Below are 112,436 nucleotides of genomic sequence, written 5' to 3'. Positions count from 1 at the left end.
CGAGATGGCCGAAGATGATGGGAATAGCCGTGTGGCTCCGGGCCTTGACCCGTTGGCGCAGCAGCGCGACGGCATCCGCCATGGCGCCCAGGGGGATGCTGACGTCGAAATGAACGCCGCGCGGCAGCTCGCGGTAGAACTCGTAATTCGCTTCGCGATAGGCCCAGAAGCGCTGCCGGTCCCGGCCGGATTGCGCGATCAGGGCATCGTCGAGCAGCCCTTCCTCCGCCAGCTCGGCCAGCGCCTCCGCGAACATCGCCTCGCCGGTGCTGCCTGGCCCCATGGCGGCCTCGATAACGAGGACGAGTTCGGGCTCGCCCGAGAAGGGGGCGGGCAGGCCACATTTTTCAGCCGCGGCGTTCATGTATTCCGACCACATCGCCTCGAAGGCGAGAAGGCCGCCGCCGAGCCGGGCTTCGAGGCGGTTGAGTGCCGCGAGCGCGTTGGCGACGCTGCCGGCGGCACAGAGCGCGGTCTGCGTGCCGGTCACTGCCGGCTGCAGGGCGAGCAGCACGCGGGTGACGACGCCGAGCGTGCCCTCGCTGCCGATGAAGAGCTGCGTCCAGTCATAGCCGGCATTGTTCTTCACCACCTTCCTGAGATGGCTGACAATGCGGCCGTCGGCCATCACGGCTTCGAGACCGAGCACGTTGCGGCGTGTCATGCCGTAGCGCAGCACCTGCACGCCGCCGGCATTGGTGGCGACATTGCCGCCGATGGTGCAGTTCCCGCGTGCGCCGAGATCGACGCCGTAGAGGAAGCCGGCCGCGGCCGCCTTTTCCTGCACGACCGCCAGCGGCGTGCCGGCAAGCACGGTCATGGTCCGCGTCACCGGGTCGATCTCCTCGACCCCCGTCATCTTTTCAAGCGAGAGCGCGACCTCGCCGGCCTGCGGCGTGGCGCCGCCGGCCAGGCCCGTCATGCCGCCCTGGACGACGACGGGCAAAGAGAACCGCGAGCAGATCGCCAGCACCGCGGCGACCTCCTCGGTCGTCCGCGGCGTGACGAGAAGGGCCGGCAGGCCATCTTTCGTCCGGGAGGCATCCTTGCGGTTGCGAGCGGGGATCGCCTCGCCGCTGCGCAGGCCACTGGCGCCGACCACCTCCGCCAGCGCCGCGAGCGCGTCGTCGGGAATGGTCATGGCAGGCTCCGTCAGCTCGTCAGTCGGCTTTGCGCGCTTCCAAGAAGGCGGCGTGCTCTTTTACCAGATCGCCGGCCAGCGCCTTGGCGATCAGGGCGCGGGTGTTGGGCAGGCCGTAGATCGCGGCGAAGGAGCCGAAGCGCGGGCCCTGATCCTCGCCGAACATCACCTGGTAGATCGCCTTCCACCAGTCGCCGGAGACGCCCGGGCGTTCCGGCGTCGCGTTCTTGGCGGTGAGGTTCTGGTAGCGCGGGATCGCGCGGGCGACGTCCAGCGCGGTGTCCTGCACCATCTCGGGCGTCGGATCGGCCGGCAGGGCGGCGAGCGCGGCATCGAGCTTGGCGAAGGCCTCGCGCTCGACCTCGTCGGCCGGGCGGTAGCTTTTCGCAGGCTTCACGAAATCGCGGAAATACGCGATCGCGTAGCCGACCAGCGCATCGAGGCGCGGATGGGTTTCCGGCGACATGCCCGGCGCATAGCGCTGGAGGAAGCCCCAGAGCACGGCCTTGTCCTCGGAATTCGCGACGGCGACGAGGTTCATCAGCAGGCCGAAGGTGACCTGAGTCCTGACCGCGTTGTCGCCTTCCCCCGAGGCGATGACCTCCGGCGCCGCGGGATTGCCGGCATGGATGTGCCAGACCGGGTTGCCGAGGCGGTTCTTCCAGTCCTGCTTCTCGTAGCCGTTGAGGAACTGGAGATATTCGTCGACCGCGCGCGGGATCACGTCGAAGTGGAGCTTCTTGGCCTCGCGCGGGCGCTGGAACATGTAAAGCGCCAGGCTTTCCGGCGGGCCATAGGTCAGCCAGTCCTCGATCGTCAGGCCGTTGCCCTTCGACTTCGAGATCTTCTGGCCCTGCTCGTCGAGGAAGAGCTCGTAGTTGAAGCCTTCCGGCGGCGTGCCGTCGAGCGCACGGGCGATCTGCGAGGAGACCTTGACCGAGTCGATCAGGTCCTTCCCGGCCATTTCGTAGTCGACGCCGAGCGCGACCCAGCGCATCGCCCAATCGGGCTTCCACTGCAACTTCACATGGCCGCCTGTGACGGGGGAGACGAAGCGCTCCTTCGTCTGCGGATCGGTCCAGGCGATGGTGCCGGCCTCGACATCGACCTCGTCGATCGGCACCTGCATGACGATGCGCGTCTTCGGGTGGATCGGCAGGAAGGGCGAATAGGTCGCGGCCCGCTCCTCGCGCAGCGTCGGCAGCATGATCTTCATCATGGCGTCGTAGCGGGCGAGCATCTTGAGCAGCGTCGCGTCGAACTCGCCGGCGCGATACGAGTTGGTCGAGGACTTGAACTCGTAGTCGAAGCCGAAGCTGTCGAGGAAGGCGCAGAGCCGCGCATTGTTATGCCGGCCGAACGAGTCATGCGTGCCGAACGGGTCCGGCACCTCGGTCAGCGGCTTGCCGAGATTGGCGGCGAGCAAGTCCTTGTTCGGCACGTTGTCCGGCACCTTGCGCAGGCCGTCCATGTCGTCGGAGAAGGCGACGAGCCGCGTCGGAATGGTGTTGCCGGTCAGCACCTGGAAGGCATGGCGGACCATCGAGGTGCGCGCGACCTCGCCGAAGGTGCCGATATGGGGCAGGCCCGAGGGGCCGTAGCCGGTTTCGAAGATCACCGTTTTCTTGCCGGATTTCTCGATGCGGGCCACGAGCTTGCGCGCCTCCTCGAACGGCCAGGCGGCCGAACGCTGGGCGGCGTCAACGAGGGCTGCGTCGAAGGCGGGCATGAGGGGCGGTGTCCTCTCCTGAGTGAGACAGCGATATCGCAAGAGCGAAGAAGGGCTTTCGCAGATTGCGAAGGGCGCCGTCAATGCGAGAAGGCGGTTGAAATGCGGCAAACGAGGGTGCGGCCCTCGCGCAAAGCGCCTTGCCGGCTTCCTGTGGGCGTATAGGTTTGCACTCGCCTTTTTCCAGTTCGACTATGCCTTCGAAAGGATGCCCGCCTTGGACCGCGACCTGCTCGACAAGCTGACCGCCTGGCGACGACATCTCCACGCCCATCCCGAACTTGGACGGCACGAGAAGATGACCAGCGCCTTCGTGCAGGAGAAGCTGACCGAGCTCGGCGTGCCCTTCGTCGCCAATGTCGGCGGCTATGGCGTGGTGGCGACGTTGAGGAAGGGCTCGTCCGAGCGTTCGGTCGGCCTGCGCGCCGATATGGATGCGCTGCCGATCCAGGAGGTGAACGACGTCCCCTACAAGTCCAAGACGCCGAACGTGATGCATGCCTGCGGCCATGACGGCCACACTACGTCGCTGCTGGGCGCTGCGGCACTGCTCAAGGCGGACGAGGGCTGGAGCGGCACGGTGCAGTTCGTCTTCCAGCCGGCGGAGGAGGGAACCGGTGGCGCGCTCGCGATGCTGGAGGACGGCGTGCTTGAGCGCTTCCCGATGGACCGCGTCTTTGCGCTGCATAACTGGCCGGGGCTGGAGGCGGGCACCGTCGCGGTGCATCGCGGGCCGGTGATGTCGGAGGCCGGGCGCTTCAAGATCACGCTGACCGGCAAGGCCGGCCACGCGGCGTTGCCCGAGCAGACCCATGACCCGATCGTGGCGATGGGTCATCTCATCGTGGCGCTGCAGACGATCGTCTCGCGCAATGTCGATCCGATGGAATCGGCGGTGGTCTCGATCGGCCAGATCCATGGCGGGCTCGCCTCCAACCAGATTCCGACGAATGTCTTCATCGAGGGCACCTTCCGCACCTTCGTCCCGGCGGTGCGCGACCGGCTGCTGTCGCGCCTCAAGGGCATCGCCGAGAACATCGCGGCGACCTTCGAGATGACGGCGGCGGTCGAGTTCAACTATGGCGTCGCCACGATCAACACGCCGGCGGAAGAAGATATGGCCGCCGCTGCCGGCGAGGCCGCCGGCCTGCCGGTCCGGCGCGACATGAAGGCGAGCACGACTGGCGAGGATTTCGCCTATTTCCTGGAGAAGCGCCCGGGCTGCTATATCTGGATGGGCAACGGCCCTGCGGTGAACGGCGGCGCCTTGCACAATGATCGCTACGATTTCAATGACGCGATCCTGCCTGCGGCGTCCGGCTGGCTCGCGGCCGTGGCGAAGCAGGCGCTGGTCAGCAACGCGCCGTGACGGTCAATACGGACTGACCGGGAAGAAGCGCAGATAGAGACGGGCGTAGGTCCCGTCGTCCCAGAGGCTTTGGAGCGCGTAGTCGATGGCGCGCTTCAGGGCCGGGTCGTCCTTGCGCAACAGGAAGGCGACGCCCTCGCCGAAATAGCGGCTTTCCAGATAGGGCCCGCCCGAGAAGGCGAACTCGCCGCCGCTGCCGGCCAGCGCCAGCGACAGGGCCACGCCGTCGCCGAAGACGTATTCCGCCTCGCCGCTCCGGAGCGCCGCGATCGCGGCATTCAGATTGGTACTCTCGCGCCGCTGCACGAAGGGCATGAGCTGTTCGAGGAAGGCCAGGTGGGCCGTGCCGGAGACGACCGCGACGCGCCTGCCTTGCAGAGTGGTCCCGTCCAGCGCTGGCCGGGCGTTTCCGCGCGTGGTCATGAAGCGGGCGGGCGCGCGGAAATAGAGATGGCTGGCGGCGAAGCGCTCGCGCAGGGCTGGGGTCAGGTTCATCGCCGCCGCAAGCACGTCGCCGCGGCCTTCTGCCAGCGAGTCCGCGAGGGTGTCGAAGCGGCGCGGCTGGATCGTGCAGGTCCAGGCGAGCTTCTCGCAGACGGCGCGGGCAAGCTCGACCGAGAAGCCGGTCAGAGCCCCGTCCGGCCCGGCGAAATGGAAGGGCGGGTAATCGTCATCGGTGAGGAAGCGCACGACGCGCGGCGGGCCGGGCTCCGGCCGGTCGAGCCTGATGCGCGGGTCCCAGAGATTGGGGATGGCGATGCGCGGCGGCTCCTGCGCCAGGGCCGTGGCGGCGGTGAGGAGCGAGACGGCAAGGACGAGCGCGCGAAGCATCGCGCCTATGTGGCGTGGGATGCGGACACGGATCAAGGTGCCAAAAAGGCCGTCATGCTCGGGCTTGACCCGAGTATCTCCTACTGGATGTGGCTCCCTGCGCCTGCTGGTCCTGAGATTCTCGGGTCGAAGCTGCACTTCGCCCGAGAATGACGGAGCCGCGTCAGCCCAAGCTTGCCGCCGTCACCTTCGCGCCCTTGTCGAGGAGCGAGGCGAGGTGCGCGGTCAGCGGTTTTGTAAACCGAAGGTCGCCCGGCAGGTCGGTTCCGAAGATCGCCTCGACGCCGATGAGGGCTTCGACCAGCGCTCTTGCATCCCGCCCAGCGGCTTCCGTGCGGCGTTTGAGTTCCGCCACCAGCGGATCGCGAACATCGATGGCACCGCCCTTCTCGTCGGTGCCGGTGGCGTAGCGCATCCAGGCGGCGACGCCGAGCGCGAGATGATCGATCGGCGCTCCCGCCTTCAGCCGCTCGCGGATCGTGCCGAGCAGGCGCTGCGGCAGCTTCTGCGAGCCGTCCATGGCGATCTGCCAGGTGCGGTGGCGGATCGCCGGGTTCTGGAAGCGGGTGAGGAGCGCCTTGGCATAGTCCCCGAGCACGACACCCTGCGGCGCGGGCACCGTCGGGATGATCTCGGCCCAGAGCCCTTCGAGGAAGCGGGCGAGGACGGGATCGCCGCTGGCTTCGGCGACCGTCTCGTGGCCGGCGAGATAGCCGAGATAGGCGAGCGAGGAATGCGCGCCGTTGAGCATCCGCAGCTTCATGAACTCGAAGGGCGCGACCTCGGAGACCATCTGGGCTCCGACCTCGTGCCAGTCAGGTCGGCCGGCGGCGAAGACATCCTCGATCGCCCATTGCCGGAAGGGCTCGCCGATCACGGGGGCGGCGTCCTCAAGCCCGGTCAGCCGGGCGACTTCGGCGATGTCGGCCTCGGTAGTCGCGGGCACGATGCGGTCGACCATCGTCGCCGGGAAGGCGCCGTTGGCCTCGATCCAGGCGGCCAGCTTGTCGTCGGTCAGCGCCGCGAAATCGCGGACGAGGCCGCGCAGGACATGGCCGTTGGAGGGGAGGTTGTCGCAGCAGAGCGCGGTGAAGGGGCCGAGACCCGCATCGCGGCGCGCCTTCAGTCCGGCGACGAGGATGCCCACCGCCGAGCGTGGCGCGTGGGGGTTGGCGAGATCATGGACGATATCGGGATGATCGGCCTTGAGCCGGCCGGTCGCCGGGTCGTGGCAATAGCCCTTCTCGGTGACGGTGAGCGAGACGATACGGGTCTCGGGCGCGGCCAGCTTTGCGATGAGAGCCGACGGGCTTTCCGGCGCGACGAGGACGTCGAGTACCGAGCCGACGATGTGCAGTTCCGGCCCGGCCGGAGCGAGCTTGAGCAGGGTGTAGAGCCCGTCCTGCGGCTTCAGCCTGTCGCGCTGGTCGGGGCGCTGGAGGCTGGCGCCGACGATGCCCCAGGCGCCGAAGCGCTTTTCCAGCGCGTCCTCGGTATATTCGGCGAGGTGCCCGCGGGCGAAGGCGCCAAGGCCGAGATGCACGATGCCGGCTTTCAGCGCAGCACGGTCATAGGCCGGGCGGCGCACGGTAGCCGGCAGGCCGGCGAGCGTGGAAGCGGAGAGGCGGGTCACAGCTTGTAGGCCTCCTTGGCGAGGCGATAGGCGAGGTCATGGGCGACCTCGGCCGCCTCGTCCTCTTCCAGCCGGTGCTCGGCGACGAGCTTGGCGAGATAGGCGCAGTCGACGCGGCGCGCGACATCGTGGCGGGCGGGGATCGAGAGATAGGCGCGCGTGTCGTCGTTGAAGCCGACGGTGTTGTAGAAGCCGGCGGTCTCGGTCGTCAGCTCGCGGAAGCGCAGCATGGCTTCCGGCGCATCGAGGAACCACCAGCCCGGTCCGAGTCGGAGCGCCGGGTAATGGCCGGCGAGCGGCGCGAGCTCGCGGGAATAGGCTGTCTCGTCGAGGGTGAAGGCGATGACGGTGAGGCCCGGCTCGTTGCCGACGGCGTCGAGCAATGGCTTCAGCGCTTCCACGTAATTGGTCTCGGTCGGGATATCGCAGCCCATGTCGCGGCCGAAATGCTCGAACAGCGCGGCATTGTGGTTGCGATGGGAGCCCGGATGGATCTGGAGGACGAGCCCGTCATCGAGGCTCATCTTTGCCATCTCGGTCAGCATCTGGCCGCGGAACAGGTCGGCGTCCTTGCCCGAGACCTTGCCCTTCAGGATCTTGGCGTAGAGCTTCTCGGCATCCGCATCCGAGAGATTGGCGGTGCGGGCCGTGGCGTGGCCATGGTCGGAGGAGGTCGCGCCGCGCTGCTTGAAATAGGCGCGCCGCTTGCGATGGGCGGCGAGATAGCCGGTCCAGGAGCCGATATCCTCGCCCGTCAGCTCGCCGAGCTTTTCGAGATTGTCGGCAAAGCCCTCGAACTCCGGATCGACGACGCTGTCGGGCCGATAGGCCGTCACGACCTTGCCGCCCCAGCCGGACTCGCGGACCATGTCATGCCAGCGCAGATCGTCGAGCGCGCCTTCGGTCGTGCTGATCGCCTCGATATTGAAGCGCTCGAACAGGGCGCGCGGGCGCAGTTCAGGCTCTTCCAGCTTCGCGGCGATGCGATCGTAGATCTTGTCGGCGTTGTCCGGCGTCAGGCGCTCGTTGATGCCGAAGACGGTGGAGGCGGCATGCTCGAACCAGAGACGCGTCGGTGTGCCCCGGAACAGGTGCCAGTGATCGGCGAAAAGCTTCCAGATCTTGCGCGGATCGCTCTCGACCGGCCCGCCATCCTTTCTGGTGATGCCGAGCTGCTCGAGCCGGACGCCCTGCGAATAGAGCATGCGGAAGATATAATGATCCGGCTTGACGAAGAGGGTCGCCGGGTCGGGAAAGGCGTTATCCTCGGCATACCAGCGCGGGTCTGTATGGCCGTGCGGCGAGATGATCGGCAGGTCGCGGACCGTGGCGAAGAGCCGGCGCGCGATGCCGCGCGTCACCGGATCGGCAGGGAAGAGGCGATCGTCGTGCAGCAGCATGGGCATCTCCATCGGTCGTCCCGATCTCTAGAGCCGGCCGGAGCAGGGGTCAATCGCCTGGTATACTAGTGCGCCAGATATCCTTTCGTGCCCAACGGGGATTGCATGGGAAGCGGGCTTGCGTTTCCCGGGTTTCCCGCGCCATCCTCGTGTCGCAACGGCACCGGAGCGATGACTATGACGACGCGGCGTGAACTCCTGGCGGGGGCGGGACTGGCAGCGCTGGCGGCGCAGCTTCCCGTCGTCGCATTGGCCCAGGCGAAGGACAGCGTCACCATCGCTCAGACTCTTGAGCCGCCGACGCTCGATCCGACCTCCGGCGCCGCGCAGGCGATCCGCGAGGTGACGCTGCAGAACATCTTCGAGGGCCTGGTCAAGATCGACCGGACCGGCAAGCTGCAGCCCTGCCTCGCCGAAAGCTGGCAGATCGCCGACGACAACGTCACCTACCGCTTCAAGCTGCGGCAGGGCGCGAAATTCCATGACGGCACGCCCTTCACGTCCGAGCAGGTGAAGTTCTCCTTCGAGCGCGCGGTCGCGCCCGATTCCACCAACGCCCAGCGCCAGCTCTTCACGCCGATCGCCGAGATCACGACGCCGGATCCGGCGACCGTGGTGATCAAGCTGAAGCAGCCGACGGCGAATTTCCTCTTCGGCCTCGCCTGGGGCGATGCCGTGATCGTGGCGCCAGCCACGGCCGCCAACAACAAGACCGAGCCGGTCGGCACCGGTCCATTCAAGTTCGTGCGCTGGAACCGTGGCGACCGGCTTGAGCTTGCCCGTTTCGACGGCTACTGGGGCGAGAAGCCGGCGCTGGCCAAGGCGATCTTCCGCTTCATGTCCGACCCGCAGGCGCAGGTTGCGGCGCTCAGGGCCGGCGATGTCGATGCCCATACCAATCTCTCGGCGCCGGAGGCCGTGCCGCAGCTCAAGGCCGATCCCAAGCTCAAGGTCACGATCGGCGGCACCGAGGGCGAGACGGTGCTCGCCACCAACAATGCCAAGCCGCCCTTCGACAATCTCAAGGTCCGGCAGGCGATTGCGCATGCGCTCGATCGCAAGACGATCGCGCTCGGCGTCTACGGTTTCGACGTCAACCTGATCGGCAGCCATTTCTCGCCGCTGCACCCGGCCTATGTCGATCTTACCGGCACCTACCCCTACGATCCCGCCAAGGCCAAGGCCCTGCTGGCCGAGGCCGGCTTCCCGAACGGCTTCAACTGCACGCTGAAGCTGCCGCCGCCCTCCTATGCGCGCCGCTCCGGCGAGATCGTCGCGGCGCTGCTCGCGCAAGTCGGCATCAACGCGGCGATCGAGCCGCTGGAATTCCCGCAATGGCTGGAGCGCGTCTTCCGCAACAAGGATTACGACCTCAGCATCATCGCCCATACCGAGCCGCTCGACATCGATATCTATGCCCGCGACGGCTATTACTTCCAGTACAAGGACCCCGCCTTCAAGGAGCTGATTGGCAAGATCGCGGTGACGCTGGATGAGACCCAGCGCAACGAGCTCTACAAGCAGGCGCAGCGCAAGCTGGCTCAGGATGCGGTCAACGGCTTCCTGTTCATCCTGCCCAAGATCACCGTGGCGAACGCCGCGCTGGAAGGCATGTGGACCGACTGGCCGCTGCCGGTGACGCCGCTGGCGGAATTGCGCTGGCGGTGATCCCAGCGTCATGGACTCAACCGGGTCATCCCGGGCGACCGGAGGGAGACCCGGGATCCATGCCTGAACCCCAATCGGAAGCGCTCCGGCATGGATCCCGGATCGGCGCCGCTGAGCGGCTTGTCCGGGATGACGGCGCGGAGAGGGACGGGGCGTGATCGGCTATATCCTGCGCCGGCTCGTCGCGCTGGGCCTGACCCTGCTCGCGGCGGCGGTGGTCATCTTCGTCGTGCTCGAAATCCTGCCGGGCGACCCGGCGGCGGTGACGCTCGGCCTCAACGCCGCGCCGGAGGCGCTGGCGGCGCTCCGGGCCGAGATGGGGCTCGACAAGCCGGCGGTGCTGCGCTTCTTCCTCTGGCTAGGCGGGCTCGTCACCGGCGATCTCGGCCAGAGCTATACCTATCGCGTGCCGGTGCTGCAGCTCATCACTGAGCGCATGGCGGTGACGCTGCCGCTCGCGCTGATGGCGATCGCGCTGGCCACCGCGATCGGCATTCCGCTCGGCATGCTCGCGGCCTCGCGCCATGGCAGGCTGGCCGATGCCGGGGTGATGGCCTTCGCGCAGGCCGGCCTTGCGATCCCGAATTTCTGGTTCGGCCTGCTGCTCGTGCTCGTCTTCGCGGTCGGGCTCGGCTGGCTGCCGGCCGGCGGCTTTCCGGGCTGGCAGGCGGGGATCGGCGTCTCGCTGAAGGCGCTGTTGATGCCGGCGCTGGCCTTGGCGCTGCCGCAGGCCGCGATCATCGCGCGGGTGACGCGCTCCTCGATGCTCGACACGCTGCAGGAGGATTTCGTCCGCACCGCCCGTGCCAAGGGATTGAGCGAGGGCACGACGATGCGCCGGCATGCGCTGCGCAACGCGCTGATCCCGGTCGTCACCATTCTCGGGCTCCAGTTCTCGGTGCTGATCGCCGGCGCCATCATCATCGAGAACGTCTTCGCCCTGCCGGGACTGGGGCGATTGGTCTTCCAGGCCATCGCCCAGCATGACCTGATCGTGGTCAAGGACCTCGTCATGCTCTTCGCCGGGCTGGCGATCCTGATCAATTTCGCGGTCGAACTGCTCTACGGGCTGATCGACCCGCGCCTGAGGCAGGCATGAGCGCCGTTCAGGACAAGGCGCCGGGGGGCAAGCGGCACTGGTGGCTTGCGCCCTCCTTCGTGATCGGCGTGGTGCTGGCCACGCTCGTCGTCGCTGCGGCGCTGATTTCCTATGTCTGGACGCCCTATCAGTCGACGCAGATGATGATCCTGAACCGGCTGAAGGGTCCCTCCGCCGTGAACTGGTTCGGCACCGACCAGTTCGGCCGCGACGTCTTCTCGATGATCATGGTCGGCGCGCGCAATTCGCTGGCGGTCGGCCTGGGCGCGGTCGGCATCGGCATGGTGATCGGGACGGCGCTGGGGCTGGCGGCCTCGGTGCGGCGCGACGGCATCCTCGACCACGTCATCATGCGCACGGCCGATTTCACCCATGCCTTCCCGGCCGTGCTGACCGCGATCATGATGACCGCGATCGTCGGGCCGGGCATGCTCAATGCCGTCGTCGCCATCGCCGTTCTGAACCTGCCCTATTTCGCGCGGCTCGCGCGTGGCGCGGCCCTGCAGGTCTGGGCGCAGGATTTCATCCACGCGGCACGGGCGGCGGGTTTGAACAACCGGCAGATCACGCTGCGCCATGTTCTGCCGAATATCGCGGGCATTCTGGTGGTGCAGGCGACGATCCAGTTCGCGCTCGCCGTGCTGGCCGAGGCGGGGCTGTCCTATCTCGGACTCGGCACGCAGCCGCCGAACCCGTCCTGGGGGCGGATGCTCAACGAGGCGCAGACCTTCATGGCGGCGCAGCCCTGGCTCGCGATCTTTCCGGGTGCCGCGATCGCGCTGACCGTGCTCGGCTTCAACCTGCTCGGCGACGGCCTGCGCGACGCGGTCGATCCGCGCCTGCGCCGCAGCCGGTAGAGCCGTCAGAACAAGGCGGTCGGCGCGAACTGGGCGAGCGCCATCAGCGCGATGCCGGCGAGGCCGAGCAGGCCGCCGGTGGCGGCGAGCAGGCCGACGCCGGTGATGATCGCGGCCGAGGAGATGACGATCGCGATCTGAATCAGGCCCGAGGCGATGTCGAACTTGTCGTCGCGGGCGGCGGCGATGTCGCGCTGGGCCTCGGCCGCCTTGGCGCGGGCGGCGAGCTCCTTGCGCCCCTCCTGGGTCTCCGGCTCGGAATCGTAGCGCGCGACGGTCTGCTTCCAGCTCTCGATGCGCTTGCTCAGGCGCTGGCGGGCGGCCTCATCGGTGACGCCGGCAAGCTCGACCTCCAGTGCCTCGGTCGCGGTGCGCACGGTCGTGCCGCGGATCGTCTTGGCCTGGAAGAAGGCCCAGAGATTGGAGGCCTCGATGTTCTTGGCGACGGCTTCCTGCTCGGCGTTCTTGCCGCCGATCTCGGAGAAGGCGAGCGTGAGCGCAAGCAGCGCGATCAGCAGGGCGATACGCTTGTTGCCGCCCTCTGGCATTTCGACGGAACCTGACACGAATCACCTCGCAGCGCCATGGTGGCGGCGCTGTTTAAGGCTTTCCCATAAGTCAGCAAGATGTCGGATCGCACCGAATTCTTCCGAAAGGTGGTTTCCACTTCGCCGTTCGATGTCAGCGGCCAGCGCGCGGGTGGGCGGCGTCGTAGGCGGCCATCAGGCGGGCCGAGTCGATGCGGGTATAGATCTGCGTGGTCGAGAGCGAGGCGTGGCCGAGCAGCTCCTGGATGGCGCGCAGGTCGCCGCCGCGGCCGAGCAGATGCGTCGCGAAGGAATGGCGCAGCGCATGCGGCGTGGCCGAGGACGGCAGGCCGAGCGCGCCGCGCAGACCCTCGACGGCGAGCTGGATGATGCGCGGCGAGAGCGGCCCGCCCTTGGCGCCGACGAAGAGCGGGCCTTCCGGCGGGAGGCGCCAGGGGCAGAGCTTGAGGTATTCCGTGATCGCCGCGATCACGACCGGCAGCACCGGCACCATCCGCGTCTTGCTGCCCTTGCCGATGACGGTCAGCGTGTCGCCTGCCTGCTGGGGCGCCTGGGCGCGGGCAAGCGAAAGCGCCTCCGAGATGCGCAGGCCGCTGCCATAGAGCAGGCCGAGCACCGCGGCGTCACGCGCGAGAATCCATTGCTCGCGCTCCTCGCCGGCGCGGCTGTCGGCCTGGGTGACGGCACGCGCGGCCGAGGGTTCGAGCGGGCGCGGCAGCGACTTGCCGAGGCGGGGCCCGCGCGTCGCGGCGAAGGCGGCGGCGGTGAGCTTCCCCTGGCGCTCGCCGAAGCGGGCGAAGGAGCGGAGCGCTGCGAGCTGGCGCATCAGGGTGCGGTTGCCGACGCCGTCGCGCCGTCGCTGGCCGAGGAAGGCGCGCAGGTCGACGGGCTTGAGCGCAGCGATGTCGGACAGGGAGGGGGCGCCGCCGAGATGTTCGGTCAGGAAGGCATGGAATTGGTTGAGATCGCGGGCATAGGCCTCCAGCGTCTTCGGCGACAGGCGCCGCTCAGTCGAGAGGTGGGAGAGCCAGTCGCGCCGGAAGGAGTCGAAATCGGTCATCGCGGAAGCATGACGCTCCTGCCTTAACAGCAGCCGAATCGATGATAGACACTGGCGCGATGGATGAGACGGCGGACATGATCGAAGGCGGCACGGTCGACGTGCTGATTCCGCTCGGGCTCGACCAGGCCTATAGCTATGCCGTGCCGGCCGGGCTCGTGCTCAAGCCCGGCGATGTCGTGCAGGTGCCGCTCGGCCCGCGCGAGACCGTCGGTGTCGTCTGGGATATCGGAAGCGGGCGCGGCGGCAATCTCAAGAAGGTCACCGGCAAATACGACATGCCGCCGCTCGACCCGGCGCTGCGCAAGCTCGTCGACTGGGTGGCCTGGTATACGCTGGCGCCGAAGGGGTCCGTGTTGGCCCTGGCCCTGCGCCGGCAGTCGGACGATACGCCCGAGCGGCCGAAGCTGGGCGTCAGGCTCGCCGGCGCGCCGCCCGGCCGCATGACGCCGGCGCGGGCGCGGGCCATCGCGGCGGCCGAAGGAGGGTTGCTGATCGCGAAATCGGCGCTGGCCGAGGCGGCGTCGGTCAGCGCGGCGGTGATCGATTCTCTCGTCGACGCCGGCACCTTCGTAGTCGAGCCGCTGCCGCGCGAGGCGATCGCGGCCTTGCCCGATCCCGACCATGCCGTGCCGGAGCTTTCGGACGGGCAAAGCGAGGTGGCGCAGGCGTTGGTGAAGTCGGTGCAGGCGAAGGCTTTCGGCGTCTCATTGCTCGAAGGCGTCACCGGCTCGGGCAAGACGGAGGTCTATTTCGAGGCTGTCGCCGAGGCGATCCGGCTCGGTCGCCAGAGCCTGATCCTGATGCCGGAAATCGCGCTGACCGCGCAGTTCATCGACCGGTTCGAGGCCCGCTTCGGCGTCAGGCCCGGCCTGTGGCATTCGGCCGTGACAGGCCGCAAGCGCGAGCGGCTGCAGGCGGCGATCGCATCCGGCGAGGCCAAGGTGGTGGCCGGCGCCCGCTCGGCGCTGTTCCTGCCCTATAGCGATCTCGGCCTCATCGTCGTCGATGAGGAGCATGAGAGCGCCTACAAGCAGGAGGACGGCGTCTCCTATCATGCCCGCGACATGGCGGTGGTGCGTGGCCGGATCGAGAATGCGCCGGTGGTTCTCGCTTCGGCGACGCCCTCGCTGGAGACGCGCGTCAATGCCGAGCGTGGGCGCTATGCGCATCTCAAGCTGCCCGAGCGCTTCGGCGGACGCGAACTGCCGCAGCTCGGTCTCGTCGACCTGCGGCGCGACAAGCCGGAGCGCGGGCGCTGGCTCTCGGCCGCGCTGATCAAGGCGGTCGAGGCCAATCTGGAGGCGAAGGAGCAGTCGCTGCTCTTCCTGAACCGGCGCGGCTATGCGCCGCTGACGCTGTGCCGCGATTGCGGCCATCGCTTCCAGTGTCCGAACTGCTCGGCCTGGCTGGTCGACCATCGCTTCCGGCGGGCGCTGGTCTGCCATCATTGCGGCCATGTCGAACGCCGCCCGCACGAATGCCCGGCCTGCCACAAGCCGGATAGCCTGGTCGCCTGCGGGCCGGGTGTCGAGCGTCTCGCCGAAGAGGTCGCGACGCTTTTTCCACAGGCGCGTTCGATCGTGCTCTCCAGCGATTTTCCGGGCGGGACGGAGCGCCTGAAGACGGAATTGATGGCCGTGGCCGAGGGTGAATTCGACATCGTCATCGGCACGCAGCTCGTCGCCAAGGGCCATAATTTTCCGGGCATGACGCTGGTCGGCGTGATCGACGCCGATCTGGGCCTCACGTCCGGCGATCCGCGCGCGGCCGAACGAACCTTCCAGGCGCTGCGCCAGGTCACGGGGCGCGCGGGACGGGGCGAGAAACCCGGCCGCGCCCTGCTTCAGACGCATGACCCCGAGCATCCCGTCCTCAAGGCCCTGATCTCGGGCGACCCGGAGCGGTTTTATGCCGCAGAGGAGGCTTCGCGGGAGGCTGCCGGCCTGCCGCCGTTCGGGCGATTGGCGGCGCTGATCGTCTCCGCCAACAATCAGGCGGAGGCCGAAAGCCATGCGCGAGCACTGGCACGCTGTGCCGATGCAAATGACGGAATCATGGTGCTGGGGCCGGCGGAAGCGCCGCTGGCGGTGCTGCGGGGGCGCCATCGCATGCGCCTGATCGTCAAGACGGGGCGCGAGATCAACCTGCAGGATTACCTGCGCGCCTGGCTGAAACGGGCGCCCCGGCCCAAGGGCTCGGTCCGCGTCGCGGTGGACGTCGATCCGCAAAGCTTCCTTTGAAGAGCTGAAAGGCGCGGCGAAATCGCCGCTTATGATGGGCAATCAGCGATTGCGCGGCCCGGAACCGCATGCTAGTGCACCGCCACATTTCGGTCGCGAAGTCGTCTTGCCGACTTTGCGCCTATGATACTCGCAGTGTCGGGAGCATACACTCCACCTTCGTCATGAAGGTCGCCGGTGTGGTCCCTTGAAACGAGAGACGGGAAGCGTGGCTGAAGGCGGATCGCAGGGGACATTGGTGTCGGGCGTAGCTCAGCGCTATGCCACCGCTCTGTTCGAGCTGGCTGAGGAGACGGGTGCGATCGACACCGTCGCGGCCGCTCTGGACGCCTTCAACGGGTTGCTCGCCGAGAGCGCCGACTTGACCCGCCTGATCGAGAGCCCGGCCTTCACCGCCGAGGAACAGGTCGCGGCGATCAAGGCCGTGCTCGCGAAGGCCGGCATCACCGGCATCGCCGCCAATTTTATCGGCCTCGTCGCCAGCAAGCGCCGCCTCTTCGCGCTGCCGGGCATGATCGCCGGCTACAAGCGTCTGGCCGCCGAGGCCAAGGGCATCGTCTCCGCCGAGGTGACGGTCGCCGAGGAGCCGACGGCCAAGCGCGTCGACGAGATCCGTGCGGCGCTGAAGGGCGTCGCCGGCAAGGATGTCGACGTCTCGATCAAGATCGACCCGGCCCTGATCGGCGGGCTCATCGTCAAGATGGGCTCCCGCATGGTCGACGCGTCGCTGAAAACCAAGCTCAATTCAATTCGTCTTGCCATGAAAGAGGTCGGCTGATGGACATCCGCCCCGCTGAAATCTCCGCCATCCTGAAGGCCCAGATTTCGAACTTCGGCTCGGAAGCTTCGGTGACCGAAGTCGGCCAGGTTCTCTCCGTCGGTGACGGCATCGCCCGCGTCTATGGCCTCGACAAGGTCCAGGCCGGTGAGATGGTCGAGTTCGAGTCCGGTGTGCGCGGCATGGCGCTCAACCTCGAGAGCGACAATGTCGGCGTCGTGATCTTCGGTAACGACCGCGAGATCAAGGAAGGCCAGACCGTCAAGCGCACCGGCGCCATCGTCGACGTTCCCGTCGGCAAGGAGCTGCTCGGCCGCGTCGTCGACGCTCTCGGCAACCCGATCGACGGCAAGGGCCCGATCAAGGCGAAGGCCCGCGCCCGCGTCGACGTCAAGGCGCCCGGCATCATCCCGCGCAAGTCGGTGCACGAGCCGATGGCGACCGGCCTCAAGGCGGTCGACGCCCTGATCCCGATCGGCCGCGGCCAGCGCGAGCTGATCATCGGCGACCGCCAGACCGGCAAGACCGCGATCGCGCTCGACACGATCCTGAACCAGAAGCCGCTGAACGCCGAAGGCGCCCCGGAGAGCCAGAAGCTCTACTGCGTCTACGTCGCCGTCGGCCAGAAGCGCTCGACCGTCGCCCAGCTCGTGAAGGTGCTCGAGGAGCGCGGCGCGATGGAGTATTCCATCGTCGTGGCGGCTACCGCCTCGGACCCGGCCCCGATGCAGTTCCTGGCGCCGTTCGCCGGCTGCTCGATGGGCGAGTTCTTCCGCGACAACGGCATGCACGCCGTCATCATCTATGACGACCTCTCCAAGCAGGCCGTCGCCTACCGCCAGATGTCGCTGCTGCTGCGCCGCCCGCCGGGCCGCGAAGCCTATCCGGGCGACGTGTTCTATCTCCACTCCCGCCTGCTCGAGCGCGCGGCGAAGATGGGCGAGGCCGCCGGCCTTGGCTCGCTGACGGCTCTGCCGGTCATCGAGACGCAGGCGAACGACGTGTCTGCCTATATCCCGACCAACGTGATCTCGATCACCGACGGCCAGATCTTCCTGGAGACGGACCTGTTCTACCAGGGCATCCGCCCGGCGGTGAACGTCGGCCTCTCGGTGTCGCGCGTCGGTTCGTCGGCGCAGACCAAGGCCACCAAGAAGGTCGCCGGCAAGATCAAGGGCGAGCTCGCCCAGTATCGCGAGATGGCCGCCTTCGCCCAGTTCGGTTCGGACCTCGACGCGGTCACGCAGCGCCTGCTCAACCGCGGCGCCCGCCTGACCGAGCTCCTGAAGCAGCCGCAGTTCTCGCCGCTGAAGATGGAAGAGCAGGTCGTCGTGATCTATGCCGGCGTGAACGGCTATCTCGATGCGCTGCCGGTCAACAAGGTCCGCGCCTTCGAGGACGGCCTGCTCGCGCTGGTTCGCGGCAAGCATGCCGACATGCTGAACGAGATCGGCACGTCGAAGGACCTGTCGGACGCCAACGCCGCCAAGCTCAAGGACATCGTCGCGGGCTACGCGAAGTCCTTCGCCTGATCCGCAGGCGTCCTGGTCGGGCCTGTCCCGACCATCCACGCCTTCGCCGCGCATGCGGCGAGCGTGGGAGATGAGACCGAGGTTCAAGACGTAGATGGTCGACGCAAGGTCGATCATGACGGGGTGAGAGCGCCACATGCCTTCTTTGAAGGACCTTAGAAACCGCATCGCTTCGGTGAAGTCGACGCAGAAGATCACCAAGGCCATGCAGATGGTCGCGGCTGCGAAGCTGCGCCGGGCGCAGATGGCGGCCGAGGCCGCGCGCCCCTATGCCGAGCGCATGGAGACGGTGCTGTCGAACCTCGCGTCCGGCGTCACCGGTTCGAGCGCGCCGCGCCTGATCGCCGGCACGGGCTCCGACAAGGTGCATCTGCTGCTGGTGCTGACCGCCGAGCGCGGCCTGTGCGGCGCCTTCAACTCCTCGATCGCACGCCTCGCCCGCGACAAGGCTAATGCGCTGAAGGCCGAGGGCAAGACGGTCAAGATCATCTGCGTCGGCAAGAAGGGCTACGATATCCTGCGTCGCCAGTTCGCGGCGGAGATCATCGAGTTCATCGATCTGCGCGAGTTCAAGCAGGTCGGCTTCGCCAATGCGGAGGCGATCGCCCAGAACGTGCTGGCCCGCTTCGCCAATGGCGAGTTCGACGTCGCGACGCTGTTCTTCTCGCGCTTCCGCTCGGTGATCGCCCAGATTCCGACCGCGCAGCGCATCATCCCGGCCGAGATCCCGGAAGGGACGAAGCAGACCGACGCGGTCTATGACTACGAGCCGGAAGAGGGCGAGATCCTGGAAGCGCTGCTGCCGCGCAACCTGACCGTCCAGGTCCTGCGCGGGCTGCTCGAGAACGCCGCCTCCGAACAGGGCGCGCGCATGTCGGCGATGGATTCCGCCACGCGCAACGCCGGCGAGATGATCAAGAAGCAGACGCAGATCTACAACCGCTCGCGCCAGGCGATGATCACGAAGGAACTGATCGAGATCATCTCCGGCGCGGAAGCGCTCTAACCGCCTAATCTTCGCCGGTGGCGTGAGCCGCCGGCTGCCGTCACATCCGAATGCGCTAGTCCCGAGGTTCCGCCATGGCCAAAGCCGCTACCAAGACCACCAAGAAGACCGCCGAGAAGCCCGCCAACACCGGCACCGGCCGCGTTGCCCAGGTCATCGGCGCCGTCGTCGACGTGCAGTTCGACGGCGCCCTGCCGGAGATCCTGAACGCGCTCGAGACCGACAACCTCGGCAACCGCCTGGTTCTGGAAGTCGCCCAGCATCTCGGCGAGAACACCGTCCGCACCATCGCGATGGACTCGACCGAAGGCCTGGTCCGTGGCCAGTCGGTCACCGATACCGGCGCCCCGATCGCGGTTCCGGTCGGCGATGAGACGCTCGGCCGCATCATGAACGTCATCGGCGAGCCGGTCGACGAGGCCGGTCCGATCCTGACCTCCGCCACCCGCGGCATCCACCAGCCGGCCCCGGCCTATTCCGAGCAGTCGACGGAAGCCCAGATCCTCGTCACCGGCATCAAGGTCGTCGACCTGCTGGCGCCTTACGCCAAGGGCGGCAAGGTCGGCCTGTTCGGCGGCGCCGGCGTCGGCAAGACCGTGCTGATCATGGAGCTGATCAACAACGTCGCGAAGGCGCACGGCGGTTACTCGGTGTTCGCCGGCGTCGGCGAGCGCACCCGTGAGGGCAACGATCTCTATCACGAGATGATCGAGTCCAACGTCAACAAGAACCCCAAGGAGAACAACGGCTCGACCGCTGGCTCCAAGTGCGCCCTGGTCTACGGCCAGATGAACGAGCCCCCGGGCGCCCGCATGCGCGTCGCTCTCGCCGGCCTGACCATCGCCGAGGACTTCCGCGACAAGGGCCAGGACGTTCTGTTCTTCGTCGACAACATCTTCCGCTTCACGCAGGCCGGCTCGGAAGTGTCCGCGCTGCTCGGCCGCATTCCGTCGGCGGTGGGCTATCAGCCGACGCTGGCGACCGACATGGGCAACCTGCAGGAGCGCATCACCACCACGAACAAGGGCTCGATCACCTCGGTGCAGGCGATCTACGTCCCGGCGGACGATCTGACCGACCCGGCGCCCGCGACCTCGTTCGCCCACCTGGACGCCCGTACCGTGCTGTCGCGTTCGATCGCGGAAAAGGGCATCTACCCGGCGGTCGACCCGCTCGACTCGACCTCGCGCATGCTCTCGGCCGATATCGTCGGCGAGGAGCACTACGATGTCGCGACCCGCGTCCAGCAGACCCTCCAGCGCTACAAGTCGCTGCAGGACATCATCGCGATCCTGGGCATGGACGAGCTCTCGGAAGACGACAAGCTGACCGTGGCGCGCGCCCGCAAGATCGAGCGCTTCATGTCGCAGCCCTTCTTCGTCGCGGAAGTCTTCACCGGCTCGCCGGGCAAGCTCGTGCCGCTCGAAGACACGATCAAGGGCTTCAAGGGCCTGGTCGAAGGCAAGTACGACCACCTGCCGGAAGCGGCCTTCTACATGGTCGGCTCGATCGACGAAGCCGTCGAGAAGGCCCAGCGCCTGGCCGCCGAGGCCGCGTAAGCTTCGCGCATCCTTCCTTTCGGGCGGCTCCGGCCGCCCGGAACCATGCCCGGCATGGATTGTTGAAAAATCTGGCATGGCCCCCGGCGTCGTCCGGCGATCGGGGTGACGTCGGAGGAAAAGACAGGCGATGGCCACCTTCAAGTTCGAACTCGTCTCGCCGGAGCGCATCCTGTTCTCGGGCGACGTCGTCAGCGTCATCGTTCCCTCGGTCGAGGGCGAGATGACCGTGCTCGCCGGCCATGCGCCGCTCGTCGCGACGCTCAAGGCCGGTATCGTCTTCGTTCAGACGACCGAGAGCAACGGCAAGGAATTCTTCGTCAACGGTGGTCTCGTCGAGATCAACCAGGCGTCCACGACGATCCTGGCCGAGCAGGGCCGCTTCATCGAGGACGTCGACACCGCCGTGCTCGATGCCGAGATCCTGACCGCCGAGACCCGTCTCGCCGGCTCGCATAATGACGACGAGAAGAAGCGCCTGCACGACACGCTGGTGCAGCTGCGCGAGTTCAAGCACGTTTTCGAGCAGCGCAAGGCGGCCTGATCCGCCTCTCGGCTTCGGAATGCGAAAGGGCCGCGCGAGCGGCCCTTTTTCGTTGGCGAATGTGCACCCTCGCCATTCCGGGCGGCGCGACCCGGAGGCCCGGAAGCCACGACTGGGTGTCTCGCCCTCGGGTGGATTCCGGATCGGCACCGCTTTGCGGCTTGTCCGGAATGACAAGACGGGTCAAGTCACGGCGAAAGCTGAGAAGGCCTGCGCCACTTTCTCGTAGACCGGCCGCTTGAACGGCACGACCAGCCCCGGCATCTCGGCGAGCGGGTGCCAGCGCCATTCGCTGAATTCCGGCGGCTCGTCCCCATTCGGCTTGCCGATATCCATCGAGCTCTCGCTGCCGGTGAAGCGGAAGGCGACCCAGCGCTGACGCTGGCCGCGGAAGGCGGCGAGCTTGTGCCACGGGCCGTCATAGGGCGGGAAGTCGTAGCTCCACCATTCATCGGTGACGGCGAGGAGCTCGGCCTGCGTGACGCCGGTTTCCTCTTCCAGCTCACGGCGCGCGGCTGCGACGATATCCTCGTCCGGGTCGATGCCGCCTTGCGGCATCTGCCAGTCGAAGCCGGGCAGGACGATCTCGGGGCCGGCGCTATGCGAGCGGCCGGCGAAGACGAGGCCCTGCGCGTTGAACAGGGCGATGCCGACATTGGGGCGGTAGGGAAGGCTCATGGCGCGAGCATAGGGCGGCGATTGGCGAAGCGGAACCGGCGGAAGCTCAATCGTTCGACTTGGGAACGACGCAGGCGAGCAGGCCGGGGAAGCGCTGCTCGATATCGTCGCGGCGCAGCGCGTTCATCCGGGTCACGCCCTCGTTGCGGGTGCGGATCAGCCCGGCCTCGCGCAACACCCGGAAATGATGCGAGACGCTGGATTTCGGCCGATCGCCCTCCAGCGCCTGGCAGCTCTGCTCGCCCTCGGTCGCGAGCCGGCGGACGACTTCCAGCCGGAACGGGTCGCTCAGCGCGTGGAAGACGTCTTCGAGCGCGATTTCTTCAGAAGCGGGCAGGCGGGCATGTCGCATGGGTGCAGCCTATCACAGGGTTTTGAACTTGCCAAAGTTCGAAAAATATCGAACTATCGAAACATAGAAACCCACCTGCGCGGAGCCGCATCATGCCTGGTCTGTTCGACCCTTTCAGCCTGAAGGACGTCACCCTTCGCAACCGCATCGTCGCCTCGCCGATGTGCCAGTATTCGGCGCAGGACGGCGTCGCGAATGAATGGCACCGCGCGCATCTCGCCGGGCTGGCGCGTGGCGGCACCGGCCTGGTGGTGATCGAGGCGACCGGCGTCTCGCCGGAAGGCCGGATCACGCCCGGCTGCCTCGGGCTCTGGAACGACGGGCAGGCGCAGGCGCTGGCGCCGATCGTCGCGGAGATGCGCAAGGCCGGCGCGGCCACAGGCATCCAGATCGGCCATGCCGGTCGCAAGGCCAGCGCCAACCTGCCCTGGGAAGGCGACGACCATATCCCGGCCAATGACGCGCGCGGCTGGGAGACGATCGCGCCGTCGGCGCTGGCGCATGGTGGTGGGCTGGGCCGCGTGCCCCGCGCGATGACCCTGGACGATATCGAGCGCGTGCGCGGTGATTTCGTCGCGGCCGCCGAGCGGGCCCGCGATATCGGCATCCAGTGGCTGAAGCTGCATTTCGCCCATGGCTATCTCGCGCAGAATTTCCTGTCGCCGCATGCCAACAAGCGCGACGACGCCTATGGCGGCAGCTTCGAGAACCGGAGCCGCTTCCTGATCGAGACGCTGGCCGCCGTGCGCAAGGTCTGGCCGGAGAACCGGCCGCTTTCCGCCCGGCTCGGCGTGATCGAATATGACGGGCGCGACGAGGAGACGCTGAGCGAGGCGATCGCGCTGGTGAAGCGCCTGAAGGACGAGGGGCTCGATTTCATCGATGTCAGCGTGGGCTTCTCGACCAATGAGGCGAAGATCCCGTGGGGACCGGCCTTCCTCGCGCCCGTCGCCGAGCGGGTGCGCCGCGAGACCGGCCTGCCGGCCTCGACGAGCTGGTACATCAGCAAGCCCGAGCAGGCCGATGCCTTGATCCGCGAGGGCAAGGTCGATCTGGTGACGCTCGGCCGGCCGCTGCTGGCCGATCCGCACTGGCCTTATGCCGCGGCGCAGGCGCTCGGCGTCGAGAACCCCGCCTGGGCGACCCTGCCGGCGCCTTACGCGCATTGGCTGGCGCGCTATCGCGCGGCTTGAGGGCGTTTCATCCGAAAAGCGAGGCGATGCAAGGAGGGGCCGAAAGGCCTCTCCTTCGTTTGCAGGAGGGGTTGAAAGCGATCTGCTGTAAGGAAGGGCGGGGCTTCCATTGCAATGGAGGGACCATGACCGGCCGCGGTCAGAAATCGTAACGGAACTTCCATCGTGTTGACGGCATTTCAACATCTTATGATGTCAGGAAGACTGGACGCACGGATGTGCCGTGCCGAAACCAGCCAGGCGCCCGGAGGCTAGATATGCCGATCGCTTCGCCCTCTCGTTCCGCGATGCCGAGCCGGCGCGCGTTCGGACAATTGGCGGCTGGAGCTGCAATGGCCTGCCTTGCCGGGGGCAGGGTGGTTCATGCGCAGGGCAACACCGCCATCCGCTTCGCGCTGGACCGCCGTTTCGACGCGCTGACGGCGCCGTTCCTGGCGGCACAGGACAAAGGCCATTTCGGCACCGAGGGGCTCGACGTCGTGATCGAGCCGGGCAATGGCGCGCGCGCCATGCTGCAGCGCATGGCGGCCGGCGCGCAGGATGCCGGTTTCGGCGATATCAATGCGCTGATCCGTTTCCGCGACGAAAATCCGGGCGCCGATCTCAAGGCGGTGATGATCGTGCATGACCGGCCGGGCTACGCCGTGATCGGCCGCAAGAGCCGGGGCATCACCACCGCGCCGGCGAGCCTCGAAGGCCGCAAGCTCGGCACGGCCAGCATCGATGCCAGCTTCGCGCAATGGCCGCTCTTCAAGGCCCTCAACAAGATCGACGACAGCAAGATCCGGATCGAGACCATCGGCCTGCCGGTGCGCGAGCCGATGCTGGCCTCCGGCGAGATCGATGCGCTCTTCGCCTTCGGGCCTTCGACTGCCGTCTCCTTGAGAGCGCGCGGCGTGCCGGCCGACGATATCGTGCTGATGGAAATGGCCGAGCACGGCCTCCTGCTCTATGGCAGCGCGGTGATCGTTTCCGGCAAGCTGATCGCGAGCAAGCCGGATGCGGTGCGCGGGCTCGTGCGCGCCGTGATGCGCGGCAGCCGCGATGTCGCCGTCAATCCGGGCGCCGGCGCGCAGTTCGTCCTGCGCCGCAACGAGAGCGCCCAGGCCGAGGTCGAGCGCGACCGGCTCGCGGCCGTGATCGAGCGCAACGTACTGACCCCTTATGTGCGCACGCATGGTCTTGGCGGGATCGATCGCGAGCGCTGGGCACAGTCACTGGACCAGCTCGCCTTGGCCGGCGCGTTCCGCGACAAGGCGCGGGCGGGCGATGCCTTCACCGACGCCTACCTGCCGCCTGCCAGCGAACGCATGTTCTGAGCGCATCGTTACGCTGGGAGATGATACGCAAGACGCGGGTGACAGGTGGGAACGGCCTGCCTATCGTGCCGCGCCTCCCACCGGACGTTGATTTTGATCCTGCCAGACCTGACCGATTACGCCGCGCTGCGGGAGCGCTTCCGCTGGCGCATTCCGGAACGCTACAACATCGCCGCCGACGTCTGCGACCGCTGGGCAGCGATCGAGCCTGACCGGCCTGCCATCATCGAGGTCTCCACGGACTGGCAGGTGACGCCTGTCAGCTTCGGCTTGCTGCGCGAGCATTCCAACCACCTGGCCAACGCGCTGCGGGCGCGCGGCGTTGGGCGCGGCGACCGCATCGCCATCCTGCTGCCGCAGGGGCGGGCGGTGCTGGCGGCGCATCTCGCCGCCTACAAGCTCGGCGCGATCGCAGTGCCGCTGGCGGCTCTGTTCGGCGTCGATGCGCTCGCCTATCGCCTGACCGATTCCGCCGCGAAGGTTGTGGTGACCAATGCCGCCGGGTTGGCGAAGCTCGGCCAGATCACGCAAGCCTTGCCGGAACTCGCCTTGCGCATCTCCACCGATGGCGCCGATGGCGGAGTGGAAGGCTGGGACGCGCTGCTGGCGGAAGGCAGCCCGGATTTCACACCGGTCGATACCACGCCGGACGATCCGGCTTTGATGATCTACACCTCCGGCACCACCGGCAATCCGAAGGGCGCGCTGCATGGTCACCGGGTTCTGCCCGGCCATCTGCCGGGCGTGCAGATGCCGCATGAATTCATGCCGCGGCCGGGCGATCTCGCCTGGACGCCGGCCGACTGGGCCTGGGCCGGCGGGTTGCTCAACATGCTCTTGCCGGCGCTGCATTTCGGCGTCGCGGTGGTGGCGCGTCCGGTCACGCGCTTCGAGCCGGAGGAGGCCTACCGGCTGATCCAGGATCTCGGCATCCGCAACGCCTTCGTGCCGCCGACGGCGCTCCGGATGATGCGCGGGGCCGGCAGTCCGCAGGGACGCTGGCGCCTGAACCTGCGCACGGTCGCTGCCGCTGGCGAGGCGCTCGGCGCGGAGACGCTGGAATGGGGACGCGAGGCGCTCGGCCTCACCATCAACGAGGCCTATGGCCAGACCGAGTGCAATCTCGTGCTCGCCTCAAGCGCGGCACTCGGCGTCAGCCGTCCCGGCGCGATCGGCAAGGCGGTGCCCGGCCATGAGGTCGCGATCATCCGGCCGGACGGCACGGTCTGCGCGGCCGGCGAGGAGGGGCAGATCGCCGTGCGCCGACCCGACCCGGTGATGTTCCTGGAATACTGGCGCAATCCCGAGGCGACGGTGGCGAAATTCGTCGGCGACTGGATGACGACCGGCGACGAGGGTGTTCAGGACGACGAGGGCTATGTCCGCTTCATCGGCCGTGACGACGACGTCATCACCTCATCGGGCTATCGGATCGGGCCGGGCGAGATCGAGGATTGCCTGCTGCGGCATCCGGCGGTGGCGCTGGCGGCGGCGGTCGGCAAGCCCGATCCGCTGCGCACCGAGATCGTCAAGGCCTTCGTCGTGCTGAAGCCCGGTCATCACGGCTCGCAGAACCTGGTTTCCGAGCTGCAGGGCTTCGTGCGGGCGCGGCTTTCGGCTCATGAGTATCCGCGCGAGATCGCCTTCCGCGACGAGCTGCCGCTGACGACGACCGGCAAGATCATCCGTCGATTGCTGCGGGCCGAGGCCTGAACAGCGCACGGGCGAGGCGTTCGTGCATGCGGATAGCCAGGTCGGCCGGCCGGCGCATAGGTTGCTGCGGGCGCCGGGTCAGCGTGATCGTGCCGAAGGCCTCGTCGCGGGCGCCGAAGAGCGGCAGGCCACCGGGCAGGAGGATCTGCCGGGAGGGCGCGGCCTTGCGCATCATGGCGAGCAGCATCGGCAGGGGTTCCAGGGCCGCGTGGGCCTCGTCGCCGACGCCGTGATAGAGCCAGCAGGAAGCGCCCTTGCCGATGGTGAGCGCGGCGGCGATCGGCCTGTCGTCGAGGACCAGCACGGCGACGCGGCACAGCTTCTGCCGGCCGAGATCGCGGCTCATGCTGCGCAGGAAGCCGACCTCGCGGGTGTCCTGCAAGGTCGCCTTGCCGGCTCGGCCGCGCGAGCCGGAGGCCTCGATCGCCAGCAGGATCTCGACGGCGTCGCGCCGGTCGGCCTGGTTCGTGGCCTCGGCGAGGACCAGGCGGCCCTTGTCACGCAAGGTCTCGTCGGAGCTGGCGATGCGCGCGGTCGGCGGCAGTTCGAGCCGGCGCCCGATAAGGGGCTGCCAGCCGACGACCACGCCGTGACCGTCGGCGACGCGCGCAAGCGTGGTGGCGAAGGCGCCGGCCGGGTCGATCCCCGACAGGGAGAAGGCGCCTGCGGCATGGCTGCGCCCGCGCCAGTCACGCAGGAAGGCGGCGAGCGCGGGGACGGCGAAGGTTCGGTCGAGCAGGGGCGTGCCGTTCAGCAGGCGCGGATCGGCGAAGCCCTCCAGCGTGTCGGAGGCGAGGAGATGGCGGCGCGTCCGGCAGGGAACGAGCCCGACGAGACGGCGCCGCTCCGAGGCCGGGTCGCCCTGCCAGAGCAGCATGACCTCGGCATCGCGGAAGGAGACGAGATGCTGCGCGGCGGCGAGCGCGAAGCCCGGCTCAAGGCAGGGATTGGGTTCCAGCGCGCGGTCGGCGAGATCGGTCCATTCAGCGCGGATGGCTTCGCAGGCGCCGAGCGCCCGCAATTCACTGTAGATCGCCGCGTCTGGATGAGGAGGAGGCAGGTTCGGCAGGGCAGGAGCCCCGCTTCCGTCGGTCGTCGCCAGAGCTCTGATCGCGCTCATCTGCCCGTACCCTTCCTGGATCGTTCCGGCGCATGGCTGTGCCGGAATGGCAAGGCGCGCTGGCGCGTCTTGCGGCTCGCAGGGCTGGGTTCAAGAAACGGGCCGCGGAATCAGGCGTTCTGTGGCTGAGCGGCGGCCTGCCCGAGGAAGGCGGACCACAGCTTGCGCACCGTGTCCTCCTCGATATCCCGCACGATCAGGACGAGACGGGAGCGGTGGTCGGCATCCGGCCAGGCATCGAGCTGGATCGGCGGGTGCAGGATCTGCTGGACCGCGTGGACGAGCAGCGGCCGGCCGGGCTCGCCGGCTAGGTCGACCAGCCCCTTCAGGCGCAGCAGGCGCGGTCCGTGGATCGAGCGCAGCAGGGTCCAGAACAGGTCGAAGGTGGTGCGTGCGACCGGCTGCTCCGCGGTCAGGACGAAGGCGCGGATCGAAGCGTCATGACGATTGACGTCATGCGGGTCCTGGCCATGGGCATGGTCGTGCCCGTGATGATGGTGATGGTCGTGATGGTCGTGATCGTGGTGATGGTGGCCGGGCAGTGCGTCTTCGGCCAGCCAGTGGCGCAGGGCGTGGGGCTGTCTCGCGAGATCGTAGAGCCCGGCGCCGACCAGGCCGTCGGCCGGCACGTCCGGCGGCAGGATGGCGATGCCGGGATTGAGATTGTCGAGGCGTGCGCGCAGGGCAGACACGCTGTCCGGCGCGGCGAGCTCGGTCTTGGTCAAGACGAGCCGGTCGGCGGCGACGACCTGTCGGCGCGCTTCCTCATGGGCATCGAGCGTCGCCATGCCGTTGACTGCATCGACCAGCGTGACGACGCCGTCGAGCTGGAAGCGCATCGCGAGATAGGGGTGGTTGATCAGGACGTTGAGGATCGGCGCGGGGTCGGCGAGGCCGGTCGTCTCGATGACGAGGCGCGAGAACGGCGCGATGCGGCCATTGTCGCGGCCGCGCAGCAGGTCCTCCAGCGTGACGATGAGGTCGTCGCGGATGGTGCAGCAGAGGCAGCCGGATTCGAGCAGGATCATGTTCTCCGCGACGCCCTCGATCATCAGATGGTCGAGGCCGATCTCGCCGAACTCGTTGACGAGCACGAGCGTGCCGGCGAGCGCCGGGTCCTTCAGCAGGCGGTTCAGCAACGTGGTCTTGCCGGCGCCGAGGAAGCCGGTGAGCAGGGTCAGCGGGATGGGGAGAGGGCGGGCAGGGGCGCCGGTCATGGATCGCAAGGCCTCTAGGACATTGGATTTATCCGATGTCCCATCAATAGGAGAGATCATCCTTTCGCGCCGGGAAGGGCCCGCGACGATCTAGGCAGGCACGACGCCTCGCCTCGTTTGTTCTAATATTACATTAGTGGCGATGGCGGCGATGACAAGGGCGCAGCCGGCATATTGCAGGGGGCCCAGCCGCTCGGTGAGGACGAAGGCCGCGATGATGACGGCGAAGACCGGTTCGGCGCAGAAGGCGAGGCCGGCGGGGCCGGGCGCGATGCGGGCCAGCGCCAGGATCTGGAAGAGGAAGCCGACGACATAGCCGCCATAGGTGATGGCGACCGCGACGGGGGCCAGCATGAAGGTCTGCGGCGGCAGGAAGCCGCCCGTGACGAGCAGCACCAGCGCCGTCACCGGCAGGATGACGACATGCGACCAGAACAGCTTGGGCATTGTCGGCGTCTTAGCGCAGCGGGCGGCTGCGAAGAACTGCGCGGCAGCGCTGACGCTTGCCAGCATGGCGAGCGCGAGGCCGCGCGGATCGAGCCCGTGAAGGTCGGGTCCGACGACCAGTGCGATGCCGAGAAAGGCGGCGAGCGCCACCGCCAGCCTGTCGGCGCGGAAGGGGGCGGGCGTCACCACAGGCTCGGCCAGCACGATCAGGATCGGGAAGGTGTAGAACACCACGGCTGCGACCGAGACGGGGACGAAGGCGACCGAGGAGAGATAGCCGATGCCGACCAGCGCTGTCGCCAGGCCGAAGAGCAGGACCGGCTGCCGCTCGCCGCGCTTCAGGGCGAGAGAGGCGCGCCAGACGAGCGCGACGCCGCCGACGAGGGCGAGCATCAGCAGGACGCGGTAGAAGACGAGAAGCGGCCCGCTGAGGCTAGCCTGTCCGGCGATCTGGGCACTGACGATATTGGTGCCGAACGCGGCGGCCGAGCCAAGCGCCAGGAGAAGGCCCCGGCGTTTGCTGGTTCGATCCCGGTCAGGGCTCCTCAGGTCCAATCAGGCCTCAGGCGTCGTTGGCGGGCTTGGCCTTGGCTCCGGCGGCGGGCTTTCCGGCCGGTGGCTTCACGGCAGCCTGGGAGGGCTTCGGCTTGGCCGGCAGGGCGCGGGCCGGCGGGGTCTTCAACGGCTGAGCCTTCGCCGGCTGGGTCTTGGCAGCCTGCGCCTTGTCGGGCCGGGTATTGCGCGGGGCAGGCTTGATGCCCGCAGCCGCGCCGGGGCGCAGGCTCGCGGCATTGGCCGCACCGGACTGCACGGAGCCCTGGAGCCGCAGCGGGCCGCCCTCGAAGGCCTCGGTCGAGGGCTGGACCGGCGCGCTTGCCGGCGCGAAGGCGTTGGCGCCGCGCGGGATCGCGCCATTGCTCGAGGCGGTGCGGCGGGTCGGCGGCAGGGCGAGGCCGGCGGCGACCGGCGCTTCCGGCTCGATCGTCGGGGTGCCACGGGCGACACGCGAGCTCGGCTGGGTTGTCGCGTTGGCCGCGAGCGGGGCGGAGGCCGAGCCGGGACTGCGGCCGAAGGAGACCTGGATCGGAACGGTCTCGGCACGGGGGCCGAGCACGACGCGTCCGCGCGGCGAGCGGGTCGCGACCGAACCGGACGCCTGCGGGGCCGACTGGGCGTTGAAGATGGCGAAGCGCCCGCCATCGGGTGAATTGGCGTCGCCGTGGGACATGCCGGCGGCGATCGGGCCGGAGATGTCGGCATCATCGGCGAGCGCGACGCCGCCGCCGCGATGGCGGACATCGTCGCAGATATTGGGCGCGCGGGTGCCGCTCGGCGGCATCGAGGCGACGCTGTAGCCGGTGCCGCCCCAGGCGGCGAAGCCTTCATCGAGCAGCTGGGCGGCCCGCACCGTCCGGTCGGTGCCGGAGAGCGAACCGAGCACGACGGCGATGAGCGTGCGCCCGCCGCGGCTGGCAGTGGCGACGACGTTGAAGCCGGAGGCGCAGGTGAAGCCGGTCTTCATCCCGCCGATGCCGGAATAGCGCCCGACCAGCCCGTTGGTGTTGGGCATGATCTGCTTGCCGAGCTGCACGGCCGAGGTGCCCCAGTAATCGGAATACTGCGAGAAATCATGCATCAGCGCCATGGCGAGCACGGCGAGGTCGCGGGCGCTGGTCTGCTGGTCGGGATGGTCCCAGCCATTGGGGTTGACGAAGCGGGTGTCGCGCATGCCGAGACGCTGCGCCTCGGCGTTCATCATCGCGACGAAGCTCGGGACATCGCCGCCGACGCCTTCGGCCACGACATAGGCGATGTCGTTGGCCGATTTCACCATCATGATGCGCAAGGCGTTATCGAGCGTGATCTCCTGGCCCGGCCGGGCATAGACCTTCACGCGCGGCTGGCTGGCGGCAAGCTTCGAGACCGGGATCGCCGTCTCCAGGCCAAGACGCCCTTCCCGCACCGCCTTCAGCGCGAGATAGATCGTCATCATCTTGGTCGTGGAGGCCGGGCGCCAGGCTTGGTTCGCGTTCTCGCTCGACAGCACGGCGCCGCTGGAGGCATCGACGACGAGGCTCGTTCCGGCATGGGCCGGCCCTGTCAGGACGGCACCGAGAACGAGGGCGGCTGCGAGGCGGGAAGCGATCATCGGGCGGGTCTGAACCTGTCTTGCTCGAAGCGGGCGGGTAGCGTCTTGCGGGTAGCGACGGCGCAGGGTTCAACGCGACGCATGCGGCAATTTCGAGACGGCCGCCACAATCGCCCGCCCGTGAATGCATACCTACCCCTTGCGGAGCGATTTGCCTAGCTGCGGCAGCCGGTCCACAAGCGGAGCGTTCCTCCGCTTTTCCGAGGCTTTGTCGCGTGGCTTTCGGCCTTCTCTGGATACCGGCGACCATCGCCGCCTCGCTGCTGCAGACCGCGCGCAACCTGGCGCAGCGCTCGCTCACCGAGACCATCGGCGTGGTCGGCGCGACGCAGGTGCGCTTCCTGTTCGGCCTGCCTTTCGCCATGTTGTTCCTTGCGCTGGCCTGCCTCGGCCTGCAGCGCCTGCCGCCGGCGATCGGCATGGCCTCGCTCGGCTACACGCTGTGGGGCGCGCTGACGCAGATCGCCGCCACCGCCCTGATGCTGGCGGCGATGCGCGAGCGCTCCTTCGCGGTGACCACGGCCTATACCAAGACCGAGCCGGTGCAGGTCGCGCTGTTCGGCGCGTTGCTGCTCGGCGATGCGCTGACGCCGATGAAATTCCTGGCGATCGCCATCGCCACAGCCGGCGTGATCGTGGTGTCGTGGAAGCCCGGCGAGAAAGTGACCCGCGCGGGCTTGCGGCCGGCCGTGCTCGGCATCGTTTCCGGCGCCTTCTTCGCACTGTCGGCGATCGGCTTCCGCGGCGGCATCCAGGCGCTGCCGGAGGGCGAGTTCCTGATCCGCGCCTCCACGATCCTCGTGCTCGGCCTCGGGCTCCAGACGCTGCTGCTGGTCGTTTATATGCTCATCGCCGATCGGCAGGCGCTGATCCTCAGCCTGAAGAGCTGGCGCCGCTCGCTCTCGGCCGGCTTCCTCGGCGCCGCTGCCTCGCAGTTCTGGTTCATCGGCTTCTCGCTGACGACGGCCGCCAATGTCCGGACGCTCGCGCTGATCGAGGTGCCGCTGGCCCAGATCGCCTCGCGCAAATTGTTCGCCGAGGGCACGAGCCGGCGCGAGATGCTGGGCATGGCGATGATCGTCGGCGGGGTCGGGCTGCTGCTCTCGCTGGCGTTGCGATGAGCGGGCGGGGCGGCTAGTGCTGGAGGCAGAAGCCCTGCCAGCCGATCCGTGCACGGCCACCATGCGCGGATACCGGCTTGCCCGGCGGCACAGGGCTGCCAAGATAACGTGTAGCTGCACATTAAGGGAGATTTCGCCATGAGCGCTGCGATTGTCGGCTGGGCCCATACACCGTTCGGCAAGCAGGATGCCGAGACCGTCGAAAGCCTGATCGTGCGGGTGGCGGTCGAGGCCCTCGTCGATGCCGGCATCACCGCCGACGATGTCGACGAGATCGTGCTCGGCCATTACAACGCCGGCTTCTCGGCCCAGGATTTCACCGCCTCTCTGGTGCTGCAGGCCGATCCGGCGCTGCGCTTCAAGCCGACCACCCGCGTCGAGAACGCCTGCGCCACCGGCTCTGCCGCGGTGCATCAGGGCGTGCGGGCAATCAAGGCGGGCGACGCCAAGGTCGTGCTTGTCGTCGGCGTCGAGCAGATGACCAAGACGCCCGGTCCCGAGATCGGCAAGAACCTGCTCAAGGCCTCCTACCTGCCGGAGGATAGCGAGGTGCAGGGCGGCTTCGCCGGCGTCTTCGGCAAGATCGCGGCGGCCTATTTCCAGCGCCATGGCGACCAGTTCGATGCGCTCGCGATGATCGCGGCGAAAAACCACAAGAACGGCGTGGCGAACCCCTATGCGCAGATGCGCAAGGATCTCGGCTACGCGTTCTGCCGCGAGGAGAGCGAGAAGAACCCCTATGTCGCCGGGCCGCTGAAGCGTACCGACTGCTCGCTGGTCTCGGACGGCGCCGCGGCGCTGGTGCTGGCCGACGAGGAGACGGCGCTCCGGATGCGCCGCGCCGTCGGCTTCCGCGGCATGGCCCATGTCCAGGATTTCCTGCCGATGTCGAAGCGCGACATCCTGAAGTTCGAAGGCGGCGCGCTGGCCTGGAAGCAGGCTTTGGCCAAGGCGAACGTCACGCTCGACGATCTCTCCTTCGTCGAGACGCATGACTGCTTCACCGTCGCCGAACTGATCGAGTACGAGGCGATGGGCCTGACCAAGGAGGGTGACGGCGCCCGCGCCATCAAGGAAGGCTGGACCCAGAAGGACGGCAAGCTGCCGGTCAACGTTTCCGGCGGCCTGAAGGCCAAGGGCCACCCGATCGGCGCCACCGGCGTCTCGATGCATGTGCTCTCGGCGATGCAGCTCACGGGGGAGGCGCCGGAGGGGATGCAGCTCGACAGCCCGCGTCTCGGTGGCATCTTCAACATGGGTGGAGCGGCGGTCGCCAACTACGTTTCCGTGCTCGAAAGGATCAAGTGAGGCGGGCTTCCCGGGCAAGGCGCGTGCGGAGGATGGACTTGTCACACAGTCTGCCCGGTGAAAGCGGGCTGTCGTGACGAGCTTCGTCGTCCTGCTGCTGGCCTATATCCTGAGCCAGTTCTTCCGTGCGTTCCTAGCCGTGATCTCGGGCGATCTCATCCGGGATCTCGGGCTCGACCAGGGACAGCTCGGCAGCCTGCAGGCGGCCTGGCTCATCGCGTTCGCGCTCTCGCAATTCCCGGTCGGCTATGCGCTCGACCGGATCGGCCCGCGGCGGACGCTGGCGGGCTTCCTTCTGGTCGCCTTCGCCGGGACGGTGGTCTTCGGCCTGTCGCGCAACTATCTCACGGCCCTGACGGCGCTCGCGCTGATCGGCATCGGCTGCGCGCCCATCCTGATGTCCGGCTTCTATCTGGCCGCGCGGCTCTATTCGCCGCGGCATTTCGCGACGATGTCGTCCTTCCTGATCGGCTTCGGCTCGATCGGCGATCCCTTGAGCGGCGCGCCGCTCGCCTATTTCCTGTCGGCCTATGGCTGGCGCGCGACGGTGTTCGGCCTGTCCGGCATCGTGGCTTTCATAGCCCTGCTGGTGATGCTGCTGCTGAAGGACCCGCCGCCGCTGTCCGACACGCCGCAACAGCATGTCTCGCTGCTGGGCGGGATCAAGCAGATCGTGGTGAAGCGGTCGCTCTGGCTGATCTTCCCCATCACCTTCGTCAGCTACGGCGTCACGATCTCGATCCGTGGGCTGTGGATCGCGCCTTATCTCCAGACGGTGCACGGGTTCGATCTCGCCGCCACGAGCTATGCGGCGATGGCCATGGGGGGCATCATCGCCGTGGGGGCATTGCTGGTGCTGCCGCTCTATCGACGGATCGGCGCCAAGCCCACGGTCATCGCCTGTGCGGTGATCGTCGCCCTGGCCTGTTTCGCGTTGGCCCTGTGGGGCGAGGCATCGTCCCGCCTCGCGGTTGGGCTGCTGCTGGCGATCGGCCTGTTCGGCGTCACCTATGCCGTGGTGATGGCGCATGCCCGCGCCTTCATGACGCCTCAGGAGATCGGCCGCGGCGTCACCTTCATGAATTTCGTCTTCATGGGTGGGGCGGGCGTGATGCAGTGGCTGTCGGGGCGCCTGGTGAACATCCTCGGCGCGCATGGCTACGGCGCGCCGACGACCTTCGGCTGGCTCTTCGTCTTCATGGGCGTCATGCTCGCTGCGGCGCTGGCCATCTACATCGCCGCACCGGCGGAGCCGAAGGCCGTCGCCCCTGCGGCAAGCTAGGCTCAGCCTTCGCCCGGCGCCCTCGCGGCGATCGCCAGGGCGTGCACCCGGTCGGCCAGCTCTTGCGCGAGCGCCGCGTTGACGAGGCGGTGGCGCTCCAGCCGGGACTTGCCGGTAAAGGCTTCCGACACGATATTGACCCGGAAGTGAGTCTCGCCGCCTTCGCGCCAGCCACCATGGCCCTGATGCTGGTGCGATTCGTCGATCACCTTGAGCTCCTGTGGCGCAAAGGCCTCGGTCAGCTTTTGCGTGATTCTTTCAGTGATTGCGGTCATGATCGCGCCACCGTTGCCATGATTGTTTCGTCGGTTCGGCGATGTGCTGCATCGCACTTGCCGGCCCTACTCCTGCGTCTCATAACCCGTCGACGATGAACATCAACTCACGCCTTTTTCGACAGCATCAGGATCGGGACTTCCGAGGCGGAAGCGCCGCTGGAGAGCGACGCGCCGCGTTGCGACCATCCGGGCTGCGCGCGCGCCGGCGAATTCCGAGCGCCGAAGGGTCGTGGCCGCGAGGGCCAGTTCTTTCGGTTCTGCATGGATCATGTGAAGGCGTATAACGCGACCTACAATTATTTCGCCGGCATGGATGACGAGGCGCTCGCTGCCTACGCCAAGCAGGAGGAGATCGGTCACCGGCCGACCTGGAAGCTCGGCGTCAATTCCAAGGCGGCGCGGATGGCGCAGCGTGGGCGCAAGGCGAATGGCGACGCCGAGGCTGCCGACATGCACGACGCCTTCAACCTGTTCGGCGCCCGCAACAAGCAGCAGGCGGCCCAGCCGGAATCGCGGGTCGGAATCGTCGCGCGCAAGGCGCTGGATACGCTGGGGTTGGACGACACGGCGGATTCAGCGGCGATCAAGGCGCGCTACAAGGAATTGGTGAAGCGCTTCCACCCGGATGCCAATGGCGGCGACCGATCGCGCGAGGGCACGCTCCAGGAAATCCTGAAGGCGTACCAGCAGCTGAAGAGCGTGGGGATGGTCTGAGGGGCGTCATCCCGTGCGCGCTGCGGCGTGCAACGCCGCTGCGCAGACACGGGACCGTTCGCAGAAAAAGGCGCCTTCTCGTCGCGCGGTCCCGCATCTGCGCAGCAGCACTGCGTGCTGCGGCGCGTGCGGGAAGACACCCTATCCCCCCTTCGCCGCCAGCCCCGCGACATCGGCGATAATGCCGTCCAGCGCGAAATCCTTCGGCGTATAAACCCGCGCCACGCCCATGTTGCGCAGCGCGTTCTCGTCGTCGGGCGGGATGATGCCGCCGACCACGACGGGAACGTTCATGCCGGCGACACGCAACCGCGCCGTGACGTCGCGCACCAGCGGCAGATGCGAACCGGACAGGATCGAGAGCCCGATGATGTCGGCCTGCTGCTCGCGGGCCTCGCTGACGATCTCCTCCGGCGTTTGGCGGATGCCGCCATAGCTGACGCTCATTCCGGCATCGCGGGCGCGCACGGCGATCTGCTCGGCGCCGTTGGAATGGCCGTCGAGGCCGGGCTTGCCGACGAGGAAGCGCGGCGCGCGGCCAAGGCGCTCGGTCGCCTTCTCGACAGCGGCCTTCGCCGTGGCGAGGCCGGTCGCGTCACCCAGCTTCTGGGTGTCGACGCCGGTCGGCGCGCGGTATTCGCCGAAGATCTCGCGCAGGGTCTGGGCCCATTCGCCGGTGGTGACGCCGGCCTTGGCGCAGGCGATCGAGGCCGGCATGACATTGCGGTTCTCGCGGGCGCTGGCCGCAAGGTCGGCCAAGGCCGCTTCCGCTGCCTTCGTGTCGCGAGCGGAGCGCCAGGCCTTGAGCCGGGCGATCGCCTCGGTCTCGACCGAATCCGGCACGGTGACGACGTTGCCGTCGCCGGCCGAAAGCGGGGAGGGCTCGCTGCTGGTGAATTTGTTGACGCCGACGACGACCTGCTCGCCGCGCTCGATCGCCTCGATGCGGCGCGCGCCGTTCTCGACCAGCGCCATCTTCATGTAACCGCTCTCGACGGCGGCGAGCGCGCCGCCCATGTCGTCGATCTTGGCCAGTTCCTCCAGCGCGGCGGCCTTCAGCTCCGCCACCTTGGCATCGACCACGGTCGAGCCGTCGAAGATGTCGCCGAATTCGAGAAGGTCGGTCTCATAGGCGAGCACCTGCTGCATGCGCAGCGACCATTGCTGGTCGAAGGGGCGGGGTAGGCCGAGCGCCTCGTTCCAGGCCGGGAGCTGCACGGCCCGGGCACGGGCTTTCTTGGACAGCGTCACCGCCAGCATCTCGATCAGGATGCGGTAGACGTTGTTCTCGGGCTGCGGCTCGGTCAGCCCCAGCGAATTGACCTGCACGCCATAGCGGAAGCGCCGCATCGCCTCATCGGCGATGCCATAGCGGCCGAGCGTGATCTCGTCCCAGAGCTCGACGAAAGCCCGCATCTTGCAGAGCTCGGTGACGAAGCGCATCCCGGCATTCACGAAGAAGGAGATGCGGCCGACCGTGCCGGGGAACTCTTCGGCCGAGACCTCCGGCCGGGCGCGGATGGAATCGAGCAGGGCGATGGCCGTCGCCAGCGCGAAGGAGAGCTCCTGCACCGGCGAGGCGCCTGCCTCCTGCAGATGGTAGGAGCAGACATTGGTCGGGTTCCATTTCGGCAGCTCGCTCGCCGTGAAGACGACGATGTCGGTGGTGAGCTGCATCGAGGGGCGCGGCGGGAAGACATAGGTCCCGCGCGACAGGTATTCCTTGACGAGGTCGTTCTGGGTCGTGCCCTGGAGGAGCTTGCGATCGGCACCCTGCTCGTCGGCGACGGCGATATAGAGCGAGAGCAGCCAGGCCGCCGTCGCGTTGATCGTCATCGAGGTGTTCATCTGCGCCAGCGGGATCTGGTCGAACAGCGCCCGCATGTCGCCGAGATGCGAGATCGGCACGCCGACCTTGCCGACCTCGCCGCGCGCCAGGACATGGTCCGGGTCGTAGCCGGTCTGTGTCGGCAGGTCGAAGGCGACGGAGAGGCCAGTCTGGCCCTTGGCGAGATTGCCGCGATAGAGCTTGTTCGACTCGGCCGCGTCGGAATGACCGGCATAGGTCCGGAAAATCCACGGCTTGTCGCGCTGGGCCGTTTCCCGGCCGCCCTTGTCCGTCGCGGTCATGGCGTCTCCCCGTATTGCAGAGCAATCTGAATGTTGCACTGCGGCGAAGATAACGCCAGAGGCGCAGCGCTGTCCCGTGCGACGTTAGGCTGACGCGGCTTTTCAGCCCTCATCCCGAGGAGTCGCGAAGCGGCGTCTCGAAGGATGGTCCAGATATCTCCGGAGCCTCCCGAAGCATCCTTCGAGACGCAGCCTTTGGCTGCTCCTCAGGATGAGGGCTGCGGAGATTGTCGGGAAGGCTGTGCGGACTACCGCGACGACAGGCTGCCGCGGATGTCGGAGGCCTGCAGCAGCGCCACGCGGCGCTCGTCCCTGGGCGGGGCGACGAAAGCGCGCAAGGGCGCCTTGGGCAGGTCGAGATCGAGCGGGCGGCCCGGCGGCAGCGGCGCGTTCTTGATCAGCGTCACCATCGGGCTCTCGAGTGCGGGCAGCTTCGGCGCGGGCGCCTCGGGTGCGAAGGCGAGCGGGGCCGAGGCGAAGGAGGTCGCGGTGCTGGCTGACGACGACGCGGTCGTGAGCGGGATGGCCGTGGTGGAGGCCGAGGCGAGCTGGATCGTCGGCTCCTCGATGCGGCGGCGCTCGGGGCGCTCGCCCTTGACGTAGAAGGCGTTGCCGCCGGCCACGGTCACGTAATGCATGTTGTTGTAGCCGAAGCGCATCCCGGCCATGTGGAAATGCTTGGCGGCGCCGACCGCCTCGTTGCGGCGGCCGTTGAGGATATCCTCCGCGATGGCCTCGACCCGCGGCAGCACCTTGTCCGTCATCGGGCGGGTGAGCACGCCGGCGGCGAACTGGCGGGGCGCGCCGACCACGCCGCAGATCGTCTCGGGATATTTCGCCGATTCGACCCGGTTCATCACAACCGTGCCGACGCCGAGCAGGCCGGACTCGCTCGAGCGGTTCGATTCGAAATACATCGCGCGGACGAGGCATTCCTTCTCGCGCGGATCAGCCTTCGCCAAGGTGACCGCATGCTTGCGGGCCTTGGCTGGTTCCTTCACGGCGGGGGCTGCCGCGGCGGAGGTCGCGGCCGTCTCGACGGGGGACATGCTGCAGGCGCCGAGCACCGGGGCTGCCAGAACCATCAGAAGCGGGATCGCCTTGCTGCCATGCCGGCGAACCGCACCGGAACGAAGACCATGCAAAGCGATCACAGCCCGCTTCATGCGGCAACCTCCTGAGTTCCAGACCTGAGATTGCCGAGGGCGGCAAACCGGGATTCCCGGCAAGGAACCGCGAATTCCTTAACAGAAAGTTAATCCGGGACGGAAGGGGGTGGGCAGGGCGGATGCGCTTTCGGGGCTTCTCGGTTGTCGTGCTGACCCCGATAGTGCCTTGTTCCAGAACGGAAAAGATTCTGACGGGGCGTCGAAAATTTTCATCCGGGCCGCCTCGTATCCTCCGCCAAAATCGCGGCCCGGGGACGATTCATTTCGCCACGAGCGCGGTTTCGTGATCGGTTTCGGCCGGAGAGGAGCGTCAGTTCCCCGAGCCGGGCAGGCGTGGCAGCGGCAGGAATTCGACACCTTCCTCATGCAGCATCCGGGCATCGTCCGGCGTCGCTTCGCCATAGATGGGGCGCCCTTCGGCCTCGCCATGATGAATCTTCAACGCTTCGTCGGCGAAGCGCTTGCCGACATGCTCGGCGTTCTCGCTGACATGCCGGTGAAGCGCCGTCACCATCTCGCGGAAGGCCTGCTCCTTCTCGCTCATCAGCGCGACCGGCGCTGGCGTCGGGGCGGAAGCGGCAGAGCCGGCCACGGGTTCGGGCGCCTTCGGGCCGAGATCCGTGCGCGCGACACGCGGCGCCATGACAGCGCGCTCGACCTTCGCGCTGTTGCAGACGGGGCAGGTCACGAAGCCACGCTTCGCCTGATCCTCGAAACCGGCCGAGGAGGCGAACCAGCTCTCGAATTCATGGGCGTTGTCGCAGATGAGGGCGTAATGGATCATGGCATCATAGATGGTGGCGCGGAGGCCCCGAAGCAAATCGATCCGCCGGGGCGCGTCAGGCCGCCAGGAGCTTGTCGAGCTCGCCGCGGGCATCGAGGGCATGGATATCGTCGGAGCCGCCGACATGCTGCTCGCCGATGAAGATCTGCGGCACCGAGGTGCGCCCGCCGGCACGCGCCGTCATCGCCTGGCGCAATTCCGGCTTGCCGTCGACGTCGATCTCGGTGAAGGCCACGCCCTTGCGCGTCAGCAGCGCCTTGGCGGCCTTGCAATAGGGGCACCAGGAGGTGGTGTAGATCGTGACCGGCGGCATGAGGAGGCATCTCTCGTTGCGATGCCCCTCATGTAGTGATTTCGCGGCCATCCGTCACGACCCGCGCGAAGGTCAATACGTCGACGGCGCTCGCATGGGCTCTCAGCAAGGCGCGCGCCGCAGCATTGACCGTTGCGCCCGTGGTCAGCACGTCGTCGACCAGCAGGATGCGCCGGCCTTCGACGAGGCTGCGCATCGCAGCCGATACGTGGAAAGCGCCCTGCAGGTTCTCGGCGCGCTGGGCGCGCGTCAGCCCCACCTGTTGCCGGGTTCGTCTGATCCGTGTCAGCGCCGTGGTGGCAAGCGGCAGGCCGGTTTCGCGGGAGACGGCCCGAGCCAGGGCTGCGGCCTGGTTGAAACGCCGGCGCCATAGGCGCGTGCGATGCAGAGGCACGGGCAGGACGAGGTCGGCATCGGCGACGAGGTCGCGCCCGGCCTGCGCCATCATCCGGCCCAGTGTGAGCGACAGCTCGACGCGATCGCCATATTTCAGGCGATGGACCAGCTCGCGCGCCGTGCCGTCGAAGCGGCAGACGGCCCTCGCCCGGGCGAAGACCGGCGGATCGGCGATCGCCGCGGGAGAGAGCAGGCCGGCGCCGAGATCGACGGGAAACGGCGTGCCGAGGCGCTCGCAATAAGGCCGCTCGATGAAGCCGATGCCACGCCAGCAAGCCGGGCACAGGGCCTGGGCCTCACCGGTCGCGGCCTGGCAGGCGATGCAGGTCGGCGGGTAGACGATGCCGATCAATCCGCGCAGGCCGGTTCGGAGGGACTGGCGCGTGCCTGCAGCGATCGCCCGGAGGAACGCAGCGGGCGATCGCGAGATCCCGGCTGCGCCGGCAACGGGCAAGGCGCGCCCAGGGCCGAGCGCGGCCTCGTCTTCCGGCATGTCGATCCGCCACTCCGCCATGGTGAGCCGCTATCCGATCGCCGCAAGCGGCCAGGTTGATGCTGGCCGGGGTCGCCACAGCATCGGGCTTCCTGCAGCGAAGGGCAACCAGGGGCCTGTTGCCATGGATCCGGGCCTTTCCGAGAGGCGCTCGTCTTCGAGCGGCATCCGCTCCATCAGCTTCAGACGGCATCCGCGTGTATTTGATCGAATTGCAGGGCCATCCGGATCCTCGCCGACATTCTCGACAACAGGCATCTGCGTGGATTTATCGAATGATTCCATGGCCTTCCGCCAGGCTTTAGGCCGGCTGGGCATCTTTATGTCGCGGCAATGCAAAAAGCTGTTGCGGAGGCGCGGTTGTCCGACTACATAGGCGCCCTCGGCCAGCTGCTCCCTTCGTCTAGCGGTCTAGGACGTCGCCCTCTCACGGCGAAAACAGGGGTTCGAGTCCCCCTAGGGAGCGCCATTCGCCGCCTAAGCCCTTGAAAGGCTTAGACTTCTCGAAAAATCAGCGGTTTGCTAGGCTCGGGTTGTCATACATTTTGGCATACATGAGCAGCGAAACCGTGCCCAAAACGCCCTATGTGATCGTCCGCAACGGTCAGTTCTAGTTCGATATGCGCGTGGCTGCTGACGTGGTCGGCGGATACAAAGCGAGGTTCAAGCGGAAGACCGGAGCCGTCCGGGTTAGCCTGCGCACGAAGGATCGAAAGCAGGCGCAGCGCTTAGCGGCGAAGCATCTTGATCACTACGAGGCGCTGTTCGCGCTGGTGATACTGAGCTGGTCCTCGCGAACAAGGTGGGCCGCCGTGATCTGTCCAAGCTTAGCCGGTCGGAGCTGGAACGATTGGTCGCTGGCTATTTCCGAGACGTGATGCGTCCTGCTGCCGTTAGCCTGCCAGTCGACTGCGAAGACCATGCCGAGCTTCTCGATGAATGGTCCGAAACGCTGGCCCGCGTGAGCAACCGCCGCGACGTGCAGGGTATGGAGAAGCGAGGACTCGGGCGGTGTGCTATGCCATCCAGGTCGCCGATTGTTGGCATCTAAACTTCCTGCGTTCGCCATGCGAAGTAGACCGAATTCGTCCGACCAACTGTTTCCAAACGTTACTGAGCCAACTCGCGCACCGCCCTCGTCACGATGCTCCTGAGCTCGGCGACCACCTTCGGAAAGCGCGTGTTCGCTCCCTCGTCCAGCACCAGCTCGCGCTGAATGGTGGGCTTGACGATCTTCGCGCCCTGGAAGCGGCCGTCATCGACATCCGACTTGATTGAGCCGTAACCGAGAATGCCCGGAGCGAATGCCTCCCGGATCAGGCTCTTGAGCGTTGGGAATCCTTCGACCTCTGCCTCGATCCGGATGGTCAGCCCGTGCTTCTCGGCGGCCTCCTCGACCAGTTCGCGTACGACATGCCCGCGCGGCGGCAGCAGGAGCCGGTGCTGTAGCACATCGGCTAGCGCGATGGTCGGCTTCCTCAAGTCGATCAGGTTTGGCCGTGCGAAGACATAGAGATCCTCGAACAGGATTGATTGCGAGGAAGCGGCCCCGCGCTCGCGCAGGTTCACGGCGAGATCGAGGCTGCCGTCGTCGACGCCCTTGCGCAGATAGAGGCTGGTTCCCTCGCTGAGCTGAAGCTGAATGCCCGGGAAGCGCTCCTTGCATTCCCGTGCGATCCGTGGCGCCACCGCGGGGGCGATCGAGGCCAGAAATCCGATGGTGACGCTTCCCGTCGGTTGGCTCTTGCGCTCGCGCATCGCCAGTTCGGTCGCGCGCATGGCTTCCATGACGCGCTTGGCATGCGCGAGCAGCACGATGCCGGCATCGGTCGGCACGACGCCATCGGGCCGCCGATGCAGGAGGCGTTCGCCCACCGTCTTTTCGAGTTCGGCGATGTGATAGGTCAGGACGGGCTGGGTAACGAAGGACGCATTGGCGCCGCCGGTCAGCGAGCCCTTCTCGCAGGCATTGATGAAATAGGTCAGCCGTCGGCTGTCGAGCATATCGGAGCCCTCTGTTTGGTTCAGAGGTATAGAAAATTTGAATGGCTGATGCAAAAATTTGAATTCGCTTTTCTATAGCGACTATCTCAGGCTGCCTCCAAAATCAGCCAAGCGCGGCAAAGCGCACATGTGGAGGAAACGCCTGAGATGAAGACCGCAGCCTTCCTGCGCGCCGTTCTGGTCGCGTCCATCGCCACGCTCCTGCCGTTCAGAGCCATATCGCCCGCGGCGGCCCAGGCGGAGGTGTCCGCAGAGGTCATCGCCGCCGCCAAGGCAGAGGGCAAACTCACGATCTACACCTCGGCGGTCGACGCCGAGATGCAGGAGATCGCCGGCCAGTTCGAGAAGGCCTATCCCGGCATCAAGATGGAATGGCTGCGCTTCCCGTCAACGACGCTGTTCACGCGGTTCGTCGGCGAGCAGAATTCCAAGATCTACACTGCCGACGTGCTGTTCTCCGGCTCGACGCAGCTCTACCAGCAGCAGCCCGAGCTGTTCCGGCCGCTGACGCCGGAGCTGGTGCCGAACGTCAAGGCGCTGCGCGTGCCGGCCAAGAACGGCAATTATGCCGTGGCCGAGATCGTGCCGCACGCGGTCAGCTACAATTCCGGCCTGGTCTCCAAGGCCGATATCGAAAAGCACCTCAAGACCTGGGAAGGGCTCGCCGACCCGCGCTGGAAGGGCAAGATCGCGCTGGTCGATCCGAAGATCTCGACCAATGTCGTGTCCTGGCTGATCAACATGCGCGAGACCTATGGCGAGGCCTGGGTCAAGGGCGTGATCGCCAACCAGTTCAAGGTCGTCGGCACCGGGACCTCGGGCACGCAGCAGGTCGCGGCGGGTGCGTTCCAGATCGTGGTGCCGACGGTCCAGAGCCACAGCGCCGATGTCCGGGCGCAGGGCGCGCCGCTGGTCGTCTATACGCCGGAGGGGCCGTCGCACGGCCTCGAGCAGGGCCTCGCGATCCCCGTCAATGCGCCTCATCCGAATGCCGCCCGCCTCTATGCGAACTGGAAGCTGGGCCAGAACAGCGCGGCGCTGATCTGCAAGAATCTGAGCGTTCCCAACGTTGAGCCGCCGGCCGGCACGCAATGCCCTGCGCTTTCGCCCCAGCATGTCGGCTCGAACGACACGCTGACGGCCGAGCAGCAGCGCGAGATCATGGCGCAGTTCGGCCTGAAGCCCTGATCCCGTCCTGACCCGATCCCATTCAGCAGGACAGGTTTCCCGCGCCGATGACCGACCGCATCCAGATTACCAACGTCACCAAGCGCTATCGGCGGGCGGGCGGCGCCACGATCACGCCCGTCGACAATATCAGCCTCACCGTCGCGCAGAACGAACTCGTCGTCCTGCTCGGCCCCAGCGGCTGCGGCAAGACCACGCTGCTGCGCTGTGTCGCCGGGCTGGAGACGCCTGACGAGGGCGAGATCGTCATCGATGGGCGGGTCGTGTTCTCCTCTGCCAAGGGCATCTTCGTGCCGCCGGACCAGCGGCGCCTGAGCATGATTTTCCAGTCCTATGCGCTATGGCCGCATATGACGGTGGCGCAGAATGTCGGCTATCCCTTGGAGGGGCAGAAGCTTCCAGCGGCCGAGATCGCCCGGCGTGTCAGCCAAGCGCTGGAGCTTGTCGGTGTCGGGGGGCTCGAGCAACAGTTTCCCGGCCGGATCAGCGGCGGCCAGCAGCAGCGCGTGGCGCTGGCCCGCGCGCTCGTTTCAAATTCCTCGGTCGTGCTGTTCGACGAGCCGCTCTCGAATGTCGATGCGCAGGTGCGTAACCAACTGCGCTTCGAACTGAAGCGGATGCAGCGGCAGATCGGCTTCTCCGGCCTCTATGTGACGCATGACCAGGCCGAAGCGATGGAACTCGGCCACCGCGTCGCCGTGCTCCAGTCCGGCCGGATCGCGGCCCTCGACACGCCGCGGCGCGTCTATGAGGAGCCGACCAACCACTATGTGGCGAATTTCGTCGGGGTCAGCAATTTCCTCGACGGCCACGTCCGCTCCGTGGGTGAGGGTAGCGCCGTGGTCGAGACCCGGTTCGGCCCCTTCGAGGTCGCGGCGACGGGGCAGGCTTTCGCGCCAGGCTCGGCGGTCCAGATCGTGATGCGGCCGGAAAAGATCAGCCTCGATGCAGCGGCCCCGTCCGGCGAGGCGCGGAACACGGTTCCGGTGCGGATCGAGGCGCAGCTCTTCTCAGGTGCCTATACCGAATATGTCGTCAGCGCCGAAGACCACGTTTTCCGCGTCTGGTCGTATGACGACGCCTTGCGCAGCTTCGCAGAGGGCGACACGGCCTGGCTGTCGATCAAGCCGGCGGCTCTTCGGCTGATCCGGCATCCCGAGACGACCGGGGTCCAGGCGTCATGATCCAGGACCGCACCGGCATGGACGCTGGCAGGGCGGGGCTCCCCCGGATCCTGCAGCCGCTCAATCTCCTGACAGGGTTGTGCTTCCTGGCGCTTGCCCTGCTGATCGTCTTTCCGCTCGGCCGGATGTTCCTGAGCACGCTCCTCCCCGGCGGCGTGCCCAATGTCGGGGCGGTCTCCGCGCTGGTGCAGCAGCCCTGGCTTCTGCCCGTGCTCGGCAACACCCTGATCGCCGTCGGCATCAGCACGGTGCTGGCGGTGGCGGTCGGAGCGATCTTCGCCTGGCTGAACGAACGCACCGATGCAAGCCTCGGCGTCTTCGGTACGATCCTGCCGGTGATCCCGCTGCTTCTGCCCAGTGTCGCGCTGACGATCGGCTGGGTCTTCATCGCCGCGCCGAATGTCGGCCTGATGAACGGTTTGCTCAACTGGCTGCTCGGCCCGGACCTCTTCCAGGTCAATATCTACACCTGGTTCGGGCTCATCTGGGTCTACACGATCCATGGCGTGCCCTACGCCTATCTCGTCGTCTCCGCCGCCATCAAGAACCTCGACCCGGCGCTGGAGGAGGCCTCGCGCATCAGCGGCGCCGGCATCATGCGCACGCTGTTTCGGGTCTCGCTACCGGCGATCATGCCGGCTTTAGCCGGCTCCTGCCTGCTTGTCGTGATCTCCGGCCTCGGCACCTACTCGATCCCGGCGATCATCGCGACCACCGCCGAGATCAGCGTGCTGCCGACGCAGATCGTGCATCTGCTGGTCAAGGACTACCCGCCGAAGCTGGCGGATGCGCAGTTGCTCGGCCTGATCATGCTGCTGGTCGTGTTCGGCTTCTGGTTCCTGCAGAAGAAGATCTCGTCCTCCGGCAATTTCGTCACGGTCGGCGGACGGGCCGGCGGGGCCTCGCGGCTGCCGCTTGGCCGGTGGCGCCTGCCGGCGCGGACTTTGATGTGGCTCTATATCGCATTCGCCTCGGTCCTGCCGATGGCAGCGCTCCTGCTGGTCGCAGTCCAGCGCTTCTGGTCACCGGTTATCGATCCCTCGAAATTCACCCTCTTCCATTTCGAGCAGGTGCTCTTCGTCAACCGGGTGACCTTCGCCTCGTTCCGCAACAGCCTGCTGCTCGCCGGCACCGGCGCGACCATCGCGATGTTCATCGCCATCCTCACCGCGATCTATTCCTCCTTCCGCGGCGGGGTCACCGGCAAGGTCGTCGATCTCGTCATCAAGTCGCCCGCGACGATCCCCAACCTTGTGATCTCGCTGGCCTTCCTGATCACCTTCAGCGGCGCGCCCTTCTTCCTGTCGAGCACGCTGACGATCCTGCTGATCGCCTTCATCGTCATGTATATCCCGCCGGGATCGATCGCCGCAGCCTCGGCCTTGACGCAGGTCGGCATCGATCTGCGCGAGGCCTCGTATATCGCCGGGGCCGGCGAGGGGCGGACGATCCGCCGGATCGTGTTCCCCATCGCGCTGTCGGGCTTCGCGGCGGGCTGGACCCTGGTTTTCGTCCATATGATGGGCGATCTCTCGGCCTCGGCGCTGCTCGCGGGTGTCGGCACCCCGGTGATCGGCTTCGCCATCCTGACGATCTGGGAAACCGGCAGCTTCGGCCTGCTCGCCGCCTTCTCGACCATCATGTGCCTGCTCAACGCCATCGTCGTCGGCGCGATGATGCTGTTCGTGCGCTCGCGCTCCTGGCGGTGAGGGCGATGGCGATGCACGACACTGTCAACGCGATCGAAGCAGCGGCTGCCGCCTTGTCGCAGGCCATCGAAGGTGGGGCGCGGCTGATCGCATTGCCCGGTCCCGGCCCCGCTTCAGAGACGCAGGCCTATGCCGTGCAGGACGCAATCATTCGGGCCGTCGGCACGCGCGGCGGCTGGAAAATCTCGCCCCTGCGCGAGGGCAAGGCGCGCTGCTCGCCCATTCCGGCGCGGTTCATCGTCGATGCGCCCGCGTCGTTCGACGCGGCTTTCCTTGACGGTTGCCTCGCCGAGGTCGAGGTCGCCGTGCGCTTCAAGGCTGACCCGCTGGGGCAGGGCGGGGCCCTGAGCCCGGCGAACCTCGCCGATTGTATCGCCAGCGTGCATCCCGCAATCGAGCTTCTCTCCAGTCGCTTCGCGGCTCCGGACAGTGCGCCCGATCTGCACCGCCTCGCCGACCTGCAAGGCTGCGTCGCCGTCATTCTCGGTGCTGCCACGACCGACTGGTCCAGGCTGGAATTCGCGGAGCTTTCATTCGCGCTCTCGCTGGCGGGGCAGGAGGTTTCGCTCAAGGTCAACTCTCCCACGACCGAACAGACGCTGGAGGCGCTGTGCTGGCTGGCGGACCACGCCGCCGCGCGCGGCGCGCCGATCGAGGCCGGGGACGTGGTGATCACCGGGGCCAGGCTCGGCCCCGTCAGCATGCAGGGCGTGCGGGATTGCCACGCGCGGATCGGGGCGCTCGGCCCGGTCGCGCTCTCGGCACGCTGACGAAACACAAACCAATGACGGGATCGATCATGCGCAGGACGGGATGGGTCGGAAAGCTGCGGTTCGTGCTAGCCGCGACGGCGGGAACGATGGTCCTTGCGGGGGCGCTCTCGGCAGCGAAGGCGCAGGCCCCACTGGAGGGGGCGGCGCTGGAAGCCGCGGCGAAGGCCGAAGGTAAGCTCACGCTCTACACCTCTTCGGTCGATGCCGAGACGCAGGAGATCGTGAAGAGCTTCGAGGCGCGTTATCCCGGCATCAAGATCGAATATCTGCGCTTTCCCTCGACGACGCTGTTCACGCGCTTCGTCGGCGAAAGCGAGCAGAAGACCTATCATGCCGATGTCCTCTATTCCGGCTCGTCGCAGCTCTATCAGTTGCGCCCCGAGCTGTTCCAGAAGCTGACGCCGGAGCTGGTGCCGAACATCGCCAAGGTGATCGTGCCGGCGAAGAACCCGAACTATGTCGTCGGCGAGGTGCTGCCGCATATCGTGGCCTATAACAGCACGACCGTCTCCGCGGCGGATATCGGAAGCCATCTTAAAAGCTGGAAGGACCTCGCCGATCCACGCTGGAAGGGCAAGATCGCCATGGTCGACCCCAAGATCTCGACCAACATGGTCTCCTGGCTGATGCTGATGCGCCAGACCTATGGCGAGGACTGGGTCAAGGGTTTCACCGCGAACCAGTTCAAGGTCGTCACCGGCGGCCCGTCGGGCGCGCAGCAGGTCGCGGCCGGCGCCTTCCAGATGGTCGTGCCGAGCGTCATCAACCACTCGACCGATATCCGCGCGCAGGGTGCGCCGATCACGCTCTACAGTCCGGAAGGCCCTACCCACGGCCTCGAAATGGCGATGGGTCTGCCGCTGACGGCGCCGCATCCCAATGCCGCGCGGCTCTACGTCAACTGGAAGCTTGGGCACGACGCGGCGGTGCTGCTCTGCAAGATGGGCGGCGTGCCCAATGTGCCGGCGCCGACCGCACTGCCCTGTCCGACCATGTCGCCGCGGCATGTCGGCTCCAACGACATGATCACGCCCGAGCAGCAGAAGGACGTGCTCACCGCCTACGGCATCAAGCCCTGAGCCGGACCGGCGTGCGCCATCGCCCTCTCACATCGCCCTCAATCTCAAAGGAAGCAGCATCATGCCAGAACTGATCAAGAACCCCTCCGCCCCGCAGGTCGATCCGAAGATCATCGAGCGCATCCGCGGCATCGCCGTCGCCCTTCTCAGCGACAACCTGCACCGCAATCGGGGCAGCGTGGGCCTGAGGCCCTATCACAAGCCGGCGCCGATGGCCGGCACGGCGGTGACCGTCCGCACGCGGGGCGGCGACAATCTCGCGGCCCTGCGCGCCTATGATTTCTGCCGGCCGGGCGACGTCATGGTGATCGATGCCGGCGGCGACGTGACCAACGCCGTCTTCGGCGGGATCATGGCCTTCGGCGGCGAGACCATGGGGCTCGCCGGCATGGTCGTGGACGGCGCGATCCGCGACATAGCCGAGATCGGAGCCCGCAGCTTCCCCGTCTATGCGCGCGGCGTCAATCATCGCGGCCCCTACAAGGACGGGCCGGGCGAGATCAACGTCCCGGTCACGATCGGCGGCATGGTCGTGCGGCCGGGCGACATCATCGTCGGCGACCAGGACGGGTTACTCGCCTTCCCGCCGGAGCTTGCCGAAGCGACCATCACGGCTGCGCTCGCCCAGCATGCTAAGGAAGAAGCCACGATCCAGGCGATCCGCGACGGGAAATGGGACCGCTCCTTCGTCGACGCGCTGGAAGCGCGCTGCATGAACTGAGCGTCCGCCGCCTCACCCCCGAGGGGCGAGACCATGAGCGACGAACGACGCCTCGGGCTTTCGTGGTCGGCCAGAAAAGCCCGGCCGTCGGAAAATCCGAGGCGTCAGGACATGCAAGCAGGCAGAGAGCCAAGGGCGCGGGAGCCTTCACCGTCACCATGCTTCGCCACCTCCCGGGCTACGAATGGGCCGCGCGAAAAGCTCAGCCGGCTATCGCTTCCCCGGCCATGTCCGTAACCCCGCCCCACTCGTCGCGGGCGAGCAGGCGCACGGTCAACCTGCGCTTGTCGAGCATTTCGCCAGCCGAGGAGAGCCGCAAAGTGATCTCGCCGCGTTCCGCCTCGTCGAGGCCAGCGAGATATCAAGCATCGAGCTCGACCTTCCGGTCGCTGAGGTTCAGTTCGTCGCCGGGCAGCAGCCGGTCTATGCTCCACGATTTGGGCGCAGGATCGGCGCGGTTGATCGCGATGTGGCTTCGCAGACCCTGCGCATATCGGCGCCAGGCTTTGCCACTCGACCGGTGACAAACAGATCTACCAGCTCCCAGCAGCACGTGGGTCGCGCCACTTCCGGACATTAGGGCTTCGCCGAGAAGCCGACGTTACCGGATCGGGTTAGATGAGCGTTTCCGGCCCGTTACGGCCCTTCCCCAAAGCTCGCATCGTGCCGAGCGTCCGTGCGGACGACAGGCTAGCGATTGACCTATCTCGGGGGCATTTCGCGGACGATAAGCTGCGCGACGGCTGAGCGATGCCTCCACGACAAACAAGCTGCTGTGCGGGTGGTTGGGAGCTTGAGGAAAGAGAGAGTTCAAGAGCCATCGAGAATTCAAGGGCATGAGGCTGGATAGGATGGTCCGCACGGGATCACCGCGCCGCTATGATCCGATGCTCCCTGAGATTGGCAACGAGAAGGCGGCGCCCAAGGCCGGAGAGGAAGTCGACATCGTCGGCCTTGAGCGAGAGCTTGTTATGGAGCTGGAGAATGCGGTCCCTCGCGCCGGGCGTGCGGATGTCGGCCAGGGACAGCTTGACGAACGCGATCTCAAGCTTGTCGCAATCGCGTCTTTTCGTGGCATCGCAACGCCAGCGGATCAGGCGTTCCCGCCAGCGCCTGGTCTCCTCCTCCAGCCTGTCGAGGCCGTCCCTGCTTGAGTTGTCGACCATCGCATCGATCGAAGCCGTGATGGCGGCCAGGGCTCCCGGGCCATCCGGGGTCGTCGACATGTCGCCGCCGATACGCTGCGAGGCGTCGGCGACGATCACGATGATGCGTCTGACCTCCCGCGCGGTCGCCACCGGCAGCGGCGCCGGCGCCGGGCCGCGCATCTATCTCATGAGGGTTTTCGGGTGGCCAGATTGTCGACCAGGCCGCCGTCGAGCAGCTTGAGATAGCGCAGGTCCGGGGCCGTCGCGTAGCGAACTTGCGTTTCCTGAAGATGGGACATGACCGCGGAGCTCGTCGCTGGCGCAGCAGGGGCGCCCGGAGCCAACGGACAGACCGGGTTGAAGTTTTCCAGCACGACCGGCGCAAACAAGACCGGCACGGCTGCCGACGCCGCCACGGCATGAGAGAGCGGAAAGCGGGTGTAGTCGCTGCAGATCGTGCGGAAGCCCTCGCGATCGAAGGAGAAGGGTGCGCGATTGTAGAGATCCGTCGCGTGCAACAGGAGGCGCGGTCCCCCCGTACCATCGAGGTCGCCCAGCGTTGCGCCATGGTAGAGGTGAGTATCGAGCCAGTCCGCCAAGCCGGTGAGGTCATTGACGCCGCCACGATAGCCGCGCAGCAGGTTGTCCGGCGTGAAGGCGGTCCGCAGCGCCGCTTCGGAATCCTGGTCGAGATAATCGCGCTTGAAAGCGGGTATGCCCGCCGGGCCATGCAAGGCGAGATAGGCCGCCAGCAGGCCGCCGCCCGAAACGCCTGCGACCACGGCGATATCGTCTGCGAGCGTCCGGCCAGTTTCGCCGGGGACTTGCTGTTCGGCAAGCGCCGACAGCACCCCGTATCCAAAGGCGGCAGAGCGGCTTCCTCCGCCCGACAGCGCCAGCATGACCGCAGTGGTCCCCGGGCGCGCGCTTGATGAACGCGGGTGGGCCGACGCTGTGATATCCGTCAAGGGCTGGTTCGAGGGGGGATTGGAGGGGTTGGCGCAAGCTGTCAGGCCGATGGACAGTGCGACTGCCTTGAAAACCTTCCGAGCCTTCTTCCAGCAGCCGGCACTCGGCTGGCTTGGCGGCTTGAGAACCATGCGGGCGCCATCTCCACGCCCGTGGTCTTCTCTTGCTGCAACGCCGGGCCGCGGGAAATCTCGCTTTGCTCGATTATCTCAGCATTATGCCCGCCGGCGGCCCGAAGCGTTCAGCCCGGCTTCGGCAGGCTCAGGCGGAAACAGGCGCCGCGCGGCCGATCCAGAATGGCGATGGCGCCGCCATGCAGCTGTACGATTTCCTGCACGAGATGAAGCCCCAGGCCAGCGCCCCGATCCTGATGGGCGACGCGGGAAAAGGGCTCGAACACCCGCTCACGCTGTTGAGCTGCGATGCCGGGGCCTTCGTCGATCACATCGATGATACGCTCGCTCCCGATCGCGATGGTGATCGTGCCGCGCCGGCCGCCATGCTGGATGGCGTTCTGCACGAGGTTGACGAGCGCCCGTTCCAGTCCTGCTGCATCTCCGATGACTTCAACCCGTTCGGCTTTGGTCTCGAAGGCGAGCTCGTAGCCGGCGTTGATGGCGAGCGGCGCGAGATCGATGGCGGCGCGTCGGCCGATCGCAACGAGATCGAGCCTGACGAAGGCGTTGGGGGCGTGTTCCAACCGCGGCAGGTCGAGCAGTTGCTCAGCCATCACGGCGAGCCGGGCGATATCCTCAAGCAGCCGGACGCGCTCGGCCGAGCCCGGCAATGTCTCGATCCGGGTCTGCAGGATCGCGATCGGCGTCCTCAACTCATGAGCGGCATCGGCAAGGAAGCGCTTCCGCCGGGAATGCCCCTCGTCCAGTCGTTGCAAAGCGCGATTGACCGCATCGACGAGCGGCGTGACCTCCCTCGGCATCAGCACTGTCGGGAGACGGGTACCTTGGCTGTCGATGTCGATCCGTTCCGCCTCCGCAGCGACGGCACCGAGCCCGCCTAACGCCCGGCTCACCACTACGGGCGTCGCGATCAAGGTCGCCAGAGCCATGACAAGAAGTGTCGGCGACACGAAACTTGCGAAGACGACGAGCACACCCTCGACCAACCAGCGGAGCGGCGCCTCGCCTCCGGGACCGGTCACGACCTGGATCTCACCAGCCGCGCTCCCGACCCAGCGCATCTGGGCATTCGTACGCGGCGGGTCTCCCAAATTCCAGCCCATGCGCGCATTGCCGATCCCGTCCAACGCAGCGCCGATGCGAGCGAAATGCGGCGGTGGAGATCCCTCGATCAGCTGATGCCCCAGCCGGTCGCGTACGACGTACCAAAGGTCCGGCACCGTCATGCGCAGCTTGATCAGCTCCGGCGTTTCGCGCACCGCCAAGCCGCCATTGGCGTCGCGCAGCACGGCAGTCTTCAACGCGTCGATCGTAACGTCTTCGGATTCGAAGTTGAGGAGATGGCCACCGAGATAGAGCGCGGCGATGATCGACACGACCAGCAATGAAAGCAGCGCAGCCTGTAGCGCGAGAAGCCGGCGGATCAGCCGCCACTTCAGCGAATGGGCGGGCGGTGCCGGAAGGGTCATGCCGCCGGCTTCAACAGATAGCCGATGCCGCGGATGCCGTGAATTTCGAGTTCGGCCCCGGCATTGCTCAGCCGCCGGCGCAGGCGCGAGATATGCATGTCGAGCGCGTTCGACTGAATTTCGTCGTCGAACCCGTAGACTGCTTCCTCCAAGGTCGCGCGCTGGACGGCACGGCCATGGCGGCGCAGCAGGCTCTCCAGCACCAGCAGCTCCCGCCGCGGCAGATCGAGCGTGCTTCCGCCCACGCTTGCGCTGCGGTTGCGCCAGTCGAACTCGAAACGGCCGAGGCGCAGGAGGTCCGGCGCCAGCTCGGGCGATCGGCGCAGCACGGCCCGCAGCCGCGCGAGAAGTTCATCGATCACGAAAGGCTTGGCCAGGTAGTCATCGGCGCCGGTGTCGAGCCCCTGGACGCGCTCTTCGATATCGCCGCGCGCGCTCAGGATGATGACGGGTGCGGCGAGCTTCCGGGCGCGTATGCGGGGAAGCAGGTCGAGCCCGTCGCCATCCGGTAGATTGCGATCGAGCAATATCGCGCCATGAACGCCGGCCGTGATCGCTTCTTCGCCTTCGGCCAGAGTGCTGACATGGTCGATGACCATGTCGCGCTGCCCAAGAGCCGTGCGCAGGGCACTAGCCATCTCCGGTTCGTCCTCGACCAGGAGGATGCGCATGCCCGATCCTCAATGGCCGCGCGTGAACGCGGTTCCCGCATCAGGCTTGCCGGCGGTGGAAGGTGCTGACGGCTGCAGCATGGGAAGGGCTTCGCGTCGGGCTGGACTTTGCCGGATATCGAGCTCGATGCTTGCCGCAACATTGCGGAAGAACGGGATTCCTGACCGCTCGCGAACCGGCGGGCCTTAGTCGCCTCGAACTGAAGTCGATGCCTTGAACGGTGCGACTTAGGGCGCCGAGAGGCAGATGATCGCGCGACCACAGCTCAAAATAGCGCCGACATTCCACGCCTTTCAATTGCTCAGGTCTGGCGGCGTGGGTTGAGGACGTCGCGCAGATGATCGCCGACAAGGTTGATCGCGACGACTGTGACGAGCAGCGCGAGGCCCGGATAGAAGCTGATCCAGAACTTGCCGGACAGCATGTACTGGTAGCCGTTGGCGATCAGCAGTCCGAGACTGGGCTCGGTGATGGGGACCCCGAGCCCGAGGAACGACAAGGTCGCCTCCAGCGCGATGGCGCGCGCGATTTGCACGGTCATGATCACCATCAGAGGCGGTAAGCAGTTAGGAAGCAGGTGTCGGAACAAGATGCGCAGCGGACCAGCGCCCATCGCCGTGGCAGCCTCGACATACTCCTTGCGCGCTTCGACCAACGCACTGGCACGGGCGGTGCGGGCATAGCTCGCCCACTCGACCAGAATCAGCGCGAACACGACGTTGATGACCCCCTTGCCAAGAAACGCGAGGATCATCAGCGCGATCAAGATCGTCGGAAAAGAGAGCTGCAGGTCCACCAGCCGCATAAGCCCCGCCTCGAGCCGGCCGCCGGCATAGGCAGCGACCAGGCCGAGCGATGCCCCGATTGCAGCTGCGGCTACGGCAGAGCAGACGCCCACGCCGAGCGAGATGCGCAGGCCGTAGAGGATGCCAGAGAGCATGTCTCGGCCCTGATCATCAGTGCCGAGCCAGTAGGTCATGCCCGTAGCGGATATCGAGCCTGGTGGCAGCCGGCCGTCGAGGATGTCGAGCTGCATCAGGTCATACGGGTTCTGCGGTGCCAGGAACGGCGCGAACACGGCGAGCAGGATGATGCAACTCAGCAGGGCCAGGCCCGCCGTCGCAGTGCGCGGGGCGCAAAAGGCCCGCCAGAAGCGCTGCAGGGGTGTGACCGGCGGCGACACGGTCGTCGTTTCGATCGCAGTCAATTACCGATCCTCACGCGCGGGTCGAGCACGGTGTAAAGCGCGTCGACGACGAGGTTTATGAAGACGAAGAGGAGGACGACGATCATCAGATAGGCGACGATGACCGGCCGATCGAGCACGTGGATGCTGTCGATGATGAGTTTGCCCATACCTGGCCAGGCAAAGATCGTCTCGGTGACGACGGAGAAGGCAATCAGCGAGCCGAATTCGAGCCCGATGATCGTGATCACCGGGATCATGATGTTCTTCAGCAGGTGGACGCGGATGATGCGCTCCTCGTTCAGGCCCTTGGCGCGCGCGGTACGGATATAGTCCTGCGGCACGATCTCCTGCGTTTCCGCCCGCACCAGCCGCATCACCAGCGAGATCTTGAACAGGGCAAGGTTGAGGGCCGGCAAAATCATGTGGTGCAGGCCATCGAGCGTGACGAACGACCATTGGACGCCAAGAAGCTCTCGCGTTTGGCCGCGCCCGCCTGACGGCATCCAGCCCAACTGAACGGCGAAGACCATGATCAACAGGAGGCCGACCCAGAAGCCGGGCAAGGAAAATCCCAGGATTGAGCCCGTCATGATGAACTTGGACAGCCGGGATTTGGGCCTGACGCCTGCATAGAGCCCAAGCGGAATGCCGATGGCGACCGCGAAGATCATGGCGGCGAGAGCAAGCTCGAGGGTTGCCGGCATTAGTTCGAGGATCACATGCAGGGCCGGCGTGCCATAGACGAAGCTCTTGCCGAAATTGCCGTGGACCACACCGGACAGGAAGGAAAAATACTGCCGCCAGAGCGGCTGGTCCAAGCCGAGTTGGGCGATGATCCGCTCGCGCTCGATCTGGTTCGCATCGGGCGAAATCAGGATTTCCGCCGGATCGCCGATCACATTGACCGCGAGAAAGACGATGATCGTCATCGCGACGACAACGACGAGCGATTGAGCGCATCGCCGCGTGAACCAGGCCAGCATGATCTCTCCTCGGTGTGGTCGGGCTCCTCTTGAAGACCCTGTCCGCGACCCGTCCGGATGGAGCAGCCGCGGCAGGAGGGCCGGGGCCGCCTTTGTCTGCTGCGCAGGATGCGCGGCGATCAGCGAGAGGGATGAACATCCTGCGGCATGGATGCTTCGTCGGCCCGGCCGGCGTAGCTGAATCCCTGTTTCACCGCCCAGACATTCTTCTGGATGTAGAGCGGCAGGATCGGCATGTCTGCAACAAGCAGCCGCGTCACATCCTGGAACATCGCTTCACGCTTGGCGTCATCCATCTCCGACGTCGCAGCAGCCAGCGCCTGGTCAAAGGCATGATTGCTGTAGCGCCCGCGGTTGATAGAGCCAGTACCCCGCGCCTTGTCGAAGGTCGCCAGAGTGTTGGTCAGGCCAATGCCCGGCTCGCCACCACTTCCCCAGGTGCCGAGAAAGGCTGCGAATTCCTGCGCGCTGGCGCGGCTCTGGAAGGGGCCGTACGGCATGGCATCGACGGCCGTGCGCACGCCGATCCGCGTCCACATCTGGCCGATGGCTTGCAGCACGCGCGCGTCGTTGGGGAACCGATCATTCGAACCATGCAGCGTGATCCGGAAACCCTCCGGATAACCTGCCTCGGCAAGGAGTTTCTTCGCGCCGGCGGTATCTGCCGGCGCCGGCACCAGGTCCTTGGCGTAGCCATAGGCGTCGGGCGGCATGTATTGCAGCGAGGGAATCGCCGTTCCATCCATCACCCGGTCCGCCAGCACCTGGCGATCAATCGCCAGCGAGAGCGCCTTGCGCACCCGCACGTCCTTGAGAGGATTCGTGGCCAGAGGCTTGCCGGCATGATCGGTCAGGAATACCGGTTTGTCCGTCCGCGCAGTGTCCAAGTTGATATACATCAGCCGCAACCCGACCTTGCTGACCACCTTGGCACTGGCACTCTGCGAGATGCGCGGCACATCGGCGCTCGCCACCTGGTCGATCAGGTCGACGTCTCCTGTCAGGAAGGCTGCTGTTCGAGCGGCGCTGTTGGTGATGATGCGGTAGTCCACGCTGTCCCAATCGGGGGCCTTGCCCCAGAAATCCTTGTTCCGCGCCAGCTTGATCCCCGCATTCGTGGAGCCCGAGACGTAGCGGAACGGCCCTGTGCCGATGAGTGCGCGGCCGGCGTTGAAATCTTCCGTGGTGGCATTGGCGTGGGTGGCGCTGTCGAGGATGGCGATGTTGTGCATCATCAGCGGCAGGATGGGCACCGGGTACTCGGTCTTGATGCGCAAGGTGTAGGGATCGACGATCTCGGTCGCGCTGATCCCGCGCAGATAGCTCGTATAGGGGCCGGGGCTGTTGACCACCTGAGGAATGCGCTTGAACGTAAAGACGACATCCTCGGCAGTGAAATCATTGCCATTGTGGAATTTCACCCCCTTCCTGAGCCGGAACTCCCAGGTCAACGGATCGATCATCGTCCAGCTTTCAGCCAATCCTGGCAGGACGCGGGCGTTCTCGTCGGTCTCGGTCAACCGGCTGAAAATCGTATAGGCGAAGGCCGAATTAGGTCCGGCGCTGTGGTAGTGCGGGTCGAGAGATGTGACGTTTCCGCCAAGCCCCATGGTCAGACCCTGCGCTTGCGCGAGTACGGGGGCGAGGATGGCAAATACCGAGGTCAGCAGAAACTTCTTCATCTGGTTCATCCCCTGTCATAGTCCCTGACGAACGAGAGTACAGTGCGGCTGAAGCTGGCCGGGTGCTCACGAAACGGGAAATAGCCGGCGCTATTGAAGATGCGCAGCTCGGTGTCCCGCTGCCGGGGCGTCAGGAGCTCCATGAGATATTCGGCGTTGGCAACGGGGGCGATCGGGTCGTTCAATCCCCAGACCACGAGCGTCGGGCAGGGCAGTCCGGTCTTGTCCATCACGCGGTGGATCGCCGAACGACGCGCGGTCCAGGATTTCACATAGGTGCGCAGATAGCGGTCGTCCTGGCGCATGGCGGCGATGGCCGCGTGGGTCTTGCCTGCCGCACCGACAGCCACCGGCTCGTCGAGCCAGTCGTCGGTCACGACCTGATGGCTGAAGGAGGCGGTCTCATAGATCCAGCGCAGGCTTTGCCGGCTCAAGAAAGGCTGCGGTGGATGGGCCTGGACGACGCTGCGTCGGTCGGAGCCCGGCGTCAGTGCGTTGGCCGAGACGAGCGTCAGGCTGCGCACCATCTCCGCATGTTCCACTGCGATCTGCGCGGCAATGAAAGCCCCTTCGTCATGGCCGACGATATGGCAGCTCGCCTTGCCGAGCACACGCAGCGTGGCCACGACATGGGCGGCGATCGCGTCGACGGTGTAATCCTCGGGCCGCTTCGGGTTATCGGTGAAGCCCTGCCCGAGCCGGTCGATAGCGATGGCATTCACCGCCGGACCAAGGCGCCGCATGACGGGCTCCCAGATCGCCGCGCTCTGAATCTCGACCGGGTCCCCGGGATAGCCTCCGTGCAGGAACAGCACCGGAATGCCGTTTCCGTGCTGGAGAACCCGGGTCTGGATGCCGTGCACGTCCAGCAGCTGCGGGCCGTCGCATGCCACCTCAGTTTCCATCGTAGCAGCCATCGAGATGGTCCTTCAGGGCGCGGATAAATTGCATCGGGCGTTCGCGATACAGCGAGTGGCCAGACTGGTTGACGACATGCATCGACACGCGCGGCTGATGCTTCGAGACCAGGCGCAGAAGCTGGTACCCCATGGTGATCGGCGCCGTCGGGTCGTTGTAGGCCCACAGGATCAGCACCCGCCGCGCCAGCGGCTGATGCTCCAATCGCATGAACAGGTCCTCTCGATCGGCAAGCAGGCCGGGCAGATAGCGCCGTACGCGCAGGCCACCTTCGCCCATCGTGCGGATCGCCTCGCGAATCTTGGGCTGAGACAGGATCTCCAGCTCTTTTTCGAAGCCGCCATCCGCCTTCACGGCTGGATCGAAGTAATAGTGGCGAGCGGTGAACTCCATCGCCTCGCGCGTCCCCGGCGGATGGGGGTTGCGGATGTGGATGGCCTCGTTGCGCGCGCCGCCGGGCGCTACTGTGTTGCTATCGCCGATGGTCAGGCTCTCGACGAGATCGGGGCGCTCCAGCGTGGTGCGCGTCACCACATATCCGCCGCGTGAGTGGCCGACGAGATGATAGGGGCCCTTTCCGAGTTTCTCGAGAAAGGCGATGAAATGGCGGACCGACCCCGCCATCGTCCAGCCTTCGTTATCCCCGTCGACCGGATTGCCGGTATAGCCTTGCCCGATGCGGTCGACCGCGATCGTCTCGCGGCTCTGTGCGACGAGAGGCAAGATTGACCCAAAGTCGTTGGCCGAGGAGCCGGCGCTGGCATCGCCGATGGTGCCGCCATGGACGAAGACGACGGGACGCCCTCCCTGGCCCATTCTGAGATAGCGGGTGCGAACACCCCCTATATCGATCCAGGATTCCTCCATGAGCATGCCCTCGATAGCGACTGCGTTGCGGGGTTTCCGCAGCTCAGTGCTAGCGAGGTTGAATAATTCGCTCAAACGAAATAAACGACTTAATCTATTCCCCTTGAGACTGAATAATGATCGCGGATATAGGCAGCCGGGAGCTGCTGGCCTTCAGCACTTTGGCGCGGATGAGCAGCTATACGCTTGCTGCGTCTGCACTCGGGATGACGCAATCCTCGCTCAGCAAGAAAATCAAAGAGCTCGAAGCCAAGCTTCAGGTGCGCTTGTTCGACCGCACGACCCGCATGGTGCAGATCACACCCGAGGGGCAGGAATTTCTTCAGCATGCCGCACGGTTCATCGATCAACTCGCGCGATCGGTTGAAGATGTGCGGGCCCGGGCCGCGGGCGCGCGCGGGCGCCTTTCGATTGCGGCCGGGCCGCATATGTCGGGAAATATGCTGCCTCCTGTGATCGCCGAATTCGCAGCGAAGCACCCGGACGTTGAGATCGTCCTTTACGACAGCCAAAGCCACGAGACCTTGAGCTATATCCTGTCCGGCCAGGCCGAGTTTGGCATCACCGTGCGCCCTATTGATATGATCGATCACCCACAACTCGATTATCAGCGCGTGATCGAGCGCAATGTTCCCCTGATGGCCGTGATGCATCGCTCGCATCGGTTGACCACGCAGGCAGACGTGACGCTTAGTGACCTGAGACGCGAAAAGATTCTGCTGCTGCGCCGCTCCAGTGCCGCGGCACAACTGGTCGAAACCGCGCTGGCTGAGACTGCGACCAGCTTCGACAACATTTTTGAGGTCTCGCTCGTCGATACGGCCCTTGGCATAGCGGCCTCGGCCTATGGGATCGCGATCTTGCCGGGCTATGTGAGCTCGCGCCATCGCGAGGACATTCTCGCCTACCGCCCAGTTAGGGGAACCCACGTTCGGTTCCATATCGCCCTGCAATTTCTGCGCGGCCGATCTTTATCGGGAGCTGCCCGGCACTTCGCCCACTACCTGCAAGCCTCGCAGAATTCGTCCCGAATATCTCCTTGACCTTCTGTCAACGTCGCCCATTCAGCATCCGTGCTCGCTTCAGGAGGCCTTTTGCCGACCTCAGCCGGAAAGGGCCGCGGAGCGCCACTTGCGGACATCGCGTGGGCTCCAGCGAGCTGACGTTAACGAGGCCCGTCGTCGTCTCTCTTGTTACGCGATGAGGCGGCGACGCAGCTCTTCCATTGCGGTGCAGGCGCTTGCCGTTTGGTCTACCGGAAATCCGCTTGCGAACGGATACCCTTCCTGTGCCAGCAACCGCTTCAACTCGCCGGTGTAGATGCAGGTCCCGTCCTTGACGACGAGACCGTTGCGCTCCTCAAAGGCTGCGTTCCAGGCGATCGCCTCTTCGACCGTAAGGCCGGGGGGGAGGTCGAGTGACAAGGTCCCGCCGGAGAGCCTGACGGGGTAGCCGCCGGGCAAGCCGTTGGGGCCAGGTGCGTGGCCATGCCAATCACGCCCCGCGACATAGGCCTGCATCAGGGTCACGCCGCTTGCGCCCGATATCTCGATTGCCGGTTCGCGCGTCAGCTTGAGCGTCGCGAAACGCGCATAGACGTCGCGGATCTCGGAATCGTCGATCCAGACGCGTGGCGGCCTTCCCGCCCGTTCGGCAGCCGGCCGGCGCCATGCCGCCAGTTGTTGGTAGTGGGCCAGAATACGGATGCGCCCCGGCTCGCCCGTACGGGCTCCGGCGAACGCGTTGGACAGGATCGCGACGTTGCCGGTCCCACACAGCACCTCGATGCCCCGGGCGCGGAGGATGGCGTTCGCGACATCCGGGAAGCAGCAATTGATCATCGCGCAGGTGATGCCGGCTTCCTTGATCGCTTCCCCCACCATGATCGACAGGGCCGCCTGAAAGACGGCGGTGGCACTAAGCCCGCCCGCGGCGACCAGTCGCGCCCAGGCGTTGTCGTCCTCTCCGATGACGGCGGAGGGCTGTGACGAGGCCGTCTGGACCGCAAGGCGAGGCCGACAATGCTGCAGCAGTGCCGCCACCTCGCTCTTGTCGCGGACATCGAGTTCGGCCGCCCGAAAGCGGGCCTTCGCGCCAAACATGAAGGCGCGCGCGTTGGCTGCCGTAACCAGCCAGGAGAGCCTTTCCGCATTGCGCCCCACGATGACCACGTCGAGCGGTTCGCTCGACGTCGCGGCGAGATCGAATACGATGCGGCCGGCGAACTGGCCGGTGCCGAAAACTGCGATATCGGCGCTGGAGGAGGGCGCTGCGGTCATGGTCGGGGATCATCCTTCCGTCGTGCGGGAAACTTGCGCGGCGACAGGCGGCCGGCATGCGAGAGGTTCTTGGCGACCGGGGAGAGCAACGGGACGAATTTCTCGACGGCTTGTTCGGCGGAGAGGCTGAGCTTGTTCACGGCAATGTTGACGGCGGCGACGGCACGCTCTCCTGGTCCGAAAACCGGTACGGCGACGGAGATGTCGTTGGCGTAGATCTGGTCTTCCGCGACGGCGAAGCCGCGCTGCGACGCCTGCCCGATCCGCTCCATCAGAGCGGCCGTATCGGTCACGGTGGACGGCGTATAGGCGACGCGATCGGAGGCTTCCAGGATGGCGCGTGCATCGTCCGGCGGCAGGCCAGACAGGATCGCCAGCCCCGGAGCCGTGCAATAGGCCGGCAGATGGGTTCCGATGATGACGTCGGTGGTGAGCATGTTCCGGCTCAGCAGGCGATAGACGTAGACGATATCCGTTCCATCCAGAACGGTCAGGCTGACGGATTCCTCGGTGACCTTGCTGATGTTCAGCAAATAGGGTGCGGCCGCCCGGATCATCTGGTTCGAGCGGCTGTAGAATGCAGCGAATTCGAGCACGCGCGGCGTCAGTTCCAGTCGCCGGCTCTCGGGGTCGCGCCTCATATATCCGAGCTGGATCCAGGTATGCGCGAAGCGCTGCGCCGCGCTTTTGTCCATGCCGGAATGGGCGGCGACCTCAGCGAGGCTGAGCGCGGGCTGCCCGTTTCCGAAGGCGGCGATCACGCGCATCGCCTTCTCCACCGACCGTACCATCAGGTTGTCCGGGTCACTCATGTCTCAAGCTCCGTCGGCGAGAATTCAATCAATCTCAACGGCATTCGACTTTTAATTTGACAAGTCGATACGAGTCGAGAGTTAATTGATACGAAGGTATTACAATACGATACGGAAAGAATAAATGCAAGATTTTGTCCTGCTTGCCCGCGAAGCTGAGGTCACCGTCCTAACGCTGAACCGGCCCGAGGTCCTCAACGCCTGGCACAGGCCGATGCGGGAGGCTCTGCTGACCGCGCTCGACGCGTGCGAGGCTGATCCGAATTGCCGCGCCATCGTCCTGACGGGTGCCGGCGAGCGCGCGTTCGGTGCGGGGCAGGACCTGAACGAAACCAAGACCTTCGATGAGGATCGCGCCGAAGAGTGGATCGAGGAGTGGCGGGCGCTCTATCTGCGTATCCGCACCCTCTCCAAGCCGCTGATCTGCGCGCTCAACGGCCTTGCGGCGGGGTCGGCCTTTCAGGTCGCGCTCCTCTGCGACATCCGTGTCGGCCATGACGGCTCCAAGATGGGGCAGCCCGAGATCAATTCAGGCATCGCGAGTTCGCTTGGTCCCTGGATCATGAGGGAGATGCTGGGTCTTTCGCGGACGACTGAGCTTGTGCTGACCGGGCGGATGATGTCGGGCGAGGAGGCGCACAGAATCGGCCTGATCCACTATCTGGTCCCCGCTGCAGAGGTTCGCGAGCGGGCAATGAGCGTGGCGCGCGAGCTTGCCGGAAAGGCACCTCTGGCCATGCGCCTCGACAAGGCGAGGCTGCACGAGATGACCGTCGAAGGGCTGCTCGATGGGCTCGATTCGGGCGTCCGCATGCAGCGCGAGAGCTACGGCAGCGGCGAGCCGGCGCGCCTTATGGCGGCCTTCCTCGACAGGCGCGGCAACCAGGGAAAGAGCGCCTGATGCCGGCGTCTCCTTACTCACCCTTCCTCAAGATCGAGGCCGCAGGCGAGGCGACGCCCGGCAGAATCTTCGCGCGATTCGCCGACAGCGAAATCACTCTCGGCGCCCTGGCCGCGGACTCGCTGGAGATCGCCCGGTCGCTCGCCGCCAGCGGCCTGCGGCCCGGTGACAGGGTCGCGGTGATGATGGCGAACCGGCCTCTGGTGCTGGCGCTGATTTTCGCCATTGCCCGTGCGGGCCTCGTCTGGGTTCCGGTCAATACCCGCCAGCAGGGTTTGTCGCTCGGCCATATCCTGCGGCACAGCGCGCCCTCTCTTCTGCTTGTGGACGAGGACCTGCACGCTGCGGTGGCAGGTTGCGGCAGCTTGCCGCCAGCTCTGCGTGTCGTGCCAGTGCTTATGTCGGACGAGCGCCCCGCACTTCGGGCGGTGGCCGAGCCGCGCCTGCCGGCGACGATCGCCGAAGAGGCGCTCTTCGCCATCATGTACACTTCGGGCACGACCGGATCGCCGAAGGGCGTCGAGGTCACGCATCGCATGTTCGGCTACGCTGCCCGCGCCGTCGCCCTCGTCGGAGGGATGCAGGACGGCGACGTCCTCTTCGTCTGGGAGCCGCTCTACCATATCGGCGGAAGCCAGCTCCTGCTGCTGCCGCTGATGCTCGACGTGCATCTGCACATGGTGCCGCGCTTCAGCGCCAGCCGCTTCTGGAGCGAGGCGCGCGAAGGCGGCGCCACCCACATCCATTTCCTTGGCGGTATCCTGGAGCTTCTCCTGCGTCAGCCGGCGCATGCGCTGGACAGGGAGCATTCCGTCCGGATCGCCTGGGGCGGCGGCTGCCGGCGCGACGACTGGGAAGAGTTCGAGCGCCGTTTCGGCGTCGACGTGCGCGAATGTTACGGAATGACCGAAGCATCGAGCATGTCCACCGTCAACATCGACGGCCCCGTCGGTTCCGTCGGCAAGCCCGTGCCCTGGCTTGACGTCGAGGTGCTCGACCCCGATGGGCGCTCGGTTGCGCCTTTCCAGCGCGGCGAGATCGTCGTGTCCGAGCGTGAGCCCGGCGCGCTGTTTGGCGGCTATCTCGACGATCCCGAGACGACGGCGAAGGCGCTGCGCGGTGGCAAGCTCTTCACCGGGGACGCCGGCAGTTTCGATGCGAACGGTCATCTGAGCTTCCACGGGCGCCTGAACGACAGCGTGCGCCATCGCGGCGAGAACATCTCGGCCTGGGAGGTGGAGAGCGTCGCGCTTCAGCACCCGTCGGTCGCTGAGGTGGCGATGATCGGCGTGGCGGCGGAGATCGGCGAGCAGGACATCAAGCTGTTCGTCGCCTTGCGAGAGGGTGCCGCAGTCGCGGCGCCGGATCTGGCGGAATGGCTGGACGAGCGCCTCGGGCGGGCTCGCGCACCGCGCTACATCGCCTTCGTGGACGAATTTCCCAAGACGCCGAGCGAGCGCATCCGCAAGGGGCTTCTGCCGACGGACACCGCCGGCTGCTGGGACCGCGAGGCCGCCGGCATGCGCAGGCTGATGGCAGGCTGACGAGGCAGGCGTGCCGATCCCCCGGCGCGCCGCGAGGAGGAAGGCAGAGTGATGACAGCCGCATCTCCGACGGGGCAGTTGCACCGGCTACGCAGCCGCAATACGCCCGAGGTCACGATCTTTCTGGACGGCCGCGGCATTGTCGCCAGGGCCGGGGATAGTCTGCTCTGCGCCATCGCGAGCGCCACGCGGACTTTGCGCATCCACGAGTTCGACGGGCAGCCGCGCGCCGGCTTCTGCGCCATGGGGGCGTGTCAGGACTGCTGGGTCTGGGTCGAAGGTGGACAGCGCATCAGGGCCTGCACGACGACGGTCAGCCCAGGGCTGCGCCTCACGACGAAAACGCCTCATACGGAATTCGCGACATGACCGGCAGCGCCCCCGCTCAGGTCGTTGTCGTCGGGGCAGGCCCGGCCGGCATTGCGGCTGCCGAGGCGCTGGTGGCCGGAGGGTTGCGGCCGATCCTGCTCGACGAGGGCGCGATGCCCGGCGGCCAGGGGCATCGCAGGAGCGACCCGGCGCTCGGCCTGTCGCTCGCCTCCATGAAGGACGCCGGCCATCGCCGGACCCATTCCACTTTCGAGGCCCTGCGCGACGCGATCGACTATCGGGCGCGAACGCTCGTCTGGTCGGTCGACGGGGAGCTGGCCTACACCGCGCTTGATGGGGCGGTGAGCGATGCCGGCATCGCCTATGATGCGCTTATCCTGGCCACCGGCGCGACCGACAGGATCGCGCCGGTGCCGGGCTGGACCCTTCCCGGCGTCTACACGCTCGGCGGCGCTCAGGTGCTGCTCAAGGATCAGGGCTGCGCGATCGGCCGTGAGGTGGTGTTCTACGGTTCTTCGCCGCTGCTTTACCTCGCTGCCGCCCAGTATCTGGAGGCGGGAGCCGGAAAGGTCACGATCCTCGACACGACCCCCTTCGTCGAGAAGATCAAGGCAAGCCCCGGCATCGCCAAGGCCCCGGCCGTCCTCTGGCAGGGGATGCGGCTTATGGCCCGGCTGCGCCTCGCCGGCATGCGCATGCATCACGGCGTCTCAGATCTGTCGATCGAGGGTGACGAGGGTGACGAGGGTGTCGTGGGCGTCACATTCCGCGCGACCGGCCGTAGTGTCGCCATCGCCTGCGACGCGATCGCAATCGGGCATGGTTTGCGGGCCGAGACGCAGCTTGCCGAGATAGCCGGCTGCGATATGGCGTTCGACGGTGATTTCGCGCAGTGGCTGCCGAAGACTGATGCCGATGGGCGTGCCCGGGCAGGTTTGTATCTGGCGGGTGACGGCGCACGCATTGCGGGAGCGTCAGCAGCGGCTGCGATGGGGCGGCTCGCCGCTTTGGCCTGCCTCGCCGATTTCGGCCACCGCGTTGACCCCGCCGAGATGGCACGGCTGCGTGCCACGCGCGATACGCTGCAGAGCGCGCAGCGAGCGCTCGCACGCGCCTTCGCATGGCCGCATCGCGCCATTGCCGAACTGCCGGATTCCGCGGTGTTGTGCCGTTGCGAAAACGTGACGGCAGGCGCGGTCCGCCGTGTTGCCCGCGAGCTCTCCGGCGTCAGTGACATCAATCGCGTGAAGGCCCTGACACGCTGCGGCATGGGGCGTTGCCAATCGCGCATGTGCGGGCAGGCCGCCATCGAAATCGCCGCTGCCGCGCGCGGAGAGCCGGCGGAGGCGCTGGCTCATTTCCGTCCGCAGCCCCCGGTAAAGCCGATATTCATCCCGACCGCCGTCCCGCAGGAGGCGCGCTCATGACGGCCCGCTCCGTACAGGTCGCCATCATAGGCGGTGGGGTCATGGCCGCCTGGACGGCGTTCCATCTCGCGCGCCGCGGCGTGAAGGCGCTGATCGTGGAACGCAGCTTTGCAGGCTCCCAGGCGAGCGGCGTCAATTACGGCAGCATGCGCGTGCAGGGTCGGTATCTTCCGCAATTGCCGCTCTCTTTGCGCGCACAGGCGATCTGGGAGGAGAGCGAAAAGCTTCTCGGCGTCGATGTCGAATTCCGCCGTATGGGCCACATCCATGTCGCCGTCGACGCCGCGCAAATGGATAAGATCGAGCGCTACGCCGTCGATGCCGCAGCCTACGGTCTCCACCCCGAGATTGTCGGCCGCGACGCATTGCGCCGCCGCTGGCCATGGGTGGCGCAGCACGCGGTCGGCCTGTCCTGGTCGGCACTCGACGGTGCGGTGAACCCACGCCTCGTCGTGCCCGCTCTGGCCGCGGCACTGCGCGACATGGATGTCACGATCCTGCAAGGCAGGCGGGTCGTCGCCGCAGAAAAGGACGGCCGCGGCTTCGCATTGGCGACGGAGGAAGGCGAGGAGATCCGCTGCGAGCTCCTGCTCAACATGGCGGGTGCGTGGGCCGGCGAGGTCTCCGCCTGGTTCGGCGAGCCGGTTCCCCTCTTTGTCGCCGGTCCATCGGAGATGGTGACCGAACCGCTGCCCTATTTCATGGAGCCGACGCTGCAGATCGTCGACGGCTCCATCGTGGTCCGGCAGGTCGAGCGCGGCAATGTCATCGTCGCCGGCCATCCACGCGGGCCGGCCGATGCCGTCGCCATGCGCGCCAGGATGCCCGGCGGAAAGACGCTGACCAATCTCCAGCGTGTCGCCGACATCATCCCGTGCCTGTCCGGGGCCTCGATCATCCGCACATGGTCCGGCATCGAGGGCTACATGCCCGACATGATCCCGGTCATCGGCCCCAGCGCGACGACTTCAGGGCTTTGGCACGCCTTCGCCTTTTCGGGCCATGGCATGCAGCTCGCCCCGGCGCTGGGCGCCGTGATGAGCGAGTTCGTCCTCGATGGCCGGTCTGCGACGCCGCTGGACGCCTTTTCGATTGCGCGCTTCCGGGAGAAGGCCGCCGTCGACGAGGAGTATCTCAAGCAGGAGTTCGATGCCGGCATCGTGAAAGTCTGACGCAAGCGTGACAGGGCGGTGCTGCCTGCGGACGCAGGGGGCGGCCGAAAGACAAACGAAAACAGAGGGGATAAGACTATGACAGATCTGAACGACGCATCTGGACTGGCCGGAATTTCGCGCCGCGCGGCGCTCGCGGGCGCGGTCGGTCTCGCCGGCTCGCTGGCCGCGACCCGCTTTGCCCCCGCCACGACGCTGCCTAAATCCGGCGGCGTGCTGCGCATCGCCTTTCCGAGCACGCCCGACAGTCTCGACCCGCAGAAGACTGTCGCGGCCGCCGGCAACCAGATCAGCTCCCTGATCTTCGACAACCTGACCAAGCTCGACGAGAACAATGTCGCGCTGCCGATGCTGGCGACGAGCTGGACGCCCGAGAAAGGCGGCATCGAATGGGTCTTCGAGCTGCGCAAGGATGTGACCTTCCATCACGGCACCGCCTTCACCTCGGCCGACGTCGTGGCGACGATCAAACGCGCCTATACCGCGGATTCCGTGCTGCGGGCGAAGGGCGCTTTCGGGCCGATCAAGGATGTCGCCACCGAGGGACCCGACAAGGTGCGCTTCATCCTGACGCAGCCCTTCGCCGAGTTGCCTGTGGTGGTCGCCGGCCGCTGGGCCCGCATCGTCGCTGCCGATGCTATCGACAAGCTCGAGACCGCGCCCTCCGGCACCGGCCCGTTCAAGCTGAAGGAATTCCGCGCGGGCGCCAGTGTCACGGTCGTCAAGAACGACAAATACTGGATGCCGGGCCAGCCCTATCTCGACGGAGTCGAACTGGTCGGCATCAAGGAGTCGATCGCGCAGCAGGCGGCCATCCGCGGCGGCAATGTCGACATCCTCACCCAGATTCCGATCGACACCTTCCTGTCGCTGCGAAATGCCGGGGGCGTCAAGGTCTTCTCGAAGGTCACCGGCCAGTATCAGGTCATGATGACCCAGTCGAACATGAAGCCCTTCGACAATCCGTTGGTGCGGCAGGCCTTCCGCCATATCGTCGACCGCAACCTGCTTGTCGCCTCGGCTTTGCTTGGGCAGGGGACGGTCGGCAACGACGTGCCTCTGCCGCCCGGCAGCCCCTATCTGCCGCAGCTGGCGCAGTACAAGCAGGACCTGCCAAAGGCGCGGGAACTGCTGACGAAGGCCGGGATCGACAAGCTCGATATCGAATTGTGGACCTCGTCCGAACGCCAGCCGACACCCAAGATGGCACTGGCCTTCAAGGAGGCGGCCGCCAAGGTCGGCGTCAACGTCACGATCATCGACGTGCCCTACACCGAGTACGTCTCGAACGTCTCGCGCAAGAAGCCGTTCTACACCACGCAGTGGAGCGCCTACCCGACGTTCTACGAGCGGCTCTACCTGATGTATCGCAGCGGCCAGGGTTGGAAATACGGCGTCGTCGAGGATGCCCCGGGGCTCGACGCATTGCTGGACCAGATGATCTCCGAGCTCGACGAGGAAAAACGCAAGGCGATCATCAAGCAGGCGCTCGTGAAAATCCACGACAGCGGCGAACGCATCATCCCCTACATGATGAACTATGTCGGCGCGGCACGGAACCGTGTGCAGGCCTACACGCCACCGAACTACGATGTGATCGATTTCCGGGGCGTCTGGCTGGCTTGATGGCCAGCTTGCGAGAGGAGCGCCGGGGATGACCGAGCTGATCCTGAGAAGGTTGGGGCTGCTCGCCCTTATCCTTCTCTTCGTCTCCTTCATGACGTTCATGATCGTCAACGTGCTTCCCGGCGACGTGACCGCTGTGGTGCTCGGCGACACCGCGTCGCCCGAGCAGGCACAGATCCTGCGCGAGCGCCTCGGCCTCAATGCGCCGGTCATCCTGCGTTACCTGTACTGGCTCGCGGCGATGCTGCACGGCGATTTCGGTGTTTCCCTGGTCTATAACCAGCCGATCAGCACGATGCTGGCCGGGCGCCTGTTCAACTCCATGGTCCTTGCGCTCCTGGCACTCGCGGTCGCGATCCCGGTGGCGATCGGGCTTGGCGTGATCGCAGCCATGTATCGCGGCGCCGCGGTCGACCGGCTGATCTCTGCGATGACGGCGTTCACCTTCGCGCTGCCGGAGTTCGTCAAGGGGCTCGCGCTCGTCCTGATCTTCGGCATCTGGCTGCAGTGGCTGCCCGGCTCGAGCCTGCTGGCGCCCGGCGAGAACCCACTGTTCACGCCGAGCGTGCTCATCTTGCCGGTCGCTGTCGTCGCCATCAGCATGCTGCCTTATTTTGTGCAGATCACGCGCGCCGGCATGATCGAGGCCTTTGCCAGCGACTATGTCCGCACGGCGATCCTGAAGGGCATGCCGAGCCACGTGGTTGCTCTGCGGCACGCGCTGCGCAACGGCATCCTGCCCGCCGTCGCGGTCATCGGGATGACGCTCGGCAACGCGCTTGGCGGCCTCGTCATCGTCGAGACCGTGTTTTCCTATTCCGGCATCGGGCAATTGATGGTGAGCGCCATCAACAGCCGCGACATCCCGATTATCCAGTCCACCGTGATGATCATTGCGGCGACCTACGCCATCGGCAATCTGCTCGCCGATCTCGTCTCGATTGCCCTCAATCCCCGTCTGAGAGGTTGAGGAGACCGATGACGATACTCCCTGCCGCCGCAACGACCGCCGTCGAACCGCAGCGAGAAGTCGCCCGCGCGCGCTGGCGGCGCCTGCCGCCCTCGGACATCGCGCTGATCCTGGCACTGACGGTGATCGTCGCGATGATCCTCTTCGCCGGCTGGATCGCGCCCTATAGCCCGACCGAGTTCGACGGTGCCGCGGCGCTGACACCTCCCGGCTGGGCCCATCCGTTCGGAACGGACGAGTTCGGGCGCGACATCCTCAGCCGCGTGATCCACGGCGCGAGGCCTACGCTCCTGGTCGCTGTCTGCGGCGCCCTGCTCGGCGTTGGCCTGGGGACGGTGACCGGCATGCTCGCAGGCTATGCGGGCGGCCGCACGGACGAGTTCCTGATGCGTCTGATGGACGCGCTGATGTCGTTCCCGACGCTGATTCTGGCCACCCTGATCGTGGTGATGCTGGGCTCGAATGCGATCAACGTCATCGGCGCGATCGGCATCGTCTTCTGGCCGCGCTCGGCCCGCATCACGCGCAGCGTCGCGCTGGACGTGGCCAGGCGCTCCTTCATCGAGGCCGCCTGGGTGCGCGGCGAGCGCCATCTCTTCATCCTGTTTCGCGAGATGCTGCCGAGCGTCCTCAATGTGGTGATTGTCGATCTGAGCCTGCGCGTGACCTACGGCACCATGCTGTCGGCCTCGCTGAGCTATCTCGGCATCGGCGTTGCCCCGCCGACGCCGGCGTGGGGCCTGATGGTCAAGGAGGGGCAGCAGTTCATCCAGTTCGCGAGCTGGATCGTGATCTGGCCATGCGTGGCGATCACGTTCGTCGCGGTCACCGCGGTTCTCCTGGGCGAGCGCTTGCGGCAATTGCTGGCGCCATCGGATAGGAGGAACTGAGGTCATGCTCGCCGTTTCTCCTCCGGCCGCGCGTCTCGATCCGGTAACCGCGAAGACCCTTTCCGTTGAGGGGCTGTCGATCGACTACGGCCCGGCCAAGGCTGTGCGCGACGTCAGCTTCTCGATTGCCCCCGGCGAGGCCTATGGCCTGATCGGCGAAAGCGGGTCCGGCAAGTCCACCGTCGCCTATGGCGTCATGGGGTATCTCAATGGCGGCAGGGTCAGCGGCGGACACATTTCGCTGAACGGAGCCGATGTCCTGGCCATGAGCCGCAGCGAACTCGAGCGCGTGCGCGGCCCGGTCGTCTCGATGGTTTTCCAGGACCCGATGAACGCCCTCAATCCGTCGATCCGGGTCGGCGAACAGATCGCAGAGGGCATTCGTCAGCATGCCGGTCTCAGCCGAAAACAAGCCGCGCGCCGGGCCGTCGAGCTTATCGGGCTGGTCAACCTGCCCGACCCCGACACGATCGCTCAGCGCTACCCGCATCAACTCTCGGGCGGGCAGCAGCAGCGGATCGTGATCGCCATGGCGCTGGCGCTGGAGCCGAGCCTGCTTATCCTCGACGAGCCGACCACGGGTCTCGATGTCACGACGGAGGCGGTGATTCTCGATCTCGTCACCGAGATCAAGGCGCGCCTCAACCTCTCCATCCTCTTCATCAGCCATAATCTCGGCGTCGTCGCGCGGATGTGCGACCGGGTCGGCGTGCTCTATGCCGGGACGCTGGTCGAGGAAGGTCCGACGGCGCAAGTGCTGCTAGCCTCGCGCCATCCCTATACCCGCGGGCTTATCGAGGCGATGCCGAGCATCGTCTCACAGCGGGCGATGGTCGGCATTCCCGGAAGTCTGCCGGATTTGGCCGCCGTGCCGTCGGGCTGCATCTTCCGCGACCGCTGCCCGCTGGCCGTGGCGGAATGTGGTGAACATGACATCGCGATGGCATCCGTCGCCCCCGACCATGCCAGCCGCTGCCTGCGCTGGCGCGAAGCCGGCACCGGCATGGCTGACCCTGCTGCCGAGGCTGTGCGCCCGATGCCGATTTCGGAAGTCCCGCGCCTGCGTGTCGAGGCGGTGTCACGCACCTATTCTACCCGCGCGCTGCTGCCCTTCATGAAACCGCGCCTTCAGGTCAAGGCGCTGCGAGCGGTTTCGCTCGACATCAGGGCGGGCGAGACCGTCGCCATCGTCGGGGAAAGCGGCTCTGGAAAATCGACATTCGGGCGGCTCGTCGCCGGCCTGGACCGCCCGGCAGCCGGGCGCATTCTCTTCGAGGGTGAAGATATCGGCGAACTCGCGCGCAAGCGCAGCCCCGAACTGCAGCGCGACATCCAGTTCATCTTCCAGAACCCGCAATCGGCCCTCAACCCGCACCATACCGTGCAGGAAATCATCGCGCGCCCTCTGCGGCTGTATCTCGGTCTGTCGGGCGAGGCGCTGCGCCGCCGCACGGTGGAAATCCTCGCGGCCGTGCGCCTGGGCGAGCGCTATCTCTCCCGCGCGCCGCGCCAGCTCTCGGGCGGCGAGAAGCAACGCGTCTGCATTGCGCGCGCCTTCGCGGCGAATCCTCGTTTGGTGATCTGCGATGAACCGACCTCCGCACTCGACATTTCCGTGCAGGCGGCGATCCTCCAGGAGCTGCGCAGGTTGCAGAGCGCGTCCGAACAGCAGACCTCCTACATGTTCATCACGCACGATCTCGGCGTTGTCAGGCAGATCGCGGACCGGGTCGCGGTGATGTATCTCGGCGAGATCGTCGAGTTCGGTGCGACCAGCGACATCTTCTCGGCACCGCAGCATCCCTATACCGAGGCACTCCTGGCTGCGGTGCCAGAGATCGACACGCCGGATCGCGAGCATGTCCGGCTCGAAGGCCCAGTGCCTAAACCCACCCACCCACCATCCGGGTGCTCATTTCATACCCGGTGCCCGCGGCTGAAGGGGGCGATCTGCAGCGAGTCCGTCCCGGGCCGCCAGTCGAAGGCCGATGGGCATTGGCTGCGCTGTCACATCCCGATCGACGAACTGCGCAACCTGCAACGAAAGCCTTGAGACCTCCGTGCGCCGCGTCAGGCGTCTTTCAGGAATAATGCGATGAGCACCGGCTACAATCACCTTCTTTCGCCCATCACCGTGGGCAATCGCGAAATCCGCAACCGCTCGATCTCGACCGCTCACGGCACGGGCTATGCCGTCGACGGCAAAGTTTCGGACCAACTCATCGCCTATCATGTGGCGCGCGCGCAGGGCGGCATCGGCCTAATCATCATGGAGGCGACCGGCGTCGATTCCGCGCCTATTGGCGCCAAGGGCGGCTCTTACCTGCGCAACTCCGACGACAGCGCGATTCCGGGCTATCGGCGCATCGCCAAAGCGGTTCACGACGAAGGCGCGACGATCTACACCATGCTGTCCCACTCCGGGCGCAACACCGTGATGGGCATCGACGGTGCTCCGCCGCTTGCGCCGTCCCCCGTTCCATTCGACAGGTCGCGCGACATTCCCCGCGCCCTCGAGGTGGAGGAGATAGCCCGTATCACCCGCGCCTTCGCCGAAGCGGCGGCGCGCAGCCGCGAGGGCGGGCTGGACGGTGTCGAGCTGTCCTATTGCCACGGCAATCTCGTGCAGCAGTTCCTGTCGCCCCTGACCAATCTGCGCGACGACGAATATGGCGGCAGCGAGGAGAACCGCCTGCGCTTCGCGCGCGAAATCCTGCAGGCGGTCCGCAAGGCGGTGGGCGACGACTTCACGTTGGGTATCCGCTTCAGCGCCGACGAATTGGTGCCGGGCGGGTATACGATCGAGGATGGTGTGCGCTACGCCGCGATGATGGTCGAATGGGGCAAGCTCGATTTCGTCGATGCCTCGGCCGGCACCAATGGCAGCATGTGGAGCCGCGCGATCCATTATCCGACGATCGCGGAACCGGAGAAGCGCCTCGTGCCTTATGCCAAGGCGATCAAGGCGGCGGTCGCGGTGCCGGTCTTCTGCGTCGGCAAAATCACTGATCCGGCGGAGGCAGAGGCGATTCTGGCGGCCGGTGAGGCCGATATGGTCGGCATGACGCGCGCCCATATCGCCGAGCCTGCGATCATCCGCAAGGTCATGGAGGATCGGCTCGACGACATTCGGCCCTGTATCCACGCCAACGAGGTCTGCTTCGGCCGCAAGCAGCGCGGCGGAAATGTCAGCTGCGTCTTCAATCCCCGCACCGGACGCGAGGAGGCTTGGGACCGCATCGAGCCAGTCGAGGATTACAAGACCGTACTCGTGATCGGCGGCGGCCCGGCCGGGCTCGAGGCGGCGCGCGTCGCGGCGAAGCGCGGGCACGACGTGGTGCTTCACGAGAAGTCGGAACAACTCGGCGGGCAGGTCCGGCTCCTGTCGCGCACGCCGCATCGGCGCGACTACCAGATCATCACGGACTGGCTGGAACGCCAGGCGCGTCATGCCGGCGTGCTCATCCGACGGGGCAGTGAGATGACCGCGGAGAGCATTCTCGCGGCCAAGCCGGACGCCGTCATCATCGCCACCGGGGCGGCTGATACCCGCCCGGCCATTCCCGGCGCCGGGCTGCCACATGTCTTTACGGCGCGCGAGGTGCTCGCGATGCCGAATACGCTCGGCAAGCGCGTCGTCATCGGCGACTGGGACGGGCGCAACATGGCGATGTCGGTCGCGGAGCTGCTTGCCACGCGAGGCCACGACGTCGAGATCGTCACCTCGTCGTTCAGGGTAGGCGAGGATGCGGAGCTGATGACCTGGCACCCGGCCTATGAGCGCCTCATGAATCTCGGCGTGAGGATGACCGCGATGGAAGAGCTCGTCGCGATATCCGATGGCACAGCCCATTCGCGGCTGTTGAACGGGCAGACCCGTCAAATCGCTTGCGATAGCGTCCTATTATGCTCCCGTGGCACCGCTGATGACGGGCTCTACAAGATGTTGAAGGGGAAAGTTGGGAGGCTGTGGCGTGTCGGTGACGCCTTCACGCCACGCCAGCTGGAGCAGGCGATCTACGAGGGATCGAAGGCGGCCAGAGAGATTTAGCTTTTTGTGCAGTCCCTCCTACGATTTGGGATGACGGGATAGACGGAAAGAGTTTTGGAGAGTTCAGAACGAAATTAGATCACTAAGCGGCCTATAGTGGCATTGGACTGTCTGGAAGCAGACGTTCCGGATGTCTGCAATCGGCCACGACCGGAAGCGCCGAGGCGAGACAGCCTCAGCTTACGACATGCCTAAATCACATCGCTATCTCAATGACATAAGTGTTCGCAGTTTTATCCTGAATGGCGCGACATTAGCCGAAATCCTTGATTTTCCAGCGAAAATTGAAAATGTCGGGTGCGTGCGTACGCAGGGATGTACGCACGACATGTCGACCCGTTTGACGCTTAGATCGTCGGGCTGGACCGGACATTGGAGCTTCGCCGGGAAGCCGACTTTACCGGATCGGGTTAGATGAGCGTTTCCGGCGCAAGGCTGACTGCAACCCTGTTTCGCCCGGTCGCCCCTGAAATGTCGGAAGTCGACCTTGGCTTCGAGCTCTTGGCGACCGCTGGGCGTGATCTGCTTCAATAGCTTCGAGCCGATAGAGGCTTCCTATTTCCCTCACGTGCTCACATGCTGTCACGGAACGGCATGCCGGCCTGCGCTCCGACAGCTAGACAAGATTGCGCAGCCGCGCGGCATCCGAAGTCGAGAGCATCGAGGACAGAGAAACCTTCGTCCAGAGCGACCGCAACGGCGCCGACGAAAGTGTCGCCCGCTCCGGTCGTGTCGACCGGTTTGAGGAGCGGAGCCGCTACGTCGATCGCTTCTCCGCCCTGGAAATAGGCAGAGGCTCCTTTCGCTCCGGCAGTGACGATGCAGGTCGTCGACGGATCACGAACGAGATTGCTCGGGTTGGCAGCGGGTTCTCCAAGGGCTGCAGCGATGTCGGCAGCTTCGTGCTCGTTGACGATCAAGACATCGCTGGTCGCTAGCAATGTTGCAGCATCGGCCGCTTCGAAGCCGGCAGGCACAGGTGCGCAATTCCAGATGACCTTGCCACCAGCTCGCCGCGTACGTCGCGCAAGCGTCAACGACTGCTCAAAAGGCACCTCCATTTGCAACAAGAGCGTCGTCGCATCGCTCAGCAAGGCTTCCGGCACATCATCCGCTCGGGCCAGGAGATTGGCGCCGCTTGCGACCGTGATCGCATTCTCCGCCTGCGCGTCGACCGTGATGAAGGCGCAACCGGTTGGAGATTTGACTGTTCGCAAGAACTCGGTCGCGATACCGTTGATGGTGAGATTATCGGCCGCCTCTCGTCCGAAGGCGTCATCGCCGACGCAGGCCGCCATCACGACCTGGCCGGGCCGCGCGAGGCGCGCCGCGGCTACGGCCTGGTTGGCGCCCTTGCCACCAAAATGCCGTTCATAGGACGGCGCGAGCACCGTCTTGCCCGGCCCCGGAATGGTCGCGACCCGCGCGACCAGATCTACATTGATCGAGCCGAAGACCAGGATCATCGCGTTGCTCAGCCTCAGCCTTCCGCGTCCATCTGGTGAAGCTTTTCGACCCGTCGGCGGAAATCCTCGTCGGTCGAGAATTCGGCGGCGAGATAGGAGGAGATCAGATCGCTGGCGAGCCAGGGGCCGACGATCTTGGCGCCGATGCACATGACGTTGACGTCGTCATGCTCGACACTCTGATGGGCCGAGTGAATGTCGTGGCAGACGGCGGCGCGAATGCCCTTCATCTTGTTGGCGGCGATCGAGGCACCGACGCCGGTGCCGCAGACCATGATGCCGCGTTCGGCTTCGCCGGACGTGACCTTGCGGGCGACCTCGCGGGCGATGTCGGGGAAGTCGACCGGCTTGTCGTCATGGGAGCCGACATCGATGACCTCGTGGCCCAGCGATTTGATGTGGTCGATGACGTGCTGCTTGAGGGACCAGCCGGCGTGGTCGGAGCCGATGACGAGGCGCATGGGATGTCCTGTTGGTTGGAGCGAGGCGCCGGCGCCCTTCGCGGGCGCCGGCGGAAAATGGTTCAGCCGCGCATGTCTGCGGGCAGTTCGGTACCGTGGAATTTCTTGTAGATCGCGTTGAGCTTGCCGTTCTTGAGGTTCTGCTGGACCCAGGCGTCCAGCTTCTCCAGCAGCTTTGGCTCGCCCTTCTTGACGCCGATGGCGAGGTCGAAATTGGTGATCGAGACCTTGGGCTCGAAGGGGCGCGCCGGTGCCTTGACGCCGATCTGCGAGACGATCGTCGCCGATGTCGCGACGCAGTCGGCTTGGCCGGAGACGGCGGCCGTCACCATGGTCGCATCGTCCTCGTAGCGCGAGAGCGTGAGGTTGCGCTCCTTCATGTTGGTCAGCGTGGTGTCCTGGGTCGTGCCGCGCGAGACGGCGATCGTCTTGCCCTTCAGATCGTCCCAGCTTTTCACGTCGAGCGACTTCAGGCAGCCCACCACCGACTGCAGCGCGGCATATGGCTTGGAGAAGTCGATGACCTTGGCGCGCTCGGGCGTGACCGAAAGCGTCGAGATGATGATGTCGGCCTTGTTGGTCTGGACGTTGGGGATGCGGGTTGCGCCCGTCGTCTGGACGAATTCGAGCTGCAGGCCCCAATCCTTTGCGAGGAGTTCGGCGGTCTCGACATCCGAGCCCGTCGGCTTCATCGCGCCGTCGATCATGCCCGAGGGCGGGATCGCGAGATCGGTCGCGATGCGGATCTTGCCGGCCTTGGTGATGTCGTCGAGCAGGTCGGCGCGGGCGGCCTGGCCTGCGCAGACGAGGGCCGTCGTGCTGAGCACGGCTATGGCGAGAAAATGTTTCATCCTTGGTGTCCTTCCCGTTGTTGGTTGTTAGAGCCCGGTTCCGACGAACTGGGCGAGTTCCGGCGTTGCCGGTCCGGAAAGAATCGAGGCACTTCCGGCCTCGTGGACCCTTCCGGCGTGCATGAACACCACCTGGTCGGCGATGCCCCGTGCAAACCCCATCTCATGGGTGACCATCACCATGGTCATGCCATCGGCAGCGAGCCGCTCGATGACCTTGAGCACCTCGCCGGTCAGCTCCGGATCGAGCGCGGAGGTGACCTCGTCGAACAGCATCACCTTGGGCTGCATGGCGAGCGAGCGCGCGATCGCGGCGCGCTGCTGCTGGCCACCTGAAAGCTGTTCAGGATAGGCGTCGAGTTTCTCAGACAGGCCGACCCGAGCCAGCATTGCCTTGGCGAGCTCGCGGGCCTGGGCCTTCTTCATGCCCTTCACCGAGACCGGCGCCAGCGTGATGTTCTGCTCGATCGTCAGATGCGGAAACAGGTTGTAGCTCTGGAAGACGATGCCGACGTCCTGCCGCAGGGCGCGCAGGTCGATGTCGGCGGCGTCGACGCGGTGTTCGCAGACGCGGATCGCGCCTGAATCGATCTTCTCGAAGCGGTCGATGCAGCGCAGCGCCGTGCTCTTGCCGGAGCCCGAGCGGCCGATCAGTACCAGCACGTCGCCGCGCTCGACCGTGAAGCTGACGCCGTCCAGGACCTTGAGGGCACCGAAGCTCTTATGGACCTTGTCGAGGACGACGATGGGGCGGTCGACGATGACGCGTTCGGCGATGGGAGGTAGCTCCTGGCTCATGGCTTTCAATCCTCGTCAGGCCGGCATCAGCTTCGCGCGGCCGACGCCCATGCGGCGTTCGAGGCGCCGGCTGAGGAGCGAGATCGGGAAGCAGAGCGCGAAGTAGATCAGGGCGATGATCGCGTAGATCAGGAAGGGCTCGAACAGCGAGTTGTTGATGATCTGGCCGGAGCGGGCGAGCTCGACGAAGCCGACCACCGAGGCCAGCGAGGTATTCTTGATGATCTGCACCATGAAGCCGACGGTCGGCGGTGTGGCGATGCGCATGGCCTGGGGCAGGATGACCTTGAGCATGCGCTGGGTGCGGCTCAGGCCCAGCCCCTCGGCAGCCTCCCATTGCGGGCGCGGCACGGCCTGGATGCAGCCGCGCCAGATCTCGCCGAAATAGGCGCCGACATAGATCGTCAGCGATGCCCCCGCCGCCCAGAGGGGCGTGATGCGCAGGCCGAGCGCCGAAAGCCCGAAATAGCCGAGGAACATGATCACCAGCAGCGGCGTGCCCTGAACCAGCTGCACATAGGCGCCGCTGAGCAGCCGCACCGACTTGCGCGGTGAGACGCGTGCGAGCGCGATCAGGAAGCCGACGAGGCCGCCGCCGATCAGCGCGATCGCAGACAGCCCGATGGTCCAGAGCGCGCCCTGGCCGAGGAAGAGGAGATGGTTCGCGTTGAGGGAGCCGCCCATGATCGCGCGTCCTAAAGCGGCGTGCCGAGGCGCCGGCGGCGCGGGAAAAGGACGAGCCCGAGCCCCCAGAAGGCGGCACGCAGAACGAGCGAAAGCGCGATGTAGCCGAGCGCAACGAGGATATAGGTCTCGAAGGCGCGGTAGGTGTCGGACTGGACGTAGTTGGCGACCGCCGTCAGCTCCTCGGCGGAGATCTGGGAGGTGACGGAGGAGGCCAGCATCAGCAGCACGAACTGGCTGGTCAGCGACGGATAGACCTTCTCGATCGCCGGCAGCAGGATAACGTGCCAGTAGATCTGGACGCGCGAGAGCGCGAGACCTTCCGCCGCCTCGATCTGGCCGGGCGGAATCGACTCGAAGCCGGCCCGCATGATCTCGGCCGTATAGGCGCCGACATTGATGGCCAGCGCCACTGCCGCGACCGAGAAGGCGGAGAACTTGAAGCCGATGCTGGCGAGGCCGAAATAGACCAGGAAGATCTGGACGAGCAGCGGCGTGTTGCGGATGGTCTCGACGTAACCGGAGCAAAGTCCGGCGATGAAGCGGTTGCTGCTGCCCCGGCCGATGGCGCAGAACGTACCGATCGCGCCGCCGATCACGATCGCCAGGAAGGCGAGCTGCAACGTCATCACTGCGCCGTCGACGAAGAGCGGCCAGCGCTCCAGAACGACGGAGAAGTCGAGGTCGAGGCCCATCGCCGCCGTCAGGCCCGGTTCGTCATGCGATCATAGACGCGGAAGAGCGCCTGATTGCCGTTGCCGCCCTCGCCATGGGCGCGCGCCTCGATGTACTGGCTGGTGACAAGCGCGGTTCCCGGCAGCGGCACGGAGAGCGCCTGCGCCTGTTCCTGCACGAGGCGCAGGTCCTTCAGCATCAGATCGATACGGAAGCCGGCTGACGCATCCCCGGCGATCATGGCGGGCCCGAGCTTGTCGAGCATCCAGGACGCCGCCGATCCTCCCATCAGCACCGAACGCATCTGATCGAGATCGACACCGGAAGCCCGCGCCAGCGCGATGGCCTCGCAAACCCCCTGAAGATTGATCCCGCAGATCAGCTGGTTGCAGAGCTTCACCGCCTGGCCGGCGCCGGACGCACCGACGTGAGTGATGGTCGTGCCCATGCCGCGAAAGAAGGGCTCGGCCCTGGCAAAGGCGTCAGCCTCGCCGCCTGCCATGATCGTCAGCGACGCGTTCTTGGCGCCGATCGGACCGCCGGATACCGGCGCATCGATGAAATCGGTGCCCGCCGCCTTGAGATCGGCTTGCATCCTGCGGACGGCAACCGGCGAGATCGTGCTCATGTCGACGATGAGGCGTCCGCGCGGCGGCGAAGCCAGGAGGCCGCCCTCACCATAGATGACGTCCTCGACCTGGGGCGTATCGGGCAGCATGGTGATCGCGATATCGGCATTCGCCGCGGCATCCGCCGGGCTCTTCGCCGGCTTTGCGCCCTCCGCCGCCAGTGCGACCACCGCGTCCTCGACGATGTCGAAGACGGTGACGTCGTGTCCCGCCTTCAGGAGATTGCGCACCATCTCGCGCCCCATCGTGCCCAGCCCGATGAAACCAACGCTGCCCGTCTGGTTCTGTCCCATGTCCTGTTTTCTCGGCCTTGCCTGTGGAATCCGAAGCTTCAGTGTCCCTGCGCGCTGCGCGCCTCGGGCCTGTCGCCCTCGCCGGTGACGGCCCGGCGCCGATACTCGTCGCCGATCGCGAAATGGCGCCTCAGCGTCACCTCGGCGCGATCGGGGTCGCGCGCGACGATGGTGTCGAAGACGCGCTTGTGGTCGTCGATCAGGTAGCTCTTCATCGAGCTGAAGCGTTGGACGAGCTCGCGGCGACTGCGATGCGAGCGTGCCAGCAGCGTCGACATCGATTCATGCAGCACCGCGAGCGTCGGCGAGCGGGACGCCAGCACGATGGCCCGGTGAAATTCGAAATCGGCCGCGCCGCCGGCATCCGCATCGTCGATCGTCTCGCCGATGCGGACCAGCGCGCGCTGCAGCCGCTCGAAATCGGCGATGGTCGCGCGCTCGCAGGCCAGACGCACGGCCTGGCACTCGATCGCGATGCGCGCCTCCATCACGTCGTCGATGAGGTCGGCCTGCTGGGCGAGGGCGAGCGTGAAGAAGTCCTTCAGCATCGAGGCGTCGGGCCGCTTTACGATGGTGCCGACGCGCTCGCGGATCTCGACGATGCCAAGCATATGGAGCGCACGCAGCGCCTCGCGCACGATCGGTCGGCTCACGCCGAGCTGTGCGGCCAGTTCGCGTTCGGCCATGAGCCGCTCGCCCTGCCTGAGGGTGCCGTCGAGCAGCCGCTCTCGCAGATATGCGAAGACGCGCTCGAACCCCGACGCGCTGTCGGCATCTTGAGCATCCATCCCTGAAACCATTCTTCTTTTATTCTGGTAAGACCAGTACGATGACCAGCAGGCAGGAGTCAATCCGCCTCGCTTTTGGCTGAGATGCCGTGGACAACGAGATGTCGACCGAGGCTGGCGAACCGGCATCACGCCAAAGCGTTTCAGGCGTTCCACGCTTACGCCGAAGCCCGCCTATCGATTCCCCCTCTCTTCGTTTTCATACACTTGGGATTGCTCATCGCGGCGACGTTCGGGCGGAGGGTCAGCCGGATCATGTCACGGCGGCCGGAGGTCATGCGGCAATGGGCGCCATAACCAGATCCAGGTTGCGGCTGCGACCACGATGGCGACCGGGAAAGCCCGGTGGAGCGGCATAGGCCAACGGCTCCGACGAACCCAATCCAGATCGGGCGGACACTGGAACTTCGAACGGTTTCAGTTCGTTCAGTGATCATCCCCGAGGGGAGTTATGCCACTTCTCGTCCCCGAACCGTTCCACGTGAGCCTCCCGCTGCTCGAAACCCACGCTCGCGTTCAAAGCAAGGCAATGACCCATGGCCCGCTCTCCACGCGACCTCAATTCCAAAAGCAAAACGGCGATCGCAGCCGGCGGCGAGCTGCACCAGACCAACTCTGCGCCAGAGGCCCGGATTACAACCAATCACGGTGTTCCGGTCAGCGACAACCAGAATTCATTGAAGGCAGGCGGCCGCGGTCCAACGCTGCTCGAAGACTTCGTCCTGCGCGAGAAGATCCAGCATTTCGACCACGAGCGCATCCCTGAGCGCATCGTTCACGCCCGCGGTTCGGCGGCTCATGGCTTCTTTGAGTTGACGGAGTCGCTCGGCGATTTCACCCGCGCAAAGGTGCTGACCGAGGTCGGCGTCAAGACCGAGGTATTCACGCGCTTCTCGACTGTGGCCGGTGGAGCAGGCTCGGTCGACACGCCCCGCGACGTGCGCGGTTTCGCAGTGAAGTTCTACACGAAGGAAGGGAACTGGGACCTCGTCGGCAACAACATCCCGGTCTTCTTCATCCAGGACGCGATCAAATTTCCCGACCTGATCCATGCCGTGAAGATGGAGGCCGATCGCGGCTATCCGCAGGCCGCCAGCGCGCACGACACCTTCTGGGACTTTATCGGGCTGATGCCGGAATCGACCCATATGATGATGTGGGCGATGTCGGACCGGACCATCCCACGCTCGCTTCGGATGATCGAGGGCTTCGGCGTCAACACCTTTCGCCTGCTCAATGACAAGGACGAGCCGACCTTCGTCAAGTTCCATTGGCGCCCCAAGCTCGGCACGCAGTCGACCTGCTGGGACGAGGCGGTGAAGATCGCTGGCGCCGATCCCGACTACCATCGCCGCGATCTGCATGAAGCCATCGCCAAGGGCGACTTCCCGGAATGGGAATTCGGTGTGCAGTTGCTCAGCCAGGATGAGGCTGATGCGCTGCCCTTCGACATCCTCGACGCGACCAAGGTGGTCCCCGAGGAACTGGTGCCGATCCGCATGATCGGCCGCATGGTGCTGAACCGCAACCCGGATAACTTCTTCGCCGAGACCGAGCAAGCCGCCTTCCTGCCAACCAATATGCCGCCTGGCATCGATGTCTCGGAGGACCCGCTCCTGCAAGGCCGGCTGTTCTCCTACCAGGACACGCAGCTCTCGCGGCTCGGGACGGTGAACTTCCATCAGATTCCCATCAACCGGGCCAAGGGCTGCCCTTTCCAGAACCTGCAGCGTGACGGCCATATGCAGACGCAGGTCTTCACCGGTCGGGCGAATTACGAGCCCAACAGCCTTGCCGAGGCCGGCGAGGACGGCGGCCCGCGTGAGGACCCCGTCGGCGGTTTCCGGACCGCTGCGATCCCGGTCGATGAGCAGAAGGTTCGCCTGCGTGCCGAGAGCTTTGCGGATCACTATAGTCACGCCCGCCTGTTCTTCCGCTCTCAGAGCGAGATCGAGCAAGCCCATCTGGCGAGTGCGCTCGTCTTTGAGCTGTCGAAGGTCACGCTGGAGCATGTCCGCAACCGCGTGATGTCGAACCTCGTCAATGTCGACGAAACGTTGGCGCGCCGAGTGGCGGACGGGCTTGCAATGCCCCTGCCGACAGCTTCCAAGTCGGCAGTAGAACCGGTCGACATGGAGCCGTCACCGGCGCTCCGGATCGTCGGCAAGTACCCCGAGACTCTGAAGGGCCGGACCGTCGGCATCCTGGTCTCGGATGGGGCGGACGGTGCCATGATCGCCGCCATCAAGACCGCCGTCGAGAGCGATGGCGGAGCCGTCAAGATCGTCGCACCGAAGATCGGCGGGGTGAAGCTCAAGGACGGCAAGACGCTCAAGGCCGATGGCCAGCTCGCAGGCACGCCGTCCGTGCTCTTCGACGCTGTCGCCATCATCGTCTCCGAGGCCGGCTGCGCCGGATTGGTGCAAGAGGGCGCAGCGATCGACTTCGCCAGGGACGCATTCGGGCATCTCAAAGCGATCGGCTATAGTGCCGAAGCCAAGCCGCTGCTCGACAAGGCCGGAGTCGCGCCAGATGACGGCGTCGTAGCGCTCGGTAAGACTGCCGAGGCGTTCTTGGTCCCGGCGCGCACGCGGCAATGGGGGCGGGAGCCGAAAGTGCGCATGCTGGCTTAATCTCGTTCGTCGTCTTCGGTAGGCGGCGCGCATTGTCGCGGTATGTGTGGGCTTCAGCATCTACCACGCTGACAATCACCGCGAGCGTCAAGCCCGACAGGGCGATCTCCGAGACAGCGCAAGCGCTGCTCGCGCCCGATCGCTCTTTGCAGCAGTCGCCGCGGCGATTGACCCCGGTCGTTCCGGGTTCTGCCGCTCCTCTGGAATAACCAACGGGTCAATCATTTTCATCAAACGGGGCGACGGCAGCGCGAATGCAGTCGGCGAGCCTCTCGGCAGCAAGGGAGGGCGCACGGGCGCTGGGCGTTAGCATCCACACATCCATATGCGTCTCCGGCAGCAGGCGGCGGCGCGCGAGCTTGTCATTGGCGTAGTCCAGCCCGACGAAGGGCGGGACGATCGACACGCCGACCCCGTTCGCCACGAAGCTGCAGGCGGTCTCCGAAAGCGGGACTTCGATGCGGTGGCGCTTCTGCACGCCGTTGATCTGGAATGCGCGATCGATCGTCATCAAAGAGCAGTCGTCTCGGGCGAGCGAGATGAAAGGCTCGTTGCGCAGGTCCTCGATCCTGATCTCGTCCCGGCCCGCCAGCGGATGGCTCGCCGGAAGGATGCAGACCATCCTGAACCGCATGATCTTCTCGGCCCGGACATGGGGATGGTCGAAGGGCAGCACGCTGAGGCCGATATCGAGCTGCTGCGCGGCTACGAGCTCGGCGATCCGCGGGGACGAGCGGCTCTGCAGCGTGAAATGCAGGTCGGGCTGCTCGGCCAGGAAGGGCGCGAGGGCATGCGCGAGATAGCGCGTCGATAGCGCCGGCGGCGCCGTGACGCTGACCTCGCCCCATTCCCGGTCGCGCACCGCCCGGGCGAGCCGCGCAATACGCTCCGTGCCCGAAAACATGCGATCGACCTCGACTGCGAGCAGCCGTGCATCATGGGTTGGCGTCAGGCCGCCATCCGTCCGCACGAAGAGCTGAAAGCCGCAGGTATCCGCCAAGGCGCGTAGCAGCTTGCTGACAGCGGGCTGGGTGATGCCGAGCTTTTCCGCCGCCCGCGTCGCGGAGCCGGTCTGCAAAGTGGCGTGGAAGGCCTCGAGCTGCCGGATGTTCACGCGTCCACCGCCATATGAGATCTGGTTATATTGCTTCGATAATAATGCATTTGACAATCATATGGCGAGCCCGTCCTCTGAGCCATCCTTCCCGGTCGCCAGGGCGGGGCCGATCACGATAGCAGGCGCGTCCCCTCCCGGCAGCAGTCATCAGGAACGAGCATTATGAAGAAGGCGGCCGTCTACTCGCTTCTCTCCTTGCTGGCATGCACGCCAGTGCAGGCCGCCGTGCTGTCGGTCTGTCTGGAGGGCGCGCCGGAAATCTTCAATCCGCAGCTCACCAGCAGCGGCACCACGGCGACCGTGCTCGGCCAGATCTATGACGGGCTCGTCTCCGTGAAGAAAGGCGGCTCGGAGATCGAGCCCGCACTCGCGGAATCCTGGACCGTGTCCGGCGATCAGCGCACCTATACCTTCAAGCTGCGCAAGGGCGTAAAATGGCAATCCAACAAGAGCTTCACGCCGAGCCGCGACTTCGACGCGGATGACGTGCTCTTCACGTTCGACCGTATGATGAAGCCGGACCACCCCTATGCGAAGGTCAATGGTGGCAATTTCATAACCTTCAGCACGAAGCTCGCCGACGCACTCGAATCCGTCACCAAGGTCGATGCCCAGACGGTCGCCTTCCGGCTCAAGCAGCCGCTCGCACCCTTCGTCGGCATCATGGCGCACCAGTCGCTCGCCATCACCTCCGCCGAGTATGCCGAGGCGCTGGCTAAGGCAGGTGCGAAGGACCAGTTCGACCGGGATCCGGTCGGCACGGGGCCCTTCGCATTGCAAGCGTACCAGACCAACGCGGCCGTGCGATTGAAGCCCTTCGCCGAGAGCTGGGGCGCGCTGGCCGGTATTGCCGAACGCACGGCCAAGGTCGACGCGGCGGTGCTCGTCATCAGCACGGATGCTTCCGTGCGCCTGCAGCGCGCGCTGGCCGGCGAATGCCTGATCTCGCTCTACCCGAACCTCGCCGACCGGGAGATCATCGCCAAGAACCCGAACCTCGAGGTCGTGCAGACCCCGGTCCCCTCCGTCGGGTTCATCACCTTCAATTTCAAGGACGAGACGTTCAAGGACCAGCGGGTGCGCGAAGCGCTGGCTCATGCCATCGACATGAAGCCGCTGGTCGACGTCATCTATAACGGCATGGGCGTGGTCACGGGCTCCATCGTCCCGCCGGCGCTCTGGGGGCATGATGCCTCCGTCGGCGCTCACCCCTACGATCCGGCGAAGGCGAAAGCCCTGCTCGCGGCGGCAGGCTTCCCGAACGGGCTCTCGACCCAGCTCTGGGCGGTGCCGGTCTCCAGACCCTACATGCCGAACGGGCGGCGCGCGGCCGAGATGATCCAGGCGAATTGGGCCGCCATCGGGGTCAAGGCCGAGATCGTGACCTATGAATGGGGCGAGTACATCAAGCGTTCTCGTGCCGGCGAGGCCAAGATCGGCATGTTCGGCGGCATCTATGATTTCCCCGATCCCAGCCAGATCCCGAACAACTATTTCACCTGCGATTCCAGTGGAAAGCCGAGTCCCTCGAACATTGGCGCCTGGTGCAATGCCGAGTTCATCGGGTTGATGAACTCGGCCGGCACGATCAGCGATCAGGCCGAGCGCACGGCGCTCTACAAGAAGGCTCAGGCCGTATTCCATCGCGAGGTCCCCGCGGTCATCCTCGGCGGCGCCGACGACATCACCGCGGTCAACAAGCGGGTGAAGAACTTCATCCCCGCCATCTTCGGCGCAAGCCGGCTCTCCGGCGTCACCGTCGAGTGAGCGCGGCCTGAGCACCCGCGAACAGCCAAAGGAAACATCATGCGCGTCCTCGTCGTCGGCGCCGGCATCCTCGGAGCCAGCGCAGCCTATCATCTGGCGTCGCTCGGCGTTCAGGTCGACATCGTCGACGAGGCGCATCAGGGCAAGGCGACGATGGCGGGCGCCGGCATCATCTGCCCCTGGGCGACGAAGATCGACGAGCCGGAATGGTATCGGATGTATGCCTCCGGCGCACGTTACTACGAGACGCTGATCGGCGGGCTGACGGCGCGCGGCGAACGCGATCTCGGCTACGGCAAGGTCGGTGCGCTGGTGGTAGCGGAAGACCCGGCCGAGCTCGCAGCCGCGCGCGCCCGGATCGCAAGGCGGGTCGCGCAGGCCCCAGAGGCCGGAGCCGTCCGCGACCTCACCCCTGCCGAGGCGCAGGCCCTGTTCCCGCCGCTGCGGGACGACCTGGAAGCAGTCTACATCCCCGGCGGCGCCCGGGTCGATGCCCGGCTGCTCGCTGCCGCTATGATCCGCGCCGCGGTCACGATGGGCGCGAGCTACCGGCATGACCGCGTGACGCTCGCGCTCGACGGCGGCAAGGCGCGCGCCATCGACAGCGCGGGCAAGACCCTCGTCGCGGACGAGATCATCCTGGCCGGTGGCGCTTGGGCGCCCGAAATCCTGCGCCCGCTCGGCATCGACCATCCGGTGGCGCCGCAGAAGGGTCAGATCGTGCATCTGCGCCTGCCTGGCATCGCCACGGCGGCCTGGCCCGTGCTCCTGCCGATGAGCAGCCATTACATGCTGACCTTCGACGATTCCCGCGTCGTCATCGGCGCAACCCGCGAGGATGGCAGCGGCTTCGACTACCGCGTCACGGCGGCCGGCCAACACGAGGTGCTGTCGGCCGGGCTCGCGATCGCGCCGGGCCTCGCGCATGCGACCCATATCGAGACGCGGATCGGATTCCGCCCCTTCACGCCGCAGCACCGGCCGATCCTCGGGCGCATCCCCGGCATCGATGGCCTGACGGTCGGCAACGGGCTAGGCGCCGCCGGCCTGACGATCGGCCCCTTCGCCGGCAAGCTCCTCGCGGACCTCGTCGCGGAGCGGCCGCTGGAGATCGCCCTCGCCCCCTACGCTCCAGGGGCGGGCGCCGCCTGAAGCGGCCGCCATCGGACCAAGTTCACACAGCGAAAGAAGAGCCAATGATCAAGCGTCATCGCAAGCACCGCATCATGCACGGCGTCGTGGAGCATAACGGCGTGCTCTATGTCGGCGGCCATGCCGCCAACGACCTCTCGGTCGGCATGAAGGAGCAGACCCGCCAGATCTGCGACAAGCTCGACCAGGTGCTCGCCGAGTGCGGATCGGACAAATCGCAGCTTCTCTCCGCGCGCATCTACATCACCGACATGGCCCGCAAGCCCGAAATGGACGAAGCCTGGCTGGAATGGATCGATGGCGACGACCTGCCGTCGCGGGCGACGATCGGGGTCGCCGATCTCGGCACGCCGGAGCGCCTGATCGAAGTCGTCGTCGTGGCGGCGAAGGCTTAGAGAATCGGCTGAGAAGCAGCTCCCCCTCCCGAAAAGATCCAGAGCGCGACAGTGCACTGGATCGTCATCTTCTGGCTATGACGAACGAGTCCTGACCCTAGGAGCCTGTCCAACTCTGAGAGGGCGTCGATACTGACGAAGCTCCGTCCCGGTTGGGCAGGTCCAGAGATCGCGAGCGTGGTCATAGGCGAAGTCGGAGCGGCAGAGGCGCGCAGGCAATCGATGCGCACGCGTTATGCCATCCCAATCAGGCGGTCGATTTCGGCATCGTTAGCAACAAGATGGGCGATCAGCTGCCCGGCGTGAGGCACGCGTTGTCCGGCTCCTGCATAGGGAATAGCGCGCCTGACGAACGCAAAGAGCTGGGAGGTCACTGCGCCAAGAGGCTTGGCCTGCCGCATCTCGACAGCCTGCGCTGCCACCATGAGCTCCATGCCAAAGATCGAGCGGCAGAGCGTCGCCATGTCCGCCATCCGTCGCGCCGCGAGGCCGGCCATGCTGGCGCGGTCGAGATTGCCGTTGGAATGGCTGGAACTGGCCAGCTCGCTCACGACGGGCGCGCCGAGCAGCCGCGCTTCCGAGGTGATCGATTTGTGGAATTGCGCAAGACCGTTGAAGCCCGGCAGGCCGACGCCGTCTTCCTCGATGAGGCCGACATTCAAGCCCGACCAGAACGAATCCGCCTGCTTGGCCAAGCGTTCGGTCGAGCTGGTCACGACGGGCACCATCGCGAGCCGGGCGACATCCAGCGCCATCGCAAGGGCAACCATGTCGAAATTGGCGACCGAGACCAGCTGACGCTGCTCGATCGCGACGATCGGATTGTTCTGGCTTGCGCCCAGTTCGATGGCGAGCTGCTTGCCGGCGAAGGCGAAGCTGTCGGCCGCCGATCCATGAATCAGCGGCAATGAGCGGAAGCTGAGGGGATCCTGGAGGTGGCGCGGCCCGCCGGGTTGCATCAGGTAGCTGCCGTCGAGATAGGCCCGGATCGCACGGCCATGGCGCAGCACGCCGTCGAAGGGGCGGGAGTTCAGCGCGGCTTCCGAGACGATCGACGGATTGGCGGCGAAGCCCTCCATGCTGAAGGCGCCGGCCAGCGTCGCGAGATCTAGCATGCGTGTCAGGTCGTGGAAGGCGAGGGCTGCCGTGCCGATCGACAGCGCGCTGGAGTTCAGCAGGGCGAGCGCCTCGCCGGCTGCGAAATCATGATCCTTGTAGAGCTCCAGCGCGAGATCAGCGATCGGCGACATGTCGCTCTGGCCCATCGAACCCCAGAGATGGACATCGATCCGGCGATCCATATTGAGGGCGCCGACCAGAATCTCGGCCATGATCGGCCGCACGCCGAGATAGCCGGTCGCCATGCTGTTCAGCAGGACGACCATCATCGCCCGCACGGTTTCCGGAGAGGCGAGGGGGCCGTGCCCCATATTGTGAGTCAGGAGGAGCCGGCGATTGAATTCGGGGATCCGGTCGGGTGCGAGCATCGTGCCGGTCTTGGCGCCGACGCTGCTGGTGACGCCGTAGATCTTCTCGCCCTTGCGGACGACCTCGTCGACGACCGCGCGGGAATGGCCGATGCGTTCGATCGCCTCTGGCGTGAGAGACACATGCGCTCCGGAACGGGCGACTTGGGCGATCGCTTCCGGAGACAGGTTGCGGCCGGTGATCTCGACGATAGTCTGCATGATGATCCGTCTCGGCGGCGTGGCGGCGATCTGCGACCCGGAGCTTGCCCGCGGTGCTGTCGGGCTGCTCAAAAGGACAATAAGCTAGTTCATCGAATTAATGGCAGGCTTGCGGCTCGTCAATCGCCCGCCGTTGCGGTAGCGTGTCGATCGTCGCAGGTCGCATTGGGAGCCGCATGATCGTTCGCAGCGTTTCTTCGAAGCCGTTGGATTTCAAGCGCACCGGCATTTCCCGGTATCATCAGCTCGCCACGCTGTTCCGGCGCCGGATCGAGGCCGGGCAATGGCAGGTCGGGGAGCAGATCCCGACCGTCGACGAGCTTGCCACCGAATGCGGCGTGGCGCGGGCGACGATCCGCCAGGCCCTCGACCTGCTCGAAGACGAGGAGCTGATCGAGCGCTACCGGGCGCGCGGCACATTCGTGCGCCGGCGGCCGGCGGAGAACCTGTGGTGCGCGGTCGGCACGGATTGGTCGGGCCTGCTGCGCCCGAACTACGACGCGACGATCGAAATCCTCCATGACGAGCCCGATCGGGTGCTGAATGCCTTCGAGGGGCAGATCGGAACGCTCGCGCCGGCCTATCGGCATGTCCGGCGCCGGCATTGGCGGCACGGGCAGCCCTTCCTTCTCGCCGATCTCCATATCGACGAGCGGCTTCGCGATCGCATCACCCAGCGCGATCTCGAATCGAAGACGGCGCTGCGCCTGATTTCCGAAGTCGAGGGCATCGAGATCGCCGATGCGCGTCAGACCCTGACCATCGGCACGGCGGATATCGAGACCAGCGAGGCGCTCGGAATCTCCCTGGATTCTCCGGTCGCCTTCGTCCATCGGCAGGCGCTGGACCAGAACGACGTGCTGGTGCTCGACGCCAAGGGCATCTATCGCGGGGATGTCGTCAAATTCGACGTGAAGCTGCGCTAGAGCATTTTCGAGCGAAGCGGACACCGGTTCGCGTGAAGAAAACGCGACACAACAACAACCTTGCGCAATTCCGCGATTCGGAGAATTGCGGAATTGCGCAAGCGATCAGCTTCCCTTGAACTGTGGCGGCCGTTTTTCCAGAAAGGCACGCATTCCTTCTTTCTGGTCCTGCGTGTCGAAAAGCTGGACGAAGGCCTTGCGCTCCAGCGCGAGCGCCGTTTCCAGCGGCACGTCCTGTCCGAGCTGCACGGCTTCCTTGATCGCCAGGACCGAGAGCGGCGGCATCGCGGCCACGGTGCCGGCGATGGCCAGGGCACGGTCGAGGGCGCTGCCATCGGGCACGATCTCCGAGAGCAGGCCGGCCTGGAACGCTTCGGTCGCGGTCAGCGGGTCGCCCGTCAGGGCGAGCTTCATGGTTCGGTATTTGCCGATGGTGCGCAGCAGGCGCTGCGTGCCGCCGGCGCCGGGCATGATGCCGACGCGGATTTCCGGCTGGCCGAAGCGGGCGCCTTCGCCAGCGACGATCATGTCGCAGCACAGGGCGGTCTCGCAGCCGCCGCCGAGCGCGTAACCTTCGACGGCCGCGATCAGGATCTTCGGGCAGCGCCGCAGCACCGTGAACATCCGGTCGGTCGCGAGGGCCTGATGCTGGGCCGGGCTCATCGGCTCCATCTCGGCGATATCCGTGCCGGCGATGAAATAGCCGCCCGCGCCGGTCAGGACGATAACCCGCACGCTCGCATCCGCCTCGAGCGCCAGCACTGCGTCGGCGATGCGCGCCTTGATCGCGAGGTTCAGCGCGTTGCGCCGCTCCGGGCGATTCAGCGTGATGACCGCGACGCCATCGGATGGATGATGGACCGTGACGATCTCGGCCGTGCTCATTAGCGGCTCCCGAAGACCGGCTTGCGTTTCTCGGCGAAGGCGCGCTGCGCCTCCTTGGTGTCCTCGGAGGAAGCCAATGCCACGGTCTGCGACTGCTCGAAGCGATAGCCGTCGCGCAGTTCGAGACCCTCGGTGACATTGAAGGATCGCTTGGCCACCTGGACGGCGGAGGGGCTTTTCGAGGCGATCTCGCGCGCGATCTCCTGCGCCAGTCCGAGCAGACGCTCGGCCGGCACGCAATCCGAGGCGACGCCCATCCGGTAGAGCTCCGAACCGCGCACCCGACGCGCCGTGTAGATCAGCATTCGCGCATCGGATTCGCGAAAGAACCGCCTGACATGGCTGACGCCGCCGGCAAGCCCGACATCGACCTCGGTCATCGCGAAGAAGGCTTCCTCCGCCACGAGGACGATGTCGCAGCACAGGGCGAGCACGCAGCCGGCGCCGATGGCAGCGCCATTGACCGCGGCGATGACTGGCTTGGCGCATTCCATCACCGTGTCGAAGGAGGCGCGCACGAGGCGATTATGGCGCGGATAGGCGCCGGGCTCCTCCGCCAGGCCCGGCCGCTCCTTGAGATCCGCGCCGGCCGAGAAGGTCTTGCCGGCGCCGGTCAGCACGATCGCCCGCACATCGGCGCGGTCGCTCAGCATGTCGAAGACGGCGACGATCTCCTCCCGGAACTGGCGGTTCTGCGCGTTGACCGGGGGGCGATCGATCGTCACTGTCGCGACGAAATCGCTGACCTCGACCGTCAGGCATTCAAGAGCGTTGGCCATCTGAAACTCCGTATCGAACGCGGCCGCGAGGCGGCATCAGAACCCGTAGAGCTTGCGGGGATTGTCGACGAGGATCCGGTGCCGCAACCCTGCATCCGGAACCCATTCCGCGAAGAGATCGAGAAGGTGCCCGATATCGGGAGCCCGCTCGGCAAGGCGCAGATGCGGCCAGTCCGAACCCCAGACCACGCGGTCGGGATTGGCTGCGATCAAGGCATCATGGAACGGCCGGGCATCGGCATAATCCGGAAAATCCTGCGAGCAGCGGCACAGCACGAGCTTGATCCAGAGCCAGCCCTCCCGCAGGGCCTCGAGGATCGCCTTGAACGACGGATCGTCCAGACCGCGCGCGATCTGCAGGCCGGCCATATGGTCCAGCACGATCGGCAGGCCGCTGGCGCGGTACAGCGGCAGATTCGCGACATGCCGGTCTATCTCGGCCCAGATTTCCGCGTGCCAGCCTCTCGCCTGCATGCCGGGCGCCATGGCTGCGAGAGTTTCGGTGCCGACCGAGCCCGGGAAGGGGCCGGTTCCGCCGGGCACGGTCATGTCATTGAAGCGCAAGCCGCGAATGCCCGCCGCATGCCAGGCGTCGAGATCGGCTTGTGGCACCCGCTCGCTCGCGGCAGCGATGCCGCGCAAGCGGCCTTCACCTTGCATCAAGGCATCGACGATCGGAGCGGGATCTTCGCCATAGGCCCCTGGCTGGACGAGGACGCCACGGGTCAGGCCGATGCGCGCCAGCATGTCGCGATGCGCCGCCGCCGGAGCCAGCGGCGCGACGTAATGCATCGCGTGCGATACCGGGAAGCGCTCATAAGGCCCGAAGACATGCGCGTGGCAGTCGCAGGCGCCGGCCGGCAGCGTCCAGCCGGGCGCCCGATGCGACCTCGGGGCCACCGTCTCAGTCACGACGAGCTCCCTCGGACGCCCGCATCGAAGCCGGCAGGCGTGTCGGGCCGTCCTGCAATAGGGGCAGAGGCGGCGCCGCTCCGTCCGGCAGCGGAATTCCATGCGCGTTCAGCGTCATCGACACCATCGTGTAATAGCCGATCACACCGGTGAGTTCGACGGCGCCGCGCTCGCCCCAGCGCGCGACGATCGCCGCATGCACGTCGTCGGGAACGGTGCCGGTCTGCACGAGCAGGCGGGCATAGTCGTAGATCTCGCGCTCTTCGTCCTCGGCGAGGACCGGTGCCTCGCCCAGCCGGATGGCCTCGATGCAATCCGCGCCCAGGCCCGCGACCTTCGCGGCTTCCGCATGGATATGGAACTCCAGCTGGCTGTTCCAGTGACGCCCGACGACGATGATGGCGAGCTCGTTGAGCCTGGCCGGCAGCAGCGTCGAATAGCGCAGGAACTCGCCGAGCCTCGACCAGCGCGTGGCGAGCTCCGGGCTATGGATCACGGCGCGCAGCGGCCCGACCAATCGCCCGCGCGGCCCGGAGACGACCTCGTCATAGACCTTGCGCTGATCGGGCGTCATCTCATCGACGGCCGGGAGGTAGAGGCGCCCCATTCTGTGTTCCATCAAGCTTGTTCGGCCAGGCCGATATCGCGGAGGATCTCGTCGGTATGCTGCCCGAGCAAGGGCGGCGGACGATCGAACGCCAGCGGCTCGTTCTCGAAATTCAGCGGGCTGACGATCTGCGGAACCTTGCCGGCCAGCGGATGCGGCAACTGGCGCAGCATGCCCCGGTGCCTGACCTGGGGGTCGTCGAACACCTCCGGCACCGTGTTGATCGGTGCGCAGGGAACGCCGGCTGCATCGAGCGCTGCGATGAGCGTGTCGCGGTTGAGCCGGCCGAAAGCCGCCCGCAGCAGCGGATCGAGCAGGCTGTGATTGGTGACGCGCGCCGGGTTGGTGGCGAAGCGCGGGTCCTGCGCCCATTGCGGCTCGCCCAGGGCCTCGCAGAGCTTGGCGAACTGCCCGTCATTGCCCACCGCCAGCACGATGAAACCATCGGCGCAGGGGAAGACGTCCTGAGGCTGGATATTGGGATGGCGGTTGCCGCCGCGCACCGGAGCGCGGCCCGAGACCAGCCAGTTCATCGCCTGGTTGGCGAGGAAACTGGTCTGAACATCCAGCATGGCGAGGTCGATATTGTCGCCCTTGCCGGTCTCGTTGCGCCGGACCAGCGCGGCGAGCACGCCGACCGCGGTGTACATTCCGGTCATGATGTCGACGATGGGAACGCCGACCTTCTGCGGGCCGGCTCCCGGCATGCCGTCGCGCTCGCCGGTGACGCTCATCAGGCCGCCCATGGCCTGGATCGCAAAATCATAGGCCGCGGCGGATTTGCGCGGGCCGCTCTGCCCGAAGCCCGTCACCGAGGCGAAGATCAGGCGGGGATTGATCGCCTTCAGCGCCTCGTAGTCGAGCCCGTAGCGCGTGAGCGTCCCGACCTTGTAGTTCTCGACGACGATGTCGCTCTTGGCCGCGAGACGGCGGATGATATCCTGCCCTTTCGGGCTGGTGATATCGACGGTGATCGAGCGCTTCCCGCGATTGACCGAGAGATAATAGCCGGCTTCGCTGGTCGGGTTGCCGGCCTCATCCTTGAGATAGGGTGGCCCCCAGGCGCGGGTGTCGTCGCCGGCTTCCGGGCGCTCGACCTTGATCACGTCGGCGCCGAGATCGGCGAGGATCTGCGTCGCCCATGGGCCGGCCATGATCCGGCTGAGATCGAGGACCCGGACATGTGAGAGGGGACCTTGGCGCCGGATGTCAGCCATCGTCGCGGACCTCAGTGGCGATAGCCGAAGGCCGCTGGCGGAACGCATCGTGCCATTGCGCGAGCTTTGGGTGTCCAGCCCGCCAGTCGAGATCGGTGAAGCGGAAATCGAGATAGGACAGGCAGCAGCCGAGCGCGATCCCCGAGAGCGACAGCGGCCCCGGCGCGATCGGGCCGGCTTCGCTCTCAAAGCGCGCCAGAGAGGCCGATGCCTTGGTGGCGAAGCTCGACAGCCAATCCGCCGTCTGCCGCTCCGTGGGTTTGTTGCGCTCGTTGCGCCAGAGGATCAGCAGGTCGAGAAAGCCGGTCGCCAGCGCATGACGGCTGAGCTCGCTCCAGCGCTCCGGCCCCGTAGCGGGGATGATGACCCCGCCACCGGCCAGTGAATCCAAATATTCGCAGATCACTCCTGAATCGATCAGCGCCGAGCCGTCGGCGAGCACCAGCGTCGGAATCTTGCTCAGCGGATTGTCGGGCAGCAGGTCCGGGTTCGGCTTCGTCATCTGTACGACCGTGCGCCGCAGCGTCAGCCGATCGGTGAGGCCCAGCTCATGCGCGGCCACCATCACTTTCCGCACGAAAGGCGATCGCGGCGACCAGTGAAGTGTCAAATCGCCCATTGCACGCTCCCAGCCCGATCGGCGCAGATCTATTAGTTCAGTTTTATGGCCTATAACAACCCGGAGCTGATCTGTCGAGCGCGATGGCTGATCGGTCTGCCGGCCACGGGCGCAGATAGGCTCGCAAATCATGCGGAAGCGTGTGGTGAAGGAGCTCTCAAGGTCGAGCGGCGGCCGCGGTTGACGATGATCCATTACGGCAATAGGCTAGTCTTATGTCCTTTTAAAAAATGGGCGGGAGGAAACGATGAAGGCAATCCATGCTGCTTTCGCGGCGGTGGCGATCATGGGCGCGGCGGTATCGGCGCAGGCCGGCACGCTCGAGAAGGTCAAGGAGCGCGGCGAGCTCATCTGCGGGACGAGCCCGGGCGTTCCCGGCTTCTCGCTGCCGAATGCGCAGGGACAATGGGGCGGGCTCGATGTCGACCTCTGCCGCGCCGTCGCCGCGACGGTCCTGGGCGATGCCAGGAAGGTCAAATACATCTCGCTCAATCCGAAGGACCGCTTCGCGGTCGTCCAGTCCGGCGAAGTCGACGTGCTCTCGCGCCAGACCACCTGGTCATTGTCGCGCGACACGACGCTCGGCCTGTCCTTCTCGGCGATCACCTATTTCGACGGCCAGGCGCTGATGGTCAAGAAATCGATGAACATCAAATCCGCCAAGGATTTGGGCGGCGCGACGGTCTGCGTCCAGGGCGGCACGACCACCGAACTGAACATCGCCGACTTCTTCCAGAAGAACGGACTGAAATACGAGCCGGTGAGCTTCGCCTCGGGCGACGAGGCCATCAAGGCGTTCGAGACCGGCCGCTGCGACGTCTTCACCACCGATGCGTCGGCGCTCTACGCCTATCGCCTGAAAGTGGCCAACGGGCAGGATTTCGTGATCCTGCCCGAGCTGATCTCGAAGGAGCCGCTCGGACCGGCCGTGCGCCGTGGCGACGAAGCCTGGGCCAATATCGTCCGCTGGGCGCATTACGCCATGGTCAATGCCGAGGAGCTGGGCCTCACCTCGGCCAATGTCGACGAGCAGCTGAAATCGGCCAATCCCGAGATCAAGCGCTTCCTCGGCGTCGACGGCAATCTCGGCGAAGGCCTCGGGCTGACCAAGGATTGGGCCTACCGGATCGTCAAGCAGGTCGGCAATTACGGCGAGAGCTACGAGACATATCTCGGCCCGTCCTCGCCGCTGGGCATCCCGCGCGGCGCCAACAATCTCTGGTCGAAGGGCGGCCTGCAATATGCCCCGCCGGTCCGCTGACAGGCGCGCCGCTTCCTGAAGCGCCCTGCGAAAGCGGGGCGCGATCGCCTTTCTACTCCTGGTGGGGACCAGGCGACCCGTCAACCTGATCCAAGAACGACAAAAAAGGGGAGATTTGAAATGAAAGCGTCGAGCCTGAAATGCCTGGCGGTCATCGCCGCCTTGCTGGGCATGGCCATGACCGAGGCAGCCGCCCAGAGCTATCCGACAAAGCCGGTCCGCATGATCGTGCCCTTCGCGCCGGGCGGGCGGGTCGAGGCCGTCGCGCGCCTGATCGCGGACGCCCTCAGCAAGGATCTGGGCCAGCCCTTCCTGGTCGAGAGCCGCCCGGGCGCCGGTGGCGCGACGGGCGCGGACTTCGTCGCGAAGGCGCAGCCCGATGGTCATGTGCTGCTGCTCTGCTCGGCCGGCGTGCTCTCCATCCTGCCGAATGTCGACAAGAAGCTGCCTTATGATCCGGTGAAGGATTTCACGCCGGTGGCGCGGCTCATCGAGGGCTTCACCTTCATCGGTGCCTATCCCGGTCTGCCGGCGAAATCGATGGCCGAGCTCGTGGCGCTGGCGAAGCAAAAGCCGAACAGCATCGGCTATGCCTCCAGCGGTGTCGGGACCTACAGCCATCTGGCGGGCGAACTCGTCAGCATCGCATCCGGCGCGGCGCTCAAGCATGTTCCCTATCGCGGCAGCGGCCCGGCCCTGAACGATATCGTGGCGGGGCATATCCCGCTGATGATCGGCGGCGAGCTCGGCGAGCTCGCCAAGGCCGGGAAGATCCGCATCCTCGCCACCACCAACGAGAAGCGCTCGCCGGAATTCCCGGATGTCCCGACGATGAAGGAAAGCGGCTTTCCGCAATTCGTCGCCCATTCCTGGGTCGGCCTCGTCGGCCCGGCGAACATGCCAGCAACAGTCGCCGACAAGCTCAACGTGACGCTCGCGCGGGTCATGGCGGACCCTGCGACGCAGGAGAAGCTGCGCGGGCTCGGCGGGGAGCCGGCCTATCAGCCGGCGGCCGATTTCGGAAAGACCGTGGCGCAGGATCGCGACATCTATGCCGAGATCATCGCCAAGGCAGGGCTCAAGTTCGAGTGAGCCCGCAGCGCTTCAGCCGTTGAACACGAGCCCCGTGCCGACCCCACCCGGCACGGCGACTGTTCCTGCTTCCAGATGCAGCCCCGAGAACAGGTCGTTGTCGAGCAGCGCCATCTCGGAGAACTCGTGCGGAAAGTGCGGAGGCGGCAGGCTCGCCGCCAGATGCAGCGTATGGGCATGGACGATGCTCGAACCGAAGACCGCGCCGAAACGGAAATCGACATTCGCGGCACGGCAGATCGCGATCGCCTGCGCGGTGCGGCTCGGGCCGCCATGATTGAGAATGCGCAGATTGATCGAGGCGACATGGCCGGCCTCGACGATCCGCAGGATCGACTGGAGGTCCTGGGCGCTCTCGTCCGCTTCGACGGGAATGTCGAGCGCGGCGGCCACGGCGATCAGGCTCTTGAAGTCGCGGGCGGAGGTGGGCTGCTCGACGAGCGCCAGGCCATAGCGGGCCATGGCGTTGATGGTGCGCACCGCCAGCTTCGGCGGGTAGGATTCATTGGCGTCGATCATCAGCGCGATATCCTGCCCGACCGCCGCGCGCACATCGCGGACGCGCGCGATATCGAGTTCCGGCTCGCCGGACACCTTGACCTTCAGGTGCCTGAAGCCGGCCTCCGCCAGCTCCGCGGCGACCTCCGCCATGCGCTGCGGCGATTTCAGGGGGATGATGCGGGTATTGGCGAAGCGCTCCTGCCGCTTGCCGCCATACAGGTCGTGCAAGGGGATGCCGAGTGCACGGGCCCGCAGGTCAAGCAAGGCGCACTCGATTCCGGCCTTGACCGGCAGGGCGCCATGGAGCCGTCGATCCAGTCCGTCCATGATGGCGCCGATCGCTGTCTCGTCCTGTCCGACCAGGCCCTCGCAGAGATGATCGAAGGTCGCCTTCACGACGGCGAGGGGCTCCGTCCATGGCGGCATCGCGCGGATATAGCCGTGGCCTTCAACGCCCCGTCCGTCCGCTATGACGATGGCAAAGCCCCGGATCCCCGCGAGCGGCCCCTGCGCAAAGCGCCATTCGGGATCCGTCAAGCGCTGGTCGATCGCGACCGTCCTGATTGTCTGGATGGGCATCTGGCCTCCCGAACCTTCCACACGACCCGCATGCCATCGGCTGGCTTGCCTGCTTAGCAATAGTATATAAAACTAGTCTATAGGCATAATGAGAGCTGCGCCTTTTCCGGGAGCGAGACGTCATGCAAGAGCAGAACGAAACTGCCCCCCAAAGCCTGGCAGAGTCCGGCCCGGAAGCAAGGAGCGCCGGGAGCGATCTCGCGGCTGGACTGATGTTCGGCGCGCTGGGGCTCGCGGCCCTCTTCATCGGCCGCAGCTATCCGGCCGGAAGCTCGCTGGATATGGGGCCGGGCTACATACCGCGCGCCGTCGCAGTGGGCCTGTTCGGCACCGGACTCCTGCTCGTCGTCAAGGGCGCGGCATGGCGCCCAAGGCGGTGGCCGGCCTTTCCGCTGCGCGCAGCAAGCGGCGTCAGCCTGGCGATTATCCTGTTCGGCATGCTGATCGAGCGCGCCGGCCTGTTCGTTGCCTGCCTTGCCTGCGTTCTGGCGGCAGCGCTCGGTGATCCGCAGGCGCGCTGGCGGGAGGTCCCGGTCGTCGCGGTGATCTTCTCTGGCTTTGCCGCGGTGCTGTTCGGCTATGTCCTCAGGCTTTCGGTTCAGGTCTGGCCGCTGTGAGCGACATCGTCTCCTCCATCGCCGGCGGGCTGGCCGTCGCGGCGACCCCGATCAACCTCTGGTACTGTTTCGTCGGCGCGCTGATCGGCACCCTGATCGGTGTTCTGCCGGGCCTGGGGCCGATCGCCACCATGGCGATGCTGCTGCCGCTGACCTATTACCTTGAGCCGACCGGCGCCCTGATCATGCTCGCCGGCATCTATTACGGTGCACAATATGGCGGCTCGACCACCGCCATCCTGATGCGATTGCCCGGCGAATCGTCCTCCGTCGTCACCTGCCTCGACGGCTACGAGATGGCGCGCAGGGGCCGGGCGGGCACGGCGCTTGCCACCGCGGCGCTTTCTTCCTTCCTGGCGGGCACGATCACGACCCTGCTGATCGCCTTCTTCAGCCCCGCCCTGACCGCGGCGGCGCAGCGCTTCGGGCCGGCCGAATATTTCTGCCTGATGGTTCTCGGCCTGATCGCCGCCATCGTGTTCGCGCAAGGCTCGCTGCTGAAATCGATCGGAATGATCCTGCTGGGGCTGCTGCTCGGCTCGGTCGGGGCCGACGTCAATACAGGCCTCGATCGCTTCACCTTCGGCGTCAACGAATTGCGGGACGGCATCGGCATCGCAGCCCTGTCGATGGGGGTCTTCGGCATTGCCGAGGTGGTGCTCAACCTGGCGCGACCGCAGGAGGAGGGCGGGCGGACGCAGCCCGTTTCGGCGCTGCGCCTGACCGCCGAAGACTGGCGCCGGGCCTGGCCGGCAGCCCTGCGGGGCACGGGTATCGGCGCGGTGCTCGGCATCCTCCCGGGGGGCAGCGCGATGCTGGCTTCCTTCGCCGCCTATTCGACGGAAAAGAAGCTGTCTTCGTCGCCCGAGCAGTTCGGCCACGGCGCGATCGAAGGTGTGGCCGGCCCGGAGGCCGCCAACAATGCCGGTGCGCAGGCTTCGTTCATCCCGATGCTGGCGCTCGGCATTCCCAGCAACTCGGTCATGGCGATGATGGCAGGCGCCATGCTGATCCACGGTATCGCGCCGAGCCCGAATCTGTCCGTGGCGCAGCCGACGCTGTTCTGGGGGCTGATCGCATCCATGTGGGTCGGCAATCTGATGCTGCTCGTGATCAACCTGCCGCTCATCGGCTTATGGGTTCGGTTGCTGCAGGTGCCCTACCGCCTGATGTTCCCGGCGATCCTGCTGTTCTGCTGCATCGGCATTTACTCTGTGAACATGAGCGTCTTCGAAGTCGTGATGCTGGCGGCGTTCGGTCTGGCCGGCATCATCCTCACCCTTCTGGATTGTCCGCTTGCGCCGCTGGTGCTTGCTTTCATCCTGGGGCCGGCGATGGAGGAAAACCTGCGCCGCGCGATGCTCATCTCGGGCGGCGATGTCCAGATCTTCGCAAGCCCGATCTGCATCGCTCTGCTTGTCGCCACGGCCGCACTGCTCGTGATGATCCTCCTCCCATCCTTCCGGCGTACGCGGTCGAGGATGGTCGATGCGTAACGCCATGCGCATGCAAGGGGGCGCCAAGGCCAGCCGGTCGATCCCGCTTCGCGAACAGGAAGCGGGCTGGCTCGGAGGCTGTGGATCATCGCCGGGAAGGCGAGGGGCCGTCGCGACGACATCGGAGACAACGACATGACCAGCCCGTCTCTCCTCACCAATCGTCTGGAGCCTCTGGCGGAGGACACGGTTGGTCCCTACTATCCCTATTCCTTCGTCGACGACGATCGGAGCGACCTGACGCGCCTCCATCACGGGCTCAGCGTGGGGCCGCAGGGCAAGCCGATCATCCTGCGCGGGCGCCTTCTCGATTGCGAGGGACAGCCGGTCGACGACGCGCTGCTGGAATTCTGGCAGGCCAACGCGGCCGGAATCCTGCGGACACCCGACGCGCCGGACCACCCGCTGCTGGACCCGTATTTCGACGGGTACGGCCGGCTGGTCACGACCCTGGAACCGTTCGTCTTCAAGACCATCAAGCCCGGCGCGATCGCCGCCGGAAACGGCATGGGCGCACGCGCGCCGCATATCACGCTGACGATCTTCTCCGACGGGATCACCCGGCTGGTCACGCAGATCTTCTTCGACGACGAGCCTGAGGCAAACGCGCGCGACCCCTTGCTCGAAAGCCTGCCGGCGGAGCTGCGCGATCGACTCGTTGCCAGGCTGACGTCCAACCCGAGCGACGGCCCCGCGATCTACGAGATCGCGATCGTGATGCGCGGTGAGGGCGAGACCCCATTCTTCGACGATCTTTCGAGCTGACGAACGGCGGAGCACGCTCATGATCATGAACCGAGGACGGCTGATGCTGCCCGGCCCGACCGACGGGGCGGCGGAACGGCGCGTACCGAGCGAGCGCCTGCATCTCATTCCCCAGGCGGCCCGCCTGAGCTTCGTCCCATGGGTCACCGATCTGCCGGGGCTCAAGCTCGGCGAGAACGACCTGACCCGCATCGCGCCCGGCCGCCCGCAGGCCGAAGGCGAGGTCATCGAGATTTCCGGCCATGTCTTCGACGCGTTCGGGCGCCCCGTCCGCAACACGCTGATCGAGATCTGGAACGCCAACAGATGGGGGCGCTACGCCCATGTGAAGGACCCGGTCCGGGAGCGCCTCGATCCGAACTTCCTCGGCTTCGGCCGAACGATGACGGACGATCAGGGACGCTACCGCTTCCGCACGATCCGGCCCGGTTCCTATCTGGCGCGCCCCGACATCGACCGCTGGCGGCCGTCCCATGTCCATGTCTCGGTCCGCGGCGGCTCGGCTCGCCTGATCGCGCAGATGTATTTCGAAGGCGACCCCCACCTCGCCCGCGACCCGATGTTCATTCTGCTTGGCGAGGCGCAACAGCGGCATTTCGGACAGGCTGCCGGGAAGGGGGTCCATGGCGAGGCTCTGTATCGATGGGACATCGTGATCGGTGGGCGCAACGCCAGTTACTTCGAGAACTGAGCAAGCGGCAGGTCATGACACAACCTGCCGCTGCGGTGCCAGCCAAGCTCGTACCCCGCGCGGGTGATCAGCCGGCTGCGGATGTCGCGGCTCAGCGCGCGAGCACGAGCCGGACCCGGGTCATGCCGCTGTCCCGCGCTACGATGAGTTCGCCGCCATGCACCGTCGCCACTTCTGCCGCGATCGCGAGGCCTAGACCCGAGCCGCGAGAGGCGGGGCCCTTGACGAAAGGCTGGATGAGCTCCGCCGGTGAAGCGGGAAAGCCGTCACCATCGTCGGCCACCTCGATCCAGGCTTTGGTTTCGTCAGCGCCGACCGTGACGAGAAGGCGGCTTCGGGCGCCGTGTTTCAGCGCATTGTCGATGAGATTGCTGAGAGCTTCACGCAGGCTCACGGCATCGCCGTTGGCCATCGGCGATGTCTCGGCCGGCGCGAATGCGATATCGATTTCGCGGGGCAGCGAAAGTGGCACAGCCTTGGCAAGCACGGCCTTGGCCAGCTCGTTGAGATCGACCGGCGCGGTGACGGCGGCATCCCTCCGGTGGATCACCATCGCATGGTCGAGCAATTGCCCGGTGAGGCGGCCGAGCTCGGCCGTGCGCTCATGGATCCGCTTGACGGTATCGGCCTTGCGTCGCGAGGCCGGCGTGCCGATCAGGATTTCGACCTGGGCATCGAGCGCGGCGAGCGGCGTGCGGATCTGATGGGCGGCATCGGCGATGAAGCGCTGCATGATCGCCATCCGCTCGGACAGGCGGCGCATGAAATCGTCGATGGCCTCGACGAGATTGCGGATTTCCAGCGGCGGCTCGGCCTTGATCGGACGCAGATCATCCGGCCTCCGTGCGGCGATCTCGCGTTCGATCCGGGTGAGCGGTTTCAGGGCGAGCGTCACGGCATAGGCGGCCGCGAGCAGAGCCAGCACGCTCATCACGGCGATGACGCCGAGCGCCTTCAGCGTCAGATCGCGCGCAAGCGCACGCCGCGCCTCGGTCGTCTGGGCAACGACGATCGTCGCCCAGTTGTCGGTTCCGGCCAAGTCGATCTGGCGGGCCAGCGTCGCGATGCGAACGTGCTGGCCCTGATAAAGCCCATCTTCGAGCACGACGCCGGCTTTGACATCGACAGGATCGGCGGCCGAGGCGAGATCCTCGTAGCCGGCGACCACGATGCCGCGGGGATCGACCACCTTGTAGAAGACGAGGTCGTAATCGGCGAGCGTCGCAATCGTCGACACGGGCGGATCGACCGCGACGACACCGCCCTGGACATAGACATTCTCGGCGATCTGCACCGCGCCGCCGCGCAGCAACCGGTCATAAGCATGCTGGGCGGCGAGCGAAGACGAATGCCAGGCGGCAGCGCCGAGCACGACCGCGCCCGCCGTGAGCACCACCGTGAGCACGGCGATGATGCGGAAGCGCAGCGACAGGCGCAGCTCAGACAACCGCAAGCTGATACCCCAATCCGCGCAGGGTCCGGATCTCCACCGAGGCATCGGCCAGCTTGCGGCGCAGGCGCGCGACGAACTGCTCGACCGCGTTGGGGCTGGCCTCCTGGTCGAAGTTGAAGAGCTGCTCGACCAGCTCCTCCTTCGGCACGATCCGGTCGGGACGGGCCGCAAGGATTTCGAGAACGGTCAGCTCCCGCCGTGTCAGGTTGAGCGGCCGATCATTGATGCTCGCGACACGCCCGGCCCGGTCGATGACGAGCGGCCCAACGCGCAGCAGATTGTCGGACTGGCCGGCGCTGCGGCGCAGGAGTGCCCGCGCACGGGCTTCGAGCTCGCCATAGTCGAAAGGCTTGATCAGGTAGTCGTCGGCGCCGAGATCGAGCGCGCCGACGCGCTCGTCGACCGCCGAGCGGGCCGTCAGCACCAGCACCGGCGTCTTCAGCCGGCGTGCCCGCATCTGCCGGAGCACCGCCAGGCCGTCCTGGCCGGGCAGGCTGAGATCAAGCACCACGAGATCATAGGCCTGCACCGCCAGGAGCTCGGAGGCCGTGATGCCATCCTGCTCCCAATCGACGGCGTGGCCCATCTTCTCCAGCCGCATCACCACGGCCTCGGCGATATCGGCGGTGTCCTCGACGACCAGTACGCGCAAGCGGATAGGTCCTTTCACTCGTCAGTGCCGTTACGGCGCCTCAGTCAGGTTCACGTCAGCTTGGCAGGCTATCCCATCTCTCAAGCGCCCATAAGTGCGCAGGGAAACCAAACAAGGGAGAGTGCATGCTGGCCCCGTTCGACGCTGCAACTGCGACTCCGCTCCTCTCGGTCAAGGGCGTGACGCTGCAATACAAGACGCCCGACGTGGTGGTGACCGCGACGCGGCGCGTCTCCTTCGATGTCTATCCGTCAGACCGTTTCGTGCTGCTCGGGCCGTCCGGCTGCGGCAAGTCGACCCTGCTCAAGGCGATCGGCGGCTACCTGACACCGGTCGAGGGTGAGATCAGCCTGAAGGGCCGCAAGGTCTCCGGCCCCGGCCCGGACCGGATGATGGTGTTCCAGGAGTTCGACCAGCTCCTGCCCTGGAAGACGGTGCGCGAGAACGTCGTCTTCGCGCTGACCGCCTCTGGCCGCGCGAGCCAGGCCGAGGCCGAGGAGCGCGCCCGCTCCTATATCGACAAGGTCGGCCTGACCAAGTTCATCGACAGCTACCCGCATATGCTCTCCGGCGGCATGAAGCAGCGCGTCGCCATCGCGCGGGGCATGGCGATGGAGCCGGACGTGCTGCTGATGGACGAGCCCTTCGCCGCGCTCGACGCGCTGACCCGCCGCAAGATGCAGGACGAGTTGCTGCGGCTCTGGGACGACACCAGGTTCACCGTGCTCTTCGTCACCCACTCGATCGAGGAAGCGATCAGGATCGGCACCCGCATCCTGCTGCTCTCGCCGCATCCCGGCGAGGTCAAGGCCGAGCTCAACAGCGTGCCGCCCGAGGAGATGGGCACCGGCAAGCAGGCCGCGCTCGAAACCCGCATCAACGACATGCTGTTCGCGCATCATTGAACCGGAGGAGACCGACATGACCGATCTCGTCAGCTTCCGTCCGGAAATCCTCCGCGACGTCAATTCCAGCGATGCCCCCGTGGTCGCCAAGACCATCGGCTGGGTCGAGCGGGTCTATCGCCTCGGCTTCGTTCGCAAGGGCCTGATCCTGGCCGTGCTCGCCCTTGCCTGGGAGCTCTATGGCCGCTGGCTCGGCAACCCCTTGCTGTTCCCGACCTTCGGCCAGACCGTCCAGGCCTTCGTCGAGAACATCGTCAACGGCGTCATTCCGCAGCGCATGCTGGTCTCGCTGCAGACGCTGGTGATCGGCTACGGAATCGGCATCGGGCTCGCGGCCCTGCTCACGACGCTGGCGATCGGCTCGCACATCGGCGCCGACCTGCTGGAGACGCTGACCTCGATGTTCAACCCGCTGCCGGCGATCGCGCTCCTGCCGCTGGCTCTGATCTGGTTCGGGCTCGGTACCGGCAGCATCATCTTCGTCCTGGTGCATTCGGTGCTCTGGGCGATCGCGCTCAACACCCATGCCGGCTTCCGCTCGGTCTCGAACACGCTGCGCATGGTCGGGCAGAACTACGGCCTGCGCGGCCTGAAGCTGGTGCGGCTCATCCTGATCCCCGCCGCCTTTCCGGCAATCCTGACCGGGCTCAAGGTCGGCTGGGCCTTCGCCTGGCGCACCCTGATCGCGGCCGAGCTCGTCTTCGGCGTCTCCTCGGGCTCGGGCGGGCTGGGCTGGTTCATCTTCGAGAACCGCAACCAGCTCGAGACGGCCAACGTCTTCGCCGGCCTCTTCACCGTCATCCTGATCGGCCTCTTCGTCGAGAACGTCATCTTCGCCACCATCGAGCGCAAGACGATCCGCCGCTGGGGCATGCAGCACTAAAACCTGAATTCACAAGGCCGAACGGCCACCAATCGGAGGAGAATACCCATGGCATTCAAGACATTCCTGCGCACCGCCTTCACCGTCGCTGCGCTCGGCGCGGCGCTGGCCACCGCCCCGGCCCGCGCCGAGGTCTCGGAAGTCCGCATCTCCAAGGGCTTCGGCATCCTCTACCTGCCGTTGATCGTGATGCAGGACCAGCAGTTCCTGGAGAAGCGCGCCAAGGCGGCGGGCCTCGGCGACGTCAAGGTGAACTGGCTGATGCTCGATGGCGGCAACGTCATCAACGACGCGATGATGGCCGGCACGCTCGATTTCGCCGGCACCGGGGCACCGGGCTTCGTCACGCTCTGGGCCAAGGCCAGGGGCATTCCGGGCGTCGAGGTCGTCGGCGTCTCCGGCATGAGCTCGACGTCGCTCTGGCTGATGTCGAACAAGCCCGAGCTGAAGTCGCTGAAGGATTTCGGCGCGGCGGACAAGATCGCACTGCCCGGCATCAAGACCTCGCTCGCCGCCGTTGTGCTGCAGATGATCGCGGCCAAGGAATTCGGCGACGCCAACTACGCCAAGATGGACCCGATGACCGTGAGCCTGCCGCATCCGGAGGCGCTCGCTGCGCTCATCGGCGGCAAGACCGAGATCAAGGCGCATTTCACCTCGCCGCCCTTCCAGTACATCGAGGCCAAGAGCCCCGGCATCCACCGCGTGCTCAATTCGGTCGACTATCTCGGCAACCTGACGCTCGACGTCACCTTCGCGCCGAAGAAGTTCGTCGACGCCAATCCGAAGATGACCCAGGCCTTCATCGACGCGATGGACGACGCCAACGCGCTGATCGACAAGGACAAGAAGCTCGCGGCCGAGATCTTCGCCAAGAGCTCGAAGGTGAAGGTCGATGCCGCCGAGGTGCAGCAGATGATCGAGGACAAGGACTCGCGCTTCACTGCGACGCCCGAGGGCGTGATGAAATTCACCGAGTTCATGCACAAGGCCGGCTCGATCAAGGTCAAGCCCGCCAAGTGGAGCGACATGTTCGTGCCGCAGCTCGCCGGCCGTTCGGGCAGCTAGGTCCTCGTAAGCGAGGCATCCCACGCCGCCACGTCACCCGTGGCGGCGTCGTTTCACCAGCGCAGGCAGCGCGGCAGGATGAACGCGCCGAGCGCGGCAACGATCGCGGTTGCGAGCGTGTACCAGGTCGCCAGGAAGGGCGCCGTATCGTCCGGACAATGCAGGCTGTAGGCGACGGTCGCCAGCCCGGCCGAGGCGAGGCCGGCACAGGCCCCCGTCAGGGTGCCATCGACCGGTGCGCCGCGACGCGCCAGCACCAGCAGCACGATGAGCGGCAGCAGCGCGTAGAGCGGCACCGCGATCAGGCAGGCTCGCCAGTGCCGGCCGAAGATAAGCAGACCCCATTCCGCGGCCGGCGCCTGCGCCAGCGTCAGAAGGGCCCAGCCCGCCGCCGCCAGAAGCGGGACTGCAATGAGCGGCAGGCGCCGCGCGGGCTTCAGGCCCGGTCGCAGGCTGGCCTGGAACAGCGCGAGCGCAATGATCGCGACACTGGCCCCGAACGCGGCCTTGGCAAGGACTGGCGGCGTCATCCAGGCGCTGGTGAGATCGGGCCGGGTGCCGAGCGTCATCAGGACGAGCCCGGCCGTGGCCGCGAGCGCTGCAAGCGCGCAGAGCCAGGTCGCGCGGCGCAACCAGCCGGTATCCACCGGTCGGTTGCTGGCGCTCATCAGGGAGATCAGATCGTTGGTCTGCATGTCTCGATCTTCGAAGATGTTGCGGCTGACCGGAAGTTCGCGAAGAGCCGGCGAAACGTTACGCGCAGTGTTGGTGAAGCAAGGCGCTGCATCATGGCCCCATCCGTCGTTTCGACAGGAATTTCGCCATGGCCTGCAGGCCGCGATGGATCGCGACCTTGGCGGCGGTCTCGGTCATGCCCGTCGCCTGGGCCGCCTCGGCCACCGTCGCGCCCTGGAGCTTGACCCTGTCGATCAGCCGGCGCGTGCGTTCCGGCAGCGCGGCCATGGCACGGGCGAGGTCGAGCCGCGCCTCGGCCGCAACGCCCTCGGGCGGGCCGGCGAGCTGGTGCGCTTCGTCTTCGAGCGGCAATGCCCCGGCGTGGCGGCCGGAACGACGCAGATGATCGACCAGCTTGTAGCGCGCGATCGCATGGGCCCAGGCCGTCACCGGGCTTGAAGCATCATAGGTGTGGCGCGACAGATGCAGCGCCAGCAGGGTCTCCTGCAGCACGTCCTCCGCCTCGCTGGCCTCCATCCGGCCGGCGCGGGCCAGCATCTGGCGCAGATAACCGCGCAGCCTCACGCTGATGGTGTCGAGGAAAAGGCGATAGGCTGCGGCATCTCCGGCAAGCGCCGCGAGGAAGACCGGTCGGAGCTGGGTTTCAAGCTCTTGCAGAGACACGTCTTGCGCTTGTTCGCAGGGGGGATTCGTAACGCAATTCCGTTGCATGGCGGCCGCCGGCTCACAAGTCCGCGATGCCGAGATGAAGCGCCGGCTCGCCCCGGCTACGCTCGCGCGCAGGGGCAGGCTTCACCGAAGCAGTGGAGAGATCGCACATGGCATCGAGGCTAGGGCTCGCCGGTGCGCTGGCCGGTTTCGTCCTGGCGGCATCGGCCGCCCCGCAGACGCCGGCCCCCGTCCAGTCCCGCGATGCCTGCCCGGCGGATACCGGCTGCAGCGTGGCGAGCGGCGGTTATCGCATCGTGCTGCCCCCGCAGGCGTCGGCAGGGCGGAAGATCGGCGCGATCATCTATTTCCACGGCTATCAGGGTTCGGCCGAGGAGGTGATCGCCGATCCCGGCCTCGTCGCCGTCGCCCACCGCCTCGGGGTCGCCTTGATCGCTCCCGATGGCGTCGGCCGGTCATGGTCCTTTCCGGGTTCGCCCGCAAGGCAACGCGACGAGTTCGCCTTCGTCGGGCAGGTTCTGGATGATGTCGTCGCGCGCTTTCCCATCGATTCCGGCCGCATCCTCGCCAGCGGCTTCTCGCAGGGCGGTTCGATGGTCTGGTATCTCGCCTGCCGGATGCCGCGGCGCTTCGCCGCCTTCGCGCCGATCGCCGGTGCCTTCTGGGAGCCTTTGCCGGAAAGCTGCGACGGCCCCCGCCGGCCGCTGATCCATGTCCATGGCACGAGCGATATGACCGTGCCGCTCGCCGGCCGCAGCCTCCGCCAGGGCTCCAGGCAAGGCGATGTCTTCAAAAGCCTCGCGGTTTTCGCGCCGGGCGGCTGTACCGCAGGCTGGGCGGAAGCTGCGCGCGCCGCTCTTGCGCCGGAAGTCCTGGCCTGTCGGGTGGCGACCGGTTGCGGCGGCACGGCGCGGCTGGAACTCTGTCTGCACGCTGGCGGGCATATCGCCGATGCGGTCTGGGTCGAACGCGCCTGGCGGCTGACGATGCCGCCGCCCGCTTCGGCCCTTGGTCTCACGTCTCCGTGATCGTGTAACCAAAGCGGGCTCCCGCGCGATTTCACCCGCATAGCCGCTGCAGCGGCGAAGCGGAGAGAGATGATGCGTCACGAACGGATAGCGGCCGCGGAGCCGGCCGGAGCCGATCCGGCGGGCTTCGTGACCGGCGCCGATCTCCTGGCTGCCCAACTCGGGGCGGCGGGTGCGACCCACGCTTTCGGCATCCCCGGCGGCGAAGTGCTGGCCTTGGTCGATGCGCTCGAACGCGCCGGCCTCCGCTTCGAGCTGGCCCGGCACGAGAACGCCGCCGGCTTCATGGCCGAGGGCCTCTGGCACGCCACCGGCGCGCTGCCAGTCCTGGTCGCGACGCTCGGCCCCGGCGTCGCCAATGCGGTCAACGTCGTCGCCAATGCGCAGCAGGACCGGGTGCCGCTGGTCTTCGTGACCGGCTGCGTCGACCAAGCGCTGGCCGAGAGCTACACGCATCAGATCTTCGACCATCAGGCGCTGCTGCGGCCTCTGGTCAAGGCGAGCTTCCGGGCCGCTATTGGCACCGAGGACCTCGTCGTCGCCAAGGCCGTCGCCATAGCCCGGCGCGGGCGGCCGGGCCCGGTGCATATCGACCTGCCGATCTCGGTCGCCGAAGCCCGCACCGCCAGGCGCGCAGCGCCAGCCATGCCCGCCGCGGCGCCTTCCATCCCGGCCGATCTTCGGCAGGCACAAGCGCTGATCGCCTCCGCGCAGCGCCCTCTGGTGATCGCGGGGCTCGACCTCGTCGCTCAAGAGAGCGGAGCGGCTGCGCTGGACGGGTTCCTGACCCAGACCGGTGCGCCGCTGCTCACCACCTACAAGGCCAAGGGATTGGTGCCCGAGGGCGATCCGCGCGTGATCGGGGCCGTCG

103 protein-coding genes and 1 tRNA gene (2 of these 104 only partly in view) are annotated in these 112,436 nt (G+C 66.3%); 52 read left to right on the top strand and 52 right to left on the bottom strand.

Translation table 11 applies throughout. The annotated features are described in order from the left end of the window. Both ACFJGT_RS20625 and ACFJGT_RS20620 read right to left on the bottom strand, forming a co-directional pair. A protein-coding gene (locus ACFJGT_RS20625; RefSeq protein ID WP_377841804.1) for an FAD-binding oxidoreductase crosses the window boundary here: on the bottom strand, nt 1–1,141 show its 5' portion. Its footprint begins 245 nt before the window's first position; only the first 1,141 of its 1,386 coding nucleotides appear in the window; it begins with the start codon at nt 1,139–1,141; its stop codon lies off the left edge, out of view. A 19-nt stretch (nt 1,142–1,160) separates the two neighbouring features. Next, nucleotides 1,161–2,870 carry a lysine--tRNA ligase gene (locus ACFJGT_RS20620; protein WP_377841802.1) on the bottom strand — a complete coding sequence of 570 codons (1,710 nt, stop codon included), beginning with the start codon at nt 2,868–2,870 and terminating at the stop codon, nt 1,161–1,163. Between the two features lie 217 nt (nt 2,871–3,087). Between ACFJGT_RS20620 and ACFJGT_RS20615 the strand changes: the two genes are divergently transcribed. Beyond that, the gene (locus ACFJGT_RS20615; protein WP_377841800.1) at nt 3,088–4,239 is read left to right on the top strand and encodes an amidohydrolase; all 1,152 of its coding nucleotides are present in this window, start codon (nt 3,088–3,090) and stop codon (nt 4,237–4,239) included. Nucleotides 4,240–4,242: 3 nt separating this feature from the next. Here ACFJGT_RS20615 and ACFJGT_RS20610 read toward each other — a convergent pair whose 3' ends face one another. The 3 genes from ACFJGT_RS20610 to uxaC all read right to left on the bottom strand — a co-directional run bounded on the left by ACFJGT_RS20610 (nt 4,243) and on the right by uxaC (nt 8,103). Next, a complete protein-coding gene (locus ACFJGT_RS20610; RefSeq protein ID WP_377841798.1) occupies nt 4,243–5,070 on the bottom strand; it encodes a transporter substrate-binding domain-containing protein in 828 nt (275 codons plus the stop codon). Between the two features lie 163 nt (nt 5,071–5,233). Next, nucleotides 5,234–6,703 (bottom strand): mannitol dehydrogenase family protein, encoded by a 1,470-nt coding sequence (locus ACFJGT_RS20605; RefSeq protein WP_377841796.1) that lies wholly within the window; start codon nt 6,701–6,703, stop codon nt 5,234–5,236. Beyond that, nucleotides 6,700–8,103 carry a glucuronate isomerase gene (uxaC, locus tag ACFJGT_RS20600; RefSeq protein WP_377841793.1) on the bottom strand — a complete coding sequence of 468 codons (1,404 nt, stop codon included), beginning with the start codon at nt 8,101–8,103 and terminating at the stop codon, nt 6,700–6,702. Before uxaC ends, ACFJGT_RS20605 begins: the two co-directional genes overlap by 4 nt. A gap of 177 nt (nt 8,104–8,280) precedes the next feature. On the opposite strand from uxaC, the gene ACFJGT_RS20595 reads away from it, so the two are divergent. From ACFJGT_RS20595 to ACFJGT_RS20585, 3 genes are all read left to right on the top strand, one after another. Beyond that, complete coding sequence (locus ACFJGT_RS20595) at nt 8,281–9,771, top strand: ABC transporter substrate-binding protein (protein WP_377841791.1); 1,491 nt, start codon at nt 8,281–8,283, stop codon at nt 9,769–9,771. Nucleotides 9,772–9,925: 154 nt separating this feature from the next. Continuing rightward, nucleotides 9,926–10,870 carry an ABC transporter permease gene (locus tag ACFJGT_RS20590; RefSeq protein ID WP_377841788.1) on the top strand — a complete coding sequence of 315 codons (945 nt, stop codon included), beginning with the start codon at nt 9,926–9,928 and terminating at the stop codon, nt 10,868–10,870. Next, a complete protein-coding gene (locus tag ACFJGT_RS20585; RefSeq protein WP_377841786.1) occupies nt 10,867–11,727 on the top strand; it encodes an ABC transporter permease in 861 nt (286 codons plus the stop codon). The genes ACFJGT_RS20590 and ACFJGT_RS20585 overlap by 4 nt, the downstream gene beginning before the upstream one ends. A gap of 5 nt (nt 11,728–11,732) precedes the next feature. On the opposite strand, the gene ACFJGT_RS20580 is transcribed toward ACFJGT_RS20585, so the two are convergent. Continuing rightward, a complete protein-coding gene (locus ACFJGT_RS20580) occupies nt 11,733–12,275 on the bottom strand; it encodes a DUF4337 domain-containing protein (protein WP_377849027.1) in 543 nt (180 codons plus the stop codon). Nucleotides 12,276–12,408: 133 nt separating this feature from the next. Then, complete coding sequence (locus ACFJGT_RS20575; protein WP_377841782.1) at nt 12,409–13,335, bottom strand: tyrosine recombinase XerC; 927 nt, start codon at nt 13,333–13,335, stop codon at nt 12,409–12,411. 59 nt (nt 13,336–13,394) lie between these two features. Between ACFJGT_RS20575 and ACFJGT_RS20570 the strand changes: the two genes are divergently transcribed. The 6 genes from ACFJGT_RS20570 to ACFJGT_RS20545 all read left to right on the top strand — a co-directional run bounded on the left by ACFJGT_RS20570 (nt 13,395) and on the right by ACFJGT_RS20545 (nt 20,997). After that, complete coding sequence (locus ACFJGT_RS20570) at nt 13,395–15,578, top strand: primosomal protein N' (protein ID WP_377841779.1); 2,184 nt, start codon at nt 13,395–13,397, stop codon at nt 15,576–15,578. Between the two features lie 208 nt (nt 15,579–15,786). After that, a complete protein-coding gene (locus tag ACFJGT_RS20565) occupies nt 15,787–16,356 on the top strand; it encodes a F0F1 ATP synthase subunit delta (protein ID WP_377841777.1) in 570 nt (189 codons plus the stop codon). Further along, the gene (atpA, locus tag ACFJGT_RS20560; RefSeq protein WP_377841775.1) at nt 16,356–17,888 is read left to right on the top strand and encodes a F0F1 ATP synthase subunit alpha; all 1,533 of its coding nucleotides are present in this window, start codon (nt 16,356–16,358) and stop codon (nt 17,886–17,888) included. Before ACFJGT_RS20565 ends, atpA begins: the two co-directional genes overlap by 1 nt. Before the next feature lie 136 nt (nt 17,889–18,024). Continuing rightward, nucleotides 18,025–18,894: a F0F1 ATP synthase subunit gamma gene (locus ACFJGT_RS20555; RefSeq protein WP_377841773.1), complete on the top strand. Its 870-nt coding sequence runs from the start codon at nt 18,025–18,027 to the stop codon at nt 18,892–18,894. Between the two features lie 74 nt (nt 18,895–18,968). Further along, the gene (atpD, locus tag ACFJGT_RS20550; protein WP_377841771.1) at nt 18,969–20,453 is read left to right on the top strand and encodes a F0F1 ATP synthase subunit beta; all 1,485 of its coding nucleotides are present in this window, start codon (nt 18,969–18,971) and stop codon (nt 20,451–20,453) included. A gap of 130 nt (nt 20,454–20,583) precedes the next feature. Next, entirely contained in the window at nt 20,584–20,997 is a 414-nt protein-coding gene (locus tag ACFJGT_RS20545; RefSeq protein ID WP_377841768.1) for a F0F1 ATP synthase subunit epsilon, read from the top strand. Nucleotides 20,998–21,180: 183 nt separating this feature from the next. Here ACFJGT_RS20545 and ACFJGT_RS20540 read toward each other — a convergent pair whose 3' ends face one another. Together ACFJGT_RS20540 and ACFJGT_RS20535 are read right to left on the bottom strand one after the other, a co-directional pair. Then, entirely contained in the window at nt 21,181–21,675 is a 495-nt protein-coding gene (locus ACFJGT_RS20540) for an RNA pyrophosphohydrolase (RefSeq protein WP_377841766.1), read from the bottom strand. 46 nt (nt 21,676–21,721) lie between these two features. Beyond that, nucleotides 21,722–22,027, bottom strand: coding sequence for an ArsR/SmtB family transcription factor (locus ACFJGT_RS20535; protein ID WP_377841764.1), 306 nt, complete (start codon nt 22,025–22,027; stop codon nt 21,722–21,724). A gap of 92 nt (nt 22,028–22,119) precedes the next feature. On the opposite strand from ACFJGT_RS20535, the gene ACFJGT_RS20530 reads away from it, so the two are divergent. The 3 genes from ACFJGT_RS20530 (at nt 22,120) to ACFJGT_RS20520 (ending at nt 26,252) form a co-directional block, all read left to right on the top strand. Continuing rightward, nucleotides 22,120–23,220: an NADH:flavin oxidoreductase/NADH oxidase gene (locus tag ACFJGT_RS20530; protein WP_377841761.1), complete on the top strand. Its 1,101-nt coding sequence runs from the start codon at nt 22,120–22,122 to the stop codon at nt 23,218–23,220. Between the two features lie 332 nt (nt 23,221–23,552). Further along, nucleotides 23,553–24,539, top strand: a complete 987-nt coding sequence (locus ACFJGT_RS20525; protein ID WP_377841760.1) for an ABC transporter substrate-binding protein — start codon at nt 23,553–23,555, stop codon at nt 24,537–24,539. A 96-nt stretch (nt 24,540–24,635) separates the two neighbouring features. Further along, nucleotides 24,636–26,252, top strand: coding sequence for an AMP-binding protein (locus tag ACFJGT_RS20520; RefSeq protein ID WP_377849026.1), 1,617 nt, complete (start codon nt 24,636–24,638; stop codon nt 26,250–26,252). Here ACFJGT_RS20520 and ACFJGT_RS20515 read toward each other — a convergent pair. The 4 genes from ACFJGT_RS20515 to ACFJGT_RS20500 form a co-directional block, all read right to left on the bottom strand. Further along, nucleotides 26,221–27,372, bottom strand: a complete 1,152-nt coding sequence (locus ACFJGT_RS20515; RefSeq protein WP_377841757.1) for a GNAT family N-acetyltransferase — start codon at nt 27,370–27,372, stop codon at nt 26,221–26,223. The two genes, ACFJGT_RS20520 and ACFJGT_RS20515, sit on opposite strands and share 32 nt — an antisense overlap. A gap of 110 nt (nt 27,373–27,482) precedes the next feature. Then, on the bottom strand, nt 27,483–28,589 hold the full coding sequence (locus tag ACFJGT_RS20510) for a CobW family GTP-binding protein (RefSeq protein WP_377841754.1): 1,107 nt from the start codon (nt 28,587–28,589) through the stop codon (nt 27,483–27,485). A 90-nt stretch (nt 28,590–28,679) separates the two neighbouring features. Next, the gene (locus ACFJGT_RS20505) at nt 28,680–29,591 is read right to left on the bottom strand and encodes a DMT family transporter (RefSeq protein ID WP_377841751.1); all 912 of its coding nucleotides are present in this window, start codon (nt 29,589–29,591) and stop codon (nt 28,680–28,682) included. A gap of 7 nt (nt 29,592–29,598) precedes the next feature. Further along, nucleotides 29,599–31,185 carry a serine hydrolase gene (locus ACFJGT_RS20500; RefSeq protein ID WP_377841748.1) on the bottom strand — a complete coding sequence of 529 codons (1,587 nt, stop codon included), beginning with the start codon at nt 31,183–31,185 and terminating at the stop codon, nt 29,599–29,601. A 215-nt stretch (nt 31,186–31,400) separates the two neighbouring features. On the opposite strand from ACFJGT_RS20500, the gene ACFJGT_RS20495 reads away from it, so the two are divergent. The 3 genes from ACFJGT_RS20495 (at nt 31,401) to ACFJGT_RS20485 (ending at nt 34,896) form a co-directional block, all read left to right on the top strand. Continuing rightward, nucleotides 31,401–32,306, top strand: a complete 906-nt coding sequence (locus ACFJGT_RS20495; protein WP_377841745.1) for an EamA family transporter — start codon at nt 31,401–31,403, stop codon at nt 32,304–32,306. 138 nt (nt 32,307–32,444) lie between these two features. Next, nucleotides 32,445–33,614 (top strand): acetyl-CoA acetyltransferase, encoded by a 1,170-nt coding sequence (locus ACFJGT_RS20490; protein WP_377841740.1) that lies wholly within the window; start codon nt 32,445–32,447, stop codon nt 33,612–33,614. A 73-nt stretch (nt 33,615–33,687) separates the two neighbouring features. Then, on the top strand, nt 33,688–34,896 hold the full coding sequence (locus ACFJGT_RS20485) for an MFS transporter (RefSeq protein WP_377841738.1): 1,209 nt from the start codon (nt 33,688–33,690) through the stop codon (nt 34,894–34,896). Between the two features lie 2 nt (nt 34,897–34,898). Here ACFJGT_RS20485 and ACFJGT_RS20480 read toward each other — a convergent pair whose 3' ends face one another. Next, nucleotides 34,899–35,171, bottom strand: a complete 273-nt coding sequence (locus ACFJGT_RS20480) for a BolA family protein (RefSeq protein ID WP_377841735.1) — start codon at nt 35,169–35,171, stop codon at nt 34,899–34,901. Between the two features lie 273 nt (nt 35,172–35,444). Here ACFJGT_RS20480 and ACFJGT_RS20475 point away from each other — a divergent pair, with 273 nt between their 5' ends. Continuing rightward, nucleotides 35,445–35,888, top strand: a complete 444-nt coding sequence (locus ACFJGT_RS20475) for a J domain-containing protein (RefSeq protein WP_377841732.1) — start codon at nt 35,445–35,447, stop codon at nt 35,886–35,888. A 141-nt stretch (nt 35,889–36,029) separates the two neighbouring features. Here ACFJGT_RS20475 and ACFJGT_RS20470 read toward each other — a convergent pair whose 3' ends face one another. The 5 genes from ACFJGT_RS20470 to ACFJGT_RS20450 form a co-directional block, all read right to left on the bottom strand. Further along, nucleotides 36,030–38,018 (bottom strand): methylmalonyl-CoA mutase family protein, encoded by a 1,989-nt coding sequence (locus tag ACFJGT_RS20470; protein WP_377841729.1) that lies wholly within the window; start codon nt 38,016–38,018, stop codon nt 36,030–36,032. A 248-nt stretch (nt 38,019–38,266) separates the two neighbouring features. Then, nucleotides 38,267–39,184, bottom strand: coding sequence for a cell wall hydrolase (locus ACFJGT_RS20465; RefSeq protein WP_377841727.1), 918 nt, complete (start codon nt 39,182–39,184; stop codon nt 38,267–38,269). Nucleotides 39,185–39,497: 313 nt separating this feature from the next. Next, on the bottom strand, nt 39,498–39,971 hold the full coding sequence (locus ACFJGT_RS20460; RefSeq protein WP_377849025.1) for a DUF1178 family protein: 474 nt from the start codon (nt 39,969–39,971) through the stop codon (nt 39,498–39,500). 55 nt (nt 39,972–40,026) lie between these two features. Then, complete coding sequence (grxC, locus tag ACFJGT_RS20455; RefSeq protein ID WP_377841724.1) at nt 40,027–40,284, bottom strand: glutaredoxin 3; 258 nt, start codon at nt 40,282–40,284, stop codon at nt 40,027–40,029. Nucleotides 40,285–40,312: 28 nt separating this feature from the next. After that, nucleotides 40,313–41,194, bottom strand: a complete 882-nt coding sequence (locus tag ACFJGT_RS20450; RefSeq protein WP_377841721.1) for a ComF family protein — start codon at nt 41,192–41,194, stop codon at nt 40,313–40,315. Nucleotides 41,195–41,565: 371 nt separating this feature from the next. On the opposite strand from ACFJGT_RS20450, the gene ACFJGT_RS20445 reads away from it, so the two are divergent. Beyond that, a tRNA-Glu gene (locus tag ACFJGT_RS20445) sits at nt 41,566–41,642 on the top strand. A gap of 641 nt (nt 41,643–42,283) precedes the next feature. Here ACFJGT_RS20445 and ACFJGT_RS20440 read toward each other — a convergent pair. Continuing rightward, nucleotides 42,284–43,177: a LysR family transcriptional regulator gene (locus ACFJGT_RS20440; RefSeq protein WP_377841719.1), complete on the bottom strand. Its 894-nt coding sequence runs from the start codon at nt 43,175–43,177 to the stop codon at nt 42,284–42,286. A gap of 147 nt (nt 43,178–43,324) precedes the next feature. Between ACFJGT_RS20440 and ACFJGT_RS20435 the strand changes: the two genes are divergently transcribed. From ACFJGT_RS20435 to ACFJGT_RS20405, 7 genes are all read left to right on the top strand, one after another. Next, the gene (locus ACFJGT_RS20435) at nt 43,325–44,365 is read left to right on the top strand and encodes an ABC transporter substrate-binding protein (protein ID WP_377841717.1); all 1,041 of its coding nucleotides are present in this window, start codon (nt 43,325–43,327) and stop codon (nt 44,363–44,365) included. A 47-nt stretch (nt 44,366–44,412) separates the two neighbouring features. Further along, nucleotides 44,413–45,549 (top strand): ABC transporter ATP-binding protein, encoded by a 1,137-nt coding sequence (locus ACFJGT_RS20430; RefSeq protein WP_377841715.1) that lies wholly within the window; start codon nt 44,413–44,415, stop codon nt 45,547–45,549. After that, the gene (locus tag ACFJGT_RS20425) at nt 45,546–47,258 is read left to right on the top strand and encodes an ABC transporter permease (protein WP_377841712.1); all 1,713 of its coding nucleotides are present in this window, start codon (nt 45,546–45,548) and stop codon (nt 47,256–47,258) included. The genes ACFJGT_RS20430 and ACFJGT_RS20425 overlap by 4 nt, the downstream gene beginning before the upstream one ends. Nucleotides 47,259–47,269: 11 nt before the next feature. Then, the gene (locus ACFJGT_RS20420; RefSeq protein WP_377841709.1) at nt 47,270–48,028 is read left to right on the top strand and encodes a hypothetical protein; all 759 of its coding nucleotides are present in this window, start codon (nt 47,270–47,272) and stop codon (nt 48,026–48,028) included. 29 nt (nt 48,029–48,057) lie between these two features. Further along, nucleotides 48,058–49,110 (top strand): ABC transporter substrate-binding protein, encoded by a 1,053-nt coding sequence (locus ACFJGT_RS20415; RefSeq protein WP_377841706.1) that lies wholly within the window; start codon nt 48,058–48,060, stop codon nt 49,108–49,110. Between the two features lie 61 nt (nt 49,111–49,171). Then, nucleotides 49,172–49,831, top strand: a complete 660-nt coding sequence (locus tag ACFJGT_RS20410; protein WP_377841704.1) for an RraA family protein — start codon at nt 49,172–49,174, stop codon at nt 49,829–49,831. Between the two features lie 184 nt (nt 49,832–50,015). Next, nucleotides 50,016–50,411 (top strand): hypothetical protein, encoded by a 396-nt coding sequence (locus tag ACFJGT_RS20405; protein ID WP_377841702.1) that lies wholly within the window; start codon nt 50,016–50,018, stop codon nt 50,409–50,411. Nucleotides 50,412–50,697: 286 nt separating this feature from the next. Here ACFJGT_RS20405 and ACFJGT_RS20400 read toward each other — a convergent pair whose 3' ends face one another. From ACFJGT_RS20400 to ACFJGT_RS20360, 9 genes are all read right to left on the bottom strand, one after another. Beyond that, nucleotides 50,698–51,159 carry a hypothetical protein gene (locus tag ACFJGT_RS20400; protein ID WP_377841700.1) on the bottom strand — a complete coding sequence of 154 codons (462 nt, stop codon included), beginning with the start codon at nt 51,157–51,159 and terminating at the stop codon, nt 50,698–50,700. Nucleotides 51,160–51,164: 5 nt separating this feature from the next. Continuing rightward, entirely contained in the window at nt 51,165–51,881 is a 717-nt protein-coding gene (locus tag ACFJGT_RS20395) for a patatin-like phospholipase family protein (protein WP_377841698.1), read from the bottom strand. Nucleotides 51,882–52,189: 308 nt separating this feature from the next. Further along, complete coding sequence (locus tag ACFJGT_RS20390; RefSeq protein WP_377841695.1) at nt 52,190–53,374, bottom strand: sensor histidine kinase; 1,185 nt, start codon at nt 53,372–53,374, stop codon at nt 52,190–52,192. 176 nt (nt 53,375–53,550) lie between these two features. Beyond that, entirely contained in the window at nt 53,551–54,225 is a 675-nt protein-coding gene (locus ACFJGT_RS20385) for a response regulator transcription factor (RefSeq protein WP_377841693.1), read from the bottom strand. Nucleotides 54,226–54,527: 302 nt separating this feature from the next. After that, nucleotides 54,528–55,424, bottom strand: coding sequence for an ABC transporter permease (locus tag ACFJGT_RS20380; RefSeq protein WP_377849023.1), 897 nt, complete (start codon nt 55,422–55,424; stop codon nt 54,528–54,530). A gap of 5 nt (nt 55,425–55,429) precedes the next feature. Beyond that, nucleotides 55,430–56,398 (bottom strand): ABC transporter permease, encoded by a 969-nt coding sequence (locus ACFJGT_RS20375; RefSeq protein ID WP_377841690.1) that lies wholly within the window; start codon nt 56,396–56,398, stop codon nt 55,430–55,432. Nucleotides 56,399–56,517: 119 nt separating this feature from the next. Then, nucleotides 56,518–58,080, bottom strand: a complete 1,563-nt coding sequence (locus ACFJGT_RS20370; RefSeq protein WP_377841687.1) for an ABC transporter substrate-binding protein — start codon at nt 58,078–58,080, stop codon at nt 56,518–56,520. A 5-nt stretch (nt 58,081–58,085) separates the two neighbouring features. Continuing rightward, nucleotides 58,086–58,997 carry an alpha/beta fold hydrolase gene (locus ACFJGT_RS20365; protein WP_377841684.1) on the bottom strand — a complete coding sequence of 304 codons (912 nt, stop codon included), beginning with the start codon at nt 58,995–58,997 and terminating at the stop codon, nt 58,086–58,088. Continuing rightward, the gene (locus tag ACFJGT_RS20360; protein WP_377841682.1) at nt 58,975–59,865 is read right to left on the bottom strand and encodes an alpha/beta fold hydrolase; all 891 of its coding nucleotides are present in this window, start codon (nt 59,863–59,865) and stop codon (nt 58,975–58,977) included. Before ACFJGT_RS20360 ends, ACFJGT_RS20365 begins: the two co-directional genes overlap by 23 nt. A gap of 116 nt (nt 59,866–59,981) precedes the next feature. Between ACFJGT_RS20360 and ACFJGT_RS20355 the strand changes: the two genes are divergently transcribed. After that, nucleotides 59,982–60,908, top strand: a complete 927-nt coding sequence (locus ACFJGT_RS20355; protein ID WP_377841679.1) for a LysR family transcriptional regulator — start codon at nt 59,982–59,984, stop codon at nt 60,906–60,908. A gap of 150 nt (nt 60,909–61,058) precedes the next feature. On the opposite strand, the gene ACFJGT_RS20350 is transcribed toward ACFJGT_RS20355, so the two are convergent. Together ACFJGT_RS20350 and ACFJGT_RS20345 are read right to left on the bottom strand one after the other, a co-directional pair. After that, nucleotides 61,059–62,144 carry a hypothetical protein gene (locus ACFJGT_RS20350; RefSeq protein WP_377841676.1) on the bottom strand — a complete coding sequence of 362 codons (1,086 nt, stop codon included), beginning with the start codon at nt 62,142–62,144 and terminating at the stop codon, nt 61,059–61,061. Beyond that, nucleotides 62,141–62,956 carry an IclR family transcriptional regulator gene (locus tag ACFJGT_RS20345; protein ID WP_377841674.1) on the bottom strand — a complete coding sequence of 272 codons (816 nt, stop codon included), beginning with the start codon at nt 62,954–62,956 and terminating at the stop codon, nt 62,141–62,143. Before ACFJGT_RS20345 ends, ACFJGT_RS20350 begins: the two co-directional genes overlap by 4 nt. A gap of 124 nt (nt 62,957–63,080) precedes the next feature. Between ACFJGT_RS20345 and ACFJGT_RS20340 the strand changes: the two genes are divergently transcribed. The 10 genes from ACFJGT_RS20340 (at nt 63,081) to ACFJGT_RS20295 (ending at nt 75,867) form a co-directional block, all read left to right on the top strand. Continuing rightward, nucleotides 63,081–63,857 carry an enoyl-CoA hydratase/isomerase family protein gene (locus ACFJGT_RS20340; protein WP_377841670.1) on the top strand — a complete coding sequence of 259 codons (777 nt, stop codon included), beginning with the start codon at nt 63,081–63,083 and terminating at the stop codon, nt 63,855–63,857. Continuing rightward, nucleotides 63,857–65,401, top strand: a complete 1,545-nt coding sequence (locus ACFJGT_RS20335) for an AMP-binding protein (RefSeq protein ID WP_377841667.1) — start codon at nt 63,857–63,859, stop codon at nt 65,399–65,401. Before ACFJGT_RS20340 ends, ACFJGT_RS20335 begins: the two co-directional genes overlap by 1 nt. A gap of 51 nt (nt 65,402–65,452) precedes the next feature. After that, nucleotides 65,453–65,770, top strand: coding sequence for a (2Fe-2S)-binding protein (locus ACFJGT_RS20330; protein ID WP_377841665.1), 318 nt, complete (start codon nt 65,453–65,455; stop codon nt 65,768–65,770). Beyond that, nucleotides 65,767–67,158 carry an NAD(P)/FAD-dependent oxidoreductase gene (locus ACFJGT_RS20325; protein WP_377841663.1) on the top strand — a complete coding sequence of 464 codons (1,392 nt, stop codon included), beginning with the start codon at nt 65,767–65,769 and terminating at the stop codon, nt 67,156–67,158. The genes ACFJGT_RS20330 and ACFJGT_RS20325 overlap by 4 nt, the downstream gene beginning before the upstream one ends. Continuing rightward, nucleotides 67,155–68,330: an NAD(P)/FAD-dependent oxidoreductase gene (locus ACFJGT_RS20320; RefSeq protein ID WP_377841660.1), complete on the top strand. Its 1,176-nt coding sequence runs from the start codon at nt 67,155–67,157 to the stop codon at nt 68,328–68,330. Before ACFJGT_RS20325 ends, ACFJGT_RS20320 begins: the two co-directional genes overlap by 4 nt. Before the next feature lie 78 nt (nt 68,331–68,408). Then, nucleotides 68,409–69,956 carry an ABC transporter substrate-binding protein gene (locus ACFJGT_RS20315; RefSeq protein ID WP_377841658.1) on the top strand — a complete coding sequence of 516 codons (1,548 nt, stop codon included), beginning with the start codon at nt 68,409–68,411 and terminating at the stop codon, nt 69,954–69,956. A 28-nt stretch (nt 69,957–69,984) separates the two neighbouring features. Beyond that, on the top strand, nt 69,985–70,926 hold the full coding sequence (locus ACFJGT_RS20310) for an ABC transporter permease (RefSeq protein ID WP_377841656.1): 942 nt from the start codon (nt 69,985–69,987) through the stop codon (nt 70,924–70,926). 8 nt (nt 70,927–70,934) lie between these two features. Continuing rightward, nucleotides 70,935–71,816 carry an ABC transporter permease gene (locus ACFJGT_RS20305; RefSeq protein WP_377841653.1) on the top strand — a complete coding sequence of 294 codons (882 nt, stop codon included), beginning with the start codon at nt 70,935–70,937 and terminating at the stop codon, nt 71,814–71,816. A gap of 4 nt (nt 71,817–71,820) precedes the next feature. Next, nucleotides 71,821–73,869, top strand: coding sequence for a dipeptide ABC transporter ATP-binding protein (locus ACFJGT_RS20300; protein WP_377841650.1), 2,049 nt, complete (start codon nt 71,821–71,823; stop codon nt 73,867–73,869). A gap of 42 nt (nt 73,870–73,911) precedes the next feature. Next, a complete protein-coding gene (locus tag ACFJGT_RS20295; RefSeq protein WP_377841648.1) occupies nt 73,912–75,867 on the top strand; it encodes an FAD-dependent oxidoreductase in 1,956 nt (651 codons plus the stop codon). A 572-nt stretch (nt 75,868–76,439) separates the two neighbouring features. Here the strand turns inward: ACFJGT_RS20295 and ACFJGT_RS20290 are convergent. The 8 genes from ACFJGT_RS20290 to ACFJGT_RS20255 all read right to left on the bottom strand — a co-directional run bounded on the left by ACFJGT_RS20290 (nt 76,440) and on the right by ACFJGT_RS20255 (nt 82,512). Then, nucleotides 76,440–77,333, bottom strand: coding sequence for a ribokinase (locus ACFJGT_RS20290; RefSeq protein ID WP_377841645.1), 894 nt, complete (start codon nt 77,331–77,333; stop codon nt 76,440–76,442). Nucleotides 77,334–77,347: 14 nt separating this feature from the next. After that, nucleotides 77,348–77,794 carry a ribose 5-phosphate isomerase B gene (gene rpiB / locus ACFJGT_RS20285; RefSeq protein ID WP_377841643.1) on the bottom strand — a complete coding sequence of 149 codons (447 nt, stop codon included), beginning with the start codon at nt 77,792–77,794 and terminating at the stop codon, nt 77,348–77,350. Nucleotides 77,795–77,856: 62 nt separating this feature from the next. Beyond that, nucleotides 77,857–78,645, bottom strand: coding sequence for a transporter substrate-binding domain-containing protein (locus ACFJGT_RS20280; protein ID WP_377841640.1), 789 nt, complete (start codon nt 78,643–78,645; stop codon nt 77,857–77,859). Between the two features lie 27 nt (nt 78,646–78,672). After that, nucleotides 78,673–79,443, bottom strand: a complete 771-nt coding sequence (locus tag ACFJGT_RS20275; RefSeq protein ID WP_377841637.1) for an amino acid ABC transporter ATP-binding protein — start codon at nt 79,441–79,443, stop codon at nt 78,673–78,675. A gap of 15 nt (nt 79,444–79,458) precedes the next feature. Continuing rightward, complete coding sequence (locus tag ACFJGT_RS20270) at nt 79,459–80,127, bottom strand: amino acid ABC transporter permease (RefSeq protein WP_377841634.1); 669 nt, start codon at nt 80,125–80,127, stop codon at nt 79,459–79,461. 11 nt (nt 80,128–80,138) lie between these two features. Continuing rightward, complete coding sequence (locus tag ACFJGT_RS20265) at nt 80,139–80,822, bottom strand: amino acid ABC transporter permease (RefSeq protein ID WP_377841632.1); 684 nt, start codon at nt 80,820–80,822, stop codon at nt 80,139–80,141. Between the two features lie 8 nt (nt 80,823–80,830). Then, entirely contained in the window at nt 80,831–81,754 is a 924-nt protein-coding gene (locus ACFJGT_RS20260; protein WP_377849022.1) for an NAD(P)-dependent oxidoreductase, read from the bottom strand. Nucleotides 81,755–81,762: 8 nt separating this feature from the next. After that, complete coding sequence (locus ACFJGT_RS20255; RefSeq protein ID WP_377849021.1) at nt 81,763–82,512, bottom strand: FadR/GntR family transcriptional regulator; 750 nt, start codon at nt 82,510–82,512, stop codon at nt 81,763–81,765. A 536-nt stretch (nt 82,513–83,048) separates the two neighbouring features. Here ACFJGT_RS20255 and ACFJGT_RS20250 point away from each other — a divergent pair. Continuing rightward, a complete protein-coding gene (locus ACFJGT_RS20250) occupies nt 83,049–85,145 on the top strand; it encodes a catalase (RefSeq protein WP_377841628.1) in 2,097 nt (698 codons plus the stop codon). 217 nt (nt 85,146–85,362) lie between these two features. Here ACFJGT_RS20250 and ACFJGT_RS20245 read toward each other — a convergent pair whose 3' ends face one another. Continuing rightward, complete coding sequence (locus ACFJGT_RS20245; protein WP_377841626.1) at nt 85,363–86,259, bottom strand: LysR substrate-binding domain-containing protein; 897 nt, start codon at nt 86,257–86,259, stop codon at nt 85,363–85,365. A gap of 165 nt (nt 86,260–86,424) precedes the next feature. Between ACFJGT_RS20245 and ACFJGT_RS20240 the strand changes: the two genes are divergently transcribed. The 3 genes from ACFJGT_RS20240 to ACFJGT_RS20230 are packed head-to-tail and all read left to right on the top strand — an operon-like array spanning nt 86,425 to nt 89,576. Continuing rightward, nucleotides 86,425–88,029: an ABC transporter substrate-binding protein gene (locus tag ACFJGT_RS20240; protein WP_377841624.1), complete on the top strand. Its 1,605-nt coding sequence runs from the start codon at nt 86,425–86,427 to the stop codon at nt 88,027–88,029. Nucleotides 88,030–88,068: 39 nt separating this feature from the next. Further along, on the top strand, nt 88,069–89,181 hold the full coding sequence (locus ACFJGT_RS20235; RefSeq protein WP_377841622.1) for an NAD(P)/FAD-dependent oxidoreductase: 1,113 nt from the start codon (nt 88,069–88,071) through the stop codon (nt 89,179–89,181). A 44-nt stretch (nt 89,182–89,225) separates the two neighbouring features. Beyond that, entirely contained in the window at nt 89,226–89,576 is a 351-nt protein-coding gene (locus ACFJGT_RS20230; protein WP_377841619.1) for a RidA family protein, read from the top strand. A gap of 233 nt (nt 89,577–89,809) precedes the next feature. On the opposite strand, the gene ACFJGT_RS20225 is transcribed toward ACFJGT_RS20230, so the two are convergent. Next, entirely contained in the window at nt 89,810–91,264 is a 1,455-nt protein-coding gene (locus ACFJGT_RS20225; RefSeq protein ID WP_377841615.1) for an aromatic amino acid lyase, read from the bottom strand. 176 nt (nt 91,265–91,440) lie between these two features. Here ACFJGT_RS20225 and ACFJGT_RS20220 point away from each other — a divergent pair, with 176 nt between their 5' ends. Next, entirely contained in the window at nt 91,441–92,190 is a 750-nt protein-coding gene (locus ACFJGT_RS20220) for a GntR family transcriptional regulator (protein ID WP_377841611.1), read from the top strand. A 105-nt stretch (nt 92,191–92,295) separates the two neighbouring features. Here the strand turns inward: ACFJGT_RS20220 and ACFJGT_RS20215 are convergent, their stop codons facing one another. From ACFJGT_RS20215 to ACFJGT_RS20190, 6 genes are read right to left on the bottom strand one after another with little or no spacing between them, the layout of a single operon-like run. Continuing rightward, on the bottom strand, nt 92,296–93,075 hold the full coding sequence (locus tag ACFJGT_RS20215; protein ID WP_377841608.1) for an enoyl-CoA hydratase-related protein: 780 nt from the start codon (nt 93,073–93,075) through the stop codon (nt 92,296–92,298). Continuing rightward, a complete protein-coding gene (locus tag ACFJGT_RS20210) occupies nt 93,075–93,854 on the bottom strand; it encodes an enoyl-CoA hydratase/isomerase family protein (protein WP_377841606.1) in 780 nt (259 codons plus the stop codon). Before ACFJGT_RS20210 ends, ACFJGT_RS20215 begins: the two co-directional genes overlap by 1 nt. A 36-nt stretch (nt 93,855–93,890) precedes the next feature. Beyond that, entirely contained in the window at nt 93,891–94,766 is an 876-nt protein-coding gene (locus tag ACFJGT_RS20205; protein WP_377841604.1) for an amidohydrolase family protein, read from the bottom strand. Continuing rightward, on the bottom strand, nt 94,759–95,373 hold the full coding sequence (locus tag ACFJGT_RS20200; RefSeq protein WP_377841602.1) for a carboxymuconolactone decarboxylase family protein: 615 nt from the start codon (nt 95,371–95,373) through the stop codon (nt 94,759–94,761). Before ACFJGT_RS20200 ends, ACFJGT_RS20205 begins: the two co-directional genes overlap by 8 nt. A gap of 11 nt (nt 95,374–95,384) precedes the next feature. Further along, the gene (locus tag ACFJGT_RS20195) at nt 95,385–96,590 is read right to left on the bottom strand and encodes a CaiB/BaiF CoA transferase family protein (protein ID WP_377841600.1); all 1,206 of its coding nucleotides are present in this window, start codon (nt 96,588–96,590) and stop codon (nt 95,385–95,387) included. Further along, nucleotides 96,583–97,404 (bottom strand): glutathione S-transferase family protein, encoded by an 822-nt coding sequence (locus ACFJGT_RS20190; protein WP_377841596.1) that lies wholly within the window; start codon nt 97,402–97,404, stop codon nt 96,583–96,585. The genes ACFJGT_RS20195 and ACFJGT_RS20190 overlap by 8 nt, the downstream gene beginning before the upstream one ends. A 52-nt stretch (nt 97,405–97,456) precedes the next feature. On the opposite strand from ACFJGT_RS20190, the gene ACFJGT_RS20185 reads away from it, so the two are divergent. Together ACFJGT_RS20185 and ACFJGT_RS20180 are read left to right on the top strand one after the other, a co-directional pair. Then, nucleotides 97,457–98,470, top strand: coding sequence for an amino acid ABC transporter substrate-binding protein (locus tag ACFJGT_RS20185; RefSeq protein ID WP_377841594.1), 1,014 nt, complete (start codon nt 97,457–97,459; stop codon nt 98,468–98,470). 120 nt (nt 98,471–98,590) lie between these two features. Then, entirely contained in the window at nt 98,591–99,562 is a 972-nt protein-coding gene (locus ACFJGT_RS20180; protein WP_377841590.1) for a Bug family tripartite tricarboxylate transporter substrate binding protein, read from the top strand. A gap of 12 nt (nt 99,563–99,574) precedes the next feature. On the opposite strand, the gene ACFJGT_RS20175 is transcribed toward ACFJGT_RS20180, so the two are convergent. Beyond that, on the bottom strand, nt 99,575–100,642 hold the full coding sequence (locus ACFJGT_RS20175; protein WP_377841587.1) for a mandelate racemase/muconate lactonizing enzyme family protein: 1,068 nt from the start codon (nt 100,640–100,642) through the stop codon (nt 99,575–99,577). Between the two features lie 212 nt (nt 100,643–100,854). Between ACFJGT_RS20175 and ACFJGT_RS20170 the strand changes: the two genes are divergently transcribed. The 4 genes from ACFJGT_RS20170 (at nt 100,855) to ACFJGT_RS20155 (ending at nt 104,211) form a co-directional block, all read left to right on the top strand. Further along, nucleotides 100,855–101,259 (top strand): tripartite tricarboxylate transporter TctB family protein, encoded by a 405-nt coding sequence (locus ACFJGT_RS20170; protein ID WP_377841585.1) that lies wholly within the window; start codon nt 100,855–100,857, stop codon nt 101,257–101,259. Then, nucleotides 101,256–102,755: a tripartite tricarboxylate transporter permease gene (locus ACFJGT_RS20165; protein WP_377841583.1), complete on the top strand. Its 1,500-nt coding sequence runs from the start codon at nt 101,256–101,258 to the stop codon at nt 102,753–102,755. The genes ACFJGT_RS20170 and ACFJGT_RS20165 overlap by 4 nt, the downstream gene beginning before the upstream one ends. A gap of 135 nt (nt 102,756–102,890) precedes the next feature. After that, nucleotides 102,891–103,520, top strand: a complete 630-nt coding sequence (gene pcaG, locus ACFJGT_RS20160) for a protocatechuate 3,4-dioxygenase subunit alpha (RefSeq protein WP_377841580.1) — start codon at nt 102,891–102,893, stop codon at nt 103,518–103,520. Nucleotides 103,521–103,539: 19 nt separating this feature from the next. Then, nucleotides 103,540–104,211, top strand: a complete 672-nt coding sequence (locus ACFJGT_RS20155) for a protocatechuate 3,4-dioxygenase subunit beta (protein WP_377841577.1) — start codon at nt 103,540–103,542, stop codon at nt 104,209–104,211. 91 nt (nt 104,212–104,302) lie between these two features. On the opposite strand, the gene ACFJGT_RS20150 is transcribed toward ACFJGT_RS20155, so the two are convergent. Then, complete coding sequence (locus tag ACFJGT_RS20150) at nt 104,303–105,664, bottom strand: sensor histidine kinase (protein ID WP_377841574.1); 1,362 nt, start codon at nt 105,662–105,664, stop codon at nt 104,303–104,305. Further along, nucleotides 105,651–106,316: a response regulator gene (locus ACFJGT_RS20145; RefSeq protein WP_377841570.1), complete on the bottom strand. Its 666-nt coding sequence runs from the start codon at nt 106,314–106,316 to the stop codon at nt 105,651–105,653. Before ACFJGT_RS20145 ends, ACFJGT_RS20150 begins: the two co-directional genes overlap by 14 nt. A gap of 125 nt (nt 106,317–106,441) precedes the next feature. On the opposite strand from ACFJGT_RS20145, the gene ACFJGT_RS20140 reads away from it, so the two are divergent. From ACFJGT_RS20140 to ACFJGT_RS20130, 3 genes are read left to right on the top strand one after another with little or no spacing between them, the layout of a single operon-like run. Next, nucleotides 106,442–107,221 carry an ABC transporter ATP-binding protein gene (locus ACFJGT_RS20140; RefSeq protein ID WP_377841568.1) on the top strand — a complete coding sequence of 260 codons (780 nt, stop codon included), beginning with the start codon at nt 106,442–106,444 and terminating at the stop codon, nt 107,219–107,221. Nucleotides 107,222–107,237: 16 nt separating this feature from the next. After that, nucleotides 107,238–108,104: an ABC transporter permease gene (locus tag ACFJGT_RS20135; RefSeq protein WP_377841566.1), complete on the top strand. Its 867-nt coding sequence runs from the start codon at nt 107,238–107,240 to the stop codon at nt 108,102–108,104. A gap of 48 nt (nt 108,105–108,152) precedes the next feature. Continuing rightward, nucleotides 108,153–109,172, top strand: coding sequence for an ABC transporter substrate-binding protein (locus tag ACFJGT_RS20130; protein ID WP_377841563.1), 1,020 nt, complete (start codon nt 108,153–108,155; stop codon nt 109,170–109,172). A 53-nt stretch (nt 109,173–109,225) separates the two neighbouring features. On the opposite strand, the gene ACFJGT_RS20125 is transcribed toward ACFJGT_RS20130, so the two are convergent. Both ACFJGT_RS20125 and ACFJGT_RS20120 read right to left on the bottom strand, forming a co-directional pair. Continuing rightward, nucleotides 109,226–109,867, bottom strand: a complete 642-nt coding sequence (locus ACFJGT_RS20125; RefSeq protein WP_377841560.1) for an NrsF family protein — start codon at nt 109,865–109,867, stop codon at nt 109,226–109,228. A 91-nt stretch (nt 109,868–109,958) separates the two neighbouring features. After that, nucleotides 109,959–110,531 carry a sigma-70 family RNA polymerase sigma factor gene (locus tag ACFJGT_RS20120; RefSeq protein ID WP_377841557.1) on the bottom strand — a complete coding sequence of 191 codons (573 nt, stop codon included), beginning with the start codon at nt 110,529–110,531 and terminating at the stop codon, nt 109,959–109,961. A gap of 155 nt (nt 110,532–110,686) precedes the next feature. Here ACFJGT_RS20120 and ACFJGT_RS20115 point away from each other — a divergent pair, with 155 nt between their 5' ends. Together ACFJGT_RS20115 and ACFJGT_RS20110 are read left to right on the top strand one after the other, a co-directional pair. Then, nucleotides 110,687–111,565: an alpha/beta hydrolase family esterase gene (locus ACFJGT_RS20115; protein ID WP_377841556.1), complete on the top strand. Its 879-nt coding sequence runs from the start codon at nt 110,687–110,689 to the stop codon at nt 111,563–111,565. Nucleotides 111,566–111,634: 69 nt separating this feature from the next. Further along, nucleotides 111,635–112,436: the beginning of a thiamine pyrophosphate-binding protein gene (locus ACFJGT_RS20110; RefSeq protein WP_377841553.1), read on the top strand. It continues 854 nt past the right edge of the window; the window shows 802 of its 1,656 coding nt (coding positions 1–802); it begins with the start codon at nt 111,635–111,637; its stop codon lies beyond the right edge, outside the window.

The sequence above is a fragment of the Allobosea sp. UC22_33 genome, assembly GCF_042700715.1.
Taxonomy (GTDB): Bacteria; Pseudomonadota; Alphaproteobacteria; order Rhizobiales; family Beijerinckiaceae; genus Allobosea.
Note: the sequence above shows the minus strand (reverse complement) of the source record. Positions and strands in the feature narration are given on the sequence as shown.

What these genes read in the sequence shown, in the direction of transcription:
- ACFJGT_RS20620 (WP_377841802.1), bottom strand. Translation starts at nt 2,870, where the DNA reads ATGCCCGCCTTCGACGCAGCCCTCGTTGACGCCGCCCAGCGTTCGGCC.
- ACFJGT_RS20610 (WP_377841798.1), bottom strand. Translation starts at nt 5,070, where the DNA reads ATGCTTCGCGCGCTCGTCCTTGCCGTCTCGCTCCTCACCGCCGCCACG.
- uxaC (WP_377841793.1), bottom strand. Translation starts at nt 8,103, where the DNA reads ATGCTGCTGCACGACGATCGCCTCTTCCCTGCCGATCCGGTGACGCGC.
- ACFJGT_RS20595 (WP_377841791.1), top strand. Translation starts at nt 8,281, where the DNA reads ATGACGACGCGGCGTGAACTCCTGGCGGGGGCGGGACTGGCAGCGCTG.
- ACFJGT_RS20585 (WP_377841786.1), top strand. Translation starts at nt 10,867, where the DNA reads ATGAGCGCCGTTCAGGACAAGGCGCCGGGGGGCAAGCGGCACTGGTGG.
- ACFJGT_RS20580 (WP_377849027.1), bottom strand. Translation starts at nt 12,275, where the DNA reads ATGCCAGAGGGCGGCAACAAGCGTATCGCCCTGCTGATCGCGCTGCTT.
- ACFJGT_RS20575 (WP_377841782.1), bottom strand. Translation starts at nt 13,335, where the DNA reads ATGACCGATTTCGACTCCTTCCGGCGCGACTGGCTCTCCCACCTCTCG.
- ACFJGT_RS20570 (WP_377841779.1), top strand. Translation starts at nt 13,395, where the DNA reads ATGGATGAGACGGCGGACATGATCGAAGGCGGCACGGTCGACGTGCTG.
- atpA (WP_377841775.1), top strand. Translation starts at nt 16,356, where the DNA reads ATGGACATCCGCCCCGCTGAAATCTCCGCCATCCTGAAGGCCCAGATT.
- ACFJGT_RS20555 (WP_377841773.1), top strand. Translation starts at nt 18,025, where the DNA reads ATGCCTTCTTTGAAGGACCTTAGAAACCGCATCGCTTCGGTGAAGTCG.
- atpD (WP_377841771.1), top strand. Translation starts at nt 18,969, where the DNA reads ATGGCCAAAGCCGCTACCAAGACCACCAAGAAGACCGCCGAGAAGCCC.
- ACFJGT_RS20545 (WP_377841768.1), top strand. Translation starts at nt 20,584, where the DNA reads ATGGCCACCTTCAAGTTCGAACTCGTCTCGCCGGAGCGCATCCTGTTC.
- ACFJGT_RS20540 (WP_377841766.1), bottom strand. Translation starts at nt 21,675, where the DNA reads ATGAGCCTTCCCTACCGCCCCAATGTCGGCATCGCCCTGTTCAACGCG.
- ACFJGT_RS20535 (WP_377841764.1), bottom strand. Translation starts at nt 22,027, where the DNA reads ATGCGACATGCCCGCCTGCCCGCTTCTGAAGAAATCGCGCTCGAAGAC.
- ACFJGT_RS20530 (WP_377841761.1), top strand. Translation starts at nt 22,120, where the DNA reads ATGCCTGGTCTGTTCGACCCTTTCAGCCTGAAGGACGTCACCCTTCGC.
- ACFJGT_RS20525 (WP_377841760.1), top strand. Translation starts at nt 23,553, where the DNA reads ATGGCCTGCCTTGCCGGGGGCAGGGTGGTTCATGCGCAGGGCAACACC.
- ACFJGT_RS20515 (WP_377841757.1), bottom strand. Translation starts at nt 27,372, where the DNA reads ATGAGCGCGATCAGAGCTCTGGCGACGACCGACGGAAGCGGGGCTCCT.
- ACFJGT_RS20510 (WP_377841754.1), bottom strand. Translation starts at nt 28,589, where the DNA reads ATGACCGGCGCCCCTGCCCGCCCTCTCCCCATCCCGCTGACCCTGCTC.
- ACFJGT_RS20500 (WP_377841748.1), bottom strand. Translation starts at nt 31,185, where the DNA reads ATGATCGCTTCCCGCCTCGCAGCCGCCCTCGTTCTCGGTGCCGTCCTG.
- ACFJGT_RS20490 (WP_377841740.1), top strand. Translation starts at nt 32,445, where the DNA reads ATGAGCGCTGCGATTGTCGGCTGGGCCCATACACCGTTCGGCAAGCAG.
- ACFJGT_RS20480 (WP_377841735.1), bottom strand. Translation starts at nt 35,171, where the DNA reads ATGACCGCAATCACTGAAAGAATCACGCAAAAGCTGACCGAGGCCTTT.
- ACFJGT_RS20470 (WP_377841729.1), bottom strand. Translation starts at nt 38,018, where the DNA reads ATGACCGCGACGGACAAGGGCGGCCGGGAAACGGCCCAGCGCGACAAG.
- ACFJGT_RS20465 (WP_377841727.1), bottom strand. Translation starts at nt 39,184, where the DNA reads ATGAAGCGGGCTGTGATCGCTTTGCATGGTCTTCGTTCCGGTGCGGTT.
- ACFJGT_RS20460 (WP_377849025.1), bottom strand. Translation starts at nt 39,971, where the DNA reads ATGATCCATTACGCCCTCATCTGCGACAACGCCCATGAATTCGAGAGC.
- grxC (WP_377841724.1), bottom strand. Translation starts at nt 40,284, where the DNA reads ATGCCGCCGGTCACGATCTACACCACCTCCTGGTGCCCCTATTGCAAG.
- ACFJGT_RS20450 (WP_377841721.1), bottom strand. Translation starts at nt 41,194, where the DNA reads ATGGCGGAGTGGCGGATCGACATGCCGGAAGACGAGGCCGCGCTCGGC.
- ACFJGT_RS20440 (WP_377841719.1), bottom strand. Translation starts at nt 43,177, where the DNA reads ATGCTCGACAGCCGACGGCTGACCTATTTCATCAATGCCTGCGAGAAG.
- ACFJGT_RS20435 (WP_377841717.1), top strand. Translation starts at nt 43,325, where the DNA reads ATGAAGACCGCAGCCTTCCTGCGCGCCGTTCTGGTCGCGTCCATCGCC.
- ACFJGT_RS20430 (WP_377841715.1), top strand. Translation starts at nt 44,413, where the DNA reads ATGACCGACCGCATCCAGATTACCAACGTCACCAAGCGCTATCGGCGG.
- ACFJGT_RS20425 (WP_377841712.1), top strand. Translation starts at nt 45,546, where the DNA reads ATGATCCAGGACCGCACCGGCATGGACGCTGGCAGGGCGGGGCTCCCC.
- ACFJGT_RS20420 (WP_377841709.1), top strand. Translation starts at nt 47,270, where the DNA reads ATGCACGACACTGTCAACGCGATCGAAGCAGCGGCTGCCGCCTTGTCG.
- ACFJGT_RS20415 (WP_377841706.1), top strand. Translation starts at nt 48,058, where the DNA reads ATGCGCAGGACGGGATGGGTCGGAAAGCTGCGGTTCGTGCTAGCCGCG.
- ACFJGT_RS20410 (WP_377841704.1), top strand. Translation starts at nt 49,172, where the DNA reads ATGCCAGAACTGATCAAGAACCCCTCCGCCCCGCAGGTCGATCCGAAG.
- ACFJGT_RS20405 (WP_377841702.1), top strand. Translation starts at nt 50,016, where the DNA reads ATGGGCCGCGCGAAAAGCTCAGCCGGCTATCGCTTCCCCGGCCATGTC.
- ACFJGT_RS20400 (WP_377841700.1), bottom strand. Translation starts at nt 51,159, where the DNA reads ATGCGCGGCCCGGCGCCGGCGCCGCTGCCGGTGGCGACCGCGCGGGAG.
- ACFJGT_RS20395 (WP_377841698.1), bottom strand. Translation starts at nt 51,881, where the DNA reads ATGCTGGCGCTGTCGGGCGGAGGAAGCCGCTCTGCCGCCTTTGGATAC.
- ACFJGT_RS20385 (WP_377841693.1), bottom strand. Translation starts at nt 54,225, where the DNA reads ATGCGCATCCTCCTGGTCGAGGACGAACCGGAGATGGCTAGTGCCCTG.
- ACFJGT_RS20375 (WP_377841690.1), bottom strand. Translation starts at nt 56,398, where the DNA reads ATGCTGGCCTGGTTCACGCGGCGATGCGCTCAATCGCTCGTCGTTGTC.
- ACFJGT_RS20370 (WP_377841687.1), bottom strand. Translation starts at nt 58,080, where the DNA reads ATGAAGAAGTTTCTGCTGACCTCGGTATTTGCCATCCTCGCCCCCGTA.
- ACFJGT_RS20365 (WP_377841684.1), bottom strand. Translation starts at nt 58,997, where the DNA reads ATGGCTGCTACGATGGAAACTGAGGTGGCATGCGACGGCCCGCAGCTG.
- ACFJGT_RS20360 (WP_377841682.1), bottom strand. Translation starts at nt 59,865, where the DNA reads ATGGAGGAATCCTGGATCGATATAGGGGGTGTTCGCACCCGCTATCTC.
- ACFJGT_RS20355 (WP_377841679.1), top strand. Translation starts at nt 59,982, where the DNA reads ATGATCGCGGATATAGGCAGCCGGGAGCTGCTGGCCTTCAGCACTTTG.
- ACFJGT_RS20350 (WP_377841676.1), bottom strand. Translation starts at nt 62,144, where the DNA reads ATGACCGCAGCGCCCTCCTCCAGCGCCGATATCGCAGTTTTCGGCACC.
- ACFJGT_RS20345 (WP_377841674.1), bottom strand. Translation starts at nt 62,956, where the DNA reads ATGAGTGACCCGGACAACCTGATGGTACGGTCGGTGGAGAAGGCGATG.
- ACFJGT_RS20340 (WP_377841670.1), top strand. Translation starts at nt 63,081, where the DNA reads ATGCAAGATTTTGTCCTGCTTGCCCGCGAAGCTGAGGTCACCGTCCTA.
- ACFJGT_RS20335 (WP_377841667.1), top strand. Translation starts at nt 63,857, where the DNA reads ATGCCGGCGTCTCCTTACTCACCCTTCCTCAAGATCGAGGCCGCAGGC.
- ACFJGT_RS20330 (WP_377841665.1), top strand. Translation starts at nt 65,453, where the DNA reads ATGACAGCCGCATCTCCGACGGGGCAGTTGCACCGGCTACGCAGCCGC.
- ACFJGT_RS20325 (WP_377841663.1), top strand. Translation starts at nt 65,767, where the DNA reads ATGACCGGCAGCGCCCCCGCTCAGGTCGTTGTCGTCGGGGCAGGCCCG.
- ACFJGT_RS20320 (WP_377841660.1), top strand. Translation starts at nt 67,155, where the DNA reads ATGACGGCCCGCTCCGTACAGGTCGCCATCATAGGCGGTGGGGTCATG.
- ACFJGT_RS20315 (WP_377841658.1), top strand. Translation starts at nt 68,409, where the DNA reads ATGACAGATCTGAACGACGCATCTGGACTGGCCGGAATTTCGCGCCGC.
- ACFJGT_RS20310 (WP_377841656.1), top strand. Translation starts at nt 69,985, where the DNA reads ATGACCGAGCTGATCCTGAGAAGGTTGGGGCTGCTCGCCCTTATCCTT.
- ACFJGT_RS20305 (WP_377841653.1), top strand. Translation starts at nt 70,935, where the DNA reads ATGACGATACTCCCTGCCGCCGCAACGACCGCCGTCGAACCGCAGCGA.
- ACFJGT_RS20300 (WP_377841650.1), top strand. Translation starts at nt 71,821, where the DNA reads ATGCTCGCCGTTTCTCCTCCGGCCGCGCGTCTCGATCCGGTAACCGCG.
- ACFJGT_RS20295 (WP_377841648.1), top strand. Translation starts at nt 73,912, where the DNA reads ATGAGCACCGGCTACAATCACCTTCTTTCGCCCATCACCGTGGGCAAT.
- ACFJGT_RS20290 (WP_377841645.1), bottom strand. Translation starts at nt 77,333, where the DNA reads ATGATCCTGGTCTTCGGCTCGATCAATGTAGATCTGGTCGCGCGGGTC.
- rpiB (WP_377841643.1), bottom strand. Translation starts at nt 77,794, where the DNA reads ATGCGCCTCGTCATCGGCTCCGACCACGCCGGCTGGTCCCTCAAGCAG.
- ACFJGT_RS20280 (WP_377841640.1), bottom strand. Translation starts at nt 78,645, where the DNA reads ATGAAACATTTTCTCGCCATAGCCGTGCTCAGCACGACGGCCCTCGTC.
- ACFJGT_RS20275 (WP_377841637.1), bottom strand. Translation starts at nt 79,443, where the DNA reads ATGAGCCAGGAGCTACCTCCCATCGCCGAACGCGTCATCGTCGACCGC.
- ACFJGT_RS20270 (WP_377841634.1), bottom strand. Translation starts at nt 80,127, where the DNA reads ATGGGCGGCTCCCTCAACGCGAACCATCTCCTCTTCCTCGGCCAGGGC.
- ACFJGT_RS20265 (WP_377841632.1), bottom strand. Translation starts at nt 80,822, where the DNA reads ATGGGCCTCGACCTCGACTTCTCCGTCGTTCTGGAGCGCTGGCCGCTC.
- ACFJGT_RS20255 (WP_377849021.1), bottom strand. Translation starts at nt 82,512, where the DNA reads ATGGATGCTCAAGATGCCGACAGCGCGTCGGGGTTCGAGCGCGTCTTC.
- ACFJGT_RS20250 (WP_377841628.1), top strand. Translation starts at nt 83,049, where the DNA reads ATGGCCCGCTCTCCACGCGACCTCAATTCCAAAAGCAAAACGGCGATC.
- ACFJGT_RS20240 (WP_377841624.1), top strand. Translation starts at nt 86,425, where the DNA reads ATGAAGAAGGCGGCCGTCTACTCGCTTCTCTCCTTGCTGGCATGCACG.
- ACFJGT_RS20235 (WP_377841622.1), top strand. Translation starts at nt 88,069, where the DNA reads ATGCGCGTCCTCGTCGTCGGCGCCGGCATCCTCGGAGCCAGCGCAGCC.
- ACFJGT_RS20230 (WP_377841619.1), top strand. Translation starts at nt 89,226, where the DNA reads ATGATCAAGCGTCATCGCAAGCACCGCATCATGCACGGCGTCGTGGAG.
- ACFJGT_RS20225 (WP_377841615.1), bottom strand. Translation starts at nt 91,264, where the DNA reads ATGCAGACTATCGTCGAGATCACCGGCCGCAACCTGTCTCCGGAAGCG.
- ACFJGT_RS20220 (WP_377841611.1), top strand. Translation starts at nt 91,441, where the DNA reads ATGATCGTTCGCAGCGTTTCTTCGAAGCCGTTGGATTTCAAGCGCACC.
- ACFJGT_RS20215 (WP_377841608.1), bottom strand. Translation starts at nt 93,075, where the DNA reads ATGAGCACGGCCGAGATCGTCACGGTCCATCATCCATCCGATGGCGTC.
- ACFJGT_RS20210 (WP_377841606.1), bottom strand. Translation starts at nt 93,854, where the DNA reads ATGGCCAACGCTCTTGAATGCCTGACGGTCGAGGTCAGCGATTTCGTC.
- ACFJGT_RS20200 (WP_377841602.1), bottom strand. Translation starts at nt 95,373, where the DNA reads ATGGGGCGCCTCTACCTCCCGGCCGTCGATGAGATGACGCCCGATCAG.
- ACFJGT_RS20195 (WP_377841600.1), bottom strand. Translation starts at nt 96,590, where the DNA reads ATGGCTGACATCCGGCGCCAAGGTCCCCTCTCACATGTCCGGGTCCTC.
- ACFJGT_RS20190 (WP_377841596.1), bottom strand. Translation starts at nt 97,404, where the DNA reads ATGGATCATCGTCAACCGCGGCCGCCGCTCGACCTTGAGAGCTCCTTC.
- ACFJGT_RS20185 (WP_377841594.1), top strand. Translation starts at nt 97,457, where the DNA reads ATGAAGGCAATCCATGCTGCTTTCGCGGCGGTGGCGATCATGGGCGCG.
- ACFJGT_RS20180 (WP_377841590.1), top strand. Translation starts at nt 98,591, where the DNA reads ATGAAAGCGTCGAGCCTGAAATGCCTGGCGGTCATCGCCGCCTTGCTG.
- ACFJGT_RS20175 (WP_377841587.1), bottom strand. Translation starts at nt 100,642, where the DNA reads ATGCCCATCCAGACAATCAGGACGGTCGCGATCGACCAGCGCTTGACG.
- ACFJGT_RS20170 (WP_377841585.1), top strand. Translation starts at nt 100,855, where the DNA reads ATGTTCGGCGCGCTGGGGCTCGCGGCCCTCTTCATCGGCCGCAGCTAT.
- pcaG (WP_377841580.1), top strand. Translation starts at nt 102,891, where the DNA reads ATGACCAGCCCGTCTCTCCTCACCAATCGTCTGGAGCCTCTGGCGGAG.
- ACFJGT_RS20155 (WP_377841577.1), top strand. Translation starts at nt 103,540, where the DNA reads ATGATCATGAACCGAGGACGGCTGATGCTGCCCGGCCCGACCGACGGG.
- ACFJGT_RS20140 (WP_377841568.1), top strand. Translation starts at nt 106,442, where the DNA reads ATGCTGGCCCCGTTCGACGCTGCAACTGCGACTCCGCTCCTCTCGGTC.
- ACFJGT_RS20135 (WP_377841566.1), top strand. Translation starts at nt 107,238, where the DNA reads ATGACCGATCTCGTCAGCTTCCGTCCGGAAATCCTCCGCGACGTCAAT.
- ACFJGT_RS20130 (WP_377841563.1), top strand. Translation starts at nt 108,153, where the DNA reads ATGGCATTCAAGACATTCCTGCGCACCGCCTTCACCGTCGCTGCGCTC.
- ACFJGT_RS20125 (WP_377841560.1), bottom strand. Translation starts at nt 109,867, where the DNA reads ATGCAGACCAACGATCTGATCTCCCTGATGAGCGCCAGCAACCGACCG.
- ACFJGT_RS20115 (WP_377841556.1), top strand. Translation starts at nt 110,687, where the DNA reads ATGGCATCGAGGCTAGGGCTCGCCGGTGCGCTGGCCGGTTTCGTCCTG.